General features: G+C 55.7%; 96 protein-coding genes and 2 pseudogenes (2 of these 98 cut by a window edge). 64 read left to right on the top strand and 34 right to left on the bottom strand.

The features are described from left to right. The 3 genes from AB1S56_RS02555 to AB1S56_RS02565 all read left to right on the top strand — a co-directional run. Positions 1–2,447, top strand: the 3' end of a protein-coding gene (locus tag AB1S56_RS02555; RefSeq protein WP_340870133.1) for a phosphodiester glycosidase family protein. It extends 3,115 nt beyond the left edge of the window; the window shows 2,447 of its 5,562 coding nt (coding positions 3,116–5,562); its start codon lies beyond the left edge, outside the window; it ends in the stop codon at positions 2,445–2,447. A 254-nt stretch (positions 2,448–2,701) separates the two neighbouring features. Beyond that, on the top strand, positions 2,702–4,423 hold the full coding sequence (locus AB1S56_RS02560; protein WP_340870131.1) for a CotS family spore coat protein: 1,722 nt from the start codon (positions 2,702–2,704) through the stop codon (positions 4,421–4,423). After that, on the top strand, positions 4,420–5,616 hold the full coding sequence (locus tag AB1S56_RS02565) for a glycosyltransferase family 4 protein (RefSeq protein ID WP_340870130.1): 1,197 nt from the start codon (positions 4,420–4,422) through the stop codon (positions 5,614–5,616). Before AB1S56_RS02560 ends, AB1S56_RS02565 begins: the two co-directional genes overlap by 4 nt. A 508-nt stretch (positions 5,617–6,124) precedes the next feature. Here AB1S56_RS02565 and AB1S56_RS02570 read toward each other — a convergent pair. Next, positions 6,125–8,179, bottom strand: coding sequence for a LuxR C-terminal-related transcriptional regulator (locus tag AB1S56_RS02570; RefSeq protein WP_340870129.1), 2,055 nt, complete (start codon positions 8,177–8,179; stop codon positions 6,125–6,127). Positions 8,180–8,306: 127 nt separating this feature from the next. On the opposite strand from AB1S56_RS02570, the gene ilvB reads away from it, so the two are divergent. The 4 genes from ilvB to AB1S56_RS02590 all read left to right on the top strand — a co-directional run bounded on the left by ilvB (position 8,307) and on the right by AB1S56_RS02590 (position 13,916). Next, a complete protein-coding gene (gene ilvB / locus AB1S56_RS02575) occupies positions 8,307–10,067 on the top strand; it encodes a biosynthetic-type acetolactate synthase large subunit (protein WP_340870128.1) in 1,761 nt (586 codons plus the stop codon). Further along, positions 10,060–10,554: an acetolactate synthase small subunit gene (ilvN, locus tag AB1S56_RS02580; RefSeq protein WP_340870127.1), complete on the top strand. Its 495-nt coding sequence runs from the start codon at positions 10,060–10,062 to the stop codon at positions 10,552–10,554. The genes ilvB and ilvN overlap by 8 nt, the downstream gene beginning before the upstream one ends. 178 nt (positions 10,555–10,732) lie before the next feature. Further along, complete coding sequence (locus tag AB1S56_RS02585) at positions 10,733–13,012, top strand: excinuclease ABC subunit UvrA (RefSeq protein ID WP_340870126.1); 2,280 nt, start codon at positions 10,733–10,735, stop codon at positions 13,010–13,012. Between the two features lie 490 nt (positions 13,013–13,502). Then, positions 13,503–13,916: a TipAS antibiotic-recognition domain-containing protein gene (locus tag AB1S56_RS02590; protein WP_340870125.1), complete on the top strand. Its 414-nt coding sequence runs from the start codon at positions 13,503–13,505 to the stop codon at positions 13,914–13,916. Positions 13,917–14,003: 87 nt separating this feature from the next. On the opposite strand, the gene AB1S56_RS02595 is transcribed toward AB1S56_RS02590, so the two are convergent. Beyond that, a complete protein-coding gene (locus AB1S56_RS02595) occupies positions 14,004–14,954 on the bottom strand; it encodes a BadF/BadG/BcrA/BcrD ATPase family protein (protein ID WP_340870124.1) in 951 nt (316 codons plus the stop codon). A 113-nt stretch (positions 14,955–15,067) separates the two neighbouring features. Between AB1S56_RS02595 and AB1S56_RS02600 the strand changes: the two genes are divergently transcribed. After that, the gene (locus AB1S56_RS02600; protein ID WP_340870123.1) at positions 15,068–16,177 is read left to right on the top strand and encodes an MBL fold metallo-hydrolase; all 1,110 of its coding nucleotides are present in this window, start codon (positions 15,068–15,070) and stop codon (positions 16,175–16,177) included. Between the two features lie 335 nt (positions 16,178–16,512). Here the strand turns inward: AB1S56_RS02600 and trpS are convergent, their stop codons facing one another. Next, positions 16,513–17,499: a tryptophan--tRNA ligase gene (gene trpS, locus AB1S56_RS02605; protein WP_340870121.1), complete on the bottom strand. Its 987-nt coding sequence runs from the start codon at positions 17,497–17,499 to the stop codon at positions 16,513–16,515. Positions 17,500–18,034: 535 nt separating this feature from the next. On the opposite strand from trpS, the gene AB1S56_RS02610 reads away from it, so the two are divergent. The 10 genes from AB1S56_RS02610 (at position 18,035) to AB1S56_RS02655 (ending at position 29,258) form a co-directional block, all read left to right on the top strand. Continuing rightward, positions 18,035–20,272 (top strand): choice-of-anchor I family protein, encoded by a 2,238-nt coding sequence (locus tag AB1S56_RS02610; protein ID WP_340870119.1) that lies wholly within the window; start codon positions 18,035–18,037, stop codon positions 20,270–20,272. A 51-nt stretch (positions 20,273–20,323) separates the two neighbouring features. Further along, entirely contained in the window at positions 20,324–20,449 is a 126-nt protein-coding gene (locus AB1S56_RS02615; RefSeq protein ID WP_367903420.1) for a hypothetical protein, read from the top strand. Positions 20,450–20,498: 49 nt separating this feature from the next. Next, positions 20,499–21,878 carry an MATE family efflux transporter gene (locus tag AB1S56_RS02620; protein WP_340870118.1) on the top strand — a complete coding sequence of 460 codons (1,380 nt, stop codon included), beginning with the start codon at positions 20,499–20,501 and terminating at the stop codon, positions 21,876–21,878. Between the two features lie 463 nt (positions 21,879–22,341). Further along, on the top strand, positions 22,342–23,430 hold the full coding sequence (gene tnpB, locus AB1S56_RS02625) for an IS200/IS605 family element RNA-guided endonuclease TnpB (RefSeq protein WP_367903421.1): 1,089 nt from the start codon (positions 22,342–22,344) through the stop codon (positions 23,428–23,430). 658 nt (positions 23,431–24,088) lie between these two features. Next, on the top strand, positions 24,089–24,496 hold the full coding sequence (locus tag AB1S56_RS02630; protein WP_340873389.1) for a MarR family transcriptional regulator: 408 nt from the start codon (positions 24,089–24,091) through the stop codon (positions 24,494–24,496). Between the two features lie 352 nt (positions 24,497–24,848). Beyond that, positions 24,849–25,808: a VOC family protein gene (locus AB1S56_RS02635; RefSeq protein ID WP_340873386.1), complete on the top strand. Its 960-nt coding sequence runs from the start codon at positions 24,849–24,851 to the stop codon at positions 25,806–25,808. 11 nt (positions 25,809–25,819) lie between these two features. Continuing rightward, a complete protein-coding gene (locus AB1S56_RS02640; protein ID WP_340873388.1) occupies positions 25,820–26,434 on the top strand; it encodes an alpha/beta hydrolase in 615 nt (204 codons plus the stop codon). 6 nt (positions 26,435–26,440) lie between these two features. After that, positions 26,441–27,052: a flavin reductase family protein gene (locus AB1S56_RS02645; protein ID WP_340873384.1), complete on the top strand. Its 612-nt coding sequence runs from the start codon at positions 26,441–26,443 to the stop codon at positions 27,050–27,052. A gap of 201 nt (positions 27,053–27,253) precedes the next feature. Continuing rightward, positions 27,254–28,216: a ribokinase gene (rbsK, locus tag AB1S56_RS02650; protein ID WP_340873387.1), complete on the top strand. Its 963-nt coding sequence runs from the start codon at positions 27,254–27,256 to the stop codon at positions 28,214–28,216. A gap of 133 nt (positions 28,217–28,349) precedes the next feature. Further along, entirely contained in the window at positions 28,350–29,258 is a 909-nt protein-coding gene (locus tag AB1S56_RS02655; protein WP_340873381.1) for an NAD(P)/FAD-dependent oxidoreductase, read from the top strand. 79 nt (positions 29,259–29,337) lie between these two features. Here the strand turns inward: AB1S56_RS02655 and AB1S56_RS02660 are convergent, their stop codons facing one another. Then, the gene (locus AB1S56_RS02660; RefSeq protein ID WP_340873379.1) at positions 29,338–33,768 is read right to left on the bottom strand and encodes an endo-1,4-beta-xylanase; all 4,431 of its coding nucleotides are present in this window, start codon (positions 33,766–33,768) and stop codon (positions 29,338–29,340) included. Between the two features lie 235 nt (positions 33,769–34,003). Between AB1S56_RS02660 and AB1S56_RS02665 the strand changes: the two genes are divergently transcribed. Continuing rightward, positions 34,004–35,182 (top strand): acyl-CoA dehydrogenase family protein, encoded by a 1,179-nt coding sequence (locus tag AB1S56_RS02665; protein ID WP_340873377.1) that lies wholly within the window; start codon positions 34,004–34,006, stop codon positions 35,180–35,182. On the opposite strand, the gene AB1S56_RS02670 is transcribed toward AB1S56_RS02665, so the two are convergent. Together AB1S56_RS02670 and AB1S56_RS02675 are read right to left on the bottom strand one after the other, a co-directional pair. Next, positions 35,179–35,895, bottom strand: coding sequence for a PIG-L family deacetylase (locus tag AB1S56_RS02670; RefSeq protein WP_340873375.1), 717 nt, complete (start codon positions 35,893–35,895; stop codon positions 35,179–35,181). The two genes, AB1S56_RS02665 and AB1S56_RS02670, sit on opposite strands and share 4 nt — an antisense overlap. Beyond that, positions 35,892–36,203, bottom strand: a complete 312-nt coding sequence (locus AB1S56_RS02675) for a DUF1806 family protein (protein ID WP_340873374.1) — start codon at positions 36,201–36,203, stop codon at positions 35,892–35,894. Before AB1S56_RS02675 ends, AB1S56_RS02670 begins: the two co-directional genes overlap by 4 nt. 269 nt (positions 36,204–36,472) lie before the next feature. Here AB1S56_RS02675 and AB1S56_RS02680 point away from each other — a divergent pair, with 269 nt between their 5' ends. The 10 genes from AB1S56_RS02680 to AB1S56_RS02725 all read left to right on the top strand — a co-directional run bounded on the left by AB1S56_RS02680 (position 36,473) and on the right by AB1S56_RS02725 (position 48,061). Further along, complete coding sequence (locus tag AB1S56_RS02680) at positions 36,473–37,336, top strand: MurR/RpiR family transcriptional regulator (protein WP_340873373.1); 864 nt, start codon at positions 36,473–36,475, stop codon at positions 37,334–37,336. Between the two features lie 559 nt (positions 37,337–37,895). Then, positions 37,896–38,810, top strand: coding sequence for an N-acetylmuramic acid 6-phosphate etherase (gene murQ / locus AB1S56_RS02685; RefSeq protein WP_340873372.1), 915 nt, complete (start codon positions 37,896–37,898; stop codon positions 38,808–38,810). A gap of 56 nt (positions 38,811–38,866) precedes the next feature. Further along, on the top strand, positions 38,867–40,318 hold the full coding sequence (locus AB1S56_RS02690; protein WP_340873371.1) for an extracellular solute-binding protein: 1,452 nt from the start codon (positions 38,867–38,869) through the stop codon (positions 40,316–40,318). A 103-nt stretch (positions 40,319–40,421) separates the two neighbouring features. Further along, positions 40,422–41,324, top strand: coding sequence for a sugar ABC transporter permease (locus tag AB1S56_RS02695; RefSeq protein ID WP_340873370.1), 903 nt, complete (start codon positions 40,422–40,424; stop codon positions 41,322–41,324). Positions 41,325–41,343: 19 nt separating this feature from the next. Then, positions 41,344–42,204: a carbohydrate ABC transporter permease gene (locus tag AB1S56_RS02700; RefSeq protein ID WP_340873369.1), complete on the top strand. Its 861-nt coding sequence runs from the start codon at positions 41,344–41,346 to the stop codon at positions 42,202–42,204. A gap of 269 nt (positions 42,205–42,473) precedes the next feature. Continuing rightward, positions 42,474–43,445: a GNAT family N-acetyltransferase gene (locus AB1S56_RS02705; RefSeq protein ID WP_340873368.1), complete on the top strand. Its 972-nt coding sequence runs from the start codon at positions 42,474–42,476 to the stop codon at positions 43,443–43,445. Then, positions 43,442–44,149 (top strand): PIG-L family deacetylase, encoded by a 708-nt coding sequence (locus AB1S56_RS02710; RefSeq protein WP_340873367.1) that lies wholly within the window; start codon positions 43,442–43,444, stop codon positions 44,147–44,149. The genes AB1S56_RS02705 and AB1S56_RS02710 overlap by 4 nt, the downstream gene beginning before the upstream one ends. 337 nt (positions 44,150–44,486) lie before the next feature. Then, positions 44,487–45,629 (top strand): DUF1343 domain-containing protein, encoded by a 1,143-nt coding sequence (locus AB1S56_RS02715; RefSeq protein ID WP_340873366.1) that lies wholly within the window; start codon positions 44,487–44,489, stop codon positions 45,627–45,629. A 256-nt stretch (positions 45,630–45,885) separates the two neighbouring features. Continuing rightward, positions 45,886–46,803: a BadF/BadG/BcrA/BcrD ATPase family protein gene (locus AB1S56_RS02720; protein WP_340873365.1), complete on the top strand. Its 918-nt coding sequence runs from the start codon at positions 45,886–45,888 to the stop codon at positions 46,801–46,803. A gap of 70 nt (positions 46,804–46,873) precedes the next feature. Continuing rightward, positions 46,874–48,061, top strand: a complete 1,188-nt coding sequence (locus tag AB1S56_RS02725) for an anhydro-N-acetylmuramic acid kinase (RefSeq protein WP_340873364.1) — start codon at positions 46,874–46,876, stop codon at positions 48,059–48,061. 75 nt (positions 48,062–48,136) lie between these two features. Here AB1S56_RS02725 and AB1S56_RS02730 read toward each other — a convergent pair whose 3' ends face one another. Next, positions 48,137–48,514, bottom strand: a complete 378-nt coding sequence (locus AB1S56_RS02730; protein WP_340873363.1) for a hypothetical protein — start codon at positions 48,512–48,514, stop codon at positions 48,137–48,139. A 91-nt stretch (positions 48,515–48,605) separates the two neighbouring features. On the opposite strand from AB1S56_RS02730, the gene AB1S56_RS02735 reads away from it, so the two are divergent. The 3 genes and pseudogenes from AB1S56_RS02735 (at position 48,606) to AB1S56_RS02745 (ending at position 51,442) form a co-directional block, all read left to right on the top strand. After that, complete coding sequence (locus AB1S56_RS02735; protein ID WP_340873362.1) at positions 48,606–48,863, top strand: anhydro-N-acetylmuramic acid kinase; 258 nt, start codon at positions 48,606–48,608, stop codon at positions 48,861–48,863. 444 nt (positions 48,864–49,307) lie between these two features. After that, positions 49,308–50,465 (top strand): annotated as a pseudogene (locus AB1S56_RS02740) (RNA-guided endonuclease InsQ/TnpB family protein). Positions 50,466–50,893: 428 nt separating this feature from the next. Continuing rightward, complete coding sequence (locus tag AB1S56_RS02745; protein ID WP_340872801.1) at positions 50,894–51,442, top strand: DUF3231 family protein; 549 nt, start codon at positions 50,894–50,896, stop codon at positions 51,440–51,442. Here the strand turns inward: AB1S56_RS02745 and AB1S56_RS02750 are convergent. Both AB1S56_RS02750 and AB1S56_RS02755 read right to left on the bottom strand, forming a co-directional pair. Next, the gene (locus AB1S56_RS02750) at positions 51,439–52,209 is read right to left on the bottom strand and encodes a hypothetical protein (protein ID WP_340872800.1); all 771 of its coding nucleotides are present in this window, start codon (positions 52,207–52,209) and stop codon (positions 51,439–51,441) included. The two genes, AB1S56_RS02745 and AB1S56_RS02750, sit on opposite strands and share 4 nt — an antisense overlap. A 103-nt stretch (positions 52,210–52,312) precedes the next feature. Then, on the bottom strand, positions 52,313–52,879 hold the full coding sequence (locus AB1S56_RS02755; RefSeq protein WP_340872799.1) for a carbonic anhydrase: 567 nt from the start codon (positions 52,877–52,879) through the stop codon (positions 52,313–52,315). Between the two features lie 193 nt (positions 52,880–53,072). On the opposite strand from AB1S56_RS02755, the gene AB1S56_RS02760 reads away from it, so the two are divergent. Further along, positions 53,073–53,507 carry an SRPBCC domain-containing protein gene (locus AB1S56_RS02760; RefSeq protein ID WP_340872797.1) on the top strand — a complete coding sequence of 145 codons (435 nt, stop codon included), beginning with the start codon at positions 53,073–53,075 and terminating at the stop codon, positions 53,505–53,507. Further along, positions 53,507–53,833 (top strand): metalloregulator ArsR/SmtB family transcription factor, encoded by a 327-nt coding sequence (locus AB1S56_RS02765; RefSeq protein WP_340872796.1) that lies wholly within the window; start codon positions 53,507–53,509, stop codon positions 53,831–53,833. Before AB1S56_RS02760 ends, AB1S56_RS02765 begins: the two co-directional genes overlap by 1 nt. 82 nt (positions 53,834–53,915) lie before the next feature. On the opposite strand, the gene AB1S56_RS02770 is transcribed toward AB1S56_RS02765, so the two are convergent. From AB1S56_RS02770 to AB1S56_RS02790, 5 genes are all read right to left on the bottom strand, one after another. Next, entirely contained in the window at positions 53,916–54,755 is an 840-nt protein-coding gene (locus AB1S56_RS02770) for a 1,4-dihydroxy-6-naphthoate synthase (RefSeq protein WP_340872803.1), read from the bottom strand. A 36-nt stretch (positions 54,756–54,791) separates the two neighbouring features. Then, positions 54,792–55,589, bottom strand: a complete 798-nt coding sequence (locus tag AB1S56_RS02775; protein ID WP_340872794.1) for a futalosine hydrolase — start codon at positions 55,587–55,589, stop codon at positions 54,792–54,794. Between the two features lie 68 nt (positions 55,590–55,657). Next, positions 55,658–57,961 (bottom strand): ATP-binding protein, encoded by a 2,304-nt coding sequence (locus AB1S56_RS02780; RefSeq protein WP_340872793.1) that lies wholly within the window; start codon positions 57,959–57,961, stop codon positions 55,658–55,660. Positions 57,962–58,030: 69 nt separating this feature from the next. After that, positions 58,031–58,528, bottom strand: a complete 498-nt coding sequence (locus AB1S56_RS02785; RefSeq protein ID WP_340872792.1) for a hypothetical protein — start codon at positions 58,526–58,528, stop codon at positions 58,031–58,033. A 61-nt stretch (positions 58,529–58,589) separates the two neighbouring features. Beyond that, entirely contained in the window at positions 58,590–59,093 is a 504-nt protein-coding gene (locus tag AB1S56_RS02790) for a hypothetical protein (protein WP_340872791.1), read from the bottom strand. A 391-nt stretch (positions 59,094–59,484) separates the two neighbouring features. Between AB1S56_RS02790 and AB1S56_RS02795 the strand changes: the two genes are divergently transcribed. Both AB1S56_RS02795 and AB1S56_RS02800 read left to right on the top strand, forming a co-directional pair. Further along, positions 59,485–59,706, top strand: coding sequence for a hypothetical protein (locus AB1S56_RS02795; protein ID WP_340872790.1), 222 nt, complete (start codon positions 59,485–59,487; stop codon positions 59,704–59,706). A 179-nt stretch (positions 59,707–59,885) separates the two neighbouring features. Beyond that, entirely contained in the window at positions 59,886–60,419 is a 534-nt protein-coding gene (locus AB1S56_RS02800; RefSeq protein WP_340872789.1) for a YceI family protein, read from the top strand. Between the two features lie 66 nt (positions 60,420–60,485). On the opposite strand, the gene AB1S56_RS02805 is transcribed toward AB1S56_RS02800, so the two are convergent. Together AB1S56_RS02805 and AB1S56_RS02810 are read right to left on the bottom strand one after the other, a co-directional pair. Continuing rightward, the gene (locus tag AB1S56_RS02805; RefSeq protein WP_340872787.1) at positions 60,486–61,028 is read right to left on the bottom strand and encodes an NAD(P)H-dependent oxidoreductase; all 543 of its coding nucleotides are present in this window, start codon (positions 61,026–61,028) and stop codon (positions 60,486–60,488) included. Positions 61,029–61,191: 163 nt separating this feature from the next. Then, entirely contained in the window at positions 61,192–62,082 is an 891-nt protein-coding gene (locus tag AB1S56_RS02810) for a LysR family transcriptional regulator (protein WP_340872786.1), read from the bottom strand. A 113-nt stretch (positions 62,083–62,195) separates the two neighbouring features. Between AB1S56_RS02810 and aroC the strand changes: the two genes are divergently transcribed. Together aroC and AB1S56_RS02820 are read left to right on the top strand one after the other, a co-directional pair. Continuing rightward, positions 62,196–63,251, top strand: a complete 1,056-nt coding sequence (gene aroC, locus AB1S56_RS02815; RefSeq protein ID WP_340872785.1) for a chorismate synthase — start codon at positions 62,196–62,198, stop codon at positions 63,249–63,251. A gap of 188 nt (positions 63,252–63,439) precedes the next feature. Then, entirely contained in the window at positions 63,440–64,066 is a 627-nt protein-coding gene (locus AB1S56_RS02820) for a hypothetical protein (protein ID WP_367903422.1), read from the top strand. A 430-nt stretch (positions 64,067–64,496) separates the two neighbouring features. On the opposite strand, the gene AB1S56_RS02825 is transcribed toward AB1S56_RS02820, so the two are convergent. Genes AB1S56_RS02825 through AB1S56_RS02835 form a run of 3 tightly spaced genes read right to left on the bottom strand, consistent with a single transcriptional unit; the run spans position 64,497 to position 67,365 of the window. Continuing rightward, positions 64,497–64,952, bottom strand: coding sequence for an SRPBCC family protein (locus AB1S56_RS02825; protein ID WP_340872783.1), 456 nt, complete (start codon positions 64,950–64,952; stop codon positions 64,497–64,499). Between the two features lie 57 nt (positions 64,953–65,009). Further along, positions 65,010–65,681, bottom strand: coding sequence for a response regulator transcription factor (locus AB1S56_RS02830; RefSeq protein ID WP_340872782.1), 672 nt, complete (start codon positions 65,679–65,681; stop codon positions 65,010–65,012). Next, a complete protein-coding gene (locus AB1S56_RS02835; protein WP_340872781.1) occupies positions 65,656–67,365 on the bottom strand; it encodes a GAF domain-containing sensor histidine kinase in 1,710 nt (569 codons plus the stop codon). Before AB1S56_RS02835 ends, AB1S56_RS02830 begins: the two co-directional genes overlap by 26 nt. 387 nt (positions 67,366–67,752) lie before the next feature. On the opposite strand from AB1S56_RS02835, the gene serS reads away from it, so the two are divergent. Together serS and AB1S56_RS02845 are read left to right on the top strand one after the other, a co-directional pair. Then, on the top strand, positions 67,753–69,069 hold the full coding sequence (gene serS, locus AB1S56_RS02840) for a serine--tRNA ligase (protein WP_340872780.1): 1,317 nt from the start codon (positions 67,753–67,755) through the stop codon (positions 69,067–69,069). 87 nt (positions 69,070–69,156) lie between these two features. Further along, positions 69,157–69,648, top strand: a complete 492-nt coding sequence (locus AB1S56_RS02845; RefSeq protein WP_340872779.1) for a pyridoxamine 5'-phosphate oxidase family protein — start codon at positions 69,157–69,159, stop codon at positions 69,646–69,648. 334 nt (positions 69,649–69,982) lie between these two features. Here the strand turns inward: AB1S56_RS02845 and AB1S56_RS02850 are convergent, their stop codons facing one another. Beyond that, the gene (locus AB1S56_RS02850; RefSeq protein ID WP_340872778.1) at positions 69,983–70,450 is read right to left on the bottom strand and encodes a hypothetical protein; all 468 of its coding nucleotides are present in this window, start codon (positions 70,448–70,450) and stop codon (positions 69,983–69,985) included. Between the two features lie 275 nt (positions 70,451–70,725). On the opposite strand from AB1S56_RS02850, the gene bioA reads away from it, so the two are divergent. The 6 genes from bioA to bioC are packed head-to-tail and all read left to right on the top strand — an operon-like array spanning position 70,726 to position 76,592. Further along, positions 70,726–72,093: an adenosylmethionine--8-amino-7-oxononanoate transaminase gene (gene bioA, locus AB1S56_RS02855; protein WP_340872777.1), complete on the top strand. Its 1,368-nt coding sequence runs from the start codon at positions 70,726–70,728 to the stop codon at positions 72,091–72,093. Further along, entirely contained in the window at positions 72,090–72,809 is a 720-nt protein-coding gene (gene bioD, locus AB1S56_RS02860; protein ID WP_340872775.1) for a dethiobiotin synthase, read from the top strand. Before bioA ends, bioD begins: the two co-directional genes overlap by 4 nt. A gap of 40 nt (positions 72,810–72,849) precedes the next feature. Next, positions 72,850–73,848, top strand: a complete 999-nt coding sequence (gene bioB, locus AB1S56_RS02865) for a biotin synthase BioB (protein WP_340872774.1) — start codon at positions 72,850–72,852, stop codon at positions 73,846–73,848. Continuing rightward, entirely contained in the window at positions 73,845–75,023 is a 1,179-nt protein-coding gene (gene bioF, locus AB1S56_RS02870) for an 8-amino-7-oxononanoate synthase (RefSeq protein ID WP_340872772.1), read from the top strand. Before bioB ends, bioF begins: the two co-directional genes overlap by 4 nt. Continuing rightward, on the top strand, positions 75,020–75,775 hold the full coding sequence (locus AB1S56_RS02875; protein WP_340872771.1) for an alpha/beta hydrolase: 756 nt from the start codon (positions 75,020–75,022) through the stop codon (positions 75,773–75,775). The genes bioF and AB1S56_RS02875 overlap by 4 nt, the downstream gene beginning before the upstream one ends. Further along, a complete protein-coding gene (gene bioC, locus AB1S56_RS02880; RefSeq protein ID WP_340872770.1) occupies positions 75,738–76,592 on the top strand; it encodes a malonyl-ACP O-methyltransferase BioC in 855 nt (284 codons plus the stop codon). The genes AB1S56_RS02875 and bioC overlap by 38 nt, the downstream gene beginning before the upstream one ends. 52 nt (positions 76,593–76,644) lie before the next feature. On the opposite strand, the gene AB1S56_RS02885 is transcribed toward bioC, so the two are convergent. Together AB1S56_RS02885 and AB1S56_RS02890 are read right to left on the bottom strand one after the other, a co-directional pair. Continuing rightward, complete coding sequence (locus tag AB1S56_RS02885; RefSeq protein WP_340872769.1) at positions 76,645–77,367, bottom strand: amino acid ABC transporter ATP-binding protein; 723 nt, start codon at positions 77,365–77,367, stop codon at positions 76,645–76,647. After that, positions 77,360–78,835: an ABC transporter substrate-binding protein/permease gene (locus AB1S56_RS02890; RefSeq protein WP_340872768.1), complete on the bottom strand. Its 1,476-nt coding sequence runs from the start codon at positions 78,833–78,835 to the stop codon at positions 77,360–77,362. The genes AB1S56_RS02885 and AB1S56_RS02890 overlap by 8 nt, the downstream gene beginning before the upstream one ends. Before the next feature lie 113 nt (positions 78,836–78,948). Here AB1S56_RS02890 and AB1S56_RS02895 point away from each other — a divergent pair, with 113 nt between their 5' ends. Next, positions 78,949–79,395: a hypothetical protein gene (locus AB1S56_RS02895; RefSeq protein ID WP_340872767.1), complete on the top strand. Its 447-nt coding sequence runs from the start codon at positions 78,949–78,951 to the stop codon at positions 79,393–79,395. Continuing rightward, positions 79,290–80,096, top strand: coding sequence for a membrane protein insertase YidC (gene yidC / locus AB1S56_RS02900; RefSeq protein ID WP_340872766.1), 807 nt, complete (start codon positions 79,290–79,292; stop codon positions 80,094–80,096). The genes AB1S56_RS02895 and yidC overlap by 106 nt, the downstream gene beginning before the upstream one ends. A gap of 124 nt (positions 80,097–80,220) precedes the next feature. Here yidC and AB1S56_RS02905 read toward each other — a convergent pair whose 3' ends face one another. Further along, entirely contained in the window at positions 80,221–80,352 is a 132-nt protein-coding gene (locus AB1S56_RS02905; RefSeq protein WP_340872765.1) for a DUF4023 family protein, read from the bottom strand. A gap of 391 nt (positions 80,353–80,743) precedes the next feature. Here AB1S56_RS02905 and AB1S56_RS02910 point away from each other — a divergent pair, with 391 nt between their 5' ends. Then, positions 80,744–80,950 carry a cold-shock protein gene (locus tag AB1S56_RS02910; RefSeq protein ID WP_340872764.1) on the top strand — a complete coding sequence of 69 codons (207 nt, stop codon included), beginning with the start codon at positions 80,744–80,746 and terminating at the stop codon, positions 80,948–80,950. A 583-nt stretch (positions 80,951–81,533) separates the two neighbouring features. Here the strand turns inward: AB1S56_RS02910 and AB1S56_RS02915 are convergent. Together AB1S56_RS02915 and AB1S56_RS02920 are read right to left on the bottom strand one after the other, a co-directional pair. Continuing rightward, positions 81,534–83,180 (bottom strand): response regulator, encoded by a 1,647-nt coding sequence (locus AB1S56_RS02915; protein WP_340872763.1) that lies wholly within the window; start codon positions 83,178–83,180, stop codon positions 81,534–81,536. Beyond that, positions 83,161–85,032 carry a histidine kinase gene (locus AB1S56_RS02920; protein WP_340872762.1) on the bottom strand — a complete coding sequence of 624 codons (1,872 nt, stop codon included), beginning with the start codon at positions 85,030–85,032 and terminating at the stop codon, positions 83,161–83,163. Before AB1S56_RS02920 ends, AB1S56_RS02915 begins: the two co-directional genes overlap by 20 nt. Positions 85,033–85,204: 172 nt before the next feature. Between AB1S56_RS02920 and AB1S56_RS02925 the strand changes: the two genes are divergently transcribed. From AB1S56_RS02925 to AB1S56_RS02940, 4 genes and pseudogenes are all read left to right on the top strand, one after another. Beyond that, positions 85,205–86,110, top strand: coding sequence for a sugar ABC transporter permease (locus tag AB1S56_RS02925; protein WP_340872761.1), 906 nt, complete (start codon positions 85,205–85,207; stop codon positions 86,108–86,110). Between the two features lies 1 nt (position 86,111). Further along, positions 86,112–86,945, top strand: coding sequence for a carbohydrate ABC transporter permease (locus AB1S56_RS02930; RefSeq protein WP_340872760.1), 834 nt, complete (start codon positions 86,112–86,114; stop codon positions 86,943–86,945). A 146-nt stretch (positions 86,946–87,091) separates the two neighbouring features. After that, positions 87,092–88,396 carry an ABC transporter substrate-binding protein gene (locus AB1S56_RS02935; RefSeq protein WP_340872759.1) on the top strand — a complete coding sequence of 435 codons (1,305 nt, stop codon included), beginning with the start codon at positions 87,092–87,094 and terminating at the stop codon, positions 88,394–88,396. A gap of 306 nt (positions 88,397–88,702) precedes the next feature. After that, a pseudogene (locus AB1S56_RS02940) lies at positions 88,703–88,947 on the top strand (IS3 family transposase); the annotation flags it as partial. A gap of 212 nt (positions 88,948–89,159) precedes the next feature. On the opposite strand, the gene AB1S56_RS02945 reads toward AB1S56_RS02940, so the two are convergent. Continuing rightward, positions 89,160–89,354, bottom strand: a complete 195-nt coding sequence (locus AB1S56_RS02945; RefSeq protein WP_340872758.1) for a hypothetical protein — start codon at positions 89,352–89,354, stop codon at positions 89,160–89,162. A gap of 876 nt (positions 89,355–90,230) precedes the next feature. On the opposite strand from AB1S56_RS02945, the gene AB1S56_RS02950 reads away from it, so the two are divergent. Genes AB1S56_RS02950 through AB1S56_RS02960 form a run of 3 tightly spaced genes read left to right on the top strand, consistent with a single transcriptional unit; the run spans position 90,231 to position 93,860 of the window. Then, positions 90,231–91,649, top strand: coding sequence for a spore germination protein (locus AB1S56_RS02950; protein WP_340872757.1), 1,419 nt, complete (start codon positions 90,231–90,233; stop codon positions 91,647–91,649). 4 nt (positions 91,650–91,653) lie between these two features. Beyond that, the gene (locus tag AB1S56_RS02955) at positions 91,654–92,760 is read left to right on the top strand and encodes an endospore germination permease (RefSeq protein WP_340872756.1); all 1,107 of its coding nucleotides are present in this window, start codon (positions 91,654–91,656) and stop codon (positions 92,758–92,760) included. Then, entirely contained in the window at positions 92,757–93,860 is a 1,104-nt protein-coding gene (locus tag AB1S56_RS02960; protein WP_340872755.1) for a Ger(x)C family spore germination protein, read from the top strand. Before AB1S56_RS02955 ends, AB1S56_RS02960 begins: the two co-directional genes overlap by 4 nt. A gap of 79 nt (positions 93,861–93,939) precedes the next feature. Here AB1S56_RS02960 and AB1S56_RS02965 read toward each other — a convergent pair whose 3' ends face one another. From AB1S56_RS02965 to AB1S56_RS02980, 4 genes are all read right to left on the bottom strand, one after another. Continuing rightward, entirely contained in the window at positions 93,940–94,785 is an 846-nt protein-coding gene (locus tag AB1S56_RS02965) for a DUF2935 domain-containing protein (RefSeq protein ID WP_340872754.1), read from the bottom strand. A 57-nt stretch (positions 94,786–94,842) separates the two neighbouring features. Further along, entirely contained in the window at positions 94,843–95,751 is a 909-nt protein-coding gene (locus AB1S56_RS02970; protein ID WP_340872752.1) for an aldo/keto reductase, read from the bottom strand. A 96-nt stretch (positions 95,752–95,847) separates the two neighbouring features. Further along, positions 95,848–96,408 (bottom strand): CBO0543 family protein, encoded by a 561-nt coding sequence (locus AB1S56_RS02975; protein WP_340872751.1) that lies wholly within the window; start codon positions 96,406–96,408, stop codon positions 95,848–95,850. Continuing rightward, positions 96,405–96,896, bottom strand: a complete 492-nt coding sequence (locus AB1S56_RS02980; RefSeq protein WP_340872750.1) for a hypothetical protein — start codon at positions 96,894–96,896, stop codon at positions 96,405–96,407. The genes AB1S56_RS02975 and AB1S56_RS02980 overlap by 4 nt, the downstream gene beginning before the upstream one ends. A 152-nt stretch (positions 96,897–97,048) precedes the next feature. Here AB1S56_RS02980 and AB1S56_RS02985 point away from each other — a divergent pair, with 152 nt between their 5' ends. Continuing rightward, a complete protein-coding gene (locus AB1S56_RS02985) occupies positions 97,049–97,222 on the top strand; it encodes a hypothetical protein (protein ID WP_340872748.1) in 174 nt (57 codons plus the stop codon). 90 nt (positions 97,223–97,312) lie between these two features. On the opposite strand, the gene AB1S56_RS02990 is transcribed toward AB1S56_RS02985, so the two are convergent. Continuing rightward, the gene (locus AB1S56_RS02990; RefSeq protein ID WP_340872747.1) at positions 97,313–98,599 is read right to left on the bottom strand and encodes an adenylosuccinate synthase; all 1,287 of its coding nucleotides are present in this window, start codon (positions 98,597–98,599) and stop codon (positions 97,313–97,315) included. Positions 98,600–98,710: 111 nt separating this feature from the next. Between AB1S56_RS02990 and AB1S56_RS02995 the strand changes: the two genes are divergently transcribed. Next, a complete protein-coding gene (locus AB1S56_RS02995; protein WP_340872746.1) occupies positions 98,711–99,601 on the top strand; it encodes a LysR family transcriptional regulator in 891 nt (296 codons plus the stop codon). 102 nt (positions 99,602–99,703) lie between these two features. Here AB1S56_RS02995 and AB1S56_RS03000 read toward each other — a convergent pair whose 3' ends face one another. After that, positions 99,704–100,123 carry a VOC family protein gene (locus AB1S56_RS03000; protein WP_340872744.1) on the bottom strand — a complete coding sequence of 140 codons (420 nt, stop codon included), beginning with the start codon at positions 100,121–100,123 and terminating at the stop codon, positions 99,704–99,706. Between the two features lie 343 nt (positions 100,124–100,466). Here AB1S56_RS03000 and AB1S56_RS03005 point away from each other — a divergent pair, with 343 nt between their 5' ends. From AB1S56_RS03005 to AB1S56_RS03030, 6 genes are all read left to right on the top strand, one after another. After that, positions 100,467–101,585, top strand: a complete 1,119-nt coding sequence (locus AB1S56_RS03005) for an RNA-guided endonuclease InsQ/TnpB family protein (protein ID WP_367903423.1) — start codon at positions 100,467–100,469, stop codon at positions 101,583–101,585. A gap of 844 nt (positions 101,586–102,429) precedes the next feature. Further along, entirely contained in the window at positions 102,430–104,718 is a 2,289-nt protein-coding gene (locus AB1S56_RS03010) for an ATP-dependent DNA helicase (protein WP_340871279.1), read from the top strand. Between the two features lie 90 nt (positions 104,719–104,808). Then, positions 104,809–106,401, top strand: a complete 1,593-nt coding sequence (locus AB1S56_RS03015) for a sensor domain-containing diguanylate cyclase (protein WP_340871280.1) — start codon at positions 104,809–104,811, stop codon at positions 106,399–106,401. 423 nt (positions 106,402–106,824) lie between these two features. After that, the gene (locus tag AB1S56_RS03020) at positions 106,825–108,573 is read left to right on the top strand and encodes an ABC transporter transmembrane domain-containing protein (RefSeq protein ID WP_340871281.1); all 1,749 of its coding nucleotides are present in this window, start codon (positions 106,825–106,827) and stop codon (positions 108,571–108,573) included. 19 nt (positions 108,574–108,592) lie between these two features. Further along, positions 108,593–110,626: an ABC transporter ATP-binding protein gene (locus AB1S56_RS03025; protein WP_340871282.1), complete on the top strand. Its 2,034-nt coding sequence runs from the start codon at positions 108,593–108,595 to the stop codon at positions 110,624–110,626. Positions 110,627–111,367: 741 nt separating this feature from the next. Continuing rightward, positions 111,368–111,565: a hypothetical protein gene (locus AB1S56_RS03030; RefSeq protein WP_340871284.1), complete on the top strand. Its 198-nt coding sequence runs from the start codon at positions 111,368–111,370 to the stop codon at positions 111,563–111,565. Between the two features lie 237 nt (positions 111,566–111,802). On the opposite strand, the gene AB1S56_RS03035 is transcribed toward AB1S56_RS03030, so the two are convergent. Then, on the bottom strand, positions 111,803–113,548 hold the full coding sequence (locus AB1S56_RS03035) for a methyl-accepting chemotaxis protein (protein ID WP_340871286.1): 1,746 nt from the start codon (positions 113,546–113,548) through the stop codon (positions 111,803–111,805). Positions 113,549–113,702: 154 nt separating this feature from the next. Beyond that, on the bottom strand, positions 113,703–115,343 hold the 3' portion of the coding sequence (locus AB1S56_RS03040) for an EAL domain-containing protein (protein ID WP_340871287.1). The gene runs 1,005 nt beyond the window's last position; 1,641 of the gene's 2,646 nt are visible here — the last part of the coding sequence; its start codon lies off the right edge, out of view; it ends in the stop codon at positions 113,703–113,705.

A 115,343-nucleotide genomic window follows, 5' to 3' on the forward strand; every position in this document is an offset into this window, starting at 1 on the left:
TCGCCGGCGGCGAGGTTTCGAATGCGGGCGGGGTGCTGACGACCGCCGAAGCGACGACGGCCGTAGGCGTGGTCCAGGTTCAGGCCAGGAAAGGCGACGCCTACAGCCCCGTTATGACGTTCCCGGTTGCCGCTTACACCGGAGAAGCAGCGCCATACAACATCAGCGTGTCGATGGGCGAAGATGCTGCGACATCCAGGCAGCTGGCGTGGCATACGCATCCCGACACGGCGGAGACGGTCGTGGAATGGGCGCCGAAGGCGTCATTCACGGATTTCGAAGCGGATAACATCACCCGCACGGTGGGGACGAGCAGCCTCTACAACTCGAATAATGACGGCACATACCGGGTGCATAAGGCGGAAGTGACCGGCCTTGCCCCGAACACGGCTTATGTCTACCGCGTCGGAGACGGCGGCAGCCATGTAAGCGCACAAGGGGAATTCCACACATCCGCAGCGAATGGAGAGGGCTTGAAGCTGCTGTTCTTCGGAGATTCTCAAGCCTCGGATCAAGCAGGCTTCAATCAGTGGGGAGAAGCGCTCCATACGGCGCTTGCCGATATGCCGGACGCGGAGCTGCTTATCCACGCGGGCGACATGGTCGACCATGGCCACGAGGAAGAGCAGTGGAGGATGTGGTTCGCGGCGGCCCAGGATATTTTCATGAAATACACGCTTCAGACGGTCGTTGGCAATCATGAAGTGACGGGCACGAACGGAGCGGGAGACTATTTGGCCCATTTCCATAATCCGCAGAATGGACCGGCGTCGGCGAAGGGCAGTGCTTATTCCTTCGATGTAAAGGATACGCATTTCGTTATGCTGAATACCGAGATGAGCGCCGAGGCGATGCAGGAGCAGGCGGAGTGGCTGGATATGGATCTGGAGGCGTCGGATAAGAAGTGGAAGATTGTTGTGTTCCACCAAGGTCCGTACGGGAGCATCTACTCCAATACGAATGTCCAGACCTACTGGGTGCCGGTGTTCGACAAGCACGGGGTGGATCTTGTCCTGAACGGACATGATCACATCTATCTCCGGACCTTCCCGATGAAGGGCGGAGCGATTGTTCAGGAAGGCGAGGGCACGCGGTACGTGATCGGCGGCTCCACGGGACCGAAGTATTACGCGCTTACGGAGAGATTCTGGCAGGAGGTCGTGTTCGACGAGGATATCAATATATTTACGTCGATTGAAATTACGGCTGACGCCATCAAGCTGACCGCCAAGACCATACACGGAGAGCTTGTGGATACCTTTGATATAGTGAAAAAGAAGCCAACGGTTATCCCAGCGCCGATCCCGACCCTGCCACCACCCGCCAAGCCGGGTCTCATCGAGGTGAAGGAGGAGCAGCTGAAGGGCGGAGCGAACGGCGAGGCTGTGGTCATCGAGGCCAAAGGCCCTATTAACGAGCTGGTCCTTCCTGCCGGTGCGGCAGAGCTGCTCGGGGGCAGCGACCTCATCCTCCGGTCCGACGAGCTCCAGCTGACCTTGCCATCGGATTGGTTGAAGGAGATCGCGTCAATTCTGCCGGAGAACGAACATGCTGACAGCATACTAACGTTGTCTGTGGAACGCTTCGAAGGACAGTCGGCAGCAGAGCTCCTGGAGCTGGCAAGCGAGCATACAGGAGCGGAGCTGCAAGCTGCAGGAGGCGTTCTTGACTTCCAATTGGTTGTTAAGGATGCAAGCGGCAAGCAGACGACGATTACGGAGTTCCAACAGCCGCTGACGATCTCAATCGCTGCTGACGCAGCGGTGAATCCGAATCTGACGGGCATTTATTACATCTCGGAGACAGGGAAGCTCGAATACGCGGGCGGCAAGTGGAGGGATGGCTGGCTTACGGCCGACCTGTCGCACTTCAGCGTCTACGCTGCGCTCGAATTCCGGAAGCCGTACAGGGATGTACCCGTCGATCATTGGGCGGCAGAGGCCATTGCCGGACTGACCGCGCGTCAGGTCGCTCAAGGCGTTGCGGACGGCCGATTTGATCCGGAGAGCCGGATTACGCGGGCGGAGTTCGCGGCGATGCTGGTTCGCGCTCTGCGCCTGCAAGGCGAAGCCGGCACGTCGTTCGCGGATGTGCCGATGACGGCATGGTACGCCAATGAGGTTGCCCTGGCGGCGGAAGCGGGCATCGTCACGGGCAGAAGTGAAGACAGCTTCGCGCCACACGACGAGGTAACCCGTCAGGAGATGGCCGCCATGATCGTGCGCTCGTATGCGTACCTGAAGGGCGAGCCGATCCCCCTCAGCTCCGCGTCCCAGCCGTTCGTGGACATGGAGAGCGCGCCGGAATGGGCTAGGCAAGCTGTGTCGGCGGCTTATGAGCTGAAGCTGATGCAGGGCTACCCCGGCGGCGTCTTCCGCCCGCAGGGCAAGGGCAGCCGCGCTCAAGCTGCGATGATGATTTACAATATTTTAAGAGTCGAGGACTAGCTGTTATCCACACCTAACCCCCTATACAGGCATATCGTAAAAAGGCTGCCACACCCGTTCAGGCGGGGAGGCAGCCTTCTTCTCACTTTTCACCTGCCGCAATCAATCCGCTTTCGTCATTCGGTCTCCCTTCGCACACCCCCATTCAGGACGAGTTCCATATCTCCACTTGTATACCTTTCCATCAACCTTCATGAAACATATAAATAATAGAACTTCATATTTATCGTTACTCATGAGTGGAGGTTGCTTATTTGGAACAATACCGGATTGTGCCATGGGATGACCTGTTGACCGAAGAAACATCCGGAATCAACCTGGAACAGTACGTTCCTCCAGAGCTGGAGCAGCTCGCCTATCAGGTTTGCAAATCTTACGATATGAATGTCCAAGGCATGACGCTCATCACCTCTAAGCCCGACAAGGGAGGGGCGATCTGGCGGATCGAGACGAATCACGGCCCGCGAAGCCTGAAGGTGCTGCATCGGACACCGGAGCGCAGTATGTTCAGCGTAGGCGCGCAGGAGTACGTGGTGAAGCAGGGCGGCCGCGTCCCTGCCATCATCCACACCCGGGATGGCCAGAATTCCGTAATCGCCGGTGGCAAGCTGTGGATCGTAACCGACTGGATCGACACGCTGACGCCTGTCGCCAAGATTGATCTGGACGGAGCCATGTCGCTCTGCCACGGACTGGGCGAATTTCATAGCTGGACGAAAGGTTATGTTCCGCCGCTTGAAGCCGGACGTTCCTCTAGGATCTTTAAGTGGCAAAGTCAATACGAAAAAATCATGTCTAAGCTGGGCTGGTTCCGCCATATCGCCCTTGCTTATCCTGACGCGGCCGCGAGTCCGCATCTGCTGTCCGTGCTGGACACGTTCGAGCAGCAAGCCAAGGATATTTTCACGAAATTCCAAGCCTCCTCCTATAGCAAAATGGTGCGAAAAGGTGAAGCCCACTGGGGGCTTGCGCATCAGGACTACGGCTGGTCCAACGGCCAGATGGGGCCGGGCGGCATCTGGGTCATCGACCTGGACGGCGTAGCTTATGATCTGCCTATCCGCGATCTTCGGAAGATTATCACCAGCACCATGGACGACATGGGCGCCTGGGATCTGGCGTGGATTCGCGGCGTTATCGATGCTTATCACCGCGCCAACCCGCTCGATCGGGAGACCTTCGAGCTGCTGTGGATCGACATGGCGTTCCCGAATGAATTTTATAAGCACGTCAAGGAGGTTGTGTTCCATCCTGAGGAGTTTATGAACACAGAGCTGGACGGCATTCTGGACCGGGTTGTGGCGACAGAAGCGAATAAGTGGGAAGTGCTGCGCGAGCTGGAGAAGGATATGGCCAATTACCCATCCGGTGATTATCCGGAGGTTGAAGAGCCTCTCAGCCAGCCGTTCACGTACCGGGATTACGCCAGAGGCGGCAGCCCCGTGGAGGCAAGCGAACCCGCCTTGGAAGGCGGCCATGAAGCGGAGGAAGAGGAGAGAAGCCCTGTGCGCAAGCGGCCGGGATCGGAATCACGCCCGCTTGTCGGCCAGCCGGCAAGGAAGCTGCGCAAGAGGGTTCGGCGGAAACGCGACAGCGAGCAGCGCACAACGCAGAGAGGCGCTCAGGCCTCCATGCCGAGAAGGAAGAAGGCGGCTGCGAAGCCGGCGAAAGCGTCCCAACCAAAAGTCCAGTTGAAACCGGCTCAGCCGAAAGCCTTGCGGAAGCCGTCTAAGCGCCTGACACCGGGCAAGCTTGCCAAGCCGAAAGCGATAGCCGCGAAGCCGGCCCCGAAGAAGAAGCCGGTGAAAACCGTTAAGCCCGCAGCTCGCGGGTCGATTCAGAAGCAAGTGAAAACCAAGCCGATTGGCAAAGCGGCTCTGAAGGCTGCTATGAGGCCTTACAGACGCAAGCCAGCCGCACGGGCATATATCACCGCTTTTAGAAGAAGCGCAACGATGAGGGAGATCGCGAGATGAACATTTTGATGATATGCACGGAGAAGCTTCCGGTGCCTAATATTCGGGGAGGGGCCATCCAGACCTATATCGGGGGCGTCGCGCAGCTCCTGAGCAAGCATCATAAGATGACCATCATCGGCCGGTCGGATCCCGAGCTGCCGGACGAAGAGACGGTAGACGGCATCCGTTATATCCGGTTCGATTCTCAGGGCGTGTTGGACATCTATATGAGCCACATTGTGCCTTATTTGGAATCGAGCCGGGAAGTGTACGATGTCATCCACATTTTCAACCGCCCGAAGATGGTTATGCCAGTGTCGTCCGTCAGGCCGGATGCGCGAATCGTGCTCAGCATGCATAATGATATGTTCAATCCCAATAAGCTGAGCAAGCAGGAAGGCGACGCGGTAGTGGAGAGGGTGGAGACGATTGTCACCATCAGCAACTATATCGGATCGGAGATTGTCAAATATTATCCGCAAGCAGAGTCCAAAATACGGACGATTTACTCCGGCGTCGATCTGTCCAGGTTCGCGCCTTGGAAGCAGTCGCAGTCCGCGCTTCGCGAGCGCGACAGCATCCGTGCCCAGCATAATCTGGGCAACAAGAAGGTCATTCTGTTCGTCGGCAGGCTCTCCCGCAACAAGGGGCCGCATGTGCTGGTTCGGGCGATGTCGGAGCTGAAGCATACTGACGCGGTACTCGTTATCGTGGGAGCCGCCTGGTATAGCGATAACCATATTAGCGACTATATTGCCTACCTCCGCGCCATGGCCGAAAAGTCGCCGATTCCGGTCATCACTACCGGTTATGTTCAGGCGAGCGAGGTTCACAAATGGTTCTGCGCGGGCGACGTATTCGTCTGTACGTCAATCTGGGAGGAGCCGCTCGCCCGTGTTCATTACGAGGCGATGGCGGCAGGCTTGCCGCTGATCACGACAGCCAGAGGCGGCAATCCCGAAATCATTCGCAGCAACAACGGGGTCATCATTCAGAATCCGGAGGACCCGTCCGAATATGCTTCCCATCTGAACAGCATGCTGTCCAACCTGGGCGGTGCCCGTCAAATGGGCCTGCAGGGCCGCAAGCTTGTTGAAGAGCATTTCACTTGGAATCATGTAGCGGGCAATATTCTGGATGTGTGGTCGAGGGTGAAGGCGGCCTCCGTATCCTCGGTTGACGAGGAGCAGCCAGAGGAGAGGAACGAATAGGCTTACCCGGCTTGCTTGATAGTGTTTGAAGGAAGAGGTTAAAAGCTTGAAATGACGGTGCGCGCACCGTTATTTCAAGCTTTTCTGCTGTCTGCGGCGGCGACAGGGTGGTGGATGAGAGCTTTAAGCAAGCAGGGCTGTCTGCTGACGACCGGTTAAGGTAACCGGGTCATGGGACGGCCCTGGTTGATGCATGTTGTGCTTGGAGAGGGGAGCCAGGCTGCGTTTTGATGGGGGGGACGTCGTGCAGGCAGTGGCCGCGGAGCAAATAGACGTGCCAGAAACGTCTAAATGAGCGGGCGCGGGTGGTTTGGGTCAAATAGACGTGCCAGAAACGTCTAAATGAGCGGACGCGAGTAGTTTGGAGCAACACGAATATGAATAGCTGGGTACAGAAGGGGGGGCTTGCTGAGCAACGGTCCTTGTCTTGTCCTGCTTCGGTTGCGAGCTTGGATGCCCCTCTTTGTAAGTCTCCATGTTTATATAGAGTCATTTACGACTCTTGATATTAGCATGAGCCCTGCTCCCCGGCGTCCAATGCGACGCGGGCCAGCTGGGTCCGATTTTTGAGTCCGAATTTGGATAGCATCGTGTTGACGTGTTTTTTCACCGCTGCCTCGCTGATGTATAGTGCAGAGGCGATTTCCGCATTGGTAAGGCCGGTGGCAATCAGCCCAATGACGTCCTTCTCCCTACTAGTAAGTTCGCTGAGCTGATGCAACTTATCGGCCAAAGATTGCCGCGTTTCCTCATTCGGTATCCCTGTTCCCGTTATCCGTCTTATATATGCCATCAGCCCCCCTTGTCTTGTATCCAGCCAATAGGTCTGGGCAGGCTGCGGCATGCCGTAGTCATGATGCTCCGCTTCAGGAACCCGTTCAAACCCCAAGCCCTCGAAAGCGTGATCATAATATGCCAGCGGCGGTACCGATGCGGCAATCAGATTGCCGGCCAGCACATATTCGAACAAATGGCTGACAATGTCCGAGCGGAGCTGCTCATTCTCCAGACTTTCCGCGTCCGCGCATAACAGGTACCATGCTTTGCCTTCGTCTGCGGCAATCGACAGCTCCTTCTGGCGATTGGGCGCCGGAGAATGAAACAAGGCCCTCGTTACCGGCGAGGCTGCAAGGTAGCTCCAAGTCCTTGCGGAGATCGCGACCATGGCCAATACGCCGGCTACCTCGCCCGCATCGTTGCGAAGCAGCTCGATTCTCCTGTCTTCATCCGGGAGCGAACCGACACTTGCCCAATCTATGGCCGACAGCCGCAGGAGGCTCTCCTCCGGAGTGAAGGCGAATCGGTATATCGCTTGCTCTTCGGGGCTGGAGCAGATGACATTCCAGGCGCGCGGGCTGCTCTTCCTTCTTGCGATGTAGGCTTCCAGCTCCGGCTGGTTGGCTGAGCTGAGCGGCTCGCGATAACTGGGGGAGGAGGAGTGCCGATAATGGGCGCGAATGACCGGGGTTCCGCTTATATGGAGCAGCTCGGTCAGCTCTCTCATTATATTTTTTCCTCGGGCCAAGCCCTCCTCTATTTTGCGCACCACGAGCTGCGCTGCTTCCTTGAGATAGCGTTCATGCAGCTCCGGCATCCGTTCCCTGAACATCCGTCGCAGGCTCTCCCACACAATCTCGTGCAGCTGCCAGCCGTGCGCCGTGCGTCCGACGAAAGAAAGCTTGATCAGTCTGTCGAATAGGGCGGGGCTGACCTGGGAGCCGAGCAGCTCCTCCAGCAGCTCATGCTGGAATGTTCGAACCGCGGACGCGGCGAATAAGAGACGGCGAAGCTCGTCATCCGGCACCTCTTGGAGCCAGCGTTCCAGCAGAGCCTCCATCGCCTCCCCGTCGACTAGGCCTAGGCAGTCCAGATTCATCGCTTTTCCTGCCTCCAAGGCTAGCAGGGATACCGCAAGCGGATGTCCCAGCGTCCGCAGCCAGACCGCATCAGCCGCGAGTTCACTGCTCACCCCCAATTGCCGCAAGTAGGCCTGAATATCCTCGTAGGATAGGTCTGCGAGGGGCATACGGACGATCATCCTGTTCCAGCCGGGAGTAAATCGCCAAGGTCCCTCAAGCGAATAACGGCCCGCGATCACAATGAGCATATTTGAAGGGAGGTTAGGAAGGTATTGAGTGCGCAGCCAGTAGTCCAGCGCCCCCGCCTCCTCATATTCATCAATGAGCAGCACGATTCGTTTGTGTTCGGCTGTTTCGTGGAGGAAGGATACGCTCCCGTCATTCCCGCACGCATCGCCCCGCGCCGCCGTAGACGCCTCACCTTCCAATCCCTTAAGTACCGTCTGCTCGAATGACCGGATGTCGCTGCCCAGCTCTCTCATGCGGACCCATACCGGTAAAGCGTTATGTTCGCCGGCCATTTCCGCGAAACGGTGAAGGAGATAGGTCTTGCCCATGCCTGCCGTCCCGGATAGATGGAGAATACGCTCGGTCTGATGCGGAAGGTTCTCCAGGTACCGGCGAAAGACGGCAAGCTCGAATTCGCGGCCGACAAAGTGGTCAGCCATGAGTCGATTCCAGTGCTGGCCGATCGTCTGCGGCATGTTCATCCTCTCCGTTCAAGCATTTTTATCTAAAAGTATACCCTGACGGTAATCGAATGGGTAGCCTCTTTTCTCCTGCTCTGGTGTACGCTCAGAAAGAGCATTTCAAATAAGGAGGCAGACTATTATGAGTTTCGCGACGGAACGAACCGCTTCTTCTAAAGATAGCCGCAAATGGCTTTCGGGCTCCGAAATATTGCTGCGCGCTTTGCTTGACGAAGGTGTGGATTGCGTATTCGGCTACCCGGGCGGCGCGGTGCTGTATATTTACGATGCGATGCATGACAACCCGGACTTCCATCACTTGCTGGCGCGCCATGAGCAAGGGGCGATTCATGCCGCGGACGGCTATGCCCGGTCAACCGGCAGAACGGGGGTCGTCTTGGCGACCTCCGGACCGGGTGCCGCCAATTTGGTGACGGGTATCGCGACGGCTTATATGGATTCGGTGCCGCTAGTCGTCATTACGGGAAATGTGTCATCTGATCTGATCGGCACCGACTCGTTCCAGGAGGTGGATATCGTGGGCATCTCCCAGCCGATTACGAAGCACAGCTTTTTTGTTCGGAGGGCAACTGATCTGGCTCGTATTGTCCGGGAAGCCTTCTATATCGCTGGAACGGGTCGCAAAGGGCCGGTGCTGATCGATATTCCGAAGGATGTCAGCGCAGAGAAGGCGATATATGAAAGGCCTGAACGGGTCCATATTCCCGGCTACTCGGAAGCGCTCGAGGCTTCGCGGGTGCCGGACGAAGGGAAGCTGGACGAGCTGATCTCGGCTATTCACCAAAGCGAACGACCGCTTCTTCTGGCGGGGGCGGGCGTCATCCATGCGGAGGCAAGCGAAGAGCTGCGCGCATTCATTGACCGTACGGGAATTCCGGTGACGACTACATTGCTGGGATTAGGCGCGGTACCAGCCGATCATGACTTATGGTTGGGAATGCCTGGTATGCATGGAACCTACGCGGCGAATCAGGCCTTGATCCAGTGCGATCTGCTGATTTCTGTCGGGGCGCGGTTCGACGATCGAGTTACGATGCGGCTGGATAGCTTTGCCCCTCTTGCGAGGATCGCCCATGTGGACATCGATGCAGCCGAAATCGGCAAGCTGGTCCCCACCTCTATTCCTATTCAGGGGGATGCCTGCGAGACACTGGGACTGCTGAACCGAAGGCTTCCGCGCGAGTGCCAGAGGAAGACACTGTGGATTGATTATTTGCGCAGCCTGAAATTGGGATACCGCCTCAGCTACAAGCCGTCCGAGAATGAGCTGAAGCCGCAATACGTCATCGAGATGCTGTCGCGAACGACTGACGGCGGAGCGATCGTGACGACGGACGTTGGACAGCATCAGATGTGGACGGCTCAGTATTACCGGTTCCGCCGGCCCCGTTCGCTCATTACTTCCGGAGGGCTGGGAACGATGGGCTTCGGATTCCCGTCGGCGATCGGGGCGCAGCTGGGCAATCCGGAGCGAATCGTCATATCCGTGAACGGGGATGGAGGCATGCAGATGTGTGCCCAGGAGCTCGCAATCTGCGCGATCCACAATATTCCGGTCAAAATCGTGGTCATCAACAACCGTACGCTTGGGATGATCCGGCAATGGCAGGAGCTCATCTATGAAGGGCGGTACAGTCATATCGACTTGTCCGGAAGTCCGGACTTCGTGAAGCTGGCCGAAGCGTACGGCGTGAAAGGATTGCGAGCCTCCTCTCCCAAGGAGGCGGAGCAGGTGTGGCAGGAGGCCTTGGAGACGCCCGGGCCGGTTCTGATCGATTTTGTCGTATCGCAAGACGAGCTGGTCTATCCGATGGTACCGCAAGGGCAAGGCCTGCAGGATATAAGGCTGGGCCCGGATATAGGAGGCGAAGCGAATGAGTAATCGGATCTTATTGTCGGCTACGGTGAACGATACGCCCGGCGTGCTTCAAAGGGTGGCGGGTCTGTTCTCGAGGCGAAGCTACAACATCGAGAGCATTACGGTCGGCCCTTGCGAGCGGGAAGGGCGCTCCCGAATGATCGTAGCCGCTCGGGGAGACGAGGCGCTGGTCCGGCAAATGTGCAGTCAATTAAACAAATTAGTTGACGTGCTGGACGTCGTTCGACTACAGGAGCGATCATTTGTCAGCAGGGACTTGATGCTGGTAAAGCTCCGTATGGATCCGTCCAAACGGTCGGAGCTGCAGAGCCTTACCGACACGTTCCGCTGCTCCGTTATCGATGTGAGTCCCGAGGCGGTCATTCTACAGGTCGTGGGCGATAAGGACAAGAACGACGCCTTCCTTCAGCTGCTAAGACCGTATGGTATTCTGGAGATGACGCGAACGGGAGAAACGGCGATGAGCAGAGGATTGGTTCATGGGGGGTAAACGGCAGCCGGGCGTTCCGTTAATCTGGAGCTCATCTTGCGAATAACAAGCCTGCGGAAATATGACATAAGATGACGTATTAGAAGTCTATACTGAAGGGAGATGAACGAAAGGAGCAACGAACAATGACGCGAAAAGTGATGATGGATTTGGCGGTTGCCTCGGCCAGGTGGAGTCCATGAGCGTCCATGGCGATATTGTCATTGAGGGAGCGCGCGAAAATAATCTGAAAAACGTTAACGTGCGCATCCCCAAGCGGAAGATCACGATCTTCACCGGCGTATCGGGCTCGGGCAAATCTTCCCTGGTCTTCGACACCATCAGCGCCGAAGCTCAGCGGCAGCTGAACGAGACGTTCTCAGCCTTTATCCGAAACCGATTGCCGCGGTTCAATCAGCCGGATGCCGACCGCATCGACAATTTGTCCACGGCGGTCGTGATTGATCAGAAGAGGCTCGGCGGCAACTCCCGTTCTACGGTCGGTACAGTTACGGATATTTATTCCGTGCTTCGGCTGCTGTTCTCTCGAATCGGTACGCCTTATGCAGGCAATTCAAATGTTTTCTCATTTAACGACCCGGCCGGCATGTGTCCGGAATGCTCCGGAGTCGGACAGGTCGTTCGGTTCGACGTGGATAAGCTGCTTGACGCGTCAAAGTCGCTGAACGAAGGCGCTGTCCTATTCCCCGTATTCAAGGTGGGGAGCTGGTACTTGAACACATATACGCATTCCGGCTTGTTCGACAACGACAAGCGGCTCGCCGACTACACTCCAGAAGAATGGGAGACCCTCCTTCATGGGAAAGCAAGCAAGATCGTCTACCACACCAAAGGCGGCGATATTGAATCGGATTACGAGGGACTGCTGCCCAAGCTCACCCGCCTGTACTTGAAGCGGGACAGCAGCGAAATGTCGGATGCGAAGCGGGAAACCCTTGATTTGTTCCTATCCTACACCGAATGCCAGCTATGCGGGGGAAGCCGCCTGAATCAAGCAGCCTTGGCCTGCCGGATTAACGGTTACAATATTGCGGAGTGCGCAGCGATGGAGATTGGCGAGCTTATTGGCGTGATGGAAGCCATTCAGGAGCCCCTCGCCGGCCCAATGATCGAGGGGATTCTGATTCGCCTGAAGCATCTGGTCTCCATCGGTCTGGACTATCTGAGTCTGGACAGGCAGACCGCAACCTTGTCGGGCGGGGAGTCGCAGCGCATCAAGATGGTCCGACATTTGAGCAGCAGCCTGACCGACATGATCTATATTTTCGACGAACCGAGCGTCGGGCTGCCTCCGCGTGACGTCCATCTTCTGAACGGCATGCTGCGCCGGCTCCGGGACAAAGGCAACACTGTGCTCGTCGTCGAGCACGACCGCGAAGTCATGGAGATCGCCGATCATATCGTCGATGTCGGACCCCATGCGGGAGCCCGCGGAGGAGAAATTGTATACGAAGGCGATTTTACGGGCTTGCTGAACGCGGATACGTTGACGGGCCGTTATTTGAAGCATAGTCTCCCGCTTAAAACCTCGGTCAGAGCGCCCAAGGGCTGGATGACGGTAGCCGGCGCAAGGCTTCATAATCTGAAGAACGTGACGGTCGATATACCCGTTGGCGTGCTGACCGTGGTAACAGGAGTGGCTGGCTCCGGGAAGAGCACGCTGATTAACGGCGCCTTTCTGTCGTCGCACCCGGAAGCGATCGTCATTGACCAGTCGGCCGTGGGCACGTCCATCCGCTCCAATCCGGCGACCTACACGGGAATGATGGATGAGATTCGAAGGCAGTTCGCCGCCGCGAACAAGGTGAGCGCCTCGCTGTTCAGCTTCAACTCCAAAGGAGCCTGTCCGGGCTGCCAGGGGATCGGGACGATCTACACGGATCTGGCATTTCTCGAGCCTATAAGAACGACTTGCGAAATATGCGGGGGCAGGCGGTTCAACGAAGAAGTGCTGGCGTACAAGCTGAACGGAAAATCGATCAGTGACGTTCTTGCCATGACGGTGCGGGAAGCTTCGGAGTTCTTCGTCAAAAAAGAGCTGCTCCGTCAATTGCGGACGCTGGAGGATGTGGGTCTCGGTTACATGACGCTGGGTCAGCCGCTGAGCACCTTGTCGGGCGGTGAATGCCAGCGCATCAAGCTCGCCGGGGAGCTTCACAAGGAGGGCAGCCTCTATGTCATGGACGAGCCGACGACAGGACTTCATATGTCCGATATCTCGCGCCTGCTGGACATTATGAACCGGCTGGTCGACGGGGGCAATACGGTGGTCGTCATCGAGCATAACCTGGATGTGATCAAAAGCGCGGACTGGATCATCGATATGGGACCCGAAGGCGGCCACCGAGGCGGCCGCGTCGTGTTTGAAGGCCCTCCCGCCTTGCTTGCCGCTGCCCAGCATTCGATGACAGGAGCGTACTTACGCCAAACGGAGAACGGCCAGGAATCGTCCCACTGATTGTTGCCTTTCATAGACGCTAATGATATGAAGTCGCCGATGCTATCGGCGGCTTCTTTGCGTATAGGACCGGCAAGAGGAGCGACGGGGGTGCTGCGCTGCTCAAACGACATTTTCGCCTTTTTACATAGACGCTATTAGCCGCTTCACCGAAGGAATGAGCTCACGGAGCGGTGCGAAAGCAGATTTTTCATCATATTGACACAGGGCTGCAACAGACGAATGCGGGTGACAGATTCCATTCTAAGCAAAAAAAGTTTAAAATATTGTATTGACTGCTGCGTTACGTGTTATTTTAAAAGAAAGGCGCGAACGCCAGCGATTGGAAGTTCAATAATCGGGGGTAAGATCGGGGACCGTACACATGATGTTGCGATGCGTGCGCTAATTCCAGGTCGCATGGCGAAATTTTCGTTGGCCGCCGGGTCCCCTTGTCCTGGCAACAACGGTAGCGGAAGAGGACGATCAGCACACAAGAGGAGAGGTTCACATGACGAATAAGAACAAGAAAAAGGCCTTTGACTTCAGCAGCAGCAACCCGTTCGAGAAGGAAGCCCGCCAGCGGTGGGGCGACAAGAAGGTAGACGAATCGAACGCCAAGGTGGATTCGATGCTGAGGAAGGGGCAGCTTTGGAATTTCGAGGACGAGCTTAATTACCTCTACCAGAGACTGGCCGATATGCGCCATGAGGATCCCAAATCGCCTAAGGCCCAAGCGGCAATCGGCCAGTGGTATACATTGCTTCAACGCGTGAACACGTATTCGATGGAAGCCTTCAAGGGACTCGGCGAAATGTACGTCAACGACCCGCGCTTCCGCAATAATATCGACGAGTTCGGTGAAGGGCTTGCGGTCTTTATGCGAGACGCGATGGCGCACTTCGCCGACAACGCGAAGTCTTAATGGTCGCATAGCGCACCTTCGCTCCTGCACAGCCAGGCTGCCTCTCATCAGGCAGCTTTTCTTTTTGCGGATGCCCCGCCGGCACCATCAATCCTCAAGCATCCAGCTGTCCTCGGGCTGTCCCAGCGCTTTAAGCGCCAGCAGGACAGAGCCGACGACAGGCTCGTGCCGAGGCGGCTCTACCACATAACGTTTGTTGCGGCCTGCAGCGAGCTGGTCGATCAAGGCTCGTTGGACGTAGGGGCTGGCAAGCACGCTGCCGATGAGCGCGACACGCACCTCGTCCTCTTGGAAGGCTGTGGCGACAAGCTCGATGCCGACCTTCAGCTGATGAATGGCGCGGTCCAGGACGAAGGCTGCGATGCCGCTGCCTCGGAGTGCTTGCTCAGTCACGATGGGGGCGAATTGTCCGACATGCCTGTCCCGCTCTCTGCGATCAGCCTGGAAGCCCTTCCTCGCGTATTCGGCCAGCGCCTCTATGCTGTCGACCTGGAAGTGGCGCAGCATGTCCGAGACCAGCTGCTCATCCGTCGCATCGCGATTGCCGGCAATCGCTTCGTATACAGCCTCATATGCGATAAAGCGGGCTGCAGAAGGGGCGTAGTGGTGAAAAGCGTAGTTGCTGAGGTGCTGGCCGTTCTCAGTGATGCCCCAAATATTAGAGCCTGTCCCGGATATCGCTACAATCCCGGGCTTTGCCTGCAGCGCGCCCGCATGGGCGGACACTGCGTCGTTCACATGCTGCCGGGGACAGGCCAGGCCGGGTATATTCGTCAGCTCTGTCACCCAGGCCAAGTCCTCCGGCGTATCGTAACCGGCTATGCCCGCTGTCACATACCGCACGTCATCCAGACTCCGCCCAGCCGACGTTAAAGCGTCGAGCACGGCTTGCCGCACGTTGTGCACGGCATTCCTATCCTTGTGCAGCGACGACGCTCCGCCCTCCACATAAGCCAGCCTTGTGCCGCGAAGATCTGCTACAAGGACGCGGGTATGCGTTCCGCCTCCATCAATACCTATGACAACCGATGACTCCATAGCTCAGTGCCCTCCTGATCGGGTAGAAGTTGACTTTAACCAACACGAATAGGATTATCATACTAGAAGCGCAGAGACTTGCAAATGTAAATATAAAGACGGAGGAATGATGGATGGGTATTGCGTTAATCGTGCTTGCTATTATGATGATGATTGCGATTGCGGTGCCTCTTGTGCAGCGCCTCGCGCCGGCTTTCGGGGGACGCGTTACGGCAGCCCAGAGGAGAAGCTATGAGAAGCTCCCGCATTACCAAGCCAACCGGTTTCAATACCCTGTACCGACTCGAATGACGACGAATGCCAAGGACATGTTCCCCGTCGCGTGGGAATTTCTGAGAGGCAGTCCCAGCCGCCAGCCCAAGGGGGCGTACCCTATGGTGGAGCTGGATAGCCGAAGCTTGGAGCAGCCGGATAAGCCAAGAGTGGTCTGGTTCGGGCATTCCGCCGCTCTTCTTCAGACGGATGGGCTGACCATTCTGTTCGACCCCATGTTCGGGACAGCGCCGTCGCCGTTCCCGATGGTTGGAGGCAAGCGCTACGGAGGAAGGCTGCCGCTCAGGCTGGAGGATATACCGAGCATCGACTACGTATTCATTACACACGATCATTATGATCATCTCGATTACAGCTCCATCAAGCGGCTGAAGGACAAGGTTAGCCATTTCCTTGTCCCGCTTGGCGTAGCTAATCATCTGAAGCGCTGGGGTGTAGAGGAGAAGCGGATCACAGAGCTCGACTGGTGGCAGGAGCTGGAGCTGGGGAGCTTGAAGATCGCTTGCGCGCCATCCCGACATTTCTCCGGGCGGGGCACTGGGGACCGCGACAGCACCTTATGGTGCTCCTGGGTCATCCATAGCCGCGAGACCAGGCTGTTCTTCTCCGGCGACAGCGGGTATGGTCCGCATTTCAAGGAGATAGGGGACCAATACGGTCCCTTCGACCTGACGATGATGGAATGCGGGCAATACGATGAACGATGGTCCGCTATCCACATGCTGCCGGAGCAGACCGTTCAAGCGCATGAGGATGTGCGGGGTGATGTGCTGATCCCCATTCATTGGGGCGGGTTCACTTTGGCGCTGCATGACTGGACCGATCCGCCTGAGCGGGTCGTGAAGGAGGCCGAGCGGCGCGGAGTGCGCATGGCAACCCCGCGGGTCGGGGAGAGTGTGACGATTGGCTCGGAGGCGTATCCCCAGTCCAGGTGGTGGCGCGACGTCTAGCTCGTAGACTGAGCGCTGGCAGGGATTTTTTTTGTACAACTTAACGAAAGTTAATAGGCGATTGCAAGCTGAGGCGGTAGAATAGCGAAAAAGCAAGCTTTAACGAGGAGGTGAGACGATGTACCCGGCAAAACCAACCTTCGAGAAAAACACCAACGGCAGCAAACTAGGCAAAATTGTTCTCGACGCCGCCAAAGCGAATGAGCAGATTAGAATGTCTGCTGCAGCCAAGGCCTAATAGCTGCTGAAGGAGAAAGGGACCGCCGTTGCATACAGCAGCGGCGGTCCCTTTCTGTCGTGTTCAGGCGTCGAATGACCTCCCTGTCCGTACTGGCTTAATAAACCAGCAGGCCCATCGCGCGTTTCGCGGCGTCGAGCGTCTTGTGCGCTTCCTCGGACGCTTTGCGAGCGCCTTCCTTCAAGATGCGGTCGAGCTCGTCGGAGCCGATGAGCGCCTCGTATTTCTCTTGTAGAGGAGCCAGCTTGGCAATGACAACCTCCGCCAGCTCCTTCTTGAACGCGCCGTAGCCTTGGCCCTCAAAGCGCCGCTCGACCTCCGCGATGGTGACGTCGCCGAAGACGGAATAGATCTCCATCAGGTTGCTGACAGCCGGCTTCGCCTCCCAGTCATAGCGTACAGCCATATCAGAGTCTGTGACAGCGCGGGAGAATTTCTTGCGGATGACGGCCGGCGTGTCGAGCAGGAGCACGTAGCTGCTTGTGTTGGGATTGCTTTTGCTCATCTTGCTGGAGGGATCGTCCAGACCCATCACCCGCGCGCCTACCTCCTGAATGACGGGCTCCGGAACCGTGAACGTCTGGCCGAAGCGGTTGTTGAAGCGGTTCGCGATATCGCGCGTCAGCTCCAGATGCTGCTTCTGATCCTCGCCGACAGGCACATGCGTCGCCTGGTAGAGCAGAATATCCGCCGCCATCAGCGCGGGATACGTGAACAGAGCTGTGCTGACGGCATCCTTGCCCTCAGACTTGTCCTTGAATTGTGTCATGCGGCTCATCTCGCCGAAATAAGCCTGCGTCTCCATCAACCAGCCGAGCTCGGCATGCGCGGGAACTTGCGACTGCAGGAAGATGGTGCTTTTGTCCGGATCGCAGCCTGCCGCGATGTAGAGGGCGGCTATCTGGCGGGAGCGCTCGCGCAGCTCCTTGGGATCCTGCGGCACCGTAATCGCGTGCAGATCGGGAATGAAGAAGAAGCCGTCGTATTCATTCTGATACATGACGAACTGTCGCAGCGCTCCCACGTACCCGCCGATGTTCAGATCGCCGCTGGGTTTAATGCCGGATAAAATTCTTTTTGCCATAGTGAATGCCTCTCTTCTCTCGTGTCATGTAGAATGAGCCTCTCCAAGGGACTGACGGCCAACAAAAAAAACGCCTCGCCCCCTGCAACAGGGACGAAGCGCAGCTCCGCGGTACCACCCGAATTCGGCCAAAGGGCCGCACTCTGCCATGAACGGAGCAATCAGGCGCGTGTCAGCGGCCGCTTGCTTGCTTTCGATCATGCCTCCCCTGGATAACGGTGGGAGCTTCCGTCGAAGCCTACTGCCCGGGCGGGGGTTCGGTTCGAAGCGATGGGATCCATTCGCCAAGGGTTCATACGCCGGACCTTGCACCAATCGCCGGCTCGCTGAGGCATGAACGCCATAGGGTACTACTTCCCATCATGGCTGTGTCGGTATTTTATCGGTTATTGCTTCCTAGAATATCGGGAAAACCGGCAAGAGTCAAGCGGCTGCTGCCAGCGCAATTTTACAATATTTTAACCCATATATTAACATATTGAAAACAAACCATCCTTACACTGGTTATATCACGCATATGGGGAGTGGATGAGAAGTGAGGAAGGTTAGCCGAAAAACGCTTTCTATCTTTGTCGCGTCGCAGCTGGCGCTGGGAACGCTGCTTGGGGGAAGCGCCGTTATGGCGGAAGAGACCGCATCAACGGAACAAATGCAAGCTACATATGTGCTTAACAAAATCGGTTCATATGAAGTGGGAACACATAGCGAAGATGGCGGTGTCGCCGAAATTGTGAAATATAATAAGGATAACGGCAAGTTCTACCTGGTGAACGGCTCGAGCAATCCGCCAAGTCTGGATATCGTATCGCTGGGCAACGGCGAGGGCGAGCTGAAGAAGGAGAAGACCGTGCTGGTGAAGGAGCTTGCTGAGACGAACGGCTTTGTGTTCGGCGACCTAACCAGCGTGGCGATCAGCATAGGAACGGACTTGGTATATGTGTCGGTGCAGGAGGCGGACGCGGCCAAGCCCGGTAAGATTCTCGCCCTTAGCTATGACGGCAAGCTCGTGAAGGAATATGCGGCGGGCATTCAGCCGGACATGATTGCGGTGACGGCGGACGGGCGTTATGTTCTGACGGCGGATGAGGCGGAGCACCGTACAGGTGTGCCAGGGGCTGACCCCAAGGGCAGCGTCACCATCGTGGATACGATGAGCGGCAAGTCGAAACAGGCTTACTTCGATAAGCCGGAGGTTATCGCGGACGATGTACACATTCGCGGCGCCGTAGACGCGGACGGTATGATTGCGGGTCCTGGCACCAAAGGGGACGCGCTGTACGATCTGGAGCCGGAATATATCACCATTGCCGAGGACGGCAAGCTGGCGTATGTGACGCTGCAGGAGAATAACGCAATCGCGACGGTTGATATCGCGAAGGGCGAGGTGCTGTCTGTCGACGGGCTTGGCCTGAAGGACTACAACGATCCCGCGAACGAGCTGGATGTTCGCAAGGACGGCAAAATCATGTTCGAGAACGTACCGTTCTACGGCGTGTATATGCCGGATGGCATCACCTCGTACACCGTCGGCGGCAAAACCTATCTGGTGACGGCCAATGAAGGCGACGCAACCGAATGGCCGAACCGCGTGAACGGCAGCAATGTCGAGGATATGAAGGGCAAGCTGGACTCTGCCTCGGCAGCGTACAAGTTCCTGCAGGACAAGACGGATTATGACGGCGTTGAGGTCATGACGGACCGCGGGAACGACGGTCTCTATATGTACGGCGGACGCTCCTTCTCGATCTACGAGGCGGACACCATGAAGCAGGTATATGACAGCGGCAGCGATTTCGAGCGTATTACGGCTGTCTCGGTGCCGGAGTATTTCAATACGAGCAATACCAAAGCGAAGCTGGACGACCGCAGCGAGAAGAAAGGCCCTGAACCGGAGGATGTGAAGCTTGGCGTCATCGGCGATCGGACGTACGCGTTTATCGGTCTGGAGCGGATCGGCGGCATTATGATGTACGATGTGACAAATCCGATGGAGCCGGCATTCGTCAGCTACGTGAATACGCGTGAATTCGTGGACGCTGAAGGAGAAGTGAACCTCGATACCGACACAGGGCCTGAGGGTCTGGAGTTTATCTCCGCTGAAGACAGCCCGACTGGCAATCCTCTCCTGCTTGTCGCATTCGAGGTAGGCGGCAAGGTTGGCGTGTTCGAGGTTGCGGAGGAGACGCTCCTGCCGGAGGTGTCGTTCACGGATATTGACGACAGCTATGCCAAGGAAGCCATTGAAACGCTGGCCACCTTCGGCTATATGAACGGGGTAGGCGATGAGAAGTTCGCTCCCAAGGCGGGAATGACACGCGCCGACTTCACGCTTCTGATTGCCCGTCTGCTGGAGGCGGATCTGAGCGCGGGACTGCAAGCCTCCAGCTTCACGGATATTGAGGCGGACGCGTATTATGCGGCAGCCGTAGAGTGGGCGGCAGAGAGCGGCATCGTCAACGGAATGAGCGACGGCTCGTTCCATCCCAAGGACGGCGTAACGCGTGAGCAGATGGCGACCATACTGGTGCGTATGGCGGCGTTTATGGAGATCGAGCTGCCAAGCGTGAAGGAGCCGATTACCTTCTCCGATGAAGCGTCGATTAGCGCCTACGCCAAGGAAGCGGTAGCACTGGCACAAAGCTCCGGCATTATATCGGGCAAGCAAAGCGCGGAGGGTGTCATGTTCGCTCCGCAGGAGATGGCGACACGCGAGCAAGCGGCCATGATGCTGTACAATATGATGGGTGCGATATTCGTAAGCGCTGCTGAATAATGAAGAAGGTACAGCCTCTCTGATGGATTAGGGGAGGCTGTACTTTTTTGTATGAACATTACATTTGGCAGCATTACGCCCGGCTTCACAAAATCGCATGCTTTTTCGCCAATAATTGCTGATGCAATGGCTGGTATTGTGTGCTACGATACGATGGTCATTATAGAGAGAGTCTGAGTAACGGAGTGAAGGTGATAGGATGGAAGGACATGCTGAAGGAGCATCATTGGGGAAACATAACGGTAAGGATTTGAAGCTGTTCTACCTAACGTGGCCTATCTTTCTTGAGGTGGCGCTGTTCATGATGATGGGCATCGCCGATACGTTTATGCTGAGCGCCATTTCGGACAATGCAGTGTCTGGCGTCGGCGCGTCGAACCAGTACCTGCATATCGCGATTCTGCTGCTGGAGGTTATCGGCAATGGGGCGTCGATTGTGGTGGCGCAGTATATTGGGTCGAGGAAGTTTTTTGAAGCGGCCAAAATATCCGCCCTGGCTGTCACGCTGAATCTGCTTGTCGGCCTGGTCATGAGCGCAGGCTTCGTGCTGTTCAACAGCTACCTGCTGCGTTCATTGAACCTGAGCGGTGAAGTGTATGAGTTCGCGCAAAGCTATCTCGCTATCGTGGGCGGCGCCATCTTCCTGCAGGCAATCATTAATTCGCTGGCCGCTATTATTCGGGTGCACGGGTTCACGAAGGAGGCCATGCTTGTTGCGCTGGGGATGAACGTGATCCATATTATCGGCAACTATGCGCTTATCTTCGGCAACTTCGGCATGCCGGCGCTTGGCGTCGAGGGTGCCGCGATCTCCACAATCGCAAGCCGGCTTATCGCGGTGGTCGTGTTCTTCTGGCTGCTGTACCGGATTATGGAGATTCGCATTCAGGTGAGCTATTATTTGAATTTGTCCAAGGAATATATCGGAAAAATCTTGAAGATCGGCATTCCGTCAGCACTGGAGCAAGTGATGTACCATTGCTGTCAGATCATCTTCCTGTTCTACACCACCTACCTGGGCGAGGCCGCCCTGGCGGCGAAGCAATACGCATCGAATATCTCGATGTTCATCTACCTGTTTGCGTTTGCCGTCGGCATCGGAACGTCCATTATGGTCGGTCGATTCGTCGGAGCGGGCCGTACGGACGACGCCTACAAGCGCGTCTGGATGAGCGTTCGTTCGGCAAGCGCGGTGTCGCTTGTGATGATCGGTGTTGTCGTAGCGTTCCGGGAGCAGCTTGTGGGCATCTTCACGGACGATGCGGAAGTGCTGCGGATTGGAGCGCAGGTGCTGCTCTACAGCATCATTCTGGAGACAGGGCGGACGATCAACATCATTATCGTCAACTCGCTTCGCGCCTCCGGCGATGCCAAATATCCGCTGTGGATCGGCATGTTCACGATGGTTGGCATGAGCCTGTCGCTGGGCTACTTCTTCGTATTCCATTTGAATATGGGACTCGTCGGCATCTGGCTGGCGATCGCGGCGGACGAATGGATTCGCGCCATTATCTTCTACTTCCGCTGGCGCAGCCGCGCCTGGGAGAAGCATTCCCTTGTGCGTCCGGACACCGCCCCGCCGGATGTTGTACCGGCGCACACGTAGAAGGCAGCAAGGAAGGCTGATGGGCTTGTGTGCCGAGTCACTATAACGATCGTGTGGCTATCGCTCGTCATGTCACCTTATATGGAGCTATAGCCACACCGCGTGTCGTTATCAGACTAATTAGCTGCTCCAAAGTCACTGTAACGATCTCTCGTGTGGCTATTGCTCGTCGTGGCGCCTTATATGGAGCTATAGCCACACCGCGTGTCGTTATCAGACTGATTAGCTACTCCAAAGTCACAATAACGATCTCTCGTGTGGCTATTGCTCGTCGTGGCGCCTCACGCTTATTTTTTATCATAGACACCGAGAATACCCCTGCCTCTAAGCCACCTTACTCACGAAGTGAGAGCGTAGCCAGGGGATGAATCGGGAATTTTGTTTGTGGATAAATGCGAACATTTGTGCCATAATTGGAATGAGTTACATTCATCTCTTTTGCAGCGAGGTGACGAATCAGACGATGCTCCAGCATAAAGCCTTCAAATTTCGGATCTATCCTAGTCATGTACAAATCATGCAATTGCGCAAAACATTGGGTTGCTGCCGTTTTGTGTTCAACCACCTCCTAGCAAAATGGAGGCATACCTATCAGGTTACAGGCAAAGGTTTGTCTTATAACGCCTGTGCATCTCAGCTTCCTGACATGAAGCGCGAGTGGTCTTGGTTGAAAGAAGTGGACAGCATTGCCTTACAGTCGGCTGTGCGAAACTTGGCTGACGGATATCAGCGCCACTTCAACAAGCAAAATGAACGACCTCGCTTCAAGAGTCGCAAGCATCCCGTACAAAGCTATACGACGCGATATACGAACGGGAACATTGCTGTGAAGGAAAACCGTCTGCAACTTCCCAAGCTAGGCTGGGTACCCTATGCCAAGTCAAGAGAGATCGAAGGCCGGATCCTATCCGCTACCGTACGACTAGCCCCAAGCGGCAAATGGTTTGTATCGTTGGTATGCGAGGTCGACATCCAGCCTCTTCCTTTAACTGACCGCATACTCGGTATTGACGTGGGTATCAAGTATCTTGCCGTGCCTTCGGAAGGTCCTGCAATGGATAATCCAAGATATACGTTGCGATATGAACGGCTGCTCACGAAATGGCAGCGCATCCTTGCAAGAAGGAAACAAGGCGGAAGTAACTGGTCTAAAGCGAAAAGAAAAGTCGCCCTCATCCATGAAAGGATTCGAAATAGCCGATTAGACGCGATGCATAAGCAGACTACGAAATGGATCCGTGAAAACCAAACGATCTGTCTCGAGGACTTACGTATTGCAAACATGATGAAACAACGACACCTCGCCAAACACATAGCAGATGCATCCTGGGGCGAAATGAGCCGTCAACTGCATTACAAAGCCAAGTGGTATGGGCGAACGATCAAGGAAACACCGGTATTTGCGCCAACGAGCCAAACCTGTCACGTCTGTGGGTACAAGCAAGCAGAAGTGAGGGATTTGAGCGTGCGGGGATGGACATGTGTATCTTGCCAAACGCCACATGACCGAGATTGGAATGCGGCACAAAACATAAAGGCCATGGCCCAGTAACGAATAAAATAGGAACTGTGGGAACCACAGGGATCGCTTGGTGTACGATATTTCAAAAAAATATCGCTACGACTTTGCTCCGTGAGGAGCAGCAACCCAAGAATCCTCCACCTCTTAGGTGGCGGGAGTGTTCAACACGAAACTATACGTTTGCTGCCCCGCAAGAGGGCGCAGCTGCCCTTAACGTTTGTTTGCCATGTGGTGCTACTTGTTCCGTCCTACCGTGTACCGAGAGCTGGGCGTGAATGGGAAGCTGACAGAGCTCAATGAGAGTTGACATTGGTTAAGAGGTCTGTTATCTTTAATTTAAGATAATTGACCTCAAGAGATATCAGCATGGAGGTGAGAGCCAATGAGTGAGCCTAATCACGCAAGCAGCACCAACGCCGCAGACGGGGCAAAAGACGCAGCAACCGATACTACAACAGACGCAGCAACAGGCACAACAACCGACGCAATAGCAGACCCCACAACAGACACCACATCAGGGGCAGCAACAGACACAACAACCGACACAACAACAGACACAACAACAGACACAACAACAGACACAACAACAGACACAACAACAGACACAACAGGCGCAGCAACTGACACAACAACAAACGTCACAACAGGCGCAGCGGCAAGTGCCAGAAATGAAGCGCTCGATCTATACATCGCTTTGTCTAGAGCTAGCCAATGGGTGAATGCCCATGCGGATCGCGATATTCGTGTAAAGGGCCTTAACCGTACTGAGTTCGGCGTACTGGAGCTGCTCTACCATAGAGGACCGCAGCCGCTGCAGCAGATTGGCGGGAAGGTGCTTATGAGCAGCGGCAACATCACGTATGTGGTCGACAAGCTTGAGAAGAAAAGCCTGGTGAAGCGACGCACCTCGAAGGAGGACCGTCGATTGATCTATGCCGAGGTGACGGAGGAAGGCTGTCGATTCATAGAAGAGATCTTCCCGGCGCACACTACCGTTATCGAGCAAGCGACAGGGGGATTAACCGCCGAGGAGAAGCGGGTTGCCAGCGAGCTGCTGAAGAAGCTTGGCAAGTTCGCGCAGCAGGCCTATAAGTAGCGGCATTTAGCCGTGACTATGACTAGGCAGGCAGCCAAGCAAGCGGTGGGTTGTCGACGATTCACCATCCGAAGTCCTTCCGAAGAGTTGAATCCTGCAAATCTGCAGGATTTCACCCTCGTGAGGGTTACGTGCAGGCCAGTTGCTGCAAATCTGCAGGATTTAGTCTCATCACGCATCGCAATCCCGCAGATTGGCAGGAAATCATGTACAATCGCAGCAATTTCACCATTTGAGCAGCTAAGCCGGACAAATTGATGCACATTTGCAGCAATGAGAAGGCCAAGAAGACACAGGGCTTATATCTTAATTTTAAGAAGCTTAATATTACAAATTCACAAGGGAGAGATAGATGATGACCACTCAACAACAAACAGCAGGTATTCACCATATAACAGCATTTGTGCGTCACCCCCAGGCTACATCGGATTTCTATGCAGGCATACTGGGACTTCGACTGGTGAAAAAAACGATTAACTTCGACGCGCCTGAGGTATACCATCTGTACTTCGGCGATCAAGCGGGAAGCCCAGGCACGATTATTACGTTCTTCCCATGGGAGGACTCGCGTAGAGGACGCATCGGCGGCGGACAGGTGGGCATAACCACCTATGTTGTGCCTGCAGGAGCGTACGATTTCTGGAAAAGGCGCTTGGCGGCATTCGGTGTGGAAGCTCAAGAGACGGAGCGCTTCGGTGAGCGTTATCTGCAATTCGCGGACCCTGACGGTCTTCGCATTGAGATTGTGGAGCGGGAGGAGGGACCCAGTAGCCAATGGGCCTTCGGGGCGGTAACGGTCGACAAAGCGATCAAAGGCTTCGGCGGCGCCGTGCTCTTCAGCACCAAGCCCGACTCCACGGGCCGCCTGCTTGAGAATGTGATGGGTCTTGCAAAAGTCGGCGAAGACGTTGGATTTGTCCGCTATCGCTCCTTCGGCGACGTCGGCAATATCATTGACGTGAACGCAACCGCGATGCCTGCCGGACACGGTGGACATGGCACGGTGCATCATATCGCATGGCGCGCCCAGGACGACGCGGAGCATGCGATGTGGAGAGAGCATGTATCGCAGCACGGCTACCAGCCAACGCCAATTGTAGACCGGCAATATTTCAACGCGCTATACTTCAGGGAAGAGGGCGGCATTCTGTTCGAGATTGCAACAGATCCACCAGGCTTCACACGCGATGAGGAGCTGGACCATCTGGGCGAAGAGCTGAAGCTGCCGGAGTGGTATGAGAAGCATCGCGGCGAAATCGAGAGATTGCTGACGCCGTTTGAAATTCGAGTGTTGGAGGGTGAGTGGAAATGACGACAGCAGCAATGCAGCATTTGTTCATTCAAGGGCAAGACGACACCGCGCCGGTACTGCTGCTCCTCCACGGAACGGGCGGAACGGAGAGGGATCTCCTCCCGCTCGCGGAGCTGCTATCGCCGGCATCGTCGGTGCTTAGCGTTCGGGGCAATGTGAGGGAAAATGGCATGCCTAGATTTTTTCGCAGGCTGGCAGAGGGTGTATTCGATATCGAGGATCTGATCCTCCGGACGCAGGAGCTCGGCGACTTCCTGGACAGCGCAGCCGAGGAATACAGCTTCGACCGGCGGAATATTGTAGCCGTGGGCTATTCCAATGGCGCCAATATTGCAGCCAGCCTGTTGTTCCGAGCTCAGGGGGCGTTGAAGGGAGCTGTGCTTCATCATCCTATGGTGCCGCAGAGAGGTCTTGAGCTGCCTGATATGACGGGATTGCCAGTCTTCATTGGAGCAGGAGAGAACGACCCTATCTGCCCGCCAAGCGAGACGCGTGAGCTGGAGCAGCTTCTGGGCGGAGCAGGAGCGGCGGTGACGACGCATTGGGAGCGGTTCGGCCATCAACTGACGAGCACAGAAGCGCAGACTGCCGCAGCTTGGTTCAAGCATCAATTCGGGAAGGAGTGAGGAAGCATGCCCAGCATCGATTCCGACAGCCAAAGCGCTCAGGACAATTATAAGCTGCTTATTGGCAGCATCCTGCCTCGGCCGATTGCCTTCGTGACGACCTTGTCGGAGGACGGAGTGCTGAACGCCGCTCCATTCAGCTTTTTCAATATCGTATCGGCCGATCCCCCCATGGTGTCCATATCCGTGCAGCGCAAGAACGGTGAGCAGAAGGATACCGCCCGCCATGCGGGCAAGCGTAGGGAGTTCGTTGTGCATATCGCCGACGAGACGTATATTGAAGCAATTAATGAGACAGCCGTTCCGGTGCCGTCCCATGTGAGCGAGGTTGAGCTCGCGGGTCTGACGCCTGTGCCAAGCGACAAGATCGCCGTTCCTGGCGTTGCGGAAGCCCGCATTCGATTGGAATGTGTGCTGGAGCAAAGTATTCCGCTAGGCGGCCGTGAGGGAGCGCCGTCCTGCGATTTGCTGCTGGGTCGCGTCGTGCGCTTCCATGTGGACGATACGCTGTATGAGAATGGCCGTATCGATCCAGACGCTCTTCGTCCTATCAGCCGCCTCGCAGGCGATGACTATGCGAAGCTGGGGGAACGCTTCACGCTGGTGCGGCCGGTTTGAGCTATAGCCATAACAAGAAGCAGCACGCGGCGCCACTGGTTGTGGAGCTGAGTGCTGCTTTTTTTCAACGATCAAATAGCCAAATCATATAAGAAACAAGCTCGATTTTTGATAAAACACAGGGGGTCCTTCTGCTACAATGAATAACAAGTATAGCCTATTGTAGAGCGGTATACCAAGAGAGAAGGAAGGGCTGGCGTGATGAAGCGACCGAGGATTGTAGTTGTAGGCAGTCTGAACATGGATATTGTGGTCAAAGCAGCAAGATTCCCTGCCGCGGGTGAGACGATTGCGGGTGAAGAGATTCATTTTGTCCCGGGCGGCAAAGGGGCGAATCAAGCCGTGGCGCTGGGCCGTCTTGGCGCAGAGGTGACGATGGTGGGTGCCGTGGGTGCCGATAGCTTCGGCGGGACGCTGCTAGCGTCATTGAACGCCAGCGGTGTAAGCTGCGAGCATGTGAAGAAGACGGAGAAGGCTCCGACTGGCACTGCCTCTATAACGCTGACGCCTGAGGAGAACAGCATCGTCATCGTTGCTGGAGCAAACGCGGAGCTTCGCGAGGAGGATATGGATCACATAGAAGCGATTATCGCTGGGGCTGACGCGGTGCTGCTGCAGCTGGAAATTCCATTGGGGACGGTGGAGCGGGCGGCAGAGCTGGCTGAGAAGCATGGGAAGCTAGTGATTCTGAATCCGGCTCCGGCGCGTGCGCTGCCCCCTAGCCTGCTTGGCCGCATCCATTACATAACGCCGAATGGTACGGAGCTTGCGGTACTGACGGGAGTCGATTCGGCAGGAGAGGGAGACGACAGCCCCCTGGAGGAAGCGGTGGACGCGCTGCTGGCGCAAGGGCCGTCCTGCGTTGTCACGACGCTGGGCGCGGAGGGCGCCGCTTGGAAGGCGAGAGGGGAGAAGCTTCGGCGCCAGCAAGCCCATCGCATGCAGGTGGTCGACACAACCGGGGCTGGAGACGCCTTTAACGCGGGTCTGGCTTATGGGCTGTGCGAAGGGCGCGAGGTGGGTGAGGCAGTGGCGTTAGCCGCCCAGACAGCGGCGCTCGCCGTCACCAAGTTCGGTGCGCAGGACGGCATGCCGACGATGGCGGAGGTGCTGAATTATTTTGGCCAGAATGCGGTCCCAAGCTCGGAGCACGATGCAGGTTAAATAGCCATGCACGAGTCGGGCGCGCCCCCAGATTACGATCTGAAAGCATGACGCCGCTCCGCCTCCGATATACATAATCTGATGAGCATTTTTGGTCTCGTGTAACGACGATGGCTCGGAGGGTGGAGACGGAATGAGGGTGGAATGTGCCATTATCGGTGGAGGTCCGGCGGGGCTGAATGCGGCGCTTGTGTTGGGCCGGGCGAGAAGAAGGGTCATTGTGTTCGACGACAATCAGCCGCGCAATGCGGTGACGAGGCATACGCATGGCTTTATAACCAGGGACGGCGTCAAGCCGGCAGAGCTGAGAAATCTCGCCTGGCAGGATATTCGGAGGTATCCCTCCGTTCAAGCGTCTACGAAGCAAATGACTGGCGTGATGCCATTGCCAGGAGGCGGCTTCCGTCTGCAGACGGGTGACGGTGCGGTGTACCAGGCGCGCAAGCTGCTGCTGGCTACGGGGCTCCGCGAGACGCTGCCGAACATACCTGGCATCCGGCAGTTTTACGGGCGAAGCCTGTACAATTGCCCGTACTGTGACGGCTACGAGCTGCGGGATCAGCCCCTGGTTGTCATCGCTGAAGGGAGCGGGGCATTCGCTCTGGCGAGGCTTGCCTATCAATGGAGCCGCGACCTGCTGCTATGCACGAATGGAGCGGCAGGCTCCTTGAACCAGGAAGAAATCCGACTGCTCCAGCGTAAAAAGGTTCAAATTTCTTATGAGCGAATTAAGGAGCTCGCAGGCAAGGATGGAGCGCTCCGTTCTGTTCAATTCGAGAACGGCAAATCCATGAAGCGGGCAGGCGGCTTTGTGTCGACCTACTGGAGGCACGCTTCGCCGTTTGGCGACCAGCTCGGCTGCCGTATGAACGAAGCAGGCGGCATGGAGACGGATAGTCTCGGCCGAACGAGCGTATATGGCGTCTACGCCGCGGGCGACGCCTCCGGCATCGCGCCCGCTCAAGCCGTTATCGCAGCAGGAGAGGGGAGCCGCGCTGCGATCGGCATCAACACGGATTTGCTGCGAGAGGATTTTGTATAGGGAAGTATAGGGAATACCAAGAGAAAGCCGAACCATCGTAGGGATGGTCCGGCTTTTTGTCTCGTATTGCTGCAATTGGTTAATCTTGCAAGCCCCAGATCCGGTACAGAATAACAGCGGCTTCCGCTCTTGTCAGAGACTCATGCGGCGCAAGCTTGCCGTTCTTGCCGTTCACGATACCTGACTGCGACAGGCTTGCCGCGCTTGCCACGGCATAAGCGGAAAGGCTGGATACGTCGGCATAGCCCTCCAGTGAGCCGTCGCCCTCCAGCGTCTTGCCGGCTGCTGCAGCCGCGCGGGCTGTAAGCACCATCATGTCCTGACGGGAGAGAGACTGATCTGGCCGGAAGGTGCCATCCTCAAAGCCAGTGGCAATGCCGAGCTTCTGCGCAATGGCCAGCTCTTGGTGATAATACGCGCTCGCTTTGACATCTATGAAGGTTGCGGTATCGGCACCCGCGGACTGCAGCTCCAGCGCTCTGACCAGCAGGGCGATGAAATCGCCTCTCTTCATAGCCGCGGTAGGTGAGAAGGTATGCTCGGCCGTTCCTCTTATGACGTCGCGCGCAGCCATAGCGTCAATGGCTTGGTTCGCCCATGGCACGCCCGCCAAGTCATCGAAGGACGTCACAACGGAGGCAACTGCATAGGTGCTGAAGTGCGTCGTGTGGAAAATAACCGTTCCGCTTGCCGCGTCATATCGGCCGTTCGGAATCGAGCTAATATCGCCGTTGCCGGCGATGTACCAGACGACGATGGCATTCGGCTGAGCGAGCTCCCCTTCAGTCGGTACGTAAGGCACCGAAATGATGACGGGCGCCTCCGGATTGTTCCATTCCAGCTGTTCATTGCCGAGATAGACGTTCAGATCCAGAACGGGACGATCTCCAATCTGCTCGCGCGCAGCAGCGTTCATGCCCTCGGTTGAGGCCTTGGCCACGCGAATGGAGATAGGAGCGTTGGAGGCCTTACCGGACAGCATGTTGCTCGGAATGTTCAACGTCGCATGCTCGGTTTTCATCTGGAGCGTGAAGTGTTGTTCGCCGTTCAAGCTCTGAGCCGGCAGCTCGATTTCATATGCGAGCGCGTTCGCCTGCTTCGGCACCTCGATGGCAATTTGCTTCTTGCCGCCGTCCCTCCGAGCCGCAAGCTCCAGCGCTTTCTTCAGGCTGTCGCTGGAGATTTGGCCAATGACTCGGTTCCCCTCCACCTTCGCGACGGGCTTAATGACGGCGCCGCCGTCTGTTGCCTCCACGCCGGCTGGCGGGCTTGGGACCGTGACGATGGGGTGGGTTGGAGCAACGATTGAGTCTGTTGTAAGCTTCAGAACACCAAAAACAGATGTATCCTGGTAGCCTTGACCGGTCGTGTCATTCCAGCTTGCGGCGCTTTGTCGCGCACCGGCTTTGCCATCATTGATTTGTACGTCGAAGCCAAGTTCCACGTTATGGGCCGGCGTTACAGCCGTCAGCGGAATTTTCAATTCGACCGTATAGTTGCTGCCGATCACTTTGGTTGCCGATTCGAAGCCGTCTGCAATGCTTGGCGGATTGAAAGAGGCTTCGTTATCATAGTTGACCCGATATTGTCCGTCGTCAGCTTGATAGGAGGTTGACTTCCCATTGTTTTGGTCCAGGAATACCTCCACGGAGTCCTGCTCCCATGCATTGGCGCTGGACTTATCCAGCTCAGCGTTGTTCACCTGGAACAGCACGTACAGATTATTTTCATCCCATAGGGCCTTCGCGCTGCCGCTAGCACCTTGCCAAGCCATCTGGAACTTATTGATTGGCATAGCCGCCGTCTCACTCCAGATGGAGTCGATGGTACCGTCAATAACAGGCGTTCCGTATTTGGCGGAGGACTGGTTGGCTTCAGTAGCCGTGGGCGGATTTTCCGCTATGAATGTATCCGGATCGATAACGCCGTAGTATGCCGGTTTGGCTTGCAGGTCTTTGTCGAACAGCAAAGGATTCTGAGAAGCTCGCCAGCTCGTCGCGTCATTCAAGCCCCAGAATGTTACGCGAGCGATATCATCCTTGTACTCTCGGTACAAATTCATTAGCTGTGCGTATAGGTAGCCTTGCTGCTTAGCCTGTTTCTCCGTAAGCACGGAATCGGTGCCAGCTGTGATGTCGATTTCCGTAATGCTGACTTCCACACCCAGATCAATGAACCGCTTCAAGGACTCTTCCACGTTATCTGGCTTTGTGTTCAGATTGTAGTGCGCCTGCATGCCGATGCCGTCAATGAGCAGCTCGCCATTGTTCTCGGCAGCATATTTTTCATTGATTTCCTTCACCATATTGGCGATAGCCGTCGACTTGTTTTTATTGTCGTCATTGTAGTCATTGTAGTACAGCTTGATGTCCCAGCTATTCTCTTTAATAACTTCCTTGGCTATTCGGAACGATTGCTCGACGTAATCCTCGCCGAGAGCGGCCTTCCAGGGAGAGTTGCGCAGGGACGCTTTCCAATTGGCAGGATTAGGAGGGTTGTCATTCATCGCTTCGTTAACAACGTCCCATGAGATTACATCATCGCCGAAATGCTCCACAACCGTCGTGATGTGCTCGGTCAGGTTCGCCAGCGCTTCAGCCTCATCGAGAGGATTGCCTGCCGCGTCGGAGCTGAGCCATGTCGGCATCTGTTGATGCCAGACTAGCACGTGGCCATGCAGCAGAAGTCCCTGCTCCTTGATCTTGGCCACGAGAGCATCCTCTGCGGTGAAATCGAACTCTCTGGCTCCATTGTAAGCATAGTCCGGCTTCATCGCATTTTCGGCCGTGACGACGTTGTGATGCTTCTTGAGGAGCTCCAGACGAAGGCCTTCAAATTCCGCATCGCCAACGGCCGTGCCGATTAGGAAGTCATCCTGGTATACGTCCTTGATTGGCGTTATGTTTTGAATCGGCTTCGGAGCCGCAACGGCGCCGAGATGGGTAATCGTGAAGTCATCCATGTAGAAGGTCACGGGAGAGCCGGCCGGATTACCTGGGTTCTGAGCTGTTTCCACATAGGCTTTCAATACCGATGGCGTAGTCGCCACCGTGTAGTCGCCCGACAGCTCCACCCACTGGCTGTCCGTCGCCGAGACGTTCGCCGACACGTTGGTGAAGGTGCTGTCTCCGCTCTGTACGCTAATACGCAGAGAAGTGGCTGTTTGACCGGAAGCCATTCTTACCCAGGCAGACAGATGATAGCGATGGCCCTTATGCATCTTGCTCATGACATCCAGAATTGGACCGTTATATTGAGTAGAGACGGTTACTTCCAAGCTGCTTGATCCACCGGTAGTATGATTTGCTGCGGTTGTTGCGGCGATTTGGCCGTTGCCTTCAGTACTGCGAATCGCCCAGGCTCCAATGCCGTTCTCAAAATCAGCGTTGATGCCCGTCTGATCGAGATTTCCTTCATCAGGCGTAGCTCCCGGCGTCACGTCCTTGATCAGCACCTCGTCAATGTAGATGTCCGCTGTGGACTGGGATGCTTCAACGGATTCCACCCAGATGACAAATTCCGTTGTACCGGCAGGAACCTCATAATTTTTCACTTCAAAGGTTGTCCACACATCAGATGTAACCGCTTGGTCCTCAATAAGCCAAGGATAGATGGTTTGGAGCATCGGCGAGTTGACCTTGGAGGCGATATGGAGCGTATCGCTGCTGCTTGAGCCGTCATTGTTAGCGCCCAATCGAACCTTCAAGGATACATCATAGGTCTTGCCCGATTGCATGATAGACGTCAGGTTGAGGCTCGGACTGTGGCTTCTAGCCGCTCGCCCCGAGAATTGCAGGGACTTGGAGCCCTCAGATGCAACAGTGGTTGAAACCGCTACGTTCCCGGTTCCACCCCATACGGGTCCCCAGCCGCCGGTTGAGTCATCTTCAAAGCTCTGGGATAGAACAGTTGTAGATGGTGCTGGCGTCACGTCCTTGATCAGCACTTCGTCAATGTAGATGTCCGCTGTGGACTGGGATGCTTCAACGGATTCCACCCAGATGACAAATTCCGTTGTACCGGCAGGAACCTCATAATTTTTCACTTCAAAGGTTGTCCACACACCAGATGTAACCGCTTGGTCCCCAATGAGCCAAGGATAGATGTTTTGGAGCATCGGCGAGTTGACCTTGGAGGCGATGTGGAGCGTATCGCTGCTGCTTGAGCCGTCATTGTTAGCGCCCAATCGAACCTTCAAGGATACATCATAGGTTTTGCCCGATTGCATGATAGATGTCAGGTTGAGGCTCGGACTGTGGCTTCTGGCCGTTCGTCCCGAGAATTGCAGGGACTTGGCGCCGTCAGACGCAACAGTGGTTGAAATCGCCACGTTCCCGGTGCCACCCCATACGGGTCCCCAACCGCCGGTTGAGTCATCTTCAAAGCTCTGGGATAGAACAACAGTTCCAGCAGACTGATTCGCACCAGCAGCCGGAGCGAGCCAGCCGGATGGCAGGAGCAAAGCGAATGCGAGCAGAAGCGAGAGGATCGGCTTAAGCTTCCGATTCATGTGAATACATTCCCCCTATACGTGATAGTAAAGCGCTTTCGATAAATGAAAGCACTTACAATCGTAAACCATGGGAATGTGCTGGACTACCCAACAGAGCTTAGATGTTCCTATAAAAACTATACTTGTTTTTTGTCGAAAGCCCTCCGCCTGCCTCAGCCATGTAGTCCCGTTCGCGAATACAGTGTATGATAAGACCTGACAACCATAGGGATAGGTTAGGAGTGACGCTGAGGTGGAGCGCTACATCGATCAATATATACGCAACGATCAAGAACGTGAACGCATGAGGATAGCGGAGGAGCTTGCGGGGCGATTTGCTCAAAGGGCTGAACGGCATGACCGGGAGGGCTCCTTCCCATTCCAGAATTTTGCCGAATTGAAGGATGCGGGCCTGTTGAAGGTGACAGTGCCTAAGGCGTATGGCGGAGACGGCATTACCTTGTATGAGCTTGTTCAGCTTCAGGAGAGGCTCGGATACGGCGATGGAGCTACCGCGCTTGCGGTCGGCTGGCATCTGGGACAGGTGTTCCATTTCCGCGAGACGGGGAAGTGGCAGAGTGAATTGTTCGCTGAGCTATGCGAAGCCATTGTGCGGGACGGCGCAATGATTAATACATTCGCAAGCGAAGCGGCGACTGGAAGTCCGAGCAGGGGAGGCAAGCCGGAGACGGCTGCGATGCGTTCGGAAGGAGGCTGGCGACTGGCGGGACGCAAAACGTTCAGTACCCTGTCTCCCATTCTGGACCGGTTTGTGGTGACGGCATATGTCCCCGATGAAGGCGTAACGGCTGAATTTCTGGTCCGTCGCTCGGAGCAGGTGCGGCTGGTGGAGACATGGGATACGCTGGGAATGCGAGCGACCGGCAGTCATGACGTAGTCTTGGAGGATGCCTTTGTTCCGGAGCAAGATCGAATTAAAGGCGAGGGCTTGGACGACGGCGGCGGCTGGCTGCTGCATATCCCTGCGTGCTACATGGGCATCGCTCTGGCGGCGCGGGACTATGCTCTGGCATATGCCCGGACGTACCAGCCCAATTATCTCGACAAGCCGATTGCCAGTCTGCCGGCCGTTCAGCAGACCATTGGCGAGATGGAGGCTGAGCTCCGAATCGCAAGAACGATGCTGTATGCTGCGGCCGACCGCTGGGATCGTGAATCCCAGCATAGACCCATGCTTAGAACGGAGCTGGGGCTGGCCAAATATACGGTGACCAATCATACCTTGGGAATCGTAGACAAAGCGATGCGGATTGTTGGAGGCGCGAGCCTGTCCCGAAGCTGTCCCCTGGAGAGGTACTACCGGGATGTCCGGGCAGGACTCCATAACCCGCCGATGGACAGCTCCGTCATGATGAATCTCGCGAAATCTGCTTTGGAGGATGTGACGCGGGAAGGCTTCCGGCAAGCTTAGGGCTTGAATAAATTTGCCGGATGTCTGCGAGGCGTTCTTTTATCCCCCACGATAAAATATTCATGATTGCCCAGATGGGACATGGCCTCTTCGTCGGGCTTCCAGACCCACTCGTCTATCTCGGTTTGGCAGCGGTGTGCGCGGAATGCGGCCAGCTTCGTTCGCTTGTACGCATTCATGTCCACTCGGACGATATCCTCGCGGGTGTAGCCGAAGCGTTCCGGCTGCGCCATCGCGCTTCCGAACGATATAAAGTACAGCCCGCCCGTTAAGCCGCTTCGCAGGTATGCGGCGGTCGTCGCTTTGCCGATTGCGTTATGGTCGGGGTGGCCCCCCAGCTTCTCGTGGAAGGTCAGTACAACCTCGGGCTGAAGCTCCTGAAGCAGTGCTTGGATACGCTGCTCGAGGAGAGCGGCGTCGTGAAATTCGACCGTTTTGTCCCGAATGTCGAAAAATTGAAGCCGCGCAATGCCCAGTATATCGCAAGCTTGCTTCAGCTCCTGCTCCCGCACCTCCGGCATCGACTCCCGATTCACATAGGGCGGGTTGCCCATCCGTCTGCCCATCTCTCCCCGCGTCGCGCTCACTAGGGTGATGTCCACGCCTTCGTTAGCGTATTTGGCCAGCGTGCCCCCACAAATAAACGTCTCGTCGTCTGGATGTGCGAATACCGCAAGAAGCTTCTTCTGTTTGTTGTCGCTGAAGGGTCTCATTCGGGGAAAGGCTCCTTTCCAAGCTGCAGGGCTGCATGCATACGCCCTCGGTCATCGAAGCCTGCCAGGAGCAGGCGGCCTTTGGCATCCCACTCGTAATGGGTGAGCGCTTCCGCTCGCAGCCAGCCCAGACCGTCGAAGCGGAGCGCCGCGCGATATGGACCTTCGCCAGCCAAGAAGGCATGCGTAATATGGATAGTGAAGTTCCGAACGAACATAAAAGAAGTAGCTTCGCTATGTATATAAGCTTCTGAGCCGACGAAAGCTTGCAAAGCCTGCTCAGTGTCAACTCGATCTATTGGAATCATGACAGGTGTCCTCCTCCATCAAGTGGTCCTTGCTTGATCATCTTATCATAGAGCAGCGGACTGTTACAGGCGGCAAGTGACACATGCGGTGCGGTGGCGAGCGATAACGACACGAAACTAAATTAAATATTTCACACGAATAAAACACTTTGAAATAAAATTTCAATAGGTTACAATGAAAGGGTAGAAGTTCTATCGTTTTACTTGTATTTTTTGTCTAATACGTATACTATTTAGTTGCGAAAATATGAAACGGGCGGGGAGCGGACATGGCGATTAACGATAATGTGCTGATCAAAATTCGGGAGCGCAAGGACAGTCTGACGCCTGTCGAGCGGCTGGTTGCGGAATACATTCTTTCTAATAAGGAAGAAATTCCGCATCTCTCTATCAAAAGCCTGGCACAGGCAAGCAAGACGAGCGACGCTTCGGTGCTGCGATTCTGCAAGACGATGGGGTATGGCGGTTATCGCAGCTTTATTGTCAGCATCTCGGCCTCTCTTGGCTCCATGGACGAGGAATCCGGCGATCAATATACGGACATTCAGCCGGGGGATGAGCTGACGACGATCATATCGAATATTGGACGGAACAATATGCGGTCGATTGAGGATACGCTCAGCGTGCTTGACCGGTCGGCGGTCGCGCGCGCTGTGGAGGCGCTGCGGACGAGCAAGCGGATTATGTTTTTTGGCATTGGCGCTTCGGGACTCGTCGCGCAGGATGCGGAGCAGAAGTTTACGCGTATCAACAAAATTTGTCATGCCTTTGTTGATGGACACAGCCAGCTGACGGCGGCGACGGTGCTGTCCAAGGAGGATGTGGCCATCTTCGTATCGAACTCGGGAGACACGCTGGAAATTCTCGATGCGCTGGACATGGCGAAGAAGAACGGAGCGCATGTCATTGCGATTACGAAGTACAGCAAAAGCGAGCTGTCGGAGAGAGCGGACACGCTGCTCAGCATTTCTACGCCGGAAATTTCAATCCGCAGCGGCGCGATGGGCTCTCGTATCGCGATGCTGACGATTATCGACATGCTGTTCGCTGGAGTAGCGAGCGCGGACTATGGGCAGGTCAAAAAATATTTGACCAAAAGCCACAGCATCATCGCGAACAAGAGAAGAAAATAACGCGCGTAACGGCAACGCGTCCAAGCAGGCATCCGCAGCCCCTTAGGGGAGCGCGGATGCCTGTTTGCTTTGATCAGGAGCAGCAACACGTTAGGCAACAAGGGGTGTGAACACATGCTGGAGCTCGAAGTGAGGCGCTTTGAACGAAATAACGTCTAAATGGAGGAACGTTGCTCGAGAGGTACGTCTGGTTTTGAACGAAATATCGTTCAAATGGCCATTCAAGTAGCTGGATGTGCCCGGATTTGAACGAAAGCCCTCACCGTGTATACGCTTTCACCGGGAGCCCGCGCCCAGCCTGGCTTCCCGGCGTTCGACACCTTCTGTGCAAAGTACACAAATACTGATACAAAATGCCAAATATATATTTCATACTAAAAATTTATTTCAAAATGTATTGACGGAACTGAAATAAACTGTTTAATATAGAGCTAAGCAAGACGCCATATTAACAGTAACGCAACAAGAGATGACACGATCAGATGGGCGCACACGAATGCAAGCGCAGCACGCGTATCAGAGCTTGAACCCATGCCACGATCACGTAAGGGGAATCACTATGAATGACTACTTAGCTCGTTTAACGACGGAGGGGATTAATGCCGGATCGGCCATGATCGACGAACTGACGACGGAGCAGATGCTCATGCTCATTAATCAGGAAGACGCGACGGTCCCGGCGGCGGTAGCGGCAGAGCTGCCTGCAATAGCAGAAGCTGTGGAAGCGCTTCACCGGTCGCTGTCAGGCGGCGGCAGAATGTATTACATCGGCGCCGGCACGTCAGGCAGGCTGGGTGTATTGGATGCTTCGGAATGTCCTCCGACCTTCGGCACAGACCCGCTGCTCATTCAAGGGCATATTGCAGGCGGAGATGTGGCGCTGCGGGTCGCGGTCGAGGGCTGCGAGGACGATGGAGACGAAGGCAGAGCGCTGATGGACCGCATTGGCATTACAAGCAAGGATGCGGTGGTCGGCATATCGGCCAGCGGCAGCGCGGCTTACGTTATTGAAGGGTTGCGCAGAGCCAGAGAGCTTGGCGCGGTAACGATCTGCGTCGTGAACAACAAGGACACGAAGCTGGAGGAAGTAAGCGACATTACCATCGCGCCGGTCGTTGGACCGGAAGTGATTGCAGGCTCGACGAGACTGAAGGCGGGCACAGCTCAGAAGCTGGTGCTGAACATGCTGTCGACAGGCACGATGGTGAAGCTGGGCAAGACGTACAACAATCTCATGGTAGACATGAAGGCGAGCAACAAGAAGCTGTACGACCGCGCCCTGCGCATGATTAAGTCAACCACGCAGGTGGAGCATCACGTTGCGGAGGATGCCCTGCAGCGAGCTGCACTGGATTGCAAGCTCGCGATCATGATGGTCAAGTCGGGCCTGGAGGCTGAAGCGGCGGCAAAGCTGCTGCAGGAATGCGGCGGGAGTTTGAAGAGGGCTATTCGCGTTTGCACCAAAGTCATGTAAGGTTGCTTGGTGGGATGTGGGTATATAGAATTTATAATTAAGGGAGGATCTTGGTTATGAAAAGAAAAACAAAATTCGCTTCAACTGTTTTGGCACTCATGTTATCCGTAGGCGCATTATCCGCTTGTTCCTCGAACGGCGGGAACAATGGCAATGCAGATCCAAGCAACGCTCCTGGCACCAATCCTACTGCATCCAGCGAAGCGCCTGCGGCGAAGGACACCATTACGGCCCTGCTGCCGCCTGTATCGCCGAAGTACCAAGAGAATTTCGAGCAGATGGCCGCCGACTTCAACAAGTTGTATCCCAATCTGACGCTCAAGATTGAGCCGGCCAGCTGGGAGGACATGACGCAGAAGCTGGACACGCAAGTGAACGCGGGCAGCCCGCCGGATCTGGCCTTTACGAACTCCGAGAGCATTGCGAAGTACGCTGATCTCGGCATGATGATGGATATCTCGCCTTATCTGACGCCGGAGATGATAGGGGACTTCGACGAAATCCCCTACGGCTACATGACGAAGGAAGGCAAGCAATACGGACTTCCGGCTTACCTGGCTGTGCACTCCATCGGCGGCAACAAGCAGTTCCTGGAGGAAGCGGGCATCGATTACAAAAAAGTGCAGCAAAGCGGCTGGACCTACGACGAGTTCCGCGAGGCCATTAAGAAGGGCGTCGTGAAGGAAGGCGACGCGACCAAGCGTTACGGCTTCGTATTCGCGACGGCGGGCGTAGCCTCCAAGGACTACCTGGGCATCCTGGTGAAGGGCGCGGGAATGCCGTATCCGTTCACAGAAGATAATAAATATGCGTATACCGACGAAAAATATCTCACGGTTCTGAAGGCCATTCGCGAATTGATCGACGATGGCTCCATGCCGAAGGAGCTGGGCTCCATCGACGCCGGCAAGCGCTGGAACATGTTCCTGACGGGCCAGACGATGATTACGGGCAAGGGTCTTGCCGTATTCGAGAATTCGGCCAACACGAACAACAAGAAGCTCGAAGCGAATGACGGCAGCGCCGTAGCGGACAGCATCAAAGCGGAATACATCGTTCTGCCGATGCCGTCGTTCGCAGGCCAGCCAGCTGTATCCCATGCGGTAGTCGACGGCTATGTCGCATTCCGCGGCAAGAAGGAGCCAACGGAGGAGCATGCGGCGAACGTGGCCAAAGCGGCTTATTTCCTGGCCAGCGGCCAAGTGGCGGCGACGACGAACACGGACCTGTTCCTGTCCCACATCACGGACAGCGCTCGCAAGGCGGCTGAAGGCGTGGACACAGGCCGCAATTCTGACAACATCGCAGCTGACGAAGCGCTTCTGAAGCAAGCGCCGCCTGCCCGCGATATTCCGACAGAGCTGGCTGCCGACGCGATTAAGCTGGAGAACGAAGTCATTATACCGAAGCTTCAGGCGCTTCTTGCCGGAGAGATTACGCCGGAGGAAATGTTCGAGGCGGTGAAGAAGGCCGCGGTTGAGAAGTTCGGCGCAGACGGGGTTGTATAGCGTATAGCATCTAATTTACGCTCGGATAGCCGCCCCTTGGAGTAAGGGGGGCTATCCGAGCTCTATTTTACGAAGGAAGCGGCAGTGAAAGGAGTCCTGCACGATGGCTCAAGGGACAACCAAGATTAGAAATCGACTGAACCGGGGAGACAGCGCTTGGGCATATGCCTTCATCGCGGTTGCCTTGATCGGATACGCGCTGTTCACGGCTTATCCCGTCATTAGCGCTTTTATCATCAGCTTTCAGGAATACAAGCCGCTAGGCTCCGAATATATCGGCTTTGACAATTACGCGGAAACCTTCACAAGCGAGCTGTTCGGCAAAGCCGTCTGGAACACAATCGTGTACACCGTGCTCACTGTGCCGGTAGCGCTGGTCCTGTCCTTTGCGGTCGCCATCATGATTATGCCGCTCAAGAAATGGGCGCAGACGACCTTCAAGGCGATCTACTATCTGCCTGCGGTCGCGTCCGGCGTAGCCTTGTCCGTCGTATGGCTCTGGATCTACGATCCTCTGCCGGGCGGCGTGCTGAACCAGATTCTTGCCCTGTTCGGCATCGACAATCAGAACTGGCTGGGCTCCAGCTCCACCTCCATGTTCTCGCTTGTATTCATGTCCTGGCTGTCCAGCCACGGCACGAGCATCATTATCTACGTGGCGGCGCTGCTGGGCATCGACGAGAGCTATTACGAGGCGGCGGACATTGACGGGGCATCCTTCTGGCAGAAAATGTGGCACATCGTCCTTCCCTGCTTGAAGCCGACGACGCTGTTCCTGCTTGTGACGGGTGTAATCGGGTCGTTCCAGGTGTTCCAGAACGCTTACCTGATGACGGGCGGCGGACCGGACCATTCCACGACGATGGTGGGCTTGCTTATTTTCGACACCGCGTTCAAATATTTCGAATTCGGCAAAGCGGCGGCGCAATCGCTGGTCCTTGCCCTGATGATCGGCATTATCGCGTTGATCCAGTTCAAGTTCCTGGGCAAAGACGTGGAATATTAGGAGAGGGAGGAATACCGGTATGGCCTTGTATAACAATCATCTGGGCAATCGCGCAGCCAAGTACGCACGGAATACGGTTATAGTCGTCCTCCTTCTGCTGTTTGCTCTCGCGACTTTGTTCCCGATTTATTTCATGATCATGTCCTCCTTCGGCGATCCGATCGAGGCGGGCGCGGTCAGCTACTCCTTATGGCCGGGCAAAATATCGCTGGAATCGTACAAGTTTTTCTTCGAATTCAGCGAGCACTCCTACCGCTGGCTGCTCAACTCGCTTATTGTGGCGACCGCGGTCATGGTGTCGAACGTGGTGTTCGCGACCACGGCGGGCTACGCGTTCTCCAAGATCAGCTTCAAGGGACGCGGTCTTCTGTTTGCGGTGCTGCTTGCGGCGATGATGATTCCTTATCAGGTGACGCAGGTGCCGCTGTATATTTTGATCGTGAACATTTTCGAGATTCAGAATACGTACCAGGCGCTTATTCTGCCTTCCATCGTGACGGTGTATAACATCTTCCTCGCGAAGCAGTTCATGGGCTCCATTCCCGGGGAAATTCTGGAGAGCGCCAAGGTGGAGGGCGCGAATCAGCTCAAAATATTAACCACGATTATATTGCCGCTGTCCAAGACGGTCATGGCCGTGATGGCGATCCTGACGTTTATGGATACATGGAACACGTTCTTCTGGCCGTTCCTCGTGACGAACACGATGGATATGCAGACAATCCAGGTTGGCCTAAAAAACTTCCGCTTTGCCAACACAACTTATTTTGCACCGATGATGGCGGGTGCAACCATCTCGGCGGTGCCGATGTTCATTCTGTTCTTTAGCCTCCAGCGTTACTTCCTTGAGGGCGTAACGGTGGGAGCGGTGAAGGGGTAACACCTGACCTCGATGTCAGGCGGGTTTCGACAGGCGGCTGAAGGTCCGACAGTCTGGAGATGGCTGGACCCCGGCGGACCGCAGACCGCTTATGCGCGCCAGCCCGCCGGATTTGGGGGGCTTTCCCGTTCGAGAGCGTTCGCTTGAGCTGTTAAAGCCGCTTCATTGAAAAGCGAGGCAACTACCTCCCTCTAGCTGCGGCCGACCCGTTATCGGGAGACCGTGGGCGGAGGGAGGTTTCTTGTGTAACAACGAGAGGAGGAAGCTGGATGTTAGCGGTTTGGGAAGACCGTTACAAGACGGAGACCATTGCTTTGTGGAATAAGGAAGCGGTGAAGGACGGCTACAAGGAGATGAACGAGGCGCTTTTTTCGACGGTGTTTTTGGATAACGCTTACTTCGATGGGGGGTGCACGTTCGTCTGGCTGGAGGAGGGGCGCGTTGTGGGCTTCGCGTGCGGCTGCACGGGGGATGACCTGCCTCTGGGGGATGCTGCGGGATATATCACCTGTATCGTGCTGGAGGCGGGTTATGCCAGCGAGGGGACCTATGCTTCGTTGCTGGGCGCAATGGAGGAGCGGTTCAAGGAGCTTGGGAGGAAGCAGGGGGACGTGCTGTTCTTCAACCCGATGCAGCTCCCTTGGTATATTCCAGGGACGGATCGCCACGAGCATAACAATGCGCCGGGGGTGCCCCGCGGGAGCGCGCTGCACGGCTTTCTTCTTCAGCAGGGGTATGCGGAGCGGGCGACGCAGTGCGCGATGTATCTGAAGCTTGGCGATTTCCGCGTGCCGGAGAGCATCCTTGCGAAGGAAGAGAAGGCGGCGGCGCAGGGCTACGCGGTGGAGCTGCTGGACCCTGCGAAGCATCATGGCGTGCCGACGATGCTGGAGGCGCTTGGCAATCCGCTGTGGAAGCGGGAGATCGGGCGCAGCCTGGAGGACGGGACGCCCGTCGTGATTGCGGCTCTGAACGGCGAAGCCGTCGGGTTCGCGGGGCCGGTGATTCGGCAGGCGAACGGCAGGGGGTATTTTGCCGGGATTGGGGTAAGGAGCGAGCATGAGGGGCACGGACTGGGGTCGAGCCTGTTCTTCCGCTTGTGCGAGGCGTTCCAGCGTATCGGGACGGACTATATGTCGCTGTATACGGGCAGCAACAATCCGGCTATGGGGATCTATGAGAAGGCGGGCTTTCGTACGGTCAGGACGTTCGCGATTATGAGGAAGGAGCTGGCGGAATGAAGGAGAGGGAACCGGTTACGATTCTGGGCATTGGCGCCCATGTGGGGGATATGGAGCTTGTGGCGGGAGGCGTGATGGCCAGCCACTTCCTGAAGGGCGACAAGATCGCGACGCTGGCATTGACGGCGGGTGAGCGAGGTGTGCCGGCGGGACGGGACAAGGAGGAGTACCGCGAGCAGAAGGTGCGGGAGGCGCATACGTTCGCCGGCATGCTGGGCGGCGAGGCTTACGTGCTGGACTACGAGGATGGCGAGGTGCCGGACGATGGGGAGATCCGGATGCGCGTTGCGGATGTCATTCGGCTCGTGAAGCCGAACATCATCATTACGCATCACTGCAATAGCATGCACAAGGACCATGCCGCGACGCATCGGATTGTGAACGATGCCCGGTATTTTGCGGCGATTCCGACGTTCGAGCGGGAGCTCCCGGCTCATTTTGCCGCTAAGCTGTATTATGGGGAGAACTGGGAGGATGCGGTTGGCTATGTCCCGTACGTGTACGTGGACTTCGACCAGCAGGCGTTCGATCTGTGGATCGAGGCGCTGTCGACGCATTGGTTCGTGACGGGCAGCAAGTCGTTCAACTATATGGACTACTATAAGTCGCTTGCTCGGGTGAGAGGGCTGGAGGCGCGCAAGGAGTACGCGGAGACGTTCATGGTAGCGCCGGAGAGCATGAAGCTTCGGCAGTCGGAGCTGTAGGAGCCGGGAAGAGGAGCGTGCGGGGAGAGCCAGAGGTACGCAATGGTGATGGCGTGAGCGATGGCACAGGTGAGTGCGACGGTACATGGGAGTGCGGATGCGAGTGGAAATGCGAGTGCGAATGCGACGGCGTGAGCGACAGTACAGGCGAGTGCGACGGTACATGGGAGTGCGGATGTGACGGCGTGAGCGACTGTACAGGCGAGTGTGACGGTACATGGGAGTGCGGATGTGAGTAGAAATGCGAGTGCGACGGCGCATGGAAGTGCGAAGACCTCCCCCTCTCCCCTCGCGCGCGTATCAGTGGATAGTGGGATGTAGAGGAGGTGCAAGGCTGATGGTCAGGAATGGTATTGACAATATAGAGGCATATTCCAGTCTGTTCAAAGGCAAGCGGCTCGGTCTCATTACGTCACCGACGGGACTTGCGGCGGATTTCCGCTCGACGATTGACATCCTGCATGAGCGATTCGGGCTTGCGGCGATGTTCTCGCCGGAGCACGGCGTAAGAGGCGATCTGGCGGCGGGCGCCTTGGTGGACACCTACAGGGATTCGGCGACGGGCGTGCCAGTCTACAGCCTATACAGGAAGGATGCCAAGCGGCTGACACAGGAGATGCTGGACGCGGTGGATATGGTCGTCTATGATATTCAGGATGTAGGCACACGTTATTATACATTTATATACACGATGCTGTATGCGCTGGAGGACTGCGCGAAGGCGGGCAAGCCGTTTGTGGTGCTGGACCGGCTGAACCCGCTGGACGGCGTAACGGTGGAGGGCAATGTGCTGAAGGAGGGGTTCGCATCCTTCGTCGGTAATTACCCGCTGGCGGTGCGTTATGGATTGACGGCGGGCGAGGTGGCGACAATGGCGAACGCGGAGCAGGGCTGGGGCGCAGAGCTGCATGTTGTGCCCTGCATCGGCTGGTCGAGGGAGCTGACGTTCTCGCAGCTGGGTCGACCGTGGATTCCGCCGTCAATGGGCATTCCGCGGTTTCATACGGCGCTGCTCTATCCTGGTACGTGCCTGTTCGAGGGCACGAATCTGTCGGAGGGGCGAGGCACAACGGCTCCTTTCGAGCTGATTGGCGCGCCGTTCGTGGATGCGGAGCTGCTGGCGGGTGAGATGAACGCGAAGGGGCTGACGGGCGTTTATTTCCGCCCCGCGTACTTCAAGCCGACGTTCTCGAAGCATGAGGGCGAGCTCTGCCGCGGCGTCTACATTCATGTGCTGGACGAGCGCGCGCTGCAGCCAGTCGAGCTAGGCGTGGAGCTGCTGTTCACGGTGAAGCGGCTGTTCGGCGAGGAGTTCTCGTTCCTGCCGCCGGTCCGCGAGAACGGCCGGCCGTTCATCGACCTGCTGTGCGGAGACAGCGTCTACCGTGACGAGGCGGTCGATGTGCCGGAGCTGCTGGAGCGCTTCCGCGAGGAGAGCCGCCTTTTCGCGGAGCGGAAGCGGGTCTTTCATTTGTATTAAGCGTGGACGGCGAGCAGATTGAACGATTTTTCGTTCAAAAGTAGCTCGGGGGCTCCTCGATGCGAGCAAATTGAACGAAAAATCGTTCAAATGGTGCTGGGGAGCACCTCGATGCGAGCAAATTGAACGAAAAATCGTTCAAAAGTAGCTCAGGGGCACCCCGATGAGAGCGAATTGAACGAAAAATCGTTCAAAAGGTGCTGGGGAGCGTCCCGACGCGAGCAGTTGCACATCCAACAGGCTGGAGTGGTGAGAAATGAAGATGGTTGCGGGGCTGGACGGCGGCGGCACGAAGACGACGGTGACATTGGCTGACGAAAGCGGTGTGGTGCGGCATTTGTTCTCCGCGGGGCCTCTGAATGTGAATGGGCAGGACGCAGAGAGTGTACATCGGACGGTGGCGGACATATGCGCGGAGATCGATGGAGCCAGTCCAGGTGGCATTGGGGAGTGTGCCGCTTTATGCGTGGGTGCTGCCGGTATCAGTAATCCAGCGGTGAGCGGGCTGCTGACGGCCGGACTAAGGGCTGGCGGGTTTGCGGGAGAGCTGGTGCTGGTTGGCGATCATGTGACCGCGCTAAGCGGCGCGCTGGAAGGAGGGCCGGGTGCGATTGTCATCGCGGGCACGGGCTCTATTGCGTATGGCAGGAACGGAAGCGGACAGACGCATCGGGCTGGCGGCTTCGGCCATCTCATTGATGATGGCGGAAGCGGCTATAGCCTGGGGCGAGATCTGCTGGCGGCCGTCGTGCGTTCGTCTGATGGACGGGAGGAGCCGACCGTTATGGCCGACCTTGTTTACCGCGAGCTCGATATAAGCTCAATGCCGGAGCTGATCGGCTTTGTCTATGACAAGAGCCGAGGCAAAAAGGAGATTGCCGCGCTTGCTCCCCTTGTATTCCAGGCGTGCGAGTCGGGCGACTTGGCTGCGCTTCGGATTGTCCGCGACAATGCGGACGCTCTGGCGGCGACGGCTTCGGCCGTTGTGAGCCGCTTGGCGCTGCAGAGTGGTGAGCTAGCCTTGCTGGGAAGCGTGCTGACAATGAGCCAGCGCATGCGTGATGCATTCCAGGAGCGAATGAGTTGGCGCGAGCCTCTGGTGCGATGCATCGAGCCCAAGCGGGATACCTCCTACGGTGCGGTGCTGCTGGCGCTGAAGGCGCTTCGCGGCTGAATGGGGATTTATTTTGGGATGGGAAAAGGTGATGGGAAATCGTTGAACTTCGGAAGGTGGTGTGTTGAAGATGCTACAGTGGGTGATGGATCAACCGTTGCTATATGCGGTAGGGCTGATGTCGGGCACCTCGCTTGATGGCGTCGATGCTGCCGTTGTGCGTATCGAGGGGAGTGGTCCGGATACCAAGGTGGGGCTCGTCCACTATTACTCCAGGCCTTATGATCAGGAGCTGCGCGCCAGGCTGAAGGAGCTGTGCGACCCGCGGTCATCGGATGTGTCACGGATCTGCGGCATGAACGCTTATATGGCAGAAGTGTTCGCGGCGGCGACGATAGAGGCGGTGCGCGAGGCGGGGCTGTCTATGTCCGATATTGCTTTCGTCAGCTCGCACGGACAGACAATCTGGCATATGCCAGAAGGTGCAGAGGGTGACCCGTATCTCATACGCTCCACCCTTCAGATCGGAGATCTCTCCATCCTTGCCAAAAAAACAGGAAAGCTCACGGTCGGTGACTTCCGGCCTGCCGATATGGCGGTTGGCGGCCAAGGCGCGCCGCTGGTGCCTTATGGCGATCTTATCCTATTCCGCCACCCGTCGAAGGGACGCATGCTCCAGAACATCGGAGGTATCGGCAATTGTACGGTGCTTCCGCCAAACGCCGGGATCGACGATCTGTTTGCGTTCGATACCGGTCCCGGCAACATGATTATTGATCAAGTTGTGCAGACGCTGAGTGACGGGGAGATGAGCTATGACGCGAACGGCGCATGGGCGGCGCTTGGCAGGCCGGACGCGGAGCTGTTGGCTAGCCTGCTTTCGCATCCTTATTTTAAGGGAGCGCCGCCGAAATCGACGGGGCGGGAGCTGTTCGGCGCGGCCTATACGACCGAGCTGCTTGCGCAGGCGTCGGAGCGTGGCTTGGCGGCCGCTGACATTGTCGCTACGGCGACCGCTTTGACGGCGCATACAATCGCAGATGCCTGCCGTGAGTTGGTCCTCCCGCGCTGCCGCGTTGATGAGGTAATCGTAAGCGGCGGCGGTGCGCATAACGCGACCTTGCTTCGCATGCTGGGGGAGCTGCTCCCCCAGCAGAGGCTGATGACTTCCGGCGAGCTCGGCTTGGCGGACGACGCGAAGGAGGCGGTTATTTTTGCGTTGCTGGGCCATGACTTCCTGCGCGGTATCCCGAACAACGTCCCCGCCGCAACCGGCGCTGACTGCAGAACGGTGATGGGCAAGCTGGCGCTGCCTTGAGGTCGGGATCAACCTATTCATGGAGGCGCCCGACGTCGCTGATCGTATTCGCCTTGTGCATGATTTGTCGCTGTATTAGCCGACCGCTACTATTACGCTTGTAATGAATAGCACCAACGCTATGGGCGCCCAAATGATACGTTCCCATTTGCTTCTTGTGATTGTGTTAAGTACAATGTTCAACGCCAAGAAGCCTACAACGAACCAGATCGCTGCACTCGCGAAAGAATGCCACTCCGACCAAATGATTCCTGACTTGCTCAAGACGATGGAGGCAAACAAGGCCAGAATGAGAACCTGAATCAGAGCCGAAACTCTCATCGCCGGTGGAAGCTTTCCTGGGTATTTCCCACCCATTGCAGCGCTTCCCCAAGGAGCTCCTGCAGCCAATGCAAGTTGGAAGATAACTACAATTCCGATGAATGCCGAAAACAAGATTGCGGCTACGATCATGGGGAGTATTGCTCCTTTTCGATTTTAAGAAAATTATACCATGATATCTTATTCTGCTGTATACACAGCAAATAGCTGAGGGCTCTAGCTTATGTGCCTCTGTATCGATAATGCTTTCGTAAGCGGGGGCGGAGCGCATAACGCGCCCTTGCTTCGCATGCTCGGGGAGCTGCTCCTCGAACAGAAGCTGATGACATCCGGCGAGCTCGGCTTGGCGGACAACAACGCGAAGGAGGCGTTTATTTTTGCGTTGCTGGGCCATGACTTCCTGCGCGGTATCCCGAACAACGTCCCCGCCGCAACCGGCGCTGACCGCAGAACCGTGATGGGCAAGCTGGCGCTGCCTTGATAGGTAACTAACCAAGCACAAGCAGGCTGTCGACTGGATCGGCAGCCTGCTTGTGCTTTTTGTTGCACGCAACTTCGTTGTACGGTAACTTCGTTGCACTCCAGCTTCGCTGTACGCTAACTTCGCTTCGCGCTATTCGCTGCTTGCCTACCGTTGACCTAAGCGCGGCGCCCTACCTATGCTGGAGTAGGCATGCTCCTCGATAGTTCCTGTTAACTCGATACATGCTGTTACGTGGGGGCCTGGCTTTTCAATACATATGGTTTCAGTACCGACCTGCATAACATACAATTAATTTCCTCGAAAATTCATCAATATCGCCCAGGATACTCCCGTCTTCTATAAGCGGGGGAGGAATGGGCGTTCGGCGTTAGCCGGAATGATATTTGGTGTGTTCTTGTTCTCCCTACTATGCTAAAATTAGTATAGTGAGGAGGCGAACGTATGATCGTTACCGTGACGGCGAAAATCAAAATCAAACCGTCAGAAAGTCAAATGATGGCCCTGCAACAAACGATGATCGCTTATCGTCAAGGCTGTAATTTTGTCTCTGCCCTTGTGTTTGAGACGAGCGAGCGCCGGCAGTCTGCCCTGCACCGAATGACGTATCGAACCCTGCGCAGCGCGATGGGCCTGCGTTCTCAAATGGCGCAGTCGGTATTGAAAACGGTACGGGCTAAATACAAGACCATCTTGAGCAGTGGGCATGCTTGGACTCTCGTACAATTTAAGAAGCCGGAATACGATCTCGTCTGGAGACGGGATTACTCGCTAAGCGCAAAGCTATTCTCCGTCAATACGCTGCAAGGCCGCATTAAGATCCCCTTCGAAGCCAAAGGAATGGAGACCTATTTCGACGGCACATGGACATTCGGTACAGCCAAGCTGGTATGAAAAAAACAGAAGTGGTTTTTGCATATTCCAGTGTCTAAGGAAATGGCCTCTCCTGAGCTTAAGGAGATTGAACACGTTGCAGGGATTGATCTGGGCATCAACTTTGTAGCTACGGTGTATGACACCGAGGGGAGAACGCTGTTTTTTCGGGGAAGGGGACTGAAACACAAACGAGCCAACTACCAACGATTGCGTTCCGAGCTGCAACGCAAACAAACGGCTTCGTCCCGCCGCAGGCTGAAGCAAATCGGAGAACGAGAAAACCGTTGGATGACCGATGTGAACCATCAGGTCAGTAAGGCACTCGTTACCCGATATGGGGCGAATACGCTGTTTGTGCTGGAGGATCTGACAGGGATCCGCCGCAGGGCGGAAAAGTCAAAGCTGAAGTATCGGTATGTGACGGTATCGTGGGCGTTCTATCAGCTGCGTCAGATGGTGACGTATAAGGCGAAGCTTGCAGGATCGATGGTGATAGCCGTGGATCCGAAGCACACTTCGCAAGCGTGTCCCCTATGCCGCCACACGGCCAAAGAAAACCGGGATAAACGCAGGCATCGCTTTCGTTGCCAGGCATGCGGATATACAAGCAATGATGACCGGATCGGCGCCATGAATCTCTGTCTGAAGGGAAGAGAGTACCTTCTTGAAGGTGCAGGCTTAGCATGCCTAGGCTTGCAGGGCAGCTGTCAATCTGCCCATTGGTAGGCGAAGGCTTACTCGAGGATGTAACACCACGTTCTTCGGAACGCCAAAAGATCGGAGTCGCAAGACGTTCGTACGATCGGGTCGTTACAAGCTTCCACTTCAAACGTTAGTTAAGTGGGGGTCATTGACTTTGGCCAATGTTAACTGCAGAACGCGTACATGTAAATCTAAGGTTTGTGGGAAAAAACGGGTGTTTGACACGTATAAGTGTAGGTTTTGCAGGTCATTCTCGCATTCGCCAACTTGTAACACTGGTTGCTGGAGCTCACTGAAAAAATAGACGTGCCAGAAACGTCTAAATGTGCTGTGGAGATTGGTTTGACGGCTGGGGAGGTGCTTTGGAGGGGAGCTGCTACTTCTTGCGGATGGAGGCGAATAACGTTGGGATTAGTGGGAACCTTAAGGAAAAAACAGGAGTTGCACCCACTATGAATCTGCTTGAACTGTTCAAAGACGCTATGCAAGCGTTCAAAGATAAGGAAAAAACACCGCTTCATGTCGGTGAGGTGATGAATCTCTGGTTCTACCTGACGGCAACGGAACAGACGCTTCGAGGGGAGCAGGTGTCGTTGAATACGGTTCAAGACGCTGACCTGAAGACCAAGATTGAGGATGTTATCCAGCATGTCCATAACCCCATTCGTACGGAGTTGAAGGAGTTTCTGAGACAAGAAGGCGTGCCTCTGCCGAAGGCTACCCCGGACAAGTCGCTGGGAGACTTTCGTACCATACCGGAAAGCGCTAAGCTGACAGACGAGGAGATTGCCAATCTGCTCGTTTATAATTTGGTGCTGGGCATTAATTCCGCCTGCCGCGGCATGACGGAGGCAGTCCGGCCGGATGTGGGCGTCATGTTCGCGGGCTTCCAGATGAAGAAGGCGGCGTTCTCTATGACGCTTAGAGGGCTGATGATCGAGAAGGGGTGGCTGCTGATGCCCCCTTATTATTACCAGCAAGCGCCAGTCGCGCAGCCTTAACGCTCATAAGGCGGTGAATCGCCGCCGGCATCCTTGGACGTCATGCCCTGGCGGGTAACGACGTAAGTGAACCATCGGCTGCCCTCCTCGCTGCCTTCCTTGCTCCAGCGCTCACGGAAGGTCACTTCATATTCCTCGGTGCCTGTTCGGACAACCGTCGTTTCCTTCGTAATCGTGAAGCCGTTCACCTCGGTTTGGGAGGAGCCTGCTTGCTTGGGGAACATGTCGGTAACGGTGCCTTTCCCGGAGGTGGCGAAGGCGACGGCATCCTCTGCTGTGAACGGCGCTTGCTGAGGCGGTCCGTCTCCCATGTTGGAGAACAAGCCTAGGCCAATGATAACCATAACAGGAAGCGCTAGAGTGATGAGCATAGCCGGCCTCCGCCCGCCTCTAGCGAACTGTGCCTGCAGCAGCTTATCCCAGCCGAAGAAGAGCAAGGCTCCAGCCGCGCATGAGAGGGTGAAGCCTGACGAGCCGAAGGGCAGCGCGAACAATACGCCGCTAAGGACATGGCCCACGCCTGACAGAACCGAGCGAGCGACGCTGCCCTTCACTCTGCGGGTGAGCCATTCCATCATGAAGGAGACGAGCGAGCCGTAGATCAGCACAATGGGAAATACATATAAGCTGATGAACGAGATCCATTGCATCAGCTCGTCGAACCTTGGCAGGAGCTCCGAATGTGCCGCGCCCGTCAAAAGCAGCGAATAATAGATCACGATGGCAAAGGACGTTATATACGCGCTGAGCGCTTTGCGTAAGAGCATGCGGGGAGTGGTCCTCCTTTGTTTGACACCGTATATCACCATGAATAATAAAAGCCGCGCAGCGGAATCCATTCCGGTCTGTGCGGCTTATTCTGGCTGGGGCCTATTCTTCTCTGTAGTCTTGGACGATCAATTGAAGCTCGCCCGTCTCCGGATGGATCACAAAGCCGTGAACCGGAACGTCCTTCGGGAACAGCGGGTGATTGCGAATAAGGCGAACGCTGTCCATGACGCCCTCTTCAGGGCTGCTGAAGCCTTTCAGGAACTTATCCATGCGTATGCCCGCGCTCTCCAGCGTCTCAACCGCTTTAGGATCCACGCCGTGCTGGCTGAATTTCTCGACCATGCTTGAGGAATCCAGATTTGTCATGCCGCAGCCGTGATGGCCAATGACAAGCACCTCGCGAGCGCCAAGCTCGTATACCGCGACCAGAATGCTGCGCATTGCGCTGCCGAATGGCTGCGTCAGGATCGCGCCAGCGTTCTTGATAAACTTTGCGTCGCCATTGCGAAGATTAAGCGCTTTGGGCAGCAGCTCCACCAGTCGGGTGTCCATGCAGGTGAGAATCGCGAGCTTCTTCTCCGGGAACTTGTCCGTCAGGTAAGTCTCATATTGCTTCTCTTCAACAAATTGCTTATTAAACGACAACAGCTCAGATACGATAGACATTAGTGAAACTCCTCCTTATCCAATAGGCAAACCGTTGTTTCAAACTCTTTTTTTATATTATTCACATAATGAGCGCCGCCGTCAATTCAAAAAACGTTTGACATGAAACCTTTTGGTTTCATATAATCAATAAGCGAAACCATTTGGTTTCGTAATTGAGCGCATCATTTTCATAAAATATGGAGGGATCAAGATGAGTAATCAACATTCGGAGTCCGCAAGCAAATTAGATGATATTGTTAAAATAGTGACGCTGAAGGCGCCAATCGCCAAGGTGTGGGAGGCAGTGGCGACGGCTGACGGCATTGCGGCCTGGTTTATGCCCAATACGTTCGAGCCGGTGCTGGGGCATGAATTTCATTTGAATGCGGGACCATTCGGCAAGTCGCCTTGCAAGGTGCTGGAGCTGGAGCCGCCTTATCGTCTGTCGTTCTCATGGGACAGGGACTGGACGATCACGTTTCAGCTGGAGGAGACGGCCCAAGGCACGCGGTTCACGCTCACACATAGCGGCTGGGACGAAGCTACGGCAACGGCATTCGGCGAGAAGCATGCGGTTGTCCGCGAGAGAATGGCTGGCGGTTGGGTCGGCATTCTGCAGAAGCTGTCTGAGGCGGTTGAGGGGTAATGGGCGAGGCGCTTCAGAAGCATGATGTATTCCAGGCAATTGCCGATCCCACGCGGCGCAGGCTGCTTCATATGCTGAGCGAGGGAGAGATGCCGGTTACTGCGATCAGCGGCCAATTCACGATGAGCCGCACGGCGGTGTCCAAGCATCTGCGTATTCTGGCGGAGGCGGGGCTTGTGAAGGACCGCAAGGTGGGGAGAGAGACAAGGTACAGGCTGGAGCCGGAACCGCTTCGCGAGCTGGAGCGGTGGCTTGGTTATTTCGAGCGATACTGGGATAACAAGCTGATGGCGTTGAAGAGGCTAGTGGAGGATGATGGGGAGTAATGGTTGTGGAGAGACCCGTGTGCATGCGCCGCTTGGAGACAAGTGCGCACTCACACGGGTTATTGGTGTAGTCCTCTGTCCTCTACGACCTCAGTAAGCCAAGGTCGAAGGCGGGCACAAGCCCTTGCTCGGCCGCGCGCCCAAGCAGCGATTCGATCGCGCCATAGCCGTCCTCGCCCAGATCACGGCTGAAGGCATTCACGTACAGCTGGATGTGGGCTTGAGCAACGTCCAGGGACAGCTCCTGCGCATGCTCCATGACATAAGCGGACGAAGCGTCAGGGTTCGCCCACGCGTAATCCAGGGAGGCGCGAATCCAGCCGCTAATCGTCTCAGCCTCCAGCTCCAGCGAACGGCGGGCAATGATAGCCCCTAGCGGAATAGGGGAGCCGGTATCGGCTTCCCACCAAGCGCCGAGGTCCTGCAGCATATGCAAGCCATATGACTTGTAGGTAAACCGCGCCTCATGAATGACGAGGCCTGCGTCTATCCTGCCGTCTCTCACAGCAGGCATGATCTCATGGAACGGCATGATGACGATTTCGCCTATGCCGCCCGGCACCTGCTGAGCAGCCCACAGCCGGAAGAGAAGGTATGCGGTGGACCGGTCGCTTGGCACGGCGATCCGCTTGCCGGATAATGCTGCAGCGTCCATAGCGCCGTCCTTGGCCAGCACAAGCGGTCCACAGCCGCGCCCCAGCGCGCCGCCGCAAGGGAGGAGACGGTAGTTCTCCAGCACCCATGGCAGTGCGGCATATGATATTTTCATCACATCGGGACCTTCGCCGCGAGCAGCCCAATAATTCGTCATATCAATATCTGCGTAGGTGACGTCTAAGGGAGGAGCTCCCGGAAGGAGTCCATGGGCCCATGCATGGAAAATAAATGTATCGTTGGGACAAGGCGAATAGGCGATAGGCAGCGTATGGGTACGCGTGATGGTCATGTTGACGCCTCCTTACTTGATGTGATACGAGACAGCACGAAATGCGGCTTCAAGCGCCTGGAGCGCATCGCCGATTCGCCATGCGGACCGGTCTCTTGGCCCAACCGCGTTGGAGATCGCGCGCAGCTCGGTTACAGGAATGCCGAGCATAGCGGCAGCGGTGGCGACGCCGAAGCCCTCCATGCCTTCCGAGGCTGCTCCCGCAACGAGGCTGCTCCGCAGCTCGGCCGTCGCGGCGGTGCCAGTCGCTGACGATACCGTGATGACCGGCGCGCATGCAGGTTCGAGTCCGTCGCTGCGCATGGCGGCGATCAGGCGATTGTTCCACGCATGATCGGGCTCCTTACGCGCGGAGCCGAAGCCCAGCTCGTCCACGCTGAGGAAGCCCGGCGCGTCCGGCGTCTCGGCTCCCAGATCAGCGGAGACGACAGCATTGGCGATGACGAGCGAGCCGATGGCCGCTCTGCCAGGGAAGCCGCCGCCGATGCCAGCGCTGATGACAAGATCATAGGGAGCGGCGGCGCGAGCCAGCGCCAGCGCCGTGGACGCAGCTGCAGAAGCGGGCCCCACGCCGCCCGCGATGACATCAATGGCTGCGCGTGGGGCGGCCGTCGCCGATTCCGCTGCTTGGTTCAAGCGCAAGACTGGAGCCTCAGCAGCTGTCAGAGAGAGCCCGCGCAGCACCGCTTCGCGTTCCGCCTCGACCGCAGTAACGACCAGGATGCGGGGTGCAGGGCGATGGCTCGAGTCGGCGGGTTGGATGGCAGCAGCAGCTTCCGCCGCTGCTTGCCGGGAATTAGACAACGCCATATCTTGAAGCACTCCTTAACAGGTTAGTAGGATGGTGCGAGATTCGTGAGGACGGGCCCTGCCAGCGGCTAGCTAATCGCTGGAAGCTCAGAGTGGGGCAAGCGCGCCGGCAGGCGAATCTCGACGCAGGTGCCTTCGCCAGGCGAGCTGTCGAAGGTCATCGAGCCGTGATGCTCGGCAATAATCTGCTGGCAGACCATGACGCCAAGGCCGTTGCCGCTTGGCTTGCGGGTGAAGAAGGGCTCGCCGATGCGCGCCAGATCCTCCGGCAATATACCAATGCCCTGATCCATGAAGCGCAACGTCAGCTCGCTGCTGTCCGCCGGCGCGTCGATCTCGATGCGGAGCTCGCCGCCGAGTCCGCTCATGGCTTCGAGACCATTTTTGACCACGTTGACGAATACCTGCTTGAGCTGATGATCGACTCCCATAATGAGGGGAAGGGGTTCTGTAAGCTTAAGCAGTCGAAGCTGCGCCCCGCACTTCTTCGCCTCTGATTCCATTAATGTGCAGATGTCCTTCAGCAGCTCCTCTACATGCAATGTCTCCATCCGGCTTGCCGAAGGCTTGGAGAACACGAGAAACTCACTCACAATACGGTTAATCTGATCCAGCTCAGCGAGCATAAGCTCCAGATGTGCGGGCGATAGACGTCCGCCTTCCTTCTGCAGCTGCACGAATCCGTAGATGGTTGTCAGCGGATTGCGCACCTCGTGTGCGACACCCGCGGCCAGCTGTCCCACGACAGACAGCTTCTCCGAGCGACGGAGCATCTCCTCCGATTGCTTGCGGGATGTGATATTGCGTGTAATGGTGGCAATAGCTACGATTGCGCCCTCCTCATCGCGGATAGGCGAGATGGTCATGCTGACATCGATGGAATGGCCATTCTTCATACAGTGGGTGGACTCGTAATCCGTGACGGAGCCGCCGTTCTTCACATGCTCATACAGCGCGGCATGGGCAGGCGCATGCTCCGGAGGGATATGAGTCGGAATCCAGCCTACCGCTTCCTCCGAGCTCCAGCCGTAGAGCGATTCAAAAGCGGGATTAACCTGGAGCATCCGGCCTTCCAGATCGACGACATGAATAGCGTCAGATGTATGGCCGACAAAGGATTCCAGATACTGCTTCGTGCTCTCCAGCTCGCGGGCGGAAGCCTGCAGCTGAGTCGTAAATTGGTGCAGATGTATGCCCATGGAATTGACTCGGGCGGCGAGAATTCCCAGCTCGTCCTTGTTCTGAATGGAAATGGTGGCGTTGAAATTGCCGGCCGCCATTTCGTTGACCTTCTGCATAATCTGATGGATGGAACGCAGCATATATCCAGCGATAAAGTAGCTCGCAGCCATTGTAAAGAGCACGAGCCCGAGCGAAATCCAAGCATGTGTGGACAGCTGCTTGCGAAGCGGCGCCTCCAGCTCCAGCTTGTCGAACGTCACCCCGATAACATATGGCTTGTCCGCCTGAATGGGGAGGAATACCCGGAGCAGCTCCTTGCCTTGAGTCGAAAAGGTCGCAGTGCGAGCCTGGCCGCTAAGCAGCGCCTGCTGAATATCGACGGTATCTTCCGATGGATTGCGGTAGCTGTAGCTCCCGAACGGGACATCTCGAACGTCCAGATTGTAGACGGGAATGCCTTTCTTCATCTTCAGGATCGGCTTTTCGCCAAAATATTGCGGATCAAAGCCCGCGATTTCCAGCACGCTGGACTGCTGCTCCATGAGTGTGCGGATTACCTCATTGGTACCGTTGACTAGATCGTAGCTGAAGTTGTCCCCAGCGTTCACGATCGTATTTACCATATAATTGGCGCTGCCGTCATAATAGTAGCCCCACTTATTAATATCGGAAGGATCGGATGTGGCGAAATTAATAGGACCCGACCAATAATGGAGCAACGTCTGGCCGCGTCCCACGCTGACTGGCTTAAGATCGAATAGCTGATGGAAGGCCTTGTCCCAGTAGTCCCAGCTTGCTGAGCGCAAGCCGATCTCATCGGAATTGGAGGATTTAACCGACTGCACCTCGCCGTCGATTCGCTGCCAGAGCGTAAGATCGTCAAGCGCGAGCTCCTCGCTGAGGGCTCGCAGCTGTTCATTGCTAATGGTCTCGATATTCGGGCCCAGCTTCTGCAAGGCAGCCATGGCGGCTATCCAAAGCTTCTCTCCGAGCTCGGCGTCCATGGAGCTGCGCGTCTTCTCCAGCAGCTCCAGAGTCAGCACAAGCTGCTCTGCTATGGACTGGGTCTGCTGATCGAGCGCCGCCTCGTGCGCTTCCCGGGAGGAGAGCTGCGAGAACAGCATATTCAAGGCCAGGATGGCAGCCACAATGAGCGAAATGGAAAGGGAAAGCTTTGTTTTGATAGACATGATGGTTCCCCCTAGAGATGTCTGAGTTGCTACCTACAACTATTAGACAGCACAGGGGGGAAATCCTGTTTAGGACCGCTTGAAACCTTCATCCAGCAAATATTGTACGGATTCCTCGTAGGTCTCGAACGCCATCTCGACCTCCTTGCCCGCATAGACGTACCATAGATCGTCCTGGTGCAGGAGGGTGAGCCTTGCGCCGCCGGGGCCGCGCCAGAACTCTGCTCGGGCTGGCTGATGATCCGCATCGCCGTTGCTGGCTGAAGGGGCATCCTCGGTCTCCGAGGGTTCGGAGGACAGCGATTTCATGGCGCGCTCAAGGAGTGCGCGCAGCTCGTCTTCGCTGTAGTCTCGAATGTTGACGAGTCCTTTGGCGTCGGTCTCCACATCCTCCAGCAGACCGGCGTAGAGAAAGCCGTTGCCGTTCGGATGGAGATGGTAGACGACTGTTTTTTTGTCATGGACGCTGTCCTCGTAATGGAAGTTCACGCGTCCAAGCGAAACGTCCTTCCGCTGGAGCTCAGGGAAGGACGCGATAATGGCAAGCTTCTGGTCGAATGTAAGCATAGGGGAATGGTACCTCCTTGAATGTGAGCCTCCGAACGGGCCGGGGCTGTCGCACGGCGGCTTAGTCCGACTTCTTCCGCATCGTCAGAATCGCTCCGCCGCAAATAATGAGCAGAATGGCCAGGTACGGCGACTTGGTCAGCAGCTGATTCATAAGCGAGCCCAGCGAGAAGACGGCGAAGAATAGAAGTGAGACAACCGTGAGAATATTAATGGGAATGAGAAGCCATTTGTTGCGATTGCCGAACCAATACAGCTCGAACAGGCCAACGGCGGGAGCCAGGATGAAGCCGGGCCACATGTAATGCCAGCTGTCGAGCAGGATGGAGACCTGGCAGACCAGACCGACGGTGAACAAGACGCCGCCTGGCACGAGGAGGCCAACCCCCCGGCGCCCGGTCATGCTGAAATACAGCCAGTGGAAGAATAGACCAACGGGAATCACGAAGATCGTCGGCCAGAACATGCCGAAGATTTGAGCGGGTCCGAAGGTCTCACCCTGGTTAAGCAGCAATACGATACCGAGCAGCAGAAGGACCGCTCCGCCAATGGTTTTGATATTCATAACAATGAACACTCCGTTCTATATAGTATATAGGATGATTTCCGTCTTTCAAAATATGCAGGCAGTGAGCCATTCCTGGCGTGGAATTGCTCCCGCTTGATTGTATCATAACGCGCGGACAAACCGTCATGCCAAGCCAGTCCATTGGCTTATATTTCAACGCGTAACATAGGCTGCTCCGCCAAAGGACGGCGCAGCCGTGTACGCTCGATCAGTTACGCTCTACTATCGTATCCTGTACGATGAAGGCTGTTAACCTCCGGCAGACTCATCTGGCACTGGACCTCAGTCGGGGATGCGAAAACTTCCTATAATCCGACATTTTACACCTCTATACCAGCGTCTATGAAAGCGCTACAATGAAGGTATTAAATGGTAGGAGGTGAAAGCTATGAGCCAAGAACAAGAAATTGTTCAAGAAAGCGCCGACGAAATCGTGGAAGTGATCTCGGAGGATGCCCCTGCTGCGGAAGAAGCGGCGGAAGAGGCTGACGACGACATGCAAGCGGAAGCTGCGGAAGCGGCAGACGCGGAGGAAGAGGAAGCAGAGGCGGCTGCATCGGCGGAAGAGGAAGCCGAGGAGGAAGCTGCTGAAGAAGAAGAAGCGGAATAATCTTTACGATTTTCATCATAAATCAATACCGCCGCGCGGTCGTTCCCTGGAGCGAATGCCGGCGGTTTTTTGCGTAAAAAAAGTGGTTGACACGATAATATCTTTAGATTAAGATATATCCATAAACAAATGTTAGTTAATAATTAAAAGTTAGTAAAACTCAATGGAGGCTGATAACAATGGCAAAAACAAAATGGGCAGTAGACGCAGCGCACAGCGCAGTGGATTTCTCGGTCAGGCATATGATGATCGCGAAGGTGAAGGGCACCTTCCACACATTCGAAGCGAATATTGAAGCGGATCCAAGCGACCTGACTTCCGCGGACATCTCGTTCAAGATCGATCTGAGCAGCGTAGACACGCGCAACAAGGACCGCGACGCGCATCTGACAACGGCAGACTTCTTCCATGTCGAGCAGTTCCCAACGCTGGATTTCCAGTCGACTGCGATCGCCAAGACCGGTGAAGGCGAATACCTGTTAACAGGCAACGTTACCCTGCATGGCGTCACCCGTCCGGAGACGTTTAATGTGACTTTCGAAGGCGCGGCCAAGGATCCATGGGGCAACGAGAAGGCTGGCTTCAGCGCGGCAGGCGCGATCAAGCGCAGCGACTACGGCTTGACCTACAATGCTGCATTGGAAACAGGCGGCGTTCTGATCGGCGACGAAGTGAAAATCTCTCTGGAGATTGAGGCGGTTCGGCAGGCTTAAGCTTAAATGTTGAAGAAGGGCCGACGGTGGATGACCGTCGGCCCTTCTCTTCGTATCATATTGGAGTTAGCCCCGAATACGTCCCGCGAGATCGAGGAACGATAGCGCCGCGCGCTTGACTCGATCCACAATATCACTGCCTCCTGTATGGGGCTCGGCGAACCAATCGCGCTGGGCGCCGCCGATGGATACCCACTCCGGCGCATTGACACCGTGCAGGTTGCGCACGATGGTCTGCAGCTGCGTCAGCGAGCTTACGCCTAACGCTCCGCCTGCTGAGCTCATGGAGAGTACGGCTTTCCCGCGGAAATGATCCTGTCCGAGATGGTCCAGCGCATTCTTCAGCACGCCGGAGATGGTGCTGTGATACTCCGGCGTGGCCAGCACGATCGCATCCGCCTCATGCATGCCCTGCTGCAGCTCCTTCACCCGAGCCAGCTCTTCGCTGCCGTATCCGCCGTCTGGCGAATAGAATGGCAGCGGCTTGCGGTATAAGTCGAATAGAACGGCTTGATGCCCCTCCCCCTGAATAACATCCCTCACGTACTGGGACAGCCGCGTGCTCGTTGCCGCCTTATGGTTGCTTCCCGCAATTAACATGACATTCATTGCTTCTCATCCCTTCTGAACTGGTTAGTTGAATACTTATGCACTCATCGTAACACGCTGAAGGAAGCAGGCGCGTCGTCAGTATGGTTGATTTTGGCAAGAGATGCCCTTCAACTATGGTAGGAGCCCAATACGACTTTAGTCTGAGCCGCGCCGGTGCAGCTCAAGTGCCATCCCCAGACTGAAGCATCCGGACGAACTGCTCCGCGGCTATAGACAGCGGCGTATCGCTCCGAATGGCCATGCCGATGCTCCGAGACGGAAGAGCGGTATCGGGACGCAGCTCGACCAGTTGGCCGCTCCGCAGCTCCTCCTCCACGAAGGGGCGGGGGACAAAAGCGACGCCATACCCCAGCCGTGCAAATTCCGTCAGCAGATCGATACTGCCAAGCTCGATGTCGGGACTGATAGACAGTCCGCTGGCGGCAAACCACCGCTCGACGAATATCCGCGTGCTGCTGCCTGGGGAATGGGAGAGCATGGGCAGCTCAGCAAGCTCCTGGACCGTCAAGATTCGATCCTCCAGCTCCCGATAAGCGCCTCCCACGACAAAACAATCCTCCAGCTCCGCCAGCTTCTGAACGCTGAGCATGGGATCCTCCATCGGCAGACGAACGATCGCCAGATCAATCAGGCCCTCCTTCAGCTTGCGCGCGATTTCCGGCGTCTTGCCAGGAGTCAGCCGAATACGGATGCCGGGATGCTGGCTGTGGAACGCGTTCAGCTGGGGCAGCAGCAGAAACTTGATCAAGGAGTCGCTGGCCCCGATCCGGACCTCGCCCTCCGTGAGCTGCTTCAAGTCGTGCAGATGCCTCTGCGCGGCATCCAGCAGGGAGAAGGACTGCTCGACGTATTGCTGCAGCACGCGCCCCTCCTCCGTCAGCTCGACTCCCTTGTTGCGCCTGTGGAACAGCTTCAGTCCAAGCTCCGCTTCCATCTGCTTCACTGCGTAGCTGACAGACGGCTGGGTAATATGCAAATCCTGAGCCGCCTTGGTCAGATTGCCTCTGCGGGCAGTATGGAGAAAGATACGATACCATTCTAATTGAAACATATTGGTATAGATCACCTCTATCACAAAATCAAAAAATCATGATTTCACTTATTTCATTACTTCGATTATACTTGGAATACGAAGAACGAACAACGAAATGAGGAGTTGGCAGCATGGCAGGCAATACGTTTGGAGATGTATTCCGAATTACGACATTCGGAGAGTCGCATGGCGCATCTATCGGGGTTATTATTGACGGTGTGACGCCGGGTCTGGAGATCGACGAGAAGGATATTCAGGTGCAGATGGACCGCAGAAAGCCGGGGCAATCGTCGGTGACGACTCCGCGTAAGGAATCCGATACCGTTCATATTTTGTCAGGCGTATTCGAAGGGAAGACGACGGGCACGCCGCTTGCTGTTATTCTGCACAATCATGATATGCGGCCGGAAGCGTATTCCGACATTCAACAGGCGTTCCGTCCGGGACATGCGGACTTCACTTATCTGCAGAAGTACGGCATCCGCGACCATCGCGGCAGCGGACGGGCCTCCGGCCGTGAGACAGCGGCCAGGGTTGCCGGAGGAGCGGTGGCGCGCAAGCTGCTGGAGCGCAGAGGCGTAAGCATCGTCGCTTACACGAAGGAACTGGGCGGCATCAAGTGCGAGACGTTCGATGAGCAGTCGATCGAAAAAAATCCGGTGCGCGCATGCGATCCCGCAGCGGCGGTGGAGATGGTCAAGCGAGTGGAGCAGCTGGCTGCGGAAGGCAATAGCTGCGGGGGCATCGTGGAATGCCGTATTCGCGGCGTAGTGCCTGGGCTTGGAGAGCCGGTATTCGACAAGCTGGACGCGGAGCTTGCGAAGGCGATGCTGTCGATTGGCGCTGTCAAAGGCATTGAGTTCGGAGCAGGCTTTGCGGCGGCGGAGATGCTGGGCAGCGAGCACAATGACGAGATGAACGCGGACGGCTTCGTGACGAACAACGCGGGAGGCATCATCGGCGGCATCAGCACTGGGCAGGAGATCGTATTCCGCGTTGCGGTGAAGCCGACCTCCTCGATCTCGCTGCCGCAGCAGACGATGAACGTGAAGGGCGAGGAGCAGGAGATCCGTACAATTGGACGTCATGATCCCTCCATCTGCCCGCGCATTATTCCAGTCGTCGAAGCTATGGCTTGCCTGGTGCTGGAGGATCATTACAAGCGTCAAGCGGCAATGATGGGGTAGAGCATAACGGGGCGAGCGCGCATTTGCGTGCTTGCTCCTTTTGTTGTTTGAGGCCATTCTGGATTACCGATTAGACTTCTCTGCTCCATGGTGAGGGCGAGTAACCTTTTCTAAGCTGCGGACGTCTGTAGTATTGTATCTCTTGGAAGATATTCTGTAAGATGCTGGAGGATGGGAAGGTGAAGGGGATGAGCAGACGGAGCTATGTGCAATGGGCGCTTTGGGGGCTCGCGCTGACGGTTGTTATGATGGGGATGCTCCTGCACTCGGCGTCTGGGGTTCACGCCTTGTCTTGCGCGCCCCCAGGACCCGTCGAGGAAGAGCTGAAGGCAAGCTCAGTTGTGTTCATGGGCGAGGTGCTGGAGAGAAATAAGGAAGGTCTCGCCGTGTTCCGCGTGGAGAAGGCGTGGAAGGGCATTAAGGAGCCGAGCATTCAAATCTATGATAATGGCTGGGACCCGTTCCGAGCAGGGGGGCGGTATCTCGTGTTCGGGACGGAGCAGGACGGCAAGCTGCGCATGAATTTATGCGGGCGAAGCGGCATCTGGACGGAAGCTGCCGATGGAAGGTTCCGCGAAGCGGGCATCCAGGCCATCTACCTGCAAGAGAGCGGCGATGTGCTTGAGGCTGAGGTGACCCGTTCTGGAACGACAGCGAATGCTGGAGCAGAGGCGGGGGACGAGGGGGCAGCACCCACGGGCGCGTGGACAGCGGACAAATCGGATCGGGCAGCCCAAGCGGTGCTAGCGATCGCATGTGCGCTAGGAACTATTGTGTTGATTGCTGTCTTGCGAGGGAACGTGCGGCGGCGATAACCGGGGGGGCGTTGGGAGTGCTAACGACACGTGGAATCGTTATCGCATCTCCATCGGGGTTAATTAGCGCAATAACGATCTGACGTGTGGCTATCGGAGGTCGGGAGGGCTGCTGCGGCTCCATAACGACACGTGGAATCGCTATCGCATCTCCATCGGGGCTAACTAGCACAATAACGATCTGACGTGTGGCTATCGGATGTCGGGAGGGCTGCTGCGGCTCCATAACGACACGTGGAATCGTTATCGCATCTCCATCGGGGCTAACTAGCGCAATAACGATCTGACGTGTGACTATCGGGGGTCGGGAGGGCTGCTGCGGCTCCATAACGACACGTGGAATCGCTATCGCATCTCCATCGGGGCTAGTTAGCGCAATAACGATCTGACGTGTGGCTATCGGGATCGGGAAGGCTCTATCGTTCAAAGTTTATCTTGCCGTCTCCGACTCCGCCACGCGTTTGACCCGCTCCACAAATTGAACGACAACCTTATCGTTGGCCATTAACAGGAACAGCTTCACAAACCACTTCAAGGGCTGATTAGTGGCTGTATACTTGAAGGCTGTTGTGCCGTCGTCCACCCGATGCAGCTCATATGTCGCAGTAATCTCGAACCAGCCTGCCAATTGAAAGCCGATCTTCAGCTTCTTGTCGGCTGGTGTGTTAAGGTATTCTAATGTGTGCACCTCATATTCCTCGATACGCTTACCTTCCTTGTACTTCTGGCGATAAATGCTGCCGACCACCTCATCTGTTACTTTCACTGGCGTGTTCTCCACCACCTGGGGCATGATCTTCTGCATTTGCTCTAACGTACCGTCCAGATACGACCACACCTGCTCGATTGGCGCTTGTATCTGGATTTCTTTTGTCCATTGCTTCATAAAATTATCCTCCCATTCTTCAGCTACCTGCTTCAAATAAGTTCGCCTTGCCCTAGCTCATGTCTTCTTGTCCAGTCCATGCCTGACGGCGTACAGCGCCGCCTGCGTTCGATCCTCCAGATCGAGCTTGCCCAGAATGTGCGTCACATGAGTTTTGACCGTTTTCTCCGTAATGACAAGCGCTTCCGCAATGGCACGGTTGCTCATGCCGCTTGCGATTAAGCGTAGCACCTCCAGCTCCCGCCTGGTCAGCGCCTCATCCCCTGCCGGCTTCTCTGTCCCCGAGGCGGGACCGCTGCCTTGATACAGAGTGACGTATTGGCTCATCAGCTGGCTCGCCACGTCTGGATGCAGCTCCACCTTGCCCTCATGCACCCGCCGCACGGCTTGCGCCAGCTCCTCAGGCTCCAGATCCTTGAGCAGATAGCCCTTCGCTCCGGCTCGTATGGCTGGCAGGGCGTGGTCCTGATCCGTGAAGGACGTCAGCACAATAACCTTCACCCCTGGATGGGAGCTGGCCAGCTCCTGTGTGGCTTCAATGCCGTTCATGCCGGGCATATGAATGTCCATCAGAACAATGTCGGGAGCGAGCCGGGCTGTCAGCTCTACAGCCTCCTGTCCGGTCGAGGCTTCGCCGACGAGCAGGAGGTCCTTCTGTGAGGCAAGGAATAGCTGAAGGCCTCTACGCACTATTTTGTGATCATCAGCAATTAAAATTCTTATCGTCATCGGTAACGGGGATACCTCCTATATCGGCTGGGGATAGTGGAAGGAACGCCTCGATAAGCATGCCTTGGCCTGGAGAGCTGGTTAGCTGCAGCCGGCCTCCCGTCGCCTCCACTCTCTCGCGCATAATCGACAATCCGAGACCAGCGCCCGAAGCGGCAAGCGCTTCAAGGTCTGCGCCTGCGCCATTGTCTTGAGCCACATAGACAAGCTCGCTGCCATGCATGTACAGAGCGATGTCTGCTTGAGTCACCCCAGCATGCTTGGCGATGTTGTTCAAGGTCTCCTGCCCGATTCGCCACAGCGCCTCTTGAATGGCGGAGGGCAGCCCGCGCATGCAGCCGTTGCAAGTCAGGCTGACGTCAATGCCGAGGCGACGCCCATATTCCCGCAGCGCAACCGCCACGCCGCTGTCCAGATTGGCCGGGCGAAGCTGCAAGATGAGAGCGCGCATCTCCTTCAAGGCATCCTTGGATACGTCTGATATTTCACGAAGTGTCGTTCGCGCAGTCTCCAAGTCCTGATCCAGCAGCAAAGCCTCCGCGCCTTTGGCCGACATGGCCAAGGAGAACAGCATCTGGGATACGGAGTCATGCAGATCGCGGGCAAGACGGTTGCGCTCCTCGACGCGAACCAGCTCGCGGCGGTTCTGCTCCAGACGAGCGTGCTCGAAGGTCGCCGCAATATGCTCGGTTGCTGCCTCCAGCACCTCGCTCTCCACGCGCGCGAGGAAGGCAGGCTGCGCGCTGCCGGCAAGCAGCAGCTGCTCCGAGCGGCCTTCATAGGGAATGACGGGAGCGGCCCAGACGGTTGTGGCGCGACTGGAAGCCCCGGACCATCCAGGCAGCTTCTGCAAGTGCATGAGCGCCTGTTCTGGCAGCTCGGCGCTGCGAGACCCCTGCGGGATGGAAGTCAGTATAGGGAGAAGCGGGTCCGGCAGCTTGACGACGCTGCGCTGCAGCTCGCCCTCGACATGCATCGCAAGTACATGATAATGTCCATTGACTCGTTCCACGAGTGCCGCGGCAGGCCAGTCGAAATGCTTGGCAAGCAGTTGGACGGCATGCTCCGCAAGCTGCACCTGAGCGGCGCCATAGCTGACGGCTTGATGGAGCTCTCTGCTGAAGACGCCAAGCCTCGCGAATTGCTCCGCCCTTCGCTGCTCCGCTTGATGCAGGCGCATGCGTTCTACGGCGACCCCGATCTGGAAGGCGACAGCCTGCAGCAGCGCAAGCTCCTCATCCGCAAAATGATTTTTGCCTGCCGAGCCCACATTCAGCAGTCCGAACCTGCGCTCGCCAATCCGAAGCGGCACCGTCGCATGATGGGTGAAGCCGCAGGTGTCGTGAACGCCTTCATCCTTGGCCTGGCCCAGTCTGCGGCAGCTCATAATATTGACGGCATCCTTGAGCCGGTTCTCGAAATATTTGTCCACACACCAGCAAGTACCGCAGCGGGCCATTTGATTGTCGTTATGCGCCAGTGCCGGAGGCAGATTGCGTGCGGCTGACAGGTTGAAGGAATGCTGATCATCCATGAGGAAAATCCAGCCGTAGTGCAGACCCGTCACATCGAGCAGCTTCTCCAGCACAGCCTCCAGCATAACGCTTAAGGAGTTGGACTGATTGAGCGTCTCCGCGATCGCTTTCATCGTGGCCAGCTCTTGCATATGGGAAATGTGGTTCAAGGGATCGACCTCCCGCGCGATTCATCTATCCTCACTATATCTCGAAACGGGAGCACGGGGAAAGGGTATCTGTCAGATTATTGCTGAGCCGATGTACTTGCGCTGAATGGTTGGCATATGCTATCATACCTTAAAATTCGATACGGACATTATGCCAGTGAAGAGCATCCAACTCGGAGGCGTACTCGTCAAGAGGCGACGCAAGGGAATAACAGCGTTCGTCTACCTAAGTTTACCGGGCCCGCCCGTTACAGTGGATCAAGAGAATCGGGTCCGTGCACAGGTCCGGTTAATTTGGGTGGCACCGCGAGAGAAGCGCTCCTCGTCCCATGTGGGATGAGGGCGCTTTTTGTATTTTTTCCACTAATGAAGAGGAGCGCGGTGTACATGTTGGACATGAAATGGTTGAGAGAGCATGCGGAAGAAGTACAGGCGGTTGCTGGGCAGAAGGGGATTGCGGTTTCGATTGACGATCTTCTGCGGAGGGATGAAGAGAGGCGCAGGCTGAAGCGGGAGACGGACGCGCTTAGAGAGAAACGTAATCGGCTGTCGCATGAGATTGGACAGCTTATGGCCTTACAGGGCCAGGCGGCTCTATCCCGGCGGGAAGCGCCAACAGACTCGGATGAAGCGCATAGGCTGCGGAAGGAGATGATCGCCGTCAACGCTAGGCTAGCGGAGCTCGCCGAGGAGCTGCGTGCTGCCGAGCTAGGCGTTGCCGAGCTATGCGAGCGCGTACCCAATGTCGTGTCGCCGGATACGCCGGTGGGGCGCTCGGATCAGGACAATGTTGAACGGAAGCGGGTAGGGGAGCCGAGGCTGTTCGAATTCGAGGCGCGGGATCATATAGAGCTGGGAGAGCTGCATGGCCTCATTGACGTTCCACGAGGCGTGAAGGCGGCAGGCAGCCGGCATTATTATTTGAAGGGCGCAGGCGTGCTGCTTCACAGAGCGGTCCAGCAGCTGGCGCTGGAGCTGCTCATCGGGAAGGGCTTCACTCCGCTGGAGGTGCCGCTTATGGCGAAAGAGGCGGCGATGGCGGCGACGGCTTATTTTCCTCAAGGGAAGGAGCAGGCATACGGCGTAGAGGGGGAGGGGCGGTATCTGGTAGGCACCTCGGAGGTTCCGCTAGTCATGTATTATGCAGGAGAGGTCGTGGACCTGGATGTGCCTATCAAGCTGGCAGCGGCATCGATGTGCTTCCGCAGCGAGGTAGGCTCTGCGGGGCGAGATGTGCGGGGGCTGTATCGCGTCCATCAGTTCGCCAAGGTCGAGCAGGTCGTGCTCTGTAGGGCTGATCCGGAGCTGTCGGAGACGCTGCTTCAGGAGATTACCGCTAACGCCGAGGAGCTGCTGCAGAAGCTGGAGCTTCCTTACCGGCAAGTAGCAGTCTGCACGGGAGACATGTCGCAGAAGACGTATAAGCAATACGATATCGAGACGTGGATGCCAAGCCGAGCGGCATATGGGGAGACACATTCGTCGTCGAATCTGCATGATTTCCAGGCGCGCAGGGCGAACATTCGTTATCGCGACGAGAAGGGAACGCTGCGCTTCTGCCATACGCTCAATAACACGGCGGTCGCAAGCCCGCGCATTCTGATTCCCCTGCTGGAGAACCATCAGCGGGAGGATGGCTCGATCCACATTCCGGAGGCTCTTCGCCCCTATATGAATGGAATGAGCGAGCTCCGCGCGGAGTGACGGATGACCTAATGTAGGATCTGACGATTGAAGGAGCGCAAGATGTGAGATACTACTGCGTAAACCAACAATCAAGAGGTGAGCCGAGTGACAAAGCTGGAGTCCGATAACAAGGAAGCGGTACAGAAGGTGTGGGAGCTGATCAAGGGCATTGAGACGGCGATGCTGACGACGGTATCGGAGGAGGGACTGGTGTCCCGGCCCATGCAGACCCAAGACGTGGAGTTCGACGGAGATTTATGGTTTCTGACGAAGAAGGATACCGGGAAGTTCCACGAGCTGCTGCATAATCGCCAGGTCAATGTGGCTTACGCAGGCAAATCCTATGTATCCATTCGAGGCGAGGCTGAGCTGGTGCAAAGCGTTGAGAAGGTGAAGCAGTTCTGGAGCCCGGCCTACGAGAAGCTGCTGGAGACCACCTATGACGACCCCAATCTGGTGCTGATCAAGGTGAAGGCCGAGACGGCGGAATATTGGGATATCGGCAACAAGTTCAAGATGATCACCTTTATGTTCAACCGGCTGCTGGGCAAAAATACCGAAGGCACCTCGCTCAATAAGCTGGTGGAGCTGAAGTGAACCGCAATAAAAGGTCAACCCTTTAAATGGGTTGGCCTTTTTTTCCACACACCACATATCATTTTCGCGCGGTTTGGACGCCACGACGCTAATGGACAAAAAATGCGCTTAGAGCTCGAATGTAGCGCTTTCCAGCCTGTAACGGGCAAACTTGACGCTTAGCCCTCCTAAACGCACCGACTTTACTTCCATTGTCGTTCTAACAATCGAAAATGACCGTTACAGCTTCGGATGGTCGATTAGACTCGTCTTAAGGTTTTTTACGACCGTTAGAAGCTCAGCTGAGATAATGACGACGCCGAAAGTTTTAATTAAGGGCCGTCAGACGTTTTTCTCAGTCAATATCGGTAATCTTCCACTCGTCGTTCTCTCTTGTAAAACGGTATAACCTTGTATTTTCTCCGTTTTCCACGGTGGTTACCAAAGCCACAAGGAGAGCGCTGGTTTCGCTTTTGACACTTGCCGATTCCAATAACATCCCTGTAATCGTATGAGAAGCCATCTTCATGTTGGGATCTCGCTTGGAATCGAAAAGAGAAAAGTAAGCCTGCTCATCCCCATTATTCTGGTGCTCAGCTGCGAGGTTTGCAATCTTAACTAACTCCAGTTCATCGCCCGTCAGTTGGAATTGATCAAGATACACAACCTCGTTCTCCACCTCTTTTGGAGCAGCAGCTTCCATCTCACTTACTCCGCTGTTTTGTCCGCTCGTTTGATCTAAGTTAGAGTTACTGCTGCTGCACGCCGCCAAAGATACCAGTAGTAATGAAGCCAACAATAATAAGCCACGTTGTTTCTTCACTTAAGCACCCCTTCACCAAAGAATACACTTCCACCTAATTACTTCCTAAATATTCTGACACAAAAATAATCCATAAGGTTGCACGACGTGGAAATTAAAAATAAGAAATAAATGATTACTCGGGAGTGTTCCGGCTGTACGAGATAGCGGAACATTTGTGTATGTTTACCTTTACAGGAACGATGGAGCTTGCTACAATGGTCTTGTTCTATTGTTAACTTAAATTTATATTAACTAGGTTAACAATAAACATTGTGATAGGAGGCATTCCCCTTATGACTGCGACATACGAACAGCTCACTGCCTTAAACAAGGCGTACTTATGGCATCCTTTTACCCAAATGAAAGATTATAACGCCGCCGACCCGCTCATTATCGAACGAGGGGATGGCATCATGCTCTACGATTTGCAGGGACGCGCTTACTATGATGGCTTCTCGTCGGTCTGGCTGAATGTGCACGGGCACAATGTGCCGGAGTTGAATCAAGCGATAACCGAACAATTGGGGCGTGTCGCTCATTCCACCCTGCTGGGAATGGCCAATGTGCCTGCCATCCAGCTGGCGGATCAGCTTGTACGGATCTCGCCTGAGGGGCTGACGAAAGTGTTCTTCTCGGATGCGGGAGCGACGGGAGTCGAGATTGCGATCAAAATGGCGTTCCAGTATTGGCGCAATCGCGGCATATCTGGCAAATCGTCCTTCATCACCATGAATCAGGCCTATCATGGCGATACGATTGGCGCTGTCAGTGTGGGAGCCATTCCGCTGTACCACGACCTCTTCCGTCCGATGCTGTTCCCCGCGCACGTCCTGCCTTATCCGAACGCTTACCGGCACGAGGGCGGAGCGGCGGGAGCGATGGAAGCGACTCTTGCAGCACTGCGTGATTTGCTGGAGTCGCGGGGGGATGAGATAGCGGCGCTTATCGTGGAGCCTATTGTGCAAGGGGCCAGCGGCATCATCATCATGCCGCCGGGGTGCTTGCGCGGACTGGCGGAATTGTGCCGCGAGTACGGCGTCCTGCTCATTGCCGACGAGGTGGCCACGGGATTCGGCAGAACGGGGGCTATGTTCGCTTGTGATCTTGAAGGGGTGTCGCCCGATTTGATGATTGTGGGCAAAGGGCTGACCGGCGGCTACTTGCCTGTTGCCGCTACGCTGGCGACTGAGGAAGTGTACGATGCGTTTTATGCCGACTACAGGGAGCAGAAGACATTCTTCCACGGCCACTCTTATACGGGGAATCCGCTTGGGTGCGCCGTTGCACTGGCCAGTCTGCAGCTGCTGGAAGAACGGTGCATCGTGCAAGGCGTGATTGAGAAAGCGGCGTTCGCGGCGACCAAGCTGTCTGCGTTGATTGATTGGCCTCATGTGGGGGATATTCGCCAGCAGGGTCTGATGATCGGCATCGAGCTCGTACGCGATAAGGTGTCCCGTGAGCCATACGCTTGGGAGGAGCGGATCGGGGTTCGCGTCTGCCAGCGGGCTCGGGAGCTAGGGATGCTGACGAGACCGCTGGGGAATGTCATTGTTCTTATCCCTCCGCTTGTCAGTACCGAAGCCGAGCTGGAAGCTATGATCCGTATTCTTGCGACGGCGATTCGCGATGTCACGGAAGCCGGCTGGGGACGGGAAGGATGAAGCGCTGGCGGGGGATCTTCGTGACAGGCACGGACACCGGTGTAGGCAAGACAGTGGTGACGGCGGCGGTAGCAGCCGCGCTTCGAGAGAAGGGATGGCATGCAGGCGTATGGAAGCCCGTGCAGTCCGGAGGTTTGATGGGCAACGGGATGACTGATGCCGAATGTTTGCTGCGATGGACCGGCCTCGACGAGCAGCCTGAGGCAATCGCTCCGTTTTCTTGGGAGGCGCCCCTCGCTCCTATGCTGGCCGCCAGGCTGGCCGGCTTGACGCTCACGCTGGAAATGGTGATGTCTGCTGGGGAGCCGCTCGCGCAGCGATATGAGACGCTGTTGATCGAAGGAGCGGGCGGCGTGGCCGTACCGCTTGCTGAAGACGCTCTGATAGTGGACTTGATGGCGAAGCTTCAGGTGCCGGCGCTGATTGTTGCCCGCGCTGGACTGGGCACGATTAATCATACACTGCTGACTGCGGCGTTCCTGCGGCAGCGCCAAATCCCCATTGTAGGCGTTGTGCTGAATGAGGGTCCTGCGGCAGCCGACGACCCAAGCACGGCCTCTAACACGAAGCTCATCGAGCTGTTCGGCGGCTTGAAGGTGCTTGGCTGTTTCCCTCGACTGGCTGGCGACCTGAATCGGGAGACGTTGGTTCGAGCCGCGCAGGAGACGCTGGATCTTGCGCATATCGGGCGAGTGCTGGCAGCCTCGCATGAATAAAGATATAACGTGTTATTCAGTAACAGGAGGGAAGGGAATTATGAATACGACTTCAACACATTCAGACTGGGGGCTGCTCGCGCAGAAAGCGCTGAACGGCGAGTGTCTGACGCTGGAGGAAGGGCTGTCCGTGCTGGAGGCCGACAACGATGAGGTGCTGCCCCTTCTGCACGCCGCTTTCGCCGTGCGGAAGCATTACTACGGCAAGAAGGTCAAGCTCAATATGATCATCAACGCCAAAAGTGGTCTATGCCCCGAGGACTGCGGCTACTGCTCGCAATCCATCGTGTCGACGGCGCCGATCAAGAAGTACACGCTGCTGGACAAGGAGACGCTTCTTGCCGGGGCGCGGGAAGCGATGGCGCGCCAGGCAGGCACGTATTGCATTGTAGCGGCAGGCAGAGGACCGACGAGCAGAGAGCTAGATCAGGTCGTCGACGCAGTCCAAGAAATCCGAGCCACAATGCCGCTCAAAATATGCGCTTGCTTAGGCATTCTGAAGGATGATCAGGCCCAGCGGCTCGCGGATGCCGGTGTGCACCGATATAACCATAATTTGAACACGAGCAGAGCGAACTACCCCTCCATAACAACGACTCATTCGTACGACCAGAGGGTGGAGACGGTTGAGCGGGCCAAAAAGCAAGGCATGTCCCCCTGCTCGGGCGTCATTATCGGCATGGGCGAAACCAATGAGGAAATCGTAGAGATGGCTTACGCGCTGCGCGAGCTCGACGCCGATTCCATTCCGATCAATTTCTTAAATGCCATCCCTGGAACCCCGCTTGAGCAGGCGGAACGCACGCCCGCTATGAAGGCGCTTAAGGTGCTGGCCTTGTTCCGGCTTGTATGTCCGGCCAAAGAAATTCGAGTTGCTGGAGGCCGTGAGGTGAACCTTCGCTCTTTGCAGCCTCTGTCGCTGTACGCGGCAAATTCATTATTCGTGGGCGATTATTTGACGACGGAGGGCCAGGCTGTGACGTCTGACCATCTGCTCATAGAAGATCTCGGCTTCGAAATTGAGCGATGTGCCTTATGAAATGGATGGCTGAAGGTCTCGAGAAGCTTACAAGCGATTCGCTGGAACGCACATTGCTAAGCTGCGAGCCGGCTCCGGGGCGCCCCGGCTTCACTGTGCGGGGTGAACGCACGCTGCTCGATCTGTCCTCCAATGATTATCTCGGGCTGTCCGGCCATCCGGCGATTGTGGAAGCCATGCGGGATGCGCTGGCCGTGCACGGGACTGGCGCAAGCGCTTCGCGACTTGTGACCGGAAGCCGCTCGATTGGCGGTCAATTGGAGGAAGCGATCGCTGACTGGCAGCAAAGCGGGGCGGCGCTCGTATTCGGAAATGGATATATGGCCAACGTGGGTGTGATCAGCGCGCTTGTTGGGCGCGGCGATGCTGTATTCAGCGACCGGCTGAATCATGCCAGCATCGTAGACGGTATTTCGCTCAGCCTCGCGGAGCATGCTCGTTACCGCCATAATGACATGGAGCATTTGCGGTACCTCTTAAGCAAGCATCGCGCTGCGAGGCGCAAGCTGATCGTCACGGACGCGGTATTCTCCATGGATGGCGAACATGCCTTGCTGGATGAGGTTATACAACTCAAGCGCGAGTTCGGCGCGATGCTGATGGTGGACGAGGCGCACTCCGGAGGCGTCTATGGCCTGAAGGGGGAAGGGCTGTGCCATTCGCTTGGGCTGCACCAAGAGGTGGACGTGCATATGGGTACGTTCAGCAAGGCCTTTGGCGTATATGGCGCGTATGTCAGCGGCAGCAGCATGCTCATCCGATGGTTACTTAACAAAGCCCGTACGTTCGTGTATTCGACGGCGTTGCCGCCTGTGTTACTCGCGGGCATCGCGGAGGCATTGAGGCTCGTGCAGCAGGAGGGCGTTCGGCGGGAACGGCTTGCCGAAGCCAGCAGGTTATTCCGGGCAGCGCTTAGGGATGCCGGCTTTCAGGCGGGCGACGGCGTTTCGCCTATTATTCCGATCCTGGTGGGGGACAGCGCTGCGGCCTTGCGCTTCAGCTCTGCTCTGGAGGAGGAAGGTATTCTCGGGGTTGCCATCCGGCCTCCTGCCGTACCTGCGGGTACGGCGCGGATCCGATTCTCCTTGTCGGCATCGCACACCAAGGAGGGACTGCTCGGTGCTGTTCATGGGATCACTCGTGCGGGGCGCATGGTCGGAGCGCTGGGCTTATGAGCGCAACGATTCTGTGGCTGACGGGATGGAGCATGCCGGACTCCGTGTTCGACCGGCTCCGTTTGGAGCTGCCGGACTTTGAACATAAGTCTGTAGATTACAGCCAGGCGGTGACGCCAGAGGAGATATTCCAGAGGGTCGAACGTGCGGCTGCCGAATGGACGGAGCAGGACTCCCGCTGCAAGGGGCCGCTTCTTGTCGCAGGGTGGTCGCTCGGAGCGCTGCTTGCGCTGCGGCTAGGCGTGCAAGGAGCTGCGGATGGACTTCTGCTGCTCGCCGGTACGGCCCGATTCGTCCGTCCATCGCATCAGAGGGAGCTAGGCTGGCCCGATTCTTACCTCCGGCAAATGCTTGCTTCAATCGCGAAGGATCGCCCAACCATTGAGGGGCTATTCCGCCGGAGCCTGTGCACGGATGCGGAGTGGGAAGCGGGACGCGGCGAGCTGCTCCCTCCGGCAGGCAGTTGGTCCGCTGAGGCGTTGATGGCCGGTCTTCGGATTTTGCGCACGGAGGATTATACGGACCGACTGACGTTGATCCGTCACCCGATATTGCTGGTGCATGAACACGACGATAGGGTGTGTCCCTTCGGCGCTGCGGAGGAGATAGCTTCTCGAACGGCGCAGGCTAAGCTGTCGGGATGGACTGGATGCGGGCATGTTCCTTTTCTTGGGAGAGAAACCGAAGTGGCGGAAGCGATAAGGAGCTGGTGGTATGGAGGGCAGAGCGGACAGAATCCGGCGTCAATTTAACCGCAGCGCGGAAGGCTCGTACGACGCGTATGCTCATGTCCAGCGTCGAATGGCTGAATGGCTGGACAGCTCTCTACGGCAGGCGACGGCATATAGCGGCCCCCTCCATCCCGATATACTCGAGATCGGCTGCGGCACGGGTTATCTGACTGAGAGGCTGCTTCGCAGCTGGACGGCCTCATCCTTTACGGCGCTGGATATTGCGCCTGCCATGCTGCAGGCAGCCAAGACGAAAGCGATGGCCCATTGCACAAAATTCGATTCCTCCCGGCACCGATTTCTGCTGGAAGATGTTGAAGCGTGGGCGCCCGGCGCTCCGTCGGCATCGCTGGATCTCATCGTCTCCAGCGCGTGCTTCCAATGGCTCCGCCAGCCGAGGATGACGCTGGGAGAGCTGAGACGGCTGCTGCGTCCGGGCGGGCTGCTTGCTTTTACAACGTTTGGCCCAAGCACATTCCGCGAGCTGCACGAGTCCTTCGAGCAAGCTTACCGTGCCGCAGGCATGGAGCCTCAGCGCCATGGGCTGAGCTTTCCCGAGGCGGAGCACTGGCAGTCCTTGCTGCAAACAAGCGGCTTCGTCAGCATCAAGCTCCAACAAGCCAAGCAGGTTGAGCTCCACCCCGACGTTAGAGCCTTCCTCCAATCGATCAAAGCGGTGGGAGCCAGTGTGACGCAAGCAGCCTCGTCTCCGGGACTCGGCTCGAGATGGCTATTCGAACGAATGTTTGAACAGTACGAGCAAGCCTTCCGCGTCCCCGGCGGCATACAGGCTACTTATGATTTGCTTCTGATCCATGCGACCTTGCCGCGAAGCTAGAGGGGGGTTGGATAACATCAGCCGTTACATGGCGGGCTTAGCTGTTCCTTTGTTACAGCACCTGCTCCAGAAACTTCCGGGCGCGTTCGCTCTGAGGATTCCTGAAGAACTGCTCCGGAGGCGTCTGCTCCACCAGCTTGCCATTGTCCATAAAATAAATCGTATCCGCGGCCTCGCGCGCGAACTTCATCTCATGCGTGACGATGAGCATCGTCATGCCGGAGCTTGCAAGCCCCTGAATGACGGCCAGCACCTCCTTGACCATCTCCGGGTCCAGCGCGGAGGTCGGCTCGTCGAACAGCATGATGTCGGGCTCCATCGCCAGGCTGCGGGCGATCGCGACACGCTGCTTCTGCCCGCCGGAGAGGCGGGACGGGTAGCTGTCCGCCTTGTCGGACAGCCCGACGCGCTCCAGCAGCGCAAGCGCCTTCTCCCGCGCCGCTTCGGCGGAGAGACCCTTCACCTTGCGAGGGGCGAACGTAATATTGTCCATAACCGTCATATGGGGGAACAGGTGGAAATGCTGGAATACCATGCCGATGCGCTGGCGCGCCGCGGCTATATCGGCATGCTTGCTCGTCAGCTCCACATCGTTGATCGTAATCATGCCGGATGTCGGTGTCTCCAGCAGGTTCAAGCAACGCAGGAAGGTCGACTTCCCGGAGCCGGACGGACCGATCAGAGCGACAACCTCGCCCTGCCGGACGGTGGTCGTGATGCCCTTCAGCACCTGGTTTTTGCCGTACGTTTTGGTAAGCTCGGTTACATTAATCACTGCGGCGCAGCCTCCTCTCAAGCATATGGGCGAGCGATGTCAGAATAAGCACAAGCACGTAGTAGATCAGGCCGGCGAACAGCAGCGCCTCCAGCGCGCGGAACTCCGTGGCCTGCACGACGTTCGCTCTTCGCATAATATCCATTACGCCGATGACGGAGACGAGCGACGACTCCTTGAGCAGCGCGACGCATTCGTTCACAAGCGCCGGCAGAATCGTCTTGACCGCCTGCGGCAGTATGATGCGGAACATCATCGTCCAGTAAGGGACGCCAAGCGCCATTGCGGCCTCGCGCTGTCCCTTGTCGACCGCCATGATGCCGCCGCGGATCGTCTCCGACAAGTACGCAGCGGAGTTCAGGCCGAACGCGAGACCGGCCGCCAGCAGCGGCGATATATCGTAGCCCGTCAGCTGCGGGGTTGCAAAATAGATCAGGAACAGCTGAAGCAGCAGCGGCGTGCCGCGGAATACGGACGTATACGCGGTTGCGAACCATTCCAGCGGCTTGATGCCGGATATTTTGAACAGGGACAGCACGGTGCCCCATATGAAGCCAAATGCGGCCGACACGAGCGTGAACAGCAAAGTCACATAAACGCCCTTCAGCATGAATGGAATATACCCCTTCAGCACGCTGAAGTTCAGATTCAGGAAGGTGCTCTCTTCAGCGGCTTCCTTCTCCTGGAACCACTTGGTCGTGATCGCGTCGATCTGGCCGTTCGCCTTCATCTCCTCCAGCACCTCGTTGAAGGAGGCGACCAGCTCGGAGCCCTTCGGGAAGGCGATGGCGTATCCGTCCTCCGAGCTTCCAGGCGGCAGGTAGCTGACGATCAGATTCGGATTCGATGCTGCCATCTCCACCGCAACAGCGTCTTCCGCGATAACGGCGTCCAGCCGTCCCGAATTCAGCTCCTGGATCAGATCCGGAATCCGGTTCAGCTTCATTAGACGAATGCCCTCCAGCGTCTCCGCGAAGGAATCCTGCGTGGAGCCGAGCTGAGTGCCGACGGACTTGCCCTTCAGCGCCTCCAGCGTCTCCAGCGGCTCGCTTGCCCGGGACACAATGGTGTTGCGGGCGACATAATAGGTGGAGGAGAAGTCGACGTTCTGCTTGCGCTCCTCCGTGACAGACATCGCCGACATGACAAAATCGACGCGTCCCGTCTGCAAGGCGGCGATCAGCCCATTGAAGTCCATCGCTTCGATCTCCAGCTTATACCCGAGCCGCGCGGCTATGAAATTGGCGATGTCGATGTCCATGCCTACGATCTCGCCGTTATTCAGGGCGTCAACGTTCTCGTAGGGCGGGTAGTCGGGCGAAGTGCCCATAACAATGGTTCCCTTATCGCCGATGACCGGCGCCGGTGCCGAGGCTGACGCCGAGCTTCCGCTAAGCAGCAGGCCGGGAAGCGTCAAGGCCGAGACCAAGACGATATAGATGAAGCGAATCCAAGTTTTTTTGCGCATAAATCCAGCATGCCTTCTTTCTTTGCTTCATGATCTGATGTTTCATGTTATCAACATTTGTTACTATATCCAGTTCAGGGACGTATTACTTAGCCAGGAAGGGGGGATGAAGCATGTTCGAGCTGGAGCTTCAAGAGTGGCTGCCGTACTTACTGTCGATAGGCTGGATCTGTGCTGTTGCCGGCTTGTATACGGTGAATTTGCACGCGGATGGCTTGTTCGACCGCATGAAAATGCCGGAGGATGATCTGCCGCTGCCTTCTGCATCGCATGGCTTGGAGATCATGGGGTCTCGCAGGCAATGGCTTGTTCGATATGTGAAACGGAAGGATGCTCCGGAGGAGGAGGAGGCGGATTGCCCAGCCTCGTTGGACCTAAGCGAAACAAACCAACGAGGAGGCTGTCTATGCCAGCGCGAATACTTCATCCATCCCGCAGGAACGGGACCCGTCTATTGTCGATTGTATTGTGTATTGTCATTCTATTGGCTCTTCCGGGCTGCGGCTCGGCTTCGGGCACGATTGCCGAGGATACGCCTGGCGTATTCAATCATTATGTAATCTATCCGCTCTCGGAGCTGATCAGCTCGCTAGCTGGACTGCTTAACGATAATTACGGCTTCGCTGTCATGGCGATCACGCTTTTGATCAGAGTGGTATTGTTCCCTCTTATGCTGCGTCAAGCCAAGTCCCAGCAGAGCATAAGGCGCAAGATGGCCGTCATGCAGCCTGAGCTGAAGACTCTTGAAGAGAAGTACAAGGGGCTGAAGGATACAGACAGCCTGGCCAGGAAGCAGCAGGAGATGTTGGCCCTGTATCAGAAGCACAGCTTCAATCCGCTTGCAATTGGTTGTCTGCCCATGCTCATACAGCTGCCCATACTAACCGGCTTGTATTCTGCGATTCTGATGACGCCGGAGATGGCGACACACGAATTTCTATGGTTTCAGCTGGGAGAGCCGGATATCATCATGCCGATACTGGCGGCACTTGTAAATTTCGCCCAGTTCAAAGTATCAAAGATCGGGAATGACTCGGCCCAAATGAAGCAGTTAGCCTTCCTCGGGTATCTCTCTCCGATCATGATGGGACTCTTCGCCCTGTGGGCTCCAGCCGCGATATCATTATACTGGGTAACCGGCAGCTTGTTCATGATCGGGCAGTCTTATTTGCTTGTCAAGCTGTACCCAAAGGACTCTAGTGCGGAAGTATCAGAGCCGGCAGTTGCAGCTTCCCGAGCCGAAACGGCCCGCAAAACCTAACAAGTGAATGGCACAATATCTGGAAATAGAAGAGGCTTGCAGCGCCGGGCGGCGGAGCAGGCCTCTTCATTAGCTGCCCCTAACAGACCAAGGGCGGCTCAGCTATTGATGCTTGACTTGCGGCTTACTTGTTCGTGCTGTGCTGCTTGTTCGATAACTGGTGGCTTGGCGTGCCTGCGCCTTGCGTCCGTTTGTTTTTCTCGGCTTTCTGTTGCGTATTTTGCACCTTGCTCACGAATTCGTTGGTATGGTCCATACTGCTCACCTCCTGTGCTATATGTCCACTTTCCCCTGAGTCGCGGTATTCCATTCAACAAAAGTTCATACCGAAACCTTCTATTTGGGACAGGTATCTCATACATTAGGAACAGGAGTATCAAATTTGCCTTATTTCGGTTGCAGTGGTACAATGACGGAAATTTAATATTCAACTTCCTGTTGCCGATCGACGATGAAGGCCGACGGAAACCTATACAAGAAAACTGCCCGCTGACATAGCGTTAGAGGCAGTTTTCCGTTTTGTCGCGGCTCATCTCGCCGAGGTTCAGGCAATGGGAGCAAGCTCATGACACACATACATGACTGCGAGGCGGGCGCAGACCGAGGAATCGGCATGCGTCAACGCTGGCGCGAAGGAGGCTGGCCATATGTACAATCGTAAAAAACCGCTAGAAGAAATTCCGCTTGAGAACACGAAGGTATGGACATGCGAAACCGAGGGCTGCAACAGCTGGATGAGGGATAACTTTGCATTCGAGCAGGTGCCGAGCTGTATTATGTGCAATGGAACGATGGTGAGCGGCGAGAAGATGCTGCCGGCGCTAGTGAATTCGACGGCGGAGATGAAGGGCTGATCGAGCCATGCAAACGGGCAAGCTCCGGGCTTCCTTCATGAGATGAAGGGTGCTCGGAGCTTTTTTTTGCGGTTTAACTCAGGTATGGTTGGAGCGGGTCGTTTAAGCGGCGAGGAGCAGGTTAGTCAGGCCAGCAGCCACACGTGATGTCGTTACAGCAACAGCCGGCGCATCAGCGGGCGCAATAGCCACACTCGTGTCGTTACTCAACTAATTACCGGCTCCCGAGCGCCAACTACGATCCCTCGTGTCGTTATTGCTCACTGCAGCACTACAATCGACGCAATAGCCACACCTGGTGTCGTTACTCAACTAATTACCGGCTCCCGAGCGCCAACTACGATCCCTCGTGTCGTTATTGCTCGCTGCAGCATCACAATCGACGCAATAGCCACACCTGGTGTCGTTACTCAACTAATTACCGGCTCCCGAGCGTCAACTACGATTCCTGGTGTCGTTATTGCTCGCTGCAGCACTACAATTGACGCGATAGCCACACCTCGTGTCGTTACAGCAGCATCAGCGGGTGCAACAGCGACACGAGGAATCGCAAAAACTTAGTAAGAGCGGCCCGGTTTGCTCGTTACTCCCCGTAGTGCCCCTTGCGGTAATCGTTCGGCGTGCAGCCGGTCCACTTCTTGAATACCTTGCTGAAATACTTCTCGTCCTGAAAGCCAACCTGCTCTGCGACCTGTGAAATCTTGAGCGCGCGGTTGCCCAGCAGCTCCTTGGCCCGGTTCATGCGAATGCCGGCGATATAGTCGGAGACGTTCTCGTTCATCTCCTGCTTGAACTTCCTGGAGATATACTCCCTGCTGAGGTAAAAATGGTTCGCCACGTCCTGCAGCGTAATATCCTCATGCGCCCGCTGCTCCAGAAACTTCGCAATTTCGCGGATAATGCCGCGCTCCTTGTCCTTGCTTAAGATCCGGTCGGACACAACCTTCACCTGCTGATAGACCGCTTCCTTCCAGGCCGGATAGTCGAAGCGCCCCTCGGCCGTAACGGGAATGCGAAGCGGCTGCTGCGTCAGCTCCTCCCCGGCGGGAGCGACATTCCCGGCATCGCCTCCGTCGCCGCCATCGCCATCTCGCTGCTCCCAAAGCGTCTTCGTCAGCTCGAAGTGCCCCTGCCACAGCGTCAGCTGCTCGAACGAGATGAAGCCGCTCTTCTCGATATGCTCGAACCATGCACCCAGCGCGCGCTGGATATGATCCTTGCTGCCGCCCTGCACGGCGAAGCGGATCTGCTCCTCGTACTCGTGGAACGAGAGCAGGGGAGCGCCGCGCTTCACCGCTGCTTCCTCATACAGGACGTAATCCGAGGAAGGGCCCAGCACGTTGCGCCGCAGCAGGGCGAGCTTCGCCTGCTCATAAGCGCCGCCTGCTCCTTGGGGGAAGCTTGCCGCTTCGCTCAAGCCGAAGACGAACCTCGTTCTAAGCGTATCGCGCAAGGCCGCGTTGACGGCCTCCAAGATGGGGCCTGGAGCCGACTCGCCCTCGCCCCACAGCACCAGCACCAGCTCCTGCTCCTTGCCCCAATTCCGGAAGGCGTAGCCGGAGGCGCGCGAGGACAGCACTTCGTTGACGATGTTCGTCAGGGCGAAGAACATTAGATCGGGTCCTGAGGCGGCGAACTTCTCGCGAACCGCGGGCGAAGACAGCTCCAGGCTGACGAGCGCCGCGCGCAGCCTTCGCAGCGGCTCGTCCAGTCCCAGCTCGCGCTGCAGCTCGGCGGGCATCGCGGCTGGCGTACCCGGCTCGTTCAGCACGGAGCAGAAGTACTGCTCGACGTACATCGGCTTCAGCCGGTTCAGCTCCATAGCAAGGGAGCGGCTTCGCGAACGCTCCTGCTCCTCCTTGCGCAGCTCCTCTGTTGCTCTAAGAATAGCTTCATTCAGCTGCGCAGGCTCAATTGGCTTCAGAATATAGTCGATGGAGCCGAAGGTGACCGCGTTCCGGACGAGCCGGAAGTCGTCATGGCCGCTAATGACAATCAGCTTGCTGGCGGGGGCATGCTTCGCCGACCATTCCATGACGGCGGCGCCGTCCGTATTCGGCATCATCATATCGGTGAAGATCAGCTCCGGCTGATGCTCCTGGATCAGCGCGATGCCCTCCTGTCCGTCCTTGGCTTCATGAATAGACGTAATGCCATACCGCCCCCAGTCCACAAGCAGGCGGATGGCGTCGCGGACATGCTTCTCGTCGTCAATGATTAAAGCTTTCATGGGTGGTCTCCTCCTCCGGCATCATGGGAATATGAAGGCTGACGGTGAACCCGCCCTCCTCTGATCGCTTCAGGCGCATGGCAGCATCGGGGCTGTGGTGGAGCTGCAGGCGAGCGAGCACATTGCGCAGGCCGATGCCGCCTTCCTCCTCCGAAGCGCCTCTTGCGGCGAGGGAGGCGAGCGGCTGCTCCAGCTGCTGCTGGAGCTCCGCGAGCCGTTCGTCGCTTACGCCGGCGCCGTTGTCGCTTACCTCCAGCACGAGGCTGCCCGGCTCTAAGCTGACGGCACTGGAGACGACCAGCCGCGTCGGCTCTCCGGATTGCATGAAGCCATGCTTGAAGAAGTTTTCAAGCAGGGGCTGAAGAATCATTTTGGGCACAAGGACGGTCCGGCTCTCCTCCGCAATCCGCCACTCCACGTCCAGCGCTGTGTCGAAGCGCTGCTTCTGCAGGTCGAGATACGCGCTGGCGTAATCAAGCTCCCGGCTTAGCTCCACGACGCCGCCCGCCGTATTCATCTGGTAGCGCATCATGCGGCCGAGGGAGGCGATAAGCGAATACGCCTTGAAATCGCCATTCTGCAGCGACACGGTACCGATGGACTGCAGCGCGTTGTACAGGAAGTGGGGGTTGATCTGGGCCTGCAGCGCCTTCAGCTCGTTCGTCTTGCTGGCAATCTCCAGCTGGTATTCCGTCTTGATCAGATGATTGATCTTCGCCATCATGGAGCGGAACCGCTTGGCCAGCAGACCGATCTCATCGCTGCTCTCCACGTCAATGGTGACGTTCAGATTGCCGGTCTCGATTTTGTTGACGTAGCCGATCAGCTGGAGCAGCGGCTTCGTCATACGGATCGAGATGGCCAGCGTGGCGATGACCACGATGCCAAGAAAGGCAGCGCCAACAGCCATGTTAAGCCGCGCTACACGGTCTGCGGAGCTGTACAGATGCTTGTACGGCGTCTGCTTGATGAGCACCCAATCCATGAAGGAGGTGCTTACCCGTTCGTAGAAAATCATCCCGTCGAACTCGTCTGCCCGCCAGTCCAGATAACCGCTGTCAGCTCCCGAGCCAAGAACAGCCTTCATCAGCTCGGGGCTGGGAACAGTGGAGTCGGCATCCCCGTTCGAGGATAGAATCAGTCCGCCGTTAACGTCGGCAATGTAGAATTGCTCATGCCCCTCGTCGTACAGCTCACGGTTCAGCTCCCGAAGCACATCCAGCCGAATGTCGATGGACAGCTCGGCAAGCCGCTCCTCGCTTGGCGCCCTGAAGATGGGACGATGGAGGGTGAATACCGTCTCGTCCTCCGCTCCTGTGTTCAGCGACAGCCCGTAGTTATGGCTGGGATGGGAAGGCTCCAGGTAAGCCTTCGCCGCCGTGAGCTCCACGGGGGTGCCGTGCTTGCCGACCTTCAGGTCGTCCTTCCATAGCAGATAGGTGGTCTGCTGCTTCACGACGTACAGGCGGACCTTGTGGAATTCGCTGACGCTCTGGTACATGTTGTACAGATGATCCTTCAGCAGATTGCGGTTGCGGATGACGTCGGTGAGATCATTGGGGATCACCTCGTCCTCCATGCCATGCTCCAGAATATAGTAGAGCGACCGCGGCGTATTCATAGAGTTATAGACGGCCAGCGATTTCTGATTAATGGTGTTCATGTAATTGGTCACATTTGCTTTGCCCAGCGACAGCAGGCGGGTATTGCTTGCAATGGCATCCTCTGTCAGGGAACGTGTGGTGGCCTGGTAGGAGATCATCATCGATACCGCGATGGGCAGAATGGTAGCCGCGAGCAGCAGCAGCATCAGCTTCTGACGGATGGTATGAAAGGGCTTTCTTAACTTCATGCGCGCACCCCTATCGGCTCAATAAGTGGAGCGGATGCTCCTGCCTTCACAGTAACCGATAAACCCAAGAGAGGTCAATATATTCCACCTAGCTGTTCATCATCCTCTGTCGCTGAGAGCCGTCGGTACCCGTATACTTAAGATCACAGACGAGAAAAGGGAGGCATCCTCTATGGCCAAAACAATGCAAGGACCGAGATCCGCGAAGCTCAGCGAATGGCTGCAGCAGACGGTATTCGTCGGACCGGGCCTCATCGCATTCATACTCATTGTGCTGACTCCGTTCGCCATGGGCTTCTATTATACGTTCACGGAATGGAACGGGCTGGATCTCGATGGCGCCGCATGGACGGGGCTTGCCAACATCGAGCGCATCCTTACGAATGACCCCAGATTCTGGCAGGCATTCTGGTTCACGGCGAAATTCACGCTGGCGGCAGTGCTGATTACGAATATCGTCGCGTTCCTGCTGGCGCTGCTGCTGACGCAGAACGTGAAGAGCCGGGGCTTGCTCCGGACCATCTTCTTCCTGCCGAATGTCATTGGCGGCTTGCTGCTCGGCTATATCTGGTATTTCATCTTCACCCGCGGCTTCAGCGCTATTGGTGAAGCGACAGGCATCGGCTTCTTCAGCCTGCAGTGGCTGGGCACGCCGAACACCGCCTTCTGGGGCATTGTCATCGTGTTCGTCTGGCAGACGGCCGGCTACATGATGATCATCTACATCGCCGCTATTATCGGGGTGCCGAAGGATCTGCTGGAGGCGGCCCGCATCGACGGCGCTGGACGCTGGCAGCTGCTCCGCTCGGTGCTTGTGCCGCTTATTATGCCGGCGATCACCATCTGCTTGTTTCTCACGACCTCGAACGCGTTCAAGATGTTCGACCTGAATCTGTCGCTGACGGGCGGCGGACCGGGCAATTCGTCAGAGTCGATCGCGCTGAATATCTACCGCGAGGCGCTGGTGAACAACCGGTACGGGCTTGGCACAGCCAAGGCGATGCTCTTCTTCATCGCAGTAGCCATTATTACGGTGACACAGGTTTGGTTCACCAAGAAGCGGGAGGTGGAGGCGTAATATGGAAACTAGACGCAGATATACGCTTGCAAGCTTCGGCATGGAGCTGACCGGCATTGCTGCCGCGCTGATCTTCCTCGTGCCGTTCTACTTCCTGCTGGTGAACTCGTTCAAGAAGCTGAAGGATATCCTGCTCAATGCCGCATCGTTGCCCGAAACACTGGGACTGGATAATTTCCGCAGGGCGTGGGTGGCCATCGACTTCCCGAAGGTGTTCCTGAACTCCTTCCTCATCACCTCCGTCAGCGTACTGCTGCTGGTTGTAATCAGCTCCATGATGGCTTACCAGCTCGTGAGGCGGCCTACGACCTTCAACAAGCTGCTGCTGACGGCGCTAGTCGCGGCGATGATCATTCCGTTCCAGTCCGTCATGCTGCCGCTTATGCGCATCACGTCGCTGTTCGAGCTTCGGGGCGAATTCTATGGCATCGTCATCTGCTATATGGGCTTCGGCATCTCGCTGTCCATGTTCCTGTACCATGGCTTTATCAAGTCGGTGCCGCTGGAGATCGAGGAGGCGGCGGTCGTCGACGGGTGCTCGCCTTACGGCGTCTTCTGGCGCATCGTGTTCCCGCTGCTGAAGCCAATTGGCGTAACGGTTGCGATTCTGAATGTGCTGTGGATTTGGAACGATTACCTGCTCCCGGTGCTGGTCATTAACGATGCGATGACGACCATCCCGCTTGCGGTTCAGAAGTTTTTCGGCCAATATTTACGGAAGTGGGACCTCGCCATGGCGGCCCTCACGCTTAGCACCATTCCTATCGTCATCTTCTTCCTGTTCCTGCAGAAGCACATTATCGAGGGCATCACGGCAGGCTCGGTGAAGGGGTAAGGGATTGACCCGTTTCAGCAGGGAGTCAACATTTTACACCTAATCGTTCAATATCGTCGGTGTTGTGCGATCGGTTGCACAGCTATAATGGCGTTGTAAGCGCTGCACAGCAGCGAGATCGAGAATATACCAGGGAGGTCTTTTCGATGAAAAAAATGATGATGATGCTCGCATCCGCGGTTATGCTGGTAGGTCTGACAAGCGCATGCGGCAACAGCAATGGCAACAATGGCGGTTCGGGCAACGCCACAGCGACGTCCGGCGCGGAGCAGACAGCAGCGCCTAAGAAGGATGTAACGATCAAAGTATTCCAGTTCAAGGTCGAGATCGCGGAAGCGCTTGAGAAGATGGCGGAGGAATATGAGAAGGAAACCGGCGTGAAGGTAGACATCGAGACGCACGGCGGCGGCGAGGATTACAGCGCGCTTCTGAAGGCGGAGCTTGCGGCGGGCGAGGAGCCTGAGATATTCAACTCCAGCGGCTGGGCAGGCTTCGATCCCTATGTGGACCGCGCGGCAGATTTGTCCGGCGAGCCTTGGGCGAAGGATCTGGTAGAAGCGTCCAAAGCGCAAATTACGCGTGACGGCAAGCTGCTGGGCATGCCGATGAATCTCGAAGCATACGGCTTCACCTACAATAAGGATCTGTTCGAGCAAGCGGGCATTACCGAGCTGCCGAAGACGCTGGATGAGCTGTCCGCAGCTGCGGAGAAGCTGAAGGCGGCAGGCATTACGCCATTCGCGCTTACTTCCGAGTGGTGGTCCATGGGCATTCATACGCTGAACATCGCGCTGGCGAACCAAGCGGATCCTGCGGCGTTCATCGAGGATGTGAAGGCAGGCAAAGCAACACTGAAGGATGACCCCATCATGAAGGAATGGGTGAAGCTGGTCGACATCATGTTCGCGAATGGCCAGGACAACGCCTTGACGACGGACTACAACACGCAAGTGGCGGAATTTGCAGCGGGCAAATACGCGATCATCCAGCACGGCAACTGGATTCAAGGCATGGTGGACGAAGTGGATCCTGAGCTGAACCTTGGCATGATGCCGGTGCCGCTTCTGGACGCGCCGAACGTGTTCACAGGCGTGCCGAACAACTGGATCGTCAACAGCAAGTCCGACCAGGTGGAAGAAGCGAAAGCGTTCCTGAACTGGATGGTTACATCCGAGACAGGCAAGAAGTATATCGCAACGGACTTCAAATTTGTGCCGGCGCTGACTTCCATTGAAGCAGACCCTGCAGCTGTAGGCGATATTGCCGGAGACTTCGCAACGTTCTCCGCAGCGAATCAAGCCCAAGTGAAAAGCTGGAACTGGGATCGCTTCCCGGACGGTATCACACAGCAATGGGGCTCGGCGATGCAGGAATACCTCGGCAAGCAAATTACGGGCGACGAGCTTCTCGGCAAGCTGGACGCAGCGGTGCGGGATATTGTAGACAAGTAAGCTATAAAAAAGCGGTGCAGGGTAGACTGGTACCCATGGACTAGACACTTAGAAAAAAGGTGTTTAGGCTATGGGTACCTTTTTGTATACTAGGGTAAGTAAGGGAGGAATAACATCATGAGCAAGAAGCGGTTTACGGGCGAAGAACGAGAAGAGATGTCAGAACAGATATGTAAAGAAAATTAGTGACAAGGCAATAACCTATGTAGATGAATTTAAACAGTTATTCATTGATGAATATATGATGGGTGAAACACCTAGAGAGATCTTTGAGGCTCCCGGGTTTGATGTTACCGTAATGGGAATGTACTAAAGAAGAATGGGTTAGGCCAGTCGATGTCCAGACGGGGAACTGTGGGGACAATGCTCCCCAAGAATCGTTCTTCGGCCACATGAAGGACCATGTCGCACATCGTAGTTGCCGTTCCCTTCAAGAGCTAAAGCAAGAAATCGATCGTTATATCCGCTATTACAATAACCACAGATATCAATGGGGATTAAAAAAGATGCCCCCTGTTCCATACAGGAATCATCTATTGTCCGCCTCGTAAATCTTCAGTACCACTTCTTTTTCAAGTGTCCTTGACAGGGTCCGAATTTTTACGAATCAATTGTTACTTCTTTGTGTTTTTGTAAATCAAATATACCATTACCATAAAGTATCCAATAATCACCAAGTTTATAAAGGAAGATATTCGTGATTCATTGCTAGTAAACTCAAAGAGCTTAATAACAGTTTCCATGTGACTCACTCCTAATGATGTTACATACCTAAAGAATAATAGGTTACAAAGTTTTTGATTTTATCAGTATAGGTAATATTAATTGCACCTGCTCCTGTATTATAACCGGCCGTGATGGAATAACCTATTTCTGCAGATTTCCAAGTATGAGTGTAAGTAAACTTAAAGTCCCCATCTTCACCCTCGGTAGTATCCTTATGAACGAATACCCACATATGTCCATTATCTGCTTTCGCTTGGTAGGCTGGAGCGTTTAATTGATATCTTTCGTCAAACGGTAGCCAATACCTCCATTGGTTTGAACATCTGCTAATTCTATAAATCCTGATGAATTACCACTGGTGTAAGACTCATCGATTCCATTGAAATTCGTTTTAATTAACGATGGAACTTTGTGCCCGCCCTCCTTCTCTTTATAAGACGCTTTTTACCAGGAGATGGTTGTTAAATTTATAGTAAAAAGTATAAAAAAATTAAATACCAATGACTCTTCGGCCGCATCCCCAACATGAAAGTAGAAACTCGAGTGGAGTACTGACCACGCCTGGCTGCCGTCACCGTAGTAATCCCTCCATTCCTCTAAATAACAAAGTTCCGATAGTGGGGATTAAAAAAGATGACCCCTGTTTAATACAGGAATCATCTTCTTAGAGCTGCTTAACCCCTTTTTTCAAAGTGTCCTTGACATGGGATCCAGTTTAGGGGGCCAATCCTTGCGCCGCTTTTTTTTTTAAGTTTTCGAGCATTCGAAAACCGAAATTCGATTTGGCGATACATCTAATCGCGGTTGCTCATCATTTTCGTGCGGTTTGGATGCCACGATCCTGACGGACAAAAAATGCGCTTAGAGCTCGAATTTAGCGTTTTCCGGTATGTAACGGTCAAATTGGACGCTTAGCCGTCCTAAACGCCCCGACTTGCCCTCAAGTGTCGTTCTAACGTTCGAAAATGTCCGTTACAACTTTGAACGGCCGATTAGAAGGCTGCAGCTGCGCTGAGGTCCCCGCTCGATCTCCTGCTTCTGGCATAAAAAACCTGCAAAAGAAGCAAATTATACCTAGTCACCAGCTTCTGGATCGGAGGGTACAGCTATGTCAGATCAGAAGGGACAGCTTCGAGCGGACGACAATATCCAAGACATTCTTACGAAGCAATTCGCCCAGGTGTCGGATTTCGTTCTGAAATCCATGCGGCTGAAATGCAATGGCCAGCTTGTCCAGTATGCCTATCTTAGCGCGACCATCGATGATGATAAGCTGCTGCAGCATATCGTACAGCCGCTGGCGCTTGAGGCGGAGGAGATGGAGCAGGTCCGCTCCTTGCTGCAGGCGCTGGAGGGGAGCCAGTCTCAGAGCTGGGAGCAAATCTTCAAGGGGCTGTGGCAGGGTAAAGTCTGTCTGCATATTGAGGGAGAATCCTCCGCTTACCTGCTGGATGCTGCCTCTTGGCCTACACCGGAAATTATTGAGCCGGAGAACGAGTCGACCTTAAAGGGAACGCGTTCGGGCTTCACGGAATCCAATAGCAGCAATATTGCGCTTATTCGCCATCACCTCCCGGAGGAGAGCTTTGCCCAGGAGCAGCTTCGAACCGGAGATGATGGCAAAATCGTAGTAACCATGCTTTATTTGCCCGATCGAGCATCACAAGAAAATATCGACATCCTAAAGGAACGGCTGATGAAGGTAGCCGCACCGACCTCTATTACGATGGGGGAGCTTGCAGAGCAGCTGGAGGATAATAACTATTCGTTGTTCCCGCAGCTGCTGCTGACGGAACGGCCGGATGTGGCCGCTATCGGTGTTGGAGAGGGCAAGATTGCCTTACTGATGGGGAATTCACCCCATGTGCTTCTTGCTCCGATGGCCTTCCTCTCTTTCTTCATGTCTGTAGATGATCGCAGCATGCGGTGGCCGGTCATTACGTTCTTCCGCCTGCTCCGGTTTGTAGGCTTGTTAATCGCGATATTTCTTCCGTCTGTCTATATTTCTGCGGTCTCGTACCATTATGAGATTATTCCGATCGACCTTGTACTGTCGTTGGCTAATTCGCTGGAGCGGGTACCTGTTCCTCCCATTCTGGAGGCGTTCTTCATGGAGCTTATTCTGGAGATGCTGCGGGAAGCCAGTCTTCGCCTGCCCCCGAAGGTCGGTCAGTCGATCGGTATAGTGGGAGGTATTGTCATTGGCCAGGCGGCCGTCGAAGCGGGCTTGGTCAGTAATGTCATGGTCATCGTGGTAGCTATGACAGCCATTGCGTCCTTCATTCAGCCCAATCAAGATATGGCGGCGGCTGTGCGGATGCTGCGGTTTCCGTTCATGATAGCCGCTTACCTCATGGGACTGGTCGGCATTGTCATTGGTGTCATGCTTCTGATGTGCCATATCGCCTCCATGCAATCGCTTAAGATGCCTTATGGGTCGCCGCTGCTCCCCATCCGCGCCGACAAGTGGAAGTCCGTGCTGGCAAGGTTCCCCATGAGAGGCTTCAAGAGAAGGATGAAGGGGTGATGCCATGAGCGCCAGTGCTGGGCAGTCGCAACAAATCAGCAATAAGCAGTATATCTTTTATTTGTACAAAACACAGATCGGTATTGGTGTGCTGATGCTGCCCAATACGCTGACGCTGGAAGCCGGCAACAGCGGCTGGATCTCCATCCTTCTGGGCTGGCTGCTCGCGACGCTGGCTGGCCTGTTTATTGTACAGGTCATGAAGCTTTACCCCGGCAAGCCGTTCGCAGAGGTTTTGCAGCTGGTTATGGGCAAATGGCTGGGTCGCGCAGTTATGGCAGGCTGGATTGTGTTTGCGGCATTTGCAGTAGGGCATATCTTGTTCACGCAGGTTATTATTTTGCAGGTATGGATTCTGCGCAACATGAATCAGCTATTGTTGATCGTTGCTCTGCTGCTTCCCGTCTTTTGCATTACGAGGCATCGCCTGCAGGTGCAAGGCAGATATGTGGAATTTGTTTATCTGTTCACATTATGGATGCCGCCGCTGCTGTTTTTTTCCCTTAAGGATGCACACTACTTGAATTTGCTGCCGATTGCGGGAGATGGTCTGATGCCGCTGCTGAAGGGGATCAAGCCGACGTTAATTCCGTTTCTGGGCTTCGAGATGGCCTACATGCTGTACCCTCATCTGCAGGATAAATCCAAGGCCTTCAAAGGCTTGATGATTGCCAATACTCTCGCTTTAAGCATTTATCTCGTGGTGGTAGTGGCGGCGACCATGTATTTCACAAGCGAAGAGCTGCGTACCTACATATGGCCGACGATGCAGCTGCTGAAGACGATTACACTTCCCTTTATCGAGCGCTTCGAGATTGTCTTCCTGTCCTATTACATCATTCTAGTTTCCCAGACGCTGTGCGCATATTTATCCTTTGCGGCTATTGGCATTAAGGATCTGGTCGGCATGCAGGATCATGCCAAGCTCATTGTGCCGATACTGGCCGTGTATGTGCTGGCAGCGGCAATCATACAGCCTTCATTCGATACCATGGAGGCGACAAGCAGCTGGTATGATCCCCTCTCGATTGGGCTCGGATACGTATTTCCTATCCTGCTCTGGGGATGGTGGCTGACAAGAAGAGCGGGTGAAAGGATGCTTCGTAAATGAGGAACTGGATAGGTGCCCTATGGTTGGTGACAGCGGTGCTGGCACTCTCAGGCTGCGCGGATCGAACGGAGCTGGACAACAGCACGTTGATAACAATTGTTGGACTAGAGCTGATGGACAATAAGAAGCTCGCCGTGACCGGTATGGTGCTGGATTTCAACGAGGAATCGAAGTCGAATGAAATTCTGTTGACCGGCAGCGGGAAGACGCTGAGGGATACCCGCTCGGTGCTCAGCAGCAAGATTGGGGGAGAGTTCTTAAGCGGCAAGCTGCAGATTGTACTGGTCGGCAAGAGCCTGCTTCAGGAGGCGCAGCTCCTTCCGTACCTGGACGTTATTTATCGAGATGCCAAAATATCGAATAACGCGCTTGTTGTCACCTGTGAATGCTCGGTGAGGAAGCTGATGGAGACCAAATGGAAGTCGCAGCCCATTCTCACGGAATATATTCGAAAGCTGATTGAAGCCAGCTACGAGGCCGAGATGACTGTCCGTACCACGCTGCAAAATTATCATTATATGCAGACTGAGGAAGGAATGACGCCTGCGGTGTCTGAGATCAAGCCCATGGGCAAGGAAATTGCGGTCACTGGGACGGCGCTCTTATCCGCAGAAGGCAAATACGCTCTGCATCTCACGAAGGTGGAGAGCTTATTGCTGCACCTGCTCCAGAAGAATTTCACCTCGCCTGCCTCCTATACGGCAACGATTAATGGGACAGACGGACGGTTGACTGTCAGCTATGATATCAAAAAAGCGAGCACCAAGGTGAAGACGAGCTATCGAGATGGCCAGTTCCATTTCCTCATCAGACTTCCCCTGCGAGTGGAAATAGCAGAGATCGATCAGCTGCAATCTTTGGAGAGGAATAAGACGGAGCTGGAGACAGCGCTGAAGGAGGAGCTGGAGACGGCGCTCCGTTCGCTTCTTGCAAAGCTTCAGTCCCGTCATGTCGATCCGATAGGGCTGGGTATACACGCCCGAGCCTTTCAGTACAACCACTGGAAGGAGGTCAGCAAGGATTGGGGCGCAGCTTTTTCGCAATCCGATATTGAGCTGCAGCTGAGCCTCAGCATCGACACCTTTGGCGTTCTCAAATGAGGAACGCTGGAGGATTTGGCGATACATCCTACATGTAAACACGGTCGCTCAACTCTGGAAGGCATCGATACAGGATTTCTTATGGCAGCAGCGGGAAAGAGGGCTTCGTCAGCGGACAGTTCGGAATTGGGATAATCTCGGGATCAAGCTGCTCCAGCTTGTGAATGAAGTAGCAGGTTTCGGGTAGATGATGCTCCAGAAAGCGCAATGTTGCCCGGGATAGAACGCTGGTATTTTCGTACATGGCAATGATCCTTTCGACCAATCGGTAGAAGTCGGCCGTCACTGCGGACGTATCCCGGGCCATCTGGAGCTGGGCGTGAAAGCCGGGAGGCGTGAAGCGCAAATAGCCTTTGAACGCCTCATTCTTCAGCATAAGGGACTGAAATGCCTTGGCGAATTCCGAGGTCCGTGTCGTCAAGCCGGTTTCTATAGGGTCCAGCACGTTGCCGAGCAAGACGGCATGGCCAAGCTGATCCTCCAGCCACAGATCAAGCAACTCATACAGGGATTGCATAGGGGGCTGCTGCCCTTGCACATAATAGCCGAGCATACGCAGATATTCCTGATTTTCGTTCAATGTGCCGTTCAGGTAGGTAGGCGTTAGATTCAGGTTCACTTCATTCTGTATGCGAAGTCGCTGCATGTGCCCCTCGAATTGATAATAGCCCGATGCCACAGGGTAAATCTCCCCCGCAATCCTGATCATCTCTGGCGATGATGGGGGCAGCTCGGGGTTCAGCCCACTGACATTGATCCGGAGGGCGTGAAGGGCGTCGATGTACCATTGCGCGTTCTGTACCCATTGCGCCTCCGTTGGAGACAGATAATCCCTCATGAAGTGTGCGTGATCGTCGATGATTTCCAGCCAGAACGCATGCTCCTGATAAGGAGTGAACGTGGCTAGGGGCGGTTCCGTAGACATAGCAAAGCCTCCTACACTTAGGTGTTCTTGTCTTCCTAAGTGTATGAGGCTGCGTGCTTATCTATGATCCGCGTATTGGTTCGCTTTGGTCGCCGCTCGAATGGCGGCCCGTTCCTCGGCAGTCAACGGAGCCGCCTTGGAGGCGGACACATTCTGCCGCAGCTGCTCGATATTGCTGGCGCCTGGAATGGCTGTGCTAACCCCAGGCTCACTCAGTGCGTAGCGGATTGCAGTCTGGGCCAAGGTCCGCTCGCCGCTGACCAGCTCGGCAAGCCTGCGGCGCGTCTCTGGGAGCTCCAGAGGCGAATAGTCCAGGTATTGGCGATTCGCTTTGCCGGCGCCTGCTTCCGTCAGGATGCCGCCTGCAAGCGGACCTCGTGCGATAAGCCCGATCCCGCGCTCGGCAAGCAGCGGCAGCGTCTCCTCCTCGGGACGCCTGTCCAGCATGCTGTATTGGCTCATCACGCTGACGATGCTGGAGCGCTTGGCATATTCCCGAATCACATTGGGGCGAATGGAGGAAATCCCGTAATGACGGATAAGGCCATCTCGCTTCAATTCCTCGAACGCCTCGATCGTCTCCTCCATGGGATCGTCGATTGTGCCGCCGTGCAGCTGGTACAGGTCGATATAGTCCGTTCCAAGCCGGCGCAGACTCTCCCGAACCGCAGCATGGATATAAGCTTTGGACGGGTCCCACGTCCAGCCTTCCTTGCCGGGCACTCTCCGATTGCCAACCTTGGTCGCGATGACCACGTCAGCGCGGCGGCCGCGAACGGCCAAGCCCACAAGCTCCTCATTTCTACCCCCGTCATATAGATCGGCGGTGTCGAGTAAGGTAATGCCGCACTCCAGCGCCTCATGAATAATGGCGACGGCCTCCGTCTCCTCTGTTCCCAACGACATGCAGCCAAGACCGATTTCACTGACGGTCAGATCGGAGCTGCCCAATCGGTTTTGCTTCATTGCGATGTTGCACCTCCCCTTCATCACTTAAGCTTCCACTATTATTGTGAAGTGACGATGTGAGATTGTAAAGTCGGGATGACCGGATTCATCGGTTTACGGGTGATTCTCGACTTGTGCGCGAAGGCGATGGATCGTATGCCGGAAACGAATGAAGAACAGCACGTTTACGATAAGCACGAATATATAAAACACGGCGGAATACCACAGCTTCCACGATTTGTAGGTGTAGAGCTGGAAATATTCCTCGCCAATCCACTCCAGCAGGACAAGAACGGCTGTGCAGATTGGAATAAACAGCCGCCGACGGGGCTGCAGGGACGCGTACACATGCATCATGATCAGGAGGGTGAAGGGGTAGACGACATTTTGCAGGAGGAGGTCCATGAGCTCCCCGCTGTCATGATCCACTGTATTGTAGAAATCGTAAGGCTTCATAGCGAGAAAATAATCTCCAATCGTAGCGTACAGCAGGTTGAATAGCAGTATCGCCACTATTTCCGTCTGAAGCAGCGCGGGCTTTCTTCGATGGACATAGAAGAACACCGCAAGCACAATAAGTGTGCTCGCGATGGTGAAATATTCGTTCCCGTCGAAGGGCGCCGGAAGCATAGGCTTCATCAGCTCATGCCATTGCTCTAGCAGGCTGTTCATCATCGCATGAGTCCCTCCTTCAGTAGAATGCGGCGCAGCCAATCAGTGAAGGACAGCATGAGAATGACGACGAGCATATAAGCCGTCATATCCAGGGATGGGTACCAGCTCGCAGCTTGTGATTCCAGCACGCCTGCCATTAGCAGCGCCTTCTCGCAGAGCACAACGAACAGCACCCAGCCAAAGGCGCAGTTTAGCTTATGGACTAGACTGGCTCTGGAGCGAAAGCATGCCATCACCCACATGAGCGTAATGGCGAGAACAACGCCATATTGCAGCCGGACTGTCCAGAACGGGAAGTGCTGCTCGACCACAGACAGTCTCTCATAGGGGGAGGACAAGGTGTAGAAGACGGTCTGGCATAGGTAGGAGGCAAACATGACAGCCAGCAGCAGCTCGATGGACGTGAACCAGGCCTTCAGCCGCTTGAGAGTGAAGAGCAGCAAGACCGACAAGCATAAGAGAAAGAAAAACGTAACCGTTGGAAGCATGTTAGGAACCTCATGGCCATAGGATAATAAACAATATTCCCGGTGACGGGGCAGCATAAACCATAGATGATTTGGTTGGAGTTTGAAATGAGGCGGTATAGGGTAATCTATGTCAAGATTATCGAACTTGCTGAAGAAGGAGAGTGAATGCCATGAAAGGCAAACAGCGCGTAAAGCTGCCGGAGGAAGTGTATCACGAAGGCTTGGTGACGGAGCGGGACATCGATCCGGAGTTTGGACTGTTTACGGAGGAAGAAGAATTCGGGGCGGTGGCTGACTCCCGGCAACGGTCGAGGTTCCGCATGTGGGATGACATAGGCGACTAGCCTGAACGATAGCATGATCGCATGAATAAGCTTGAACCAAATTGCGGCGCGCCAAGGGAATGAGCATTCTCTGGCGCGCCGTTGTTGTGACTATCTATCTCGCTTGATTAGCTGATCGCGGTTAGGCCCAACCGATATGTATGAAATGGCCGTACCTATAGATGCTTCAATGAATGCAATATATTGTTGTGCCGCCTTTGGCAGCTCCTCGAACGTTCGAGCTCCGGAAATGTCGCAGCGCCAGCCTTGTAAGCACTGCAGTACGGGCTTAGCCTCTTCCAGCATCGAGCCGACTGGAAATTGCTCGGTGACGGTTCCATTCGCCAATTCGTATCCAACACACACGGGAATGTCGTCCAAATAACCCAGCACATCGAGATTAGTAAGCGCAACCGAGTTTGCGCCTTGCACCATGCAGCCGTAACGTGTTGCGACAGCATCAAACCAGCCCACTCGGCGAGGTCGTCCAGTTGTGGCTCCATATTCCCCGGAGGAGCCGCCTCGTCGGCGAAGCTCCTCTGCTTCCGAGCCGTCCAGCTCGCTCACGAAGGGCCCTGCGCCAACGCAGCTGGAATACGCTTTGGTCACTGCTATTATGTCTGTAATGGCGTAAGGCGGTACACCTGCCCCAACGGAAGCGAACCCAGCAAGTGTAGAGGAAGAGGTTGAATAAGGGTATATGCCGTGATCCGGGTCGCGTAATGCGCCAAGCTGGCCTTCAAGTAATACGCGCTCCCCTCTTGAGCATGCACCATGCAGCATAGAGGTGGTGTCGCATACGTAAGTTCGCAGCATTTCCGCCTGCGCTAGAAGATCAGGCAGCAGCGCCTCCGGCTGTATCGTCTCTCGTCCGTATAGATGAGCAAGTAAGATGTTTTTGATTTCGAGCGACTGTGTCACACGTTTCAGCAGCTGCTTCTCATCGTATAGATCGGCTACCTGTACGCCAATCTTGGCGTATTTGTCTGAGTAGAAAGGTGCTATACCTTTTTTGGTGGAGCCGAATCCACGGGAGCCTAGCCGCTCCTCCTCCAGCTCGTCGAATAGACGGTGAATCGGCAGTACAACTTGTGCCCGTTCGGACACTGAGATCAGGGGAGTTGGCACGCCATTCTTCTTCAGGTACGCTAGTTCTGTCAAGAAAGCTTCGATGTCTAGTGCAGTCCCAGGACCAATGACGTTCATCACTTTGGGATTGAAAACGCCCGAGGGAAGCATATGAAGCGCAAATTTCCCGAAATGGTTCATAATCGTATGCCCTGCGTTGCTGCCTCCTTGATACCTGACTACATAACGAGCATCTGACGCAAGCACATCCGTCATTTTGCCTTTGCCTTCATCTCCCCAATTCGCCCCTACAATTGCCGTAACTGTCATTCTTTCGCCTCCCGGACTTGTTTTCCACTTCACGGCTAATTATAATGTGAGGCACAGACATTAGAAAAATTAATATAACTAATACATCACATAAATAGGGGTAATGTTGAGGTGGATAATAATACGGAATGGTATCGTGTGTTTTATTGGACTGCAAAGCTTGGAAGCTTGACCAAAGCAGCTGAACGTCTTCATATTACGCAGCCGGCCGTCAGCCACACGCTCAAGCAGTTGGAAGCGAGCTTTGAGGGTCCGTTGTTCTTCCGATCGACGAGAGGCGTGTCATTAACGACGGAGGGAGAGGCGCTGTATCGGTTTGTAGAGCAGGCTTTCCGTATGCTGGAGCTGGGAGAGAAGACGATAGCGGAGATGAGGAGCTTACGTTACGGGGAGATCAGCATAGGAGCTAGCGATACATTGTGCAAGCACTTCCTGCTGCCTAAGCTGGAGAGATTCCATAGTGAATACCCCGATATCCGCATTCGCGTAACAAATCGGACGACTCCTGAGACGATTGCATTGCTCAAGGAAGGGGTAATCGATTTTGGGATTGTCAATCTGCCCATCGAAGATGAGAAGCTCGAGCTCTTGGCATGTGCCGTCTTGCAGGAATGTTTGGTTGGCGGAGCCCAATATGCAGAGCTGGCGGAGAATCCGTTCCACCTGGAGCAACTTCGACAATACCCCATGCTGCTTCTTGAACAGGGCAGCAGCACTCGGCGATTTCTGGATGACTTCGCCACGGCGAATGATATAGAGCTCCAGCCAGATTTCGAGCTTGGCAGCATCGATCTCCTCGTTGAGTTTGCGGCAAGAGGCTTCGGTCTGATGTTTGTGGCGAGAAGCTACATCGAGAAGGAGTTGGCATCTGGTCAGCTGGTAGAGCTTCCGCTTGTTCCCTACCCCCCAGCCCGGCATGTCGGGATTGCAACGCTAAGAGGCGTGCCGTTATCAGCTGCCTCCAAGCAATTTCTAAATGACTGGGAGAAAACGTCGAGCTAGACTGCTCTTGATTCATGAGAGTATCCCTGCAGCCGTGTAGGTTGTCTAAATTTTCATGGAGCAGCTTCCTAGTGGCAGCTGCTCCATGGTGAGAATGGCAGGCTATTCAGGCACGTTGATCTGGAACAAGATGCCGAACTTGTCCTTCACCATACCATAAAGCGGGCTCCAGTCCGTCTTCTGTTGAGGCATGACGACATTTCCGCCGTCCTCCAGAGCGGCGAAGATTTCGCGTGCGCGAGTCTGGTCTTGAGCTTGGATTGATATAGAAATCGTATCGCCTGGCTGATGCGGCATGCCTGGCATAGTGTCTGAGAACATGAGATCCGAAGAGCCAACCTTCAGATGGGCGTGCATGACCCGATCCTTCACCTCGTCGGCGAGTGGGTAATTCGGATCCGCAGGCATTTCACCAAATGTCATGATACTGATGATTTCGGCGCCCAGCGCCTTCTCATAGAAGTACACAGCTTCTTTTGTCGTACCGTCAAGAGTCACATACGGGTTCAATTGGATGGACATTACTCACAGCCCCTTTGGCAAAATTTGTTTAACCTCAATCAGTATACACCAGTCAGGGAAGAAATAACAGACATTTTACGAACAAATGATCTTATTTATTTATTAAGATTTTTAAGGGACTTACTTGCTCCAAACGGGGCTCTCAGCACAAATCGACTTTAAATAGAGGTTGGCCCTCTTTGTCGAGAAAGTGGACACTTCAAGTTTTCAACAATATCGCCCAGGATACTCCCGTCTTCTATAAGCGGGGGAGGAATGGGCGTTCGGCGTTAGCCGGAATGATATCTGGTGTGTTCTTGTTCCCCCTACTATGCTAAAATTAGTATAGTGAGGAGGCGAACGTATGATCGTTACCGTGACGGCGAAAATCAAAATCAAACCGTCAGAAAGTCAAATGATGGCCCTGCAACAAACGATGATCGCTTATCGTCAAGGCTGTAATTTTGTCTCTGCCCTTGTGTTTGAGACGAGCGAGCGCCGGCAGTCTGCCCTGCACCGAATGACGTATCGAACCCTGCGCAGCACGATGGGCCTGCGCTCTCAAATGGCGCAGTCGGTATTGAAAACGGTACGGGCTAAATACAAGACCATCTTGAGCAGCGGACATGCTTGGACACGCATACAATTTAAGAAGCCGGAATACGATCTCGTCTGGAGACGGGATTACTCGCTAAGCGCAAAGCTATTCTCCGTCAATACGCTGCAAGGCCGCATTAAGATTCCCTTCGAAGCCAAAGGAATGGAGACCTATTTCGACGGCACATGGACATTCGGTACAGCCAAGCTGGTATGCAAAAAACAGAAGTGGTTTTTGCATATTCCAGTGTCTAAGGAAATGGCCTCTCCTGAGCTTAAGGAGATTGAACACATTGCAGGGATTGATCTGGGCATCAACTTTGTAGCTACGGTGTATGACACCGAGGGGAGAACGCTGTTTTTTCGGGGAAGGGGACTGAAACACAAACGAGCAAACTACCAACGATTGCGTTCCGAGCTGCAACGCAAACAAACGGCTTCGTCCCGCCGCAGGCTGAAGCAAATCGGAGAACGAGAAAACCGTTGGATGACCGATGTGAACCATCAGGTCAGTAAGGCACTCGTTACCCGATATGGGGCGAATACGCTGTTTGTGCTGGAGGATTTGACAGGGATCCGCCGCAGGGCGGAAAAGGCAAAGCTGAAGTATCGGTATGTGACGGTATCGTGGGCGTTCTATCAGCTGCGTCAGATGGTGACGTATAAGGCGAAGCTTGCAGGATCGATGGTGTTAGCCGTGGATCCGAAGCACACTTCGCAGGCGTGTCCCCTATGCCGCCACACGGCCAAAGAAAACCGGGATAAACGCAGGCATCGCTTTCGTTGCCAGGCATGCGGATATGCAAGCAATGATGACCGGATCGGCGCCATGAATCTCTGTTTGAAGGGAAAAGAGTACCTTCTTGAAGGTGCAGGCTTAGCATGACTAGGCTTGCAGGGCAGCTGTCAATCTGCCCATTGGTAGGCGAAGGCTTACTCGAGGATGTAACACCACGTTCTTCGGAACGCCAAAAGATCGGAGTCGCAAGACGTTCGTACGATCGGGTCGTTACAAGCTCCCACTTCAAACGTTAGTTAAGTGGGGGTCATTGACGTAGGTAGAAATGTGATTGAACTGCAAAACCTGCAGTTAATTTGGAGCATCATGACCGTTTCAAGGGGATTACCTGCAAAGCCTACACTTAAAAGTAGTCGAAGAGTTGATTTTCCTCCAAACCATGCATATTAGATGTACTTTCTGCAGTTCGTGTTGGTCACAAGAGGATTATTGAGAAAATAACTGTACGTTCTGCATGTAGAGCATGGGGGAGTAGTGGGGAGATTGTATTGGATGTGGTGAGAGGACTCTGCTTCAGTTAGTCTAACAGGGAGAAGCCGCCGCATGGAGCACATATAAGTGTTTCAGACACGCTTAATCCCCCGCACCCAGCACTAATAGACGTTTCTGGCACGTCTAAACGCGCTCAACGAGGCCCAACAGGACAAATAGACGTTTCTGGCACGTCTAAACGCACCCAACGAGGTTCTACAGCACAAATAGACGTTTCTGGCACGTCTAAACGCTCCCAACGAGGCTCTACAGGACAAATAGACGTTTCTGGCACGTCTAATCGCGCCCAACGAGGCTCTACAGCACAAATAGACGTTTCTGGCACGTCTAATCGCGCCCCGCTCAGCTGCCGAACATTAGCAGTCGTGTGCTTCTGGCACGCGGGCTGATCGCGTGATACACTGGGGGACAATGGTTCAGACGGAAGGGAATGTGGAGCATGGAGGGGACGTGTTATACGGTTGCGCTGTCGGTCAGGCATTTGGTGGAATACGTCTTTTCCAGCGGCAGCATCGATTACCGGCTGCAGGCGATGGACGCCATGCACGAAGGAACGAAAGCGCATCTGCGGCTGCAAGGCGAGTATGGAGAGGGCGACCGGAAGGAAGTGTACCTGAAGGCCGAAATCCCGTGCGGGGAGCTGCTGTTCATCGTAGATGGCCGGGCAGACGGCGTGCTGGCGACAGAGCCGCTTCCCACGATTGACGAGATCAAGTCGACGGGGGGCGAGCTAGAGCGTGTTCGCGAAGCGGAGGGTTACCCTGTGCACTGGGCTCAGGCATGGTTCTACGCGTATATGTACGCCCGAGACACCGGTACGCCAGTCATGCGCATCCAGCTCTCTTATGTGAACACGACTACGGGAGAGACGGCGCGCTTCGACCGGGAGGCCAGCTTCGAGGAGCTGGAGCGGGACGTTTGGGATATGCTGGAGCGGTATGCGCCGTTTGCTAGGCTGCGACGAGACCATGAGCTGCGGCGCGACGCGAGCATTGAAGCGCTGCCGTTCCCCTTCGAGTCATATCGAGCGGGACAGAGGAAGCTGGCGGGAGCGGTCTACAAGTCTGTGGAGGAAGGCGTCTCCTTGTTCGCGAGGGCGCCCACGGGCATAGGGAAGACGGTCTCGACGACCTATCCCGCAATCAAGGCGATTGGGCGAGGCCTGCTGCAGCGGGTATATTATTTGACCGCGCGCACAACCACGAGGGCTGCAGCCGAGGACGTCCTTCAGCTTATGGCGGCCAAGGGACTGCAGCTGCACGCTGTCACCCTGACCGCAAAGGAGAAAATATGCTTCCAGGAGGAGACGCGCTGCGAGAAGGAGCATTGTCCGTTCGCAGACGGCTATTACGATCGCATCAACGGAGCGATGCTGGACATTCTGGCGAACGAGACGCTCATGACTCGTCCCGTCATCGAGCAGTACGCAAGGAAGCATGAGGTATGCCCGTTTGAGTTTTCCCTGGATCTCGCTTATGCGGCGGATGTTGTCATCTGCGATTATAATTATGTCTTCGATCCGCGCATTTCGTTCAAGCGGCTGCTGGGGGAGGCGAAGAAGCGGACAGCCATTCTGGTTGACGAGGCGCATAATCTGCCGGACCGCGCCCGGGAGATGTTCTCCGGCGAGCTGTCCAAAGCGCCGTTCCTCGGTATGCAGCGGGCGTTCAAGGGGCGGCACCAGCCAGCGTTCGAAGCGGCCAAGGCTGTCAATGATTATTGGATTGCCACACGCAAGCGACTCGCGGGCGGCAAGCCTGCGATCAGCGAGAAGGATCGTCCGGACGAGCTGATTGCCCTCGTGGAGCGCTTCTCTGAGGTGGTTCAGCCGCTGCTTGAGACGGAGGGCGGCGAGCTGCTGGAGCTGTACTTTCTCGTGCAGCGGTTTCTTCGAGCTGCCAAGCTGTATGACGAGCGGTTCACTACATTGATCGAGACCTCTCGGAATGACGTCAGCCTGAAGCTCTTCTGTCTCGATCCATCGGAGCTGGTCGCAGCTACGGTGAAGGGATACCGGTCGATCGTCTATTTCTCCGCCACGCTGGCCCCGCTCGGCTACTACATGGACATGCTGGGGGGCGGAGAGGGGGATTATACGCTTTCGCTGCCGTCTCCGTTCTCCAGAGAGGGGTTGACGGTGGCTGTACATCCCATCTCGACGCGCTATCAGGATCGTGAGGCCTCGTACAAGCCGATAGCAGAGGTCATTCGCCGCACGGTGGCTGCCAAGCGGGGCAATTATATGGTATTTTTCCCCTCTTATGCTTATATGAACGCGGTGTATGAGGTGTATACGCACCTTCTGGAGGAAGACGAGGAGCGTCCGCATACCCTTCTTCAGGGGAGCGGGATGTCCGAGGAGGAGCGACACGAGTTCCTGGACAGGTTCCGTCCAGACGGGGACCGTTCACTGGTTGGGTTTGCCGTCATGGGCGGCATCTTCTCCGAGGGCGTTGACCTTCCGGGCGACCGCTTGATCGGCGTTATCGTGATAGGCGTAGGCATGCCGCAGCTGGGGCTGGAGCGAGATACGCTCAGGAGCTACTACAGCTCGCTGGGCAAAAACGGCTTCACCTACGCTTATGTCATTCCCGGCATGAACAAGGTGCTTCAGGCCGGGGGACGCCTGATTCGATCGGAAACGGACAGAGGGACGCTGGTTCTTATCGACGACCGATATGAGGAGAGCGGCTATCGCCAGCTGCTGCCGGAGGAATGGCGCCCTTAGAGCTAATGGAATTGTCCTCGACTGCCGTTAATAGATAGATAAGGTATTCTCAAAAGAGAGCCAAGTGTGAACCATGAAGGAGCATATTCCATGATGAAGAAGCCGCTTAGTCTGACCAGTCTGTTGGCTGGTCTTGTTGTCCTGTCGCTTGGGCTTTCCACGCTGTTTCAGCTATTCTTCTCCTACCGATCGCAGCAGCAGTCATTGACGGAGACGACACTGCTGCTGAATTACGCCAACGCGGATAAGGTCAGCCACTCCATCGACAGCCTGTTCGTGTCTATGCGAAGCAGCTTGAGAGTTACCGCCAATTATCTGTCCCAACACGAGGAGCTGACGGATCAGGGCATTCAGCAGCAGCTCGAGCTTATTCGGTCGACGAATTTGTATTTCAATTCCTTGTCCTGGGTGGACGAAACGGGACTGATTCGCAATATCGCCCCCATTACGGTCGGGCTGAAGGGTGTTCAGCTTATGGCGGGCGAGACGACTCGTGCACTAGAGGCACAGAAACCCTATTTGTCTGTTCCATATGTGGCGCAGACGGGACGTCTTATCGTTCTGATGAGCGAGCCCATGTATGATCAACAAGGCATCTACAGGGGCATTATCGCCGGCACGATCTATTTGCAGGAAAGCAATGTGGTGAACAAAATATTAGGCTACAACAAAATCGATTCCACGGGCTCGTATTATTATGTGGTTGGTCCCAAGGGGTATTTACTGTTCCATCCGGAGGAAGCGCGGATCGGCGAGAACGTCAGCGTGAATCCGTTCGTGCAGCAGCTTATGCAGGGCCGCGAGGGCTACGGCGAAGTGACCAACTCTAAAGGGACTGAGATGCTGGCGGCCTACTCCTTCATGGAGGAGACGGGCTGGGGCGTCGTCATGCAGACGCCTGTGGCGCATGTGGACGAGCAGCTTGGCGCGAATGCGCGTATGAATCTGCTCTATATACTTCCCGCGATTATGGTGCTGCTGGCGCTGGCGCTTTATATGGCCCGGAGGCTGTCCATGCCGTTTGTTCTGCTGTCCGATCTGATGGACAATCTGATTAGCGGCAAGGATGTTACGCGGCCGGACAAGCGGATTCGCTTCTTCCGGGAGGCCGCCATTCTGTCGGACACGGTGGAGATTGCAATCGACACCGTGAAGGAGAAGAACAACAAGCTGATGCAGGAGGCAACGATCGATAAGCTGACGGGTCTGCAGAATCGGCGGGCGCTGGATGAGGCGGTCTCCACATTAAGCCGGTCGAATGTGCCGTTTTCGCTTATTCTGGCGGATATTGATTTCTTCAAGTCCGTTAATGATACATACGGCCATTCCCGAGGCGATGATGTCCTGTCCTTCCTCGCAGGGCTGCTGAAGGGCGAGACCGGGGACAGGGGCTCGTGCTTCCGCTACGGCGGAGAGGAGTTTGTTGTGCTGCTGCCTGACGCTCAGGCCGATGGTGAGGCGTACCAGCTCGCCGAGCGTATCCGGGCCAAGGTCATGCATACAATCAGCCCAATCGGCAGGCCTGTCACCTTGTCGCTGGGTATAGCTGAATACCCGCGGGACGCGGCTTCGGTCGAGGACCTGCTGGAGCGCTCCGACCATGCGCTATACCGATCCAAGGCGGGCGGAAGGAACCGCACGACCGTGGCGGGGAAAGCGGATGGCTGGTCTGGTAAAGAATAATTTAAACCTAACTTTCGGATTGACACCGTCTTGTACACGGTGATAAAGTGACAAAGTAGATTTCAAGATATTGCTAACCAAGCAGGAAGAAAGGGGATTGCGCACATGCGGATTTTTGGCGATAACAGGTTGAACCATTGTGGCGACAGCCGCAGCGTCGTAATCCTATTCAGCGTCTTCCAGCTGTGACAGCGAGTTTATTCGCGAATCAGAGGCGCAGGGTTACGTGTCGTAATCATGCGCCTTTATTGTGCCTGGCGAAGGTATCTCTTCGAGCTCTGCGAGAGGGGAGAATGGCCCGGTCTGATGAAGCGTGTCGTTACGGCGGCATGCTTTTTTGTTTGCCTTTTTTGGGAATGATAAGCAATGCCCTGCTACAAAAAGAGGCCCTCACGAAGGGCTGCGGAAGGTGTGGGTGAGACCATGTTCGGAGTTTTGAAAAAGTTAGGATGGTTTTTCCGCAAGGAATGGAAGCGGTACACGATTGCGATTACGTTGCTTGTGCTGACTGGCATCATTGATATTATTCCTCCTTGGCTGCTGGGCTATCTGGTCGACGGCATTAGCCAAAATCTGCTGGGCACATCGGAATTCAATCGTATGATGTATGTGTGGATCGGCCTGACAGTGGTCGGCTATCTGATTACGTACGTCTGGCATTACAAGCTGTTCGGCGGCGCGTTTGTGCTGGAGCGGCTGCTCCGGTCGAGCATGATGGGACATTTTCTGAGGATGACGCCAACCTTCTACGAGCGCAACCGGACGGGCGATCTGATGGCGCGCTCGACAAACGATCTTGGGGCGGTCGCCACAACGGCAGGCTTCGGTATTCTGACGCTGGTCGACTCGACGCTGTTCATGATTACGATTCTTATTGTTATGGCGGCGACAATCAGCCTGAAGCTGACCGTCGCGGCGCTGCTGCCGCTGCCCATAATGGCGCTGGCGATGTCCTTTTACGGGAAGAAGATTCATGAACGGTTCATGGACGCGCAGGACGCCTTCGGCGAGATGAACGATCAGGTGCTGGAGTCGGTGGCCGGCGTTCGAGTGATTCGGGCGTTCGTGCAGGAGGAGGCGAGCGAGTCCAGATTCCAGGCCAAGACGGATGAGGTGCTGGGCAAAAATATCGCCGTGGCCAAGATCGACGCGTTATTCGAGCCCACGATGAAAATTCTTGTCGGCTGCAGCTACCTCATCGGTCTCTGCTACGGCGGCTACCTTGTGTTTCGCAGCGAAATTACGCTGGGCGAGCTGGTATCCTTTAATATTTTCCTCGGCATGCTGATCTGGCCTATGTTCGCGATCGGCGAGCTGATCAACATTATGCAGCGCGGCAACGCTTCGCTTGACCGTGTGAATGAGACGCTTGGCTACAAGCAGGATGTGAAGGAGGCTGAAGCGCCTGCGGTTGTGGGCGAGCCGACGCTGATCGAGTTCGACAAGGTGACGTTCAAGTACCCTTCGTCGAAGGTGAACAACCTGGAGAACGTTACATTCAAGCTGCATCAAGGCGGTACGCTCGGCATCGTCGGGCGCACGGGCAGCGGCAAGACGACCTTGCTGAAGCAGCTGCTGCGTGAGTATCCGCTCGGCAAGGGCAGCATTCGTATATCCGGCGTGCCGCTGGGCGAGCTGAAGCTGGACCAGGTGCTGGGCTGGATTGGGTATGTGCCGCAGCAGCCGATTCTGTTCTCGAAGACGATCCGCGAGAACATCTTCTTTGGACGATCCGATGCGGACGAAGCGGATCTGCAGCGGGCGCTTGAGCGGGCATCGTTCGCCAAGGATATCGCGTACCTGCCCGACGGCCTCGATACGCTCGTTGGCGAGAAGGGCGTGGCGCTGTCGGGCGGCCAGAAGCAGCGGGTGAGCATCGCTCGCGCATTGATTGCGGATCCGGACATTCTGATGCTGGACGATGCGTTGTCTGCTGTGGACGCGAAGACGGAGGCGGAGATTATCGACGGCATCCGCACGGAGCGGGCGGGCAAGACGACGCTGATTACGACGCACAGGCTGTCAGCGGTGCAGCATGCGGATTGGATTATCGTGATGGACGAAGGACGAATTGTGGAAGAGGGCACGCATGAACGGCTGCTGGCAAGAGGCGGCTGGTACAAGGAGCAATACGACCGCCAGCAATTGGAAGCGGCGATCGAGACTGAATAGATAGGAGGCGCGAAGAACAATGGGCACAACAGGCAAACGATTGTTTGGGTACGCCATGCTGTACAAGAAGCCGATAGCAGTAGCGCTGCTGCTGCTGGTGCTGGCGGTGTGCGCGGAGCTGACAGGACCGCTCATCGCCAAACGTATGATTGACCAGAATATACTGGGCATTGAGAAGAGATGGCATGAGGTTAGCGGAGAGCAGCCCTACGCCGTGGCTTACAATGGCAAGTGGTACAAACGAGAGGACCGCTTCGAGGCGGAGCAAGTACCAGGAGAGCGCGCATCGGCGCGGGTTCTCCAGGTAGAGCGGAGCTACTACTTCCTCTCCGGCGATCTGCAATGGGAAGGCGGCAAACGCACGGTGAACGGCGGCGCCATGACCGTGACGGACGAGACAACGGGACAAAGCGCCGTATATCCCGTGACGAAGCTGACGAAGGAGGAGCTGTTCGTCTTCTACAAGCCGGAGATTCCAGGCTTGCTGAAGCTGGCGGCGCTGTACTTCGGCCTGCTCCTGCTTGTCGCGGTGTTCGCTTACGGCCAGCGCCTTATGCTGCAGACGTCCGCGAACAAGATTGTGCGCAAGATGCGGAACGATGTCTATGCCCATACGCAGCGGCTGCCGGTGAATTATTACGACAACCTGGCCGCGGGGCAGGTCGTCTCCCGCATTACCAACGACACGGAGGCGATTCGGGAGCTGTATGTGGGCGTGTTGGCGAACTTTTTTACAGGGACAATCTATATGGGGGCCATCTTCGGCGCATTGTTCCTGCTGGACACGAGACTGGCGCTTATTACGCTGCCGCTTGTTCCGATCCTGATTGTATGGATTATCGTGTACCGGAGGTTCGCGGCCAAGTACAACCGCATCATTCGGGCGAAGCTGAGCGAGATTAATGCCATGATTAACGAATCCATTCAGGGCATGACGATCATCCAGGCGTTCCGCCGTCAGAGGGAGACGACGAAGGAATTTGCGGAGATGAACGATTATTATTTCAAATACCAGAACAAGCTGCTCAGCCTCAACTCCATTACGTCGCATAACCTTGTTAACGTCGTACGGAATGTGCTGTTCCTGATTGTCGTATGGATGTTCTGGGGCGGTTCTCTTGGTGCGATCGTGACGGTCGGGGTGCTGTACGCCTATATCGATTACATGAACCGGATGTTCGCGCCGATCGTCGGCATCGTGAATCAGCTGTCCAATCTGGAGACGGCGCGCGTCTCTGCGGAGCGAGTGTTCAAGCTGATGGACGAGGAGGGCATCGAGGTAGCGAAGGGACGCATGGAGCGATACAAGGGCAATGTTTCCTTCGAGGACGTATCGTTCGCTTACAAAAAGGACGAATATGTGCTGAAGAACATCACCTTCCACGCTCGCCAAGGCCAGACGGTAGCGCTGGTGGGTCATACCGGCTCCGGCAAAAGCTCCATTCTGAACCTGCTGTTCCGGTTCTACGATCTCGCTGAAGGCAAGGGACGAATTGTCGTGGACGGCACGGACGTGCGCGACATGCCGAAGCAGCTGCTCCGCCAGCATATGGGCATCGTGCTGCAGGATCCTTTCCTGTTCACGGGCACGATTGCTTCCAACGTCAGTCTCGACGACCCGTCCATCTCGCGCGAGAAGGTCGTGCAGGCGCTGAAGGATGTCGGCGCTTACGACATGTTCATGCAGCTGCCGGGCGGCATCGACGCGCCGGTCATCGAGAAGGGCGCGACGCTGTCCGCCGGCCAGCGGCAGCTGATCTCGTTCGCGAGAGCGTTGGCTTATGATCCCGCGATTCTTATTCTGGACGAGGCAACGGCGAGCATCGACACCGAGACGGAGGCGATCATTCAGGCGGCGCTGGACGTGCTGAAGAAGGGGCGCACGACGTTCGTCATCGCGCACCGGCTGTCGACGATCCGCCAGGCGGATCAAATTCTGGTGCTGGACCGCGGCGTGATCGTGGAGCGGGGCAGCCATGACGAGCTTATGGAGCATGGCGGCAAATATTATGCGATGTACCAGCTTCAGCAGGGCGCGGCGCAGCCGGCTTAACGGATATGTCATGCAGAAGGAGCAGGCCCGGGGCCTGCTCCTTCTGTATGCTCAAAGTAATTAACATGCGACAAGGGAGTGTTGGCACGTCTATTTCGTCCAACCCGCCCACCCCAGCACAAATAGACGTATGAGGCACGTCTATTTCGTTCAAACCGTCCACCCCAGCACAAATTGACGTATGAGGCACGTCTATTTCGTCCAACCTGCCCACCCCAGCGCAAATAGACGTATGAGGCACGTCTATTTCGTCCAAACCGTCTACCCCAGCACAAATAGACGTATGAGGCACGACTATTTCGTCCAAACCGTCCACCCCAGCGCAAATAGACGTATGTAGCACGTCTATTTTGTCCAACCCGCCCGCCTCAGCATGAATAGACGTTTCCGTTACAATGTTGAATAGCCGATTAGGTTCGGCTGAAGGCTAACCGCCGTTAGAAGCCCCGCAAAGACGATGTTGATGACAAGCGCGAAGGTTTTGGCCGTTGACATCGTCAGGCGGTGTTCTTAACCACAATAGAATTTATAAGTTTTCGAGCATTCGAAAACGGAAATTCGATTTGGCGATAAATCCTACATCTAAACGCGGTCGCTCATCTTTGTAAGGCCTCGATAGAGGATTTGTCATAATGGATTGTAATAGATTGAAAAAAATGGTGCTTTATCGTTATTTTATGGGATGATATGATAGGCACGAGCATCCGCAACCTGACTCGAAAAGAATAAGGGATGGTGACTATGAATATCTTGAAAATATTAAGAGTAGCGGGATTTACCGGTGGAATGATATTCGGGCTTAAGCCGGTTATCAACGGAGTATTGGAGTACGAGGATATCATTTTTCCATTAGGTATGTTACTTTCATTATTAGCTCACATTCTTTATAAGAAACAACCATTGCTTCATAAAAGCAAACAAAAGCTTGAGAAGCCCTGAATGTCAGGACTTCTTTTCAAGTCTCGCGCCTAACCGGGCTGGGTACATTGGGCCTGTGAAGGTCCGCTTGAGGTAAGAGCCAATCGCTGACAGGCAACTGGTGGAGAACGCGGATTTCCCGGACTTCAATAATCGCGCGCAAGCAGCAAGCCCCGATCCCCTTCGTTGCTGAGGGAGACTCGGGGCTTGCTGCTTGCTGCGTATGAATGCGCTCTGCGTGCTTAGCAGGCAACGCGATTAGGTCTTGAAACGGCCCACTGCTTCGTTCAGGCTGGCAGCAAGCGAGCGAAGCTGCTCGGAGCCGCTGGCCACCTCCTGCATGGATGCAAGCTGCTCCTCCGACGCGGCGGCGACGCGCTGGGCGTTGCCTGCGGAGGTGCTGGAGATATGCTCCAGCTGATCCAGCGACGCTGCAACCTGCTCGCTGCCTGCAGACATCTGCTGCGCGGCAGCGGATACCTCCTGCACTTGATCGGATACCTGCTTAATCGCATTTACGATGGCGCGGAACGTATCGCCTGCTTGGCTTGATACGGCGGAGCCTTGGCGCGCGGCAGTTACGGACTGCTCCATGGCGCTGGCGGCTTCCTTGGTATGCGTGCCGATTGTGCCAAGAATGGCGGCAATCTGCTCCGACGATTCCTTGGAGCGTTCGGCCAGCTTGCGGATCTCGACGGCAACTACCGCGAAGCCCTTGCCATGCTCGCCTGCGCGAGCCGCTTCAATGGAGGCGTTCAGCGCAAGCAGATTGGTCTGGTTCGCAACCTCGCTGATCATGCCCAGAATTTGTCCGATTTGATCGCTTTGGCTTTCCAGCTCGCGCATAGTGAGTACCGTCTGTGAAATCTGCTCTTCGATTTCCGCCATTTGGCGTTGTGTCTGCTCGATAACGACGCCGCCCTCTGTGGCAAGCTCGTTCGTGCCGGCCGCCAATTCGGATACGGAGGAGGAGGATTCCGCAATTCGGCCAATGCCGACCGTCATCTCGCCCATGGCTCGCTGGCACTCCTGGAAGCTTTGCAGCTGCGTCTCGGAGCCGGATGCGACCTCTTGAATCGCCTCCGTCACTTCCTCCGTCGCTCTGGAGGTCTGCTCGGCGCTTTGCTGCATGCTGGCCGCGGATTCCGCAACCTCAGACGTGCTTCTGCGGATGTTGCTGGTCAGCTGTCGCAGGCTGGCGATCATCTCGTTGAAGGAATGGGACAGCTGCCCGATTTCGTTGCTGCCATGCACGGGCACGGCTACGGTTAGATCGCCATCTGCCGCCAGCTTGGCTACGTCCGCAAGACGGCGCAGCGGCTTGAGCACCAGCGTCACGAGAATGACGACCACAACGACCGCTGCAGCGATCAGCGCGACGGCTAGAAGAATACTGCTCTTCACCATCGCTTCAACCTCGGTCTTTAGGGAATCCACTTCAAAGTCCAGACCGAACACGCCTACGATGTTCCCTTGCGGATCTTCAATGGTTGTGAAGTAGGTAATCCAGCTTCCAATTTCGTCGGTATATATGGGGGACCAGCCTGATCCGCTCTTCAGCGCTGTCTTGAACGTCTCGGCGATCGTCTCTCCCATAGCGTATGTGGCTCCGGGACCGAACTCCACCTCTTCAAGCTCCTCATTACCCTGCAGCATCGTAATAACCTCTCCGCCGTCCGTATGTTCAATTTGCGGCAGATAGATGTAGGCATTTGCGATTCTCTCATTGCGCGCCATGGCATCAAACTTGTTGCGAAGAATAGCGAACGGCTCCGACAGGCTTGTTTGCTGATTCAGGAGCTCTTGGGTTGCGCGTTCGGTAAGCCCGAATTCGAAGTCTACCTGGTAGCCGAGCGTCTGACCGAGCGTAACAATCTCCCGTTCCAAGCTCTTGTATTGGGTTTGGTAGGACATCCACTGCGTAACGCTGATGAGTGCGGAGAGCAGCAGAGCAAGGACGATAGAGCTGGTCACGACCAGGCTGCGGTTTTTCCATTTGAACATAAACAACGAGCACCTCTCTAATTAAATGTAGGGATAAGCTGTATTGTTGATTCTAGATGACAATTATCGACAAGCATATCACGCAATCATTAGAGAAATGAGAGAAGGATGTTAGAAAAGTATCAGGGCTATGCTTGTAAGCATAGCCCTGACTCTATTTGCTCTCTGGATGAAGAAGCTCCTGGAATGCCGTCGCTGGCAGCGGACGACTGAACAAGTAGCCCTGCAGCTCGTCGCAGTTCAGGTTGCGGCAGAACTGGGCTTCCTCCACCGTCTCGACCCCCTCCGCGACAACTCTCATATTCATGCTGTGGGCCAGCTCGATAATGGCACGAACGATGGAAGAGCGCTTGTCGTCGATGGTAATGCCGCGAATGAAGGACCGATCAAGCTTCACATCGGAGATCGGCAAGCGCTGCAGCTGATTCAGCGACGAGTAGCCGGTGCCAAAGTCGTCGATGGAGATCTGAATGCCGAGCCCGCGAATATATTGGATCGTCTCGATCACCTTCTCGATGTTGCGCATGAACACGCCTTCGGTAATCTCCAGGCTGACGAATTCCGGCGCAAGTCCCGTAGCCTCTAGCCCTTCGGTAATCATAGCCTTCAGATCCCCTTGATAGAAGTGGCGCGCCGAGATGTTCACGGAGACGCTGAGGGGCTTCAGGCCTGCGTTCTGCCACTCCTTGTTCTGGCGGCAGGCCTCATGGAATACCCAGCGGTCAATCTCCATAATCATGCCGGATTGCTCCGCCAGCGGGATGAACTTGTCGGGCGGGATGAAGCCCAGCTCGGGGTGATTCCAGCGGATGAGCGCTTCGATGCCGCACAGCTCGCCCGTGGCGGAGCTGATCTTGGGCTGATATTGCAAATAAAATTGATTCTCCTGCAGCGCCTTGTACAGGCCGTTCTCCAGCTGCATCTTCTCCGCAATCAGCGGCAGCAGATTCGGTTTGTAATAGCGATAGTACCCGTCGCCTTCCTCCTTGGCGTTGTACATGGCGATGTCGGCGTTGCGGATGATAGCGTTCATATCCTCGCCGTCCTCCGGGTACATGCTGATGCCGATGCTTACCGTCATATAGAGCGGCATGCTATCGATGACGAACGGAGTGGCGAAGCTGTCGCGGATCTCTTCCGCGCAAGCGGTCAGCTCGTTGTTGTCCGAGTAGCGCAGCAGGAATACAAATTCATCGCCGCCGAGACGGAACACGCTTCGGCTTTTGCTGTTCAGCAGCTTAAAGCGCTTGGCGGACATTTGCAGCAGCTGGTCTCCCAGCGCGTGCCCCAATGTATCATTGACCTGCTTGAATCGGTTGATGTCCGTGAACAGGACAGCAATCTTGATGCTCTTGTCTGCTGCATCGCTAAGCGCAATCCACTCCTGAAAGTGGCGGTTGAATTGCAGTCGGTTCGGCAGGCCGGTCAGCGTATCGTAATAAGCAAGCTGATGCAGCTGCTCCTCCGATTGCTGAAGAAGCTGAGACTGCGCCTGTAGCCGTTCATTGTTCCGCTGGGATTCGTGGAACAGGTGGACGAGACTTGCCGCCATATGCTTGAAATTGGCGATAAGCGAATGAAACTCGGCAATGCTGCTCTCCGGCAGGGCAAACCCGTTGTTCTGCTTCAGCTTCAGAGGCAGGTTTCGGGTGGAGGCTGCCAGCCGCTGCAATCCTCTCGTGAAGGCGCGGTTAACGATCGCCGATACCAGAATCGCCACAATAGCAAAGCAGGCAAAATAAATAAAATGCGTATCATATTTGCCGAACAAATACGGGTAGAAGGCATGGACCGG

The sequence above is a fragment of the Paenibacillus sp. PL2-23 genome (assembly GCF_040834005.1).
Taxonomy (GTDB): domain Bacteria; phylum Bacillota; class Bacilli; order Paenibacillales; family Paenibacillaceae; genus Pristimantibacillus.

Bases quoted from the DNA above. Each gene is read 5' to 3' on its own strand.
- AB1S56_RS02565 (WP_340870130.1), top strand. From the start codon at position 4,420: ATGAACATTTTGATGATATGCACGGAGAAGCTTCCGGTGCCTAATATT.
- AB1S56_RS02570 (WP_340870129.1), bottom strand. From the start codon at position 8,179: ATGCCGCAGACGATCGGCCAGCACTGGAATCGACTCATGGCTGACCAC.
- ilvB (WP_340870128.1), top strand. From the start codon at position 8,307: ATGAGTTTCGCGACGGAACGAACCGCTTCTTCTAAAGATAGCCGCAAA.
- ilvN (WP_340870127.1), top strand. From the start codon at position 10,060: ATGAGTAATCGGATCTTATTGTCGGCTACGGTGAACGATACGCCCGGC.
- AB1S56_RS02585 (WP_340870126.1), top strand. From the start codon at position 10,733: ATGAGCGTCCATGGCGATATTGTCATTGAGGGAGCGCGCGAAAATAAT.
- AB1S56_RS02590 (WP_340870125.1), top strand. From the start codon at position 13,503: ATGACGAATAAGAACAAGAAAAAGGCCTTTGACTTCAGCAGCAGCAAC.
- AB1S56_RS02595 (WP_340870124.1), bottom strand. From the start codon at position 14,954: ATGGAGTCATCGGTTGTCATAGGTATTGATGGAGGCGGAACGCATACC.
- AB1S56_RS02600 (WP_340870123.1), top strand. From the start codon at position 15,068: ATGGGTATTGCGTTAATCGTGCTTGCTATTATGATGATGATTGCGATT.
- trpS (WP_340870121.1), bottom strand. From the start codon at position 17,499: ATGGCAAAAAGAATTTTATCCGGCATTAAACCCAGCGGCGATCTGAAC.
- AB1S56_RS02615 (WP_367903420.1), top strand. From the start codon at position 20,324: ATGAACATTACATTTGGCAGCATTACGCCCGGCTTCACAAAATCGCAT.
- tnpB (WP_367903421.1), top strand. From the start codon at position 22,342: ATGCTCCAGCATAAAGCCTTCAAATTTCGGATCTATCCTAGTCATGTA.
- AB1S56_RS02635 (WP_340873386.1), top strand. From the start codon at position 24,849: ATGATGACCACTCAACAACAAACAGCAGGTATTCACCATATAACAGCA.
- AB1S56_RS02640 (WP_340873388.1), top strand. From the start codon at position 25,820: ATGCAGCATTTGTTCATTCAAGGGCAAGACGACACCGCGCCGGTACTG.
- AB1S56_RS02645 (WP_340873384.1), top strand. From the start codon at position 26,441: ATGCCCAGCATCGATTCCGACAGCCAAAGCGCTCAGGACAATTATAAG.
- rbsK (WP_340873387.1), top strand. From the start codon at position 27,254: ATGAAGCGACCGAGGATTGTAGTTGTAGGCAGTCTGAACATGGATATT.
- AB1S56_RS02655 (WP_340873381.1), top strand. From the start codon at position 28,350: ATGAGGGTGGAATGTGCCATTATCGGTGGAGGTCCGGCGGGGCTGAAT.
- AB1S56_RS02660 (WP_340873379.1), bottom strand. From the start codon at position 33,768: ATGAATCGGAAGCTTAAGCCGATCCTCTCGCTTCTGCTCGCATTCGCT.
- AB1S56_RS02670 (WP_340873375.1), bottom strand. From the start codon at position 35,895: ATGAGACCCTTCAGCGACAACAAACAGAAGAAGCTTCTTGCGGTATTC.
- AB1S56_RS02675 (WP_340873374.1), bottom strand. From the start codon at position 36,203: ATGATTCCAATAGATCGAGTTGACACTGAGCAGGCTTTGCAAGCTTTC.
- AB1S56_RS02680 (WP_340873373.1), top strand. From the start codon at position 36,473: ATGGCGATTAACGATAATGTGCTGATCAAAATTCGGGAGCGCAAGGAC.
- murQ (WP_340873372.1), top strand. From the start codon at position 37,896: ATGAATGACTACTTAGCTCGTTTAACGACGGAGGGGATTAATGCCGGA.
- AB1S56_RS02690 (WP_340873371.1), top strand. From the start codon at position 38,867: ATGAAAAGAAAAACAAAATTCGCTTCAACTGTTTTGGCACTCATGTTA.
- AB1S56_RS02695 (WP_340873370.1), top strand. From the start codon at position 40,422: ATGGCTCAAGGGACAACCAAGATTAGAAATCGACTGAACCGGGGAGAC.
- AB1S56_RS02700 (WP_340873369.1), top strand. From the start codon at position 41,344: ATGGCCTTGTATAACAATCATCTGGGCAATCGCGCAGCCAAGTACGCA.
- AB1S56_RS02705 (WP_340873368.1), top strand. From the start codon at position 42,474: ATGTTAGCGGTTTGGGAAGACCGTTACAAGACGGAGACCATTGCTTTG.
- AB1S56_RS02710 (WP_340873367.1), top strand. From the start codon at position 43,442: ATGAAGGAGAGGGAACCGGTTACGATTCTGGGCATTGGCGCCCATGTG.
- AB1S56_RS02715 (WP_340873366.1), top strand. From the start codon at position 44,487: ATGGTCAGGAATGGTATTGACAATATAGAGGCATATTCCAGTCTGTTC.
- AB1S56_RS02720 (WP_340873365.1), top strand. From the start codon at position 45,886: ATGAAGATGGTTGCGGGGCTGGACGGCGGCGGCACGAAGACGACGGTG.
- AB1S56_RS02725 (WP_340873364.1), top strand. From the start codon at position 46,874: ATGCTACAGTGGGTGATGGATCAACCGTTGCTATATGCGGTAGGGCTG.
- AB1S56_RS02730 (WP_340873363.1), bottom strand. From the start codon at position 48,514: ATGATCGTAGCCGCAATCTTGTTTTCGGCATTCATCGGAATTGTAGTT.
- AB1S56_RS02735 (WP_340873362.1), top strand. From the start codon at position 48,606: ATGTGCCTCTGTATCGATAATGCTTTCGTAAGCGGGGGCGGAGCGCAT.
- AB1S56_RS02745 (WP_340872801.1), top strand. From the start codon at position 50,894: ATGAATCTGCTTGAACTGTTCAAAGACGCTATGCAAGCGTTCAAAGAT.
- AB1S56_RS02750 (WP_340872800.1), bottom strand. From the start codon at position 52,209: ATGCTCTTACGCAAAGCGCTCAGCGCGTATATAACGTCCTTTGCCATC.
- AB1S56_RS02755 (WP_340872799.1), bottom strand. From the start codon at position 52,879: ATGTCTATCGTATCTGAGCTGTTGTCGTTTAATAAGCAATTTGTTGAA.
- AB1S56_RS02760 (WP_340872797.1), top strand. From the start codon at position 53,073: ATGAGTAATCAACATTCGGAGTCCGCAAGCAAATTAGATGATATTGTT.
- AB1S56_RS02765 (WP_340872796.1), top strand. From the start codon at position 53,507: ATGGGCGAGGCGCTTCAGAAGCATGATGTATTCCAGGCAATTGCCGAT.
- AB1S56_RS02775 (WP_340872794.1), bottom strand. From the start codon at position 55,589: ATGGCGTTGTCTAATTCCCGGCAAGCAGCGGCGGAAGCTGCTGCTGCC.
- AB1S56_RS02780 (WP_340872793.1), bottom strand. From the start codon at position 57,961: ATGTCTATCAAAACAAAGCTTTCCCTTTCCATTTCGCTCATTGTGGCT.
- AB1S56_RS02785 (WP_340872792.1), bottom strand. From the start codon at position 58,528: ATGCTTACATTCGACCAGAAGCTTGCCATTATCGCGTCCTTCCCTGAG.
- AB1S56_RS02790 (WP_340872791.1), bottom strand. From the start codon at position 59,093: ATGAATATCAAAACCATTGGCGGAGCGGTCCTTCTGCTGCTCGGTATC.
- AB1S56_RS02795 (WP_340872790.1), top strand. From the start codon at position 59,485: ATGAGCCAAGAACAAGAAATTGTTCAAGAAAGCGCCGACGAAATCGTG.
- AB1S56_RS02800 (WP_340872789.1), top strand. From the start codon at position 59,886: ATGGCAAAAACAAAATGGGCAGTAGACGCAGCGCACAGCGCAGTGGAT.
- AB1S56_RS02805 (WP_340872787.1), bottom strand. From the start codon at position 61,028: ATGAATGTCATGTTAATTGCGGGAAGCAACCATAAGGCGGCAACGAGC.
- AB1S56_RS02810 (WP_340872786.1), bottom strand. From the start codon at position 62,082: ATGTTTCAATTAGAATGGTATCGTATCTTTCTCCATACTGCCCGCAGA.
- aroC (WP_340872785.1), top strand. From the start codon at position 62,196: ATGGCAGGCAATACGTTTGGAGATGTATTCCGAATTACGACATTCGGA.
- AB1S56_RS02820 (WP_367903422.1), top strand. From the start codon at position 63,440: ATGAGCAGACGGAGCTATGTGCAATGGGCGCTTTGGGGGCTCGCGCTG.
- AB1S56_RS02825 (WP_340872783.1), bottom strand. From the start codon at position 64,952: ATGAAGCAATGGACAAAAGAAATCCAGATACAAGCGCCAATCGAGCAG.
- AB1S56_RS02830 (WP_340872782.1), bottom strand. From the start codon at position 65,681: ATGACGATAAGAATTTTAATTGCTGATGATCACAAAATAGTGCGTAGA.
- serS (WP_340872780.1), top strand. From the start codon at position 67,753: ATGTTGGACATGAAATGGTTGAGAGAGCATGCGGAAGAAGTACAGGCG.
- bioA (WP_340872777.1), top strand. From the start codon at position 70,726: ATGACTGCGACATACGAACAGCTCACTGCCTTAAACAAGGCGTACTTA.
- bioD (WP_340872775.1), top strand. From the start codon at position 72,090: ATGAAGCGCTGGCGGGGGATCTTCGTGACAGGCACGGACACCGGTGTA.
- bioB (WP_340872774.1), top strand. From the start codon at position 72,850: ATGAATACGACTTCAACACATTCAGACTGGGGGCTGCTCGCGCAGAAA.
- bioF (WP_340872772.1), top strand. From the start codon at position 73,845: ATGAAATGGATGGCTGAAGGTCTCGAGAAGCTTACAAGCGATTCGCTG.
- AB1S56_RS02875 (WP_340872771.1), top strand. From the start codon at position 75,020: ATGAGCGCAACGATTCTGTGGCTGACGGGATGGAGCATGCCGGACTCC.
- bioC (WP_340872770.1), top strand. From the start codon at position 75,738: ATGGAGGGCAGAGCGGACAGAATCCGGCGTCAATTTAACCGCAGCGCG.
- AB1S56_RS02890 (WP_340872768.1), bottom strand. From the start codon at position 78,835: ATGCGCAAAAAAACTTGGATTCGCTTCATCTATATCGTCTTGGTCTCG.
- AB1S56_RS02895 (WP_340872767.1), top strand. From the start codon at position 78,949: ATGTTCGAGCTGGAGCTTCAAGAGTGGCTGCCGTACTTACTGTCGATA.
- AB1S56_RS02905 (WP_340872765.1), bottom strand. From the start codon at position 80,352: ATGGACCATACCAACGAATTCGTGAGCAAGGTGCAAAATACGCAACAG.
- AB1S56_RS02910 (WP_340872764.1), top strand. From the start codon at position 80,744: ATGTACAATCGTAAAAAACCGCTAGAAGAAATTCCGCTTGAGAACACG.
- AB1S56_RS02915 (WP_340872763.1), bottom strand. From the start codon at position 83,180: ATGAAAGCTTTAATCATTGACGACGAGAAGCATGTCCGCGACGCCATC.
- AB1S56_RS02920 (WP_340872762.1), bottom strand. From the start codon at position 85,032: ATGAAGTTAAGAAAGCCCTTTCATACCATCCGTCAGAAGCTGATGCTG.
- AB1S56_RS02925 (WP_340872761.1), top strand. From the start codon at position 85,205: ATGGCCAAAACAATGCAAGGACCGAGATCCGCGAAGCTCAGCGAATGG.
- AB1S56_RS02930 (WP_340872760.1), top strand. From the start codon at position 86,112: ATGGAAACTAGACGCAGATATACGCTTGCAAGCTTCGGCATGGAGCTG.
- AB1S56_RS02935 (WP_340872759.1), top strand. From the start codon at position 87,092: ATGAAAAAAATGATGATGATGCTCGCATCCGCGGTTATGCTGGTAGGT.
- AB1S56_RS02945 (WP_340872758.1), bottom strand. From the start codon at position 89,354: ATGTGGGTATTCGTTCATAAGGATACTACCGAGGGTGAAGATGGGGAC.
- AB1S56_RS02950 (WP_340872757.1), top strand. From the start codon at position 90,231: ATGTCAGATCAGAAGGGACAGCTTCGAGCGGACGACAATATCCAAGAC.
- AB1S56_RS02955 (WP_340872756.1), top strand. From the start codon at position 91,654: ATGAGCGCCAGTGCTGGGCAGTCGCAACAAATCAGCAATAAGCAGTAT.
- AB1S56_RS02960 (WP_340872755.1), top strand. From the start codon at position 92,757: ATGAGGAACTGGATAGGTGCCCTATGGTTGGTGACAGCGGTGCTGGCA.
- AB1S56_RS02965 (WP_340872754.1), bottom strand. From the start codon at position 94,785: ATGTCTACGGAACCGCCCCTAGCCACGTTCACTCCTTATCAGGAGCAT.
- AB1S56_RS02970 (WP_340872752.1), bottom strand. From the start codon at position 95,751: ATGAAGCAAAACCGATTGGGCAGCTCCGATCTGACCGTCAGTGAAATC.
- AB1S56_RS02975 (WP_340872751.1), bottom strand. From the start codon at position 96,408: ATGATGAACAGCCTGCTAGAGCAATGGCATGAGCTGATGAAGCCTATG.
- AB1S56_RS02980 (WP_340872750.1), bottom strand. From the start codon at position 96,896: ATGCTTCCAACGGTTACGTTTTTCTTTCTCTTATGCTTGTCGGTCTTG.
- AB1S56_RS02985 (WP_340872748.1), top strand. From the start codon at position 97,049: ATGAAAGGCAAACAGCGCGTAAAGCTGCCGGAGGAAGTGTATCACGAA.
- AB1S56_RS02990 (WP_340872747.1), bottom strand. From the start codon at position 98,599: ATGACAGTTACGGCAATTGTAGGGGCGAATTGGGGAGATGAAGGCAAA.
- AB1S56_RS03000 (WP_340872744.1), bottom strand. From the start codon at position 100,123: ATGTCCATCCAATTGAACCCGTATGTGACTCTTGACGGTACGACAAAA.
- AB1S56_RS03005 (WP_367903423.1), top strand. From the start codon at position 100,467: ATGATCGTTACCGTGACGGCGAAAATCAAAATCAAACCGTCAGAAAGT.
- AB1S56_RS03010 (WP_340871279.1), top strand. From the start codon at position 102,430: ATGGAGGGGACGTGTTATACGGTTGCGCTGTCGGTCAGGCATTTGGTG.
- AB1S56_RS03015 (WP_340871280.1), top strand. From the start codon at position 104,809: ATGATGAAGAAGCCGCTTAGTCTGACCAGTCTGTTGGCTGGTCTTGTT.
- AB1S56_RS03020 (WP_340871281.1), top strand. From the start codon at position 106,825: ATGTTCGGAGTTTTGAAAAAGTTAGGATGGTTTTTCCGCAAGGAATGG.
- AB1S56_RS03025 (WP_340871282.1), top strand. From the start codon at position 108,593: ATGGGCACAACAGGCAAACGATTGTTTGGGTACGCCATGCTGTACAAG.
- AB1S56_RS03030 (WP_340871284.1), top strand. From the start codon at position 111,368: ATGAATATCTTGAAAATATTAAGAGTAGCGGGATTTACCGGTGGAATG.
- AB1S56_RS03035 (WP_340871286.1), bottom strand. From the start codon at position 113,548: ATGTTCAAATGGAAAAACCGCAGCCTGGTCGTGACCAGCTCTATCGTC.